We start from the raw sequence: 111249 nt of genomic DNA, 5'->3' as shown, positions 1-111249 counted from the left end.
AAGCGCCCGCATGGTCTCGGCCTTGGGGCCGATGAAGGTGATGCCATTTTTGTCGCAAGCATCGACGAAATCGGGGTTTTCCGACAACAGGCCATAGCCCGGGTGGATCGCATCGGCGCCGCTCTCCTTGGCCACGCGGATGATCTCGTCGATCGAGAGATAGGCTGCGACCGGGCCGAGCCCCTCGCCGATGCGATAGGCCTCGTCTGCTTTGAAGCGGTGCAGTGAAAGCTTGTCCTCTTCGGCAAAGACGGCGACCGTTTTCTTGCCCATCTCGTTGACAGCGCGCATGACGCGGATCGCGATTTCGCCGCGGTTGGCGATGAGGATTTTCTTGAATTCGGCCATTGATCAGGTGCCCCTTCTGTCCCGCCAAGCTGAGTTGGGCGCATAGCTACCGCGATGCCGCAGTGCAGCGCAATACACGTCCTGCAATAATCCTGTAACATTTCCCGCAGGCCTGCGGGCCGTGGGAAAAGGTCGCGATCAGGCCGGTTTCGACACAAGGCGCGTGGGCAGATCCGCGAAACGCTCTACGCCGATCTGGCCGAGGTTCGCGACCAGATCCCGGGTCAGCATTTCGAGCAGATGTGCCGGGCCGTCGCGGCCAAGCGCGGCGAGCGCATAGTGCCATGCGCGGCCCATCATCACGAAATCGGCGCCGAGCGCGAGGGCGCGCAGGATATCGAGACCGCCCTCGATGCCGCTGTCGAAGATGATCGGCAGGTTCGATGCCGCGCGGATCGCCGGGAGCATCTCGATTGTCGAGCGGGAGCCATCGAACTGCCGGCCCGCATGGTTGGACACCCAGAGCCCGTCAACGCCTTCTGCTTCAAGCGTTTTTGCCTGTTCAGGATCGAGCACGCCCTTGATGAAAAAGAGCCCGTCCCATTCCTCGCGCACCGCGCGGACATAGGAATAGTCCGGCGAGGTGCGCAAAAGGTATCCGATATGTTCCGTCGGCGGGAGAGAGCGGTTGTCCTGCATGTAGCTGTCCAGAAGCCGCATGCGCGGGGTGCCGTTGCGCCAGAGGTTCCAGGCCCAGTTGGGCCGGCGCGCGATCTGTGCCAGGATGCGCGGCGTCATCCGCGGCGGGTGCGTGAGGCCCGAGCGCGTCTGGCGTTCGCGGCGCGAGGCCACGGGCACATCGACCGTCATCGCGACGGCGCTGAAGCCGGCGTCTTTCACGCGCCGCAGCATATCGCGGCGAATGCCCGGGTCTTTCGGTGGGTAGAGCTGGAACCATCCATGCTCACCCAGAACCGGCGCCACGTGTTCGGGCGTCTGGCTGGCCACGGTGGACAGGCAATAGGGAATGCCCGCCTTTGCCGCCGCTTCGGCCAGAAGGTATTCGGCGTTGGGCCACATCAGCCCGGACAGACCAACCGGCGCGATGCCGAAAGGTAGCGGGAAATCCTTTTCGAAAAGCTTAACGCCCAGATCGGGGGTCTGCGGCCCGTGCAGGATCGAGGGCATGAACAGCACCTCGTCGAGCTTTTCACGGTTGCGGCGGGTGGTGGCCTCGGTCCCGGTGCCGCTGTCGAGATACTCGAAGACGAAATGCGGGATGCGCCGTTTTGCACGGGCCTTGAGATCGGAAAGGGCGGGGTATTTCGCATGCAAATCCATGGCCCGTATTTGTTTGCGGCGGGTCAGGTTTGTCCACAGGAAAGATATGGAACAAGGCGCGAACATCTCTTTATCTCGCAGGAACGTTTCGTTAATCTGTTCCGCATGAGCAGTTTTGACGAACAGGACGCATTTGAGGCGGCATCGCTGTCGGCGCGCGCGATGGCGGCGCGGCCGGTGCCCTATCTGGATGAGCTGAACCCGGCGCAGCGTGACGCGGTCGAGGCGCTGGACGGGCCGGTGCTGATGCTGGCGGGGGCGGGCACGGGCAAGACCAAGGCGCTGATGGCGCGGATTGCACACTTGATGAATACCGGGCGAGCGCAGCGCCACCAGATATTGGCGGTGACCTTTACCAACAAAGCCGCAAAGGAGATGCAAGACCGTCTCGCGCGGGTGCCATACAGAATTGATGGCGGAATAAAATGGATGGGTACATTCCATTCAATTTGTGCAAAATTGCTACGCGATCACGCCGAGCTGGTGGGGCTGAAATCGAACTTCACCATCCTGGACACCGATGACCAGCTGCGCCTTTTGAAACAGCTGGTTGCGGCGGCGAATATCGACGACAAACGCTGGCCCGCGCGGCAATTGGCGGCGATCATCGACAACTGGAAAAACCGTGCCTGGACGCCGGAGAACGTACCGGCAGGCGAGGCCGGGGCCTATAACCACCGCGGCACGGAACTTTACGCGCAGTACCAGGTGCGCCTGCGCGAGCTGAACGCGGTGGATTTCGGTGACCTGCTCCTGCACATGGTGACGATTTTCCAGAAGCACAGCGATGTTCTGGAGCAATATCAGCGCTGGTTCCGCTATATCCTGGTGGACGAATACCAGGATACCAACGTGGCCCAGTACCTGTGGCTGCGCCTGTTGGCGGGCGGGCACAAGAACATCTGCTGCGTGGGTGACGATGACCAGTCGATCTATGGCTGGCGCGGGGCAGAAGTGGGCAACATCCTGCGGTTCGAAAAGGATTTTCCGGGCGCCAAGGTGGTGCGGCTGGAGCAGAACTATCGCTCGACCCCGCATATCCTGGCGGCTGCCGGCGGCGTGATCCGCGGCAATGAAAGCCGGCTGGGCAAGGAACTTTGGACCGAGGCCGAGGAGGGCGAGAAGGTGCGCCTGATCGGCCATTGGGACGGCGAGGAAGAGGCGCGCTGGATCGGTGAGGAGATCGAGGCGATGCAGCGCGGCACCCGCGGCATGCGCCCGTTTTCATTGAATGAAATGGCCATCCTTGTACGGGCGAGCCACCAGATGCGGGCCTTCGAGGACCGGTTCCTGACCATCGGTCTGCCTTACCGGGTGATTGGCGGGCCGCGGTTTTACGAGCGGATGGAGATCCGCGACGCGATGGCCTATTTCCGGCTTGTCGTCAGCCCCGATGACGATCTGGCCTTCGAGCGGATCGTCAACACGCCCAAGCGCGGGCTGGGCGACGTGGCCCAACAGAAGATCCAGAAAGCGGCGCGGTCGAACGGCGTGTCGCTGCTGGAAGGCGCGAAAATCCTGATTGAAACCAAGGGGATCGGCGGCAAGGGCGCGGTGGAACTGGCCAAGCTTCTGGACGGGCTGGACCGGTGGGGGCGCATGGTTGGCAGCCCGGAGCTGAGCCACGTGGAACTGGCCGAGATCGTGCTGGACGAGAGCGGCTATACCGAGATGTGGCAGAACGACAAGACGCCCGAGGCGCCGGGGCGGCTGGAGAACCTCAAGGAACTGGTGAAGGCGCTGGAAAGCTTTGAAAACCTTCAGGGATTCCTGGAGCATGTCAGTCTGATCATGGACAATGACAGCGACGACCAGGACGAGAAGGTCTCGATCATGACGCTGCATGCGGCCAAGGGGCTGGAGTTTCCCGCGGTGTTCCTGCCGGGGTGGGAGGACGGGCTTTTCCCGTCGCAGCGGTCGATGGATGAAAACGGCATCAAGGGGTTGGAGGAAGAGCGCCGTCTGGCCTATGTCGGGATCACCCGGGCGGAGGAGCTTTGCACGATAAGTTTTGCTGGAAACAGAAGGGTTTACGGGCAGTGGCAGAGCCAGATGCCCAGCCGTTTCATCGATGAATTGCCCGAGGCGCATGTCGAGGTGCTGACGCCGCCGGGGCTTTATGGCGGGGGCTATGGCGCGGCGTCGGCGGGCGGGATCGAGAGCCGTGCGGCGGAGGCCAATGTCTATAATAGCCCGGGCTGGCGGCGGATGCAGGCGCGCAGCCGGGAACGCCCCGTAAGCCAGCCGAAAGAAACGAGAAACCAGGTTATCGACCTGGAGGCGGTGAGCAGTCACACGATGGGCGAGAGGGTGTTTCACCAGAAGTTCGGCTATGGAAAAATCATCGGGATCGAAGGCGACAAGCTGGAGATCGATTTCGAGAAAGCCGGGGTGAAGAAGGTTGTGGCGCGCTTTGTCAGCGGCGCGGATGACATCCCGTTCTGAGCAAGGGTTAACGCCAGCGCACGGTCGAAATCCGGGTGGTGACATGCGTGCACCGCCCGGCTGACATCCGGCTGCCGTCTGAAAGGGCCGGGGTTAACGCGCGTTAAGGTTAATGCGCCGCGCGGGTGGGCCCCGCGCAGACGGGAGATTTCGCTGGTCTTGCCCGGCTGCGGGCGCTAAGCGATGCCCATGACCGAGACCCTGCCACCGTGCCCCGAATGTTCGTCTGCCTTCACCTACCAGGTGGATGCCCTGCTGATCTGCCCCGAATGCGGGCATGAATGGTCGGCCGAGGCGCCCGGCGGAGACGCGGCGGTGGTGCGCGACAGCGTGGGCAACCCGCTGGCCGATGGCGACACGGTGACGGTGATCAAGGATCTCAAGCTCAAGGGCACGTCATCGGTGATCAAGGTGGGCACCAAGGTGCGCGGCATTCGCCTGGTCGATGGCGATCATGACATCGACTGCAAGATCCCCGGTGTCGGGCCGATCGGGCTGAAATCTCAATTCGTGAAAAAAGTGAGCGACTGACGGCTCGGACTTCGACCTTGCCGAACGTATCGACGCCAACAGCGCCGGGCCTTGCAGGTCTGGCGTTGTAGAGTTGTTGGCGTCTGAAAAAGGAAAACGGCGGCATCCAGGGAGGAGGAGAGGATGCCGCCGTCTCTGTCATGCGGGGGTCAGGGAGGAGGAGAGACCCCGGCGCATTCGGTTTTGTGGGCGGCGACACCTAGGGAGGAGGAGAGGGTGCCGCCGTCACGATCATGCGGCAGGGTCAGGGAGGAGGAGAGACCCCGGCGCAATCCGGTATTTTGTTGGCGGCGGGGTCTGGGAGGAGGAGTGATCCCGCCGCCTAATCAGAGAAGCCCCAGGGAGGAGGAGAGGGGCCTCTGATCCTTATGTTCAGTTTTGCGATCCGTAGACCGCCTCGTAGGCTGCCGCGCGCAGGTTGGCGTGACTGAAGCCCAGTTCATCGAATTCGTGGGCCGACATGTCGGCCATTTCTGCCAGCGTCCGGCGATAGAGCCGGTAGCGGTTGATGCGTTCGACCAGCGCCTCGGCGCGCAGGGCCAGAGCGGCCAGGCCGTGGGCGGGAACGGTGTTGTTTGCGGTCGTGTAGGCCATCGGGGCCACCCTTGTTGTGTCTTGCCGTCGTCTGTTGCATTCAATTTAGTGAATTGCTGCAGGTGCACAATAACCGATGAAGCAATGCCGCCATGCAGCATCTGCATAGTTGACCCAAGGGAAAGAGTGTTCCGATTCAAGGGGTTGCGTTCACAGACTGCCCGAATTTCGGGCAGTGGTCTTGCGCTTTGGGCAAAAACACGCAGGTATGATGAATCAATTGGCCGAAGGGGAAAAAGATGAGCGTCACGCGAGAAATGATCCTGAGCGAGCTGGACCGAATCCAGGTGCCAGATGGTGGCAGCCTCGTGTCGCGCGAGATGATCAAGGCGGTGTCGATCGACGGCGGGCAGGTGCGATTCGTGATCGAAGCGCCGACGCCGGAGGACGCACAGAAGATGGAGCCCATCCGCGTGGCCGCGGTGCAGCTGGTGGGCAAGATTGACGGGGTCGAGGGCGTTTCGGCAGTTCTGACCGCGCATGGCCCGGCGCAACCGGCGCAGAAGGCGCCGCCGCCGGACCTGAAGATCGGGCGCCACCCCAAGCCGCAGGCCGAGAAGGTCAAGCCCGCGGGGGTAAAGCGGATCATCTCGGTCGGCTCGGGCAAGGGCGGTGTCGGCAAATCGACGGTCAGCACCAACCTGGCCGTGGCGCTGGCGCGGGCCGGCAAGAAAGTGGGCCTGCTGGACGCCGATATATACGGGCCGAGCCAGCCGCGCATGATGGGCATCAGCGGCAAGCCACAGGCGGGCGCGGACAATCAACTGATCCCGCCCGAGGCTTATGGCGTGAAGGTGATGTCGATCGGGCTGATGCTGGAAGAGGGACAGGCCGTGGTCTGGCGCGGTCCGATGCTGATGGGCGCGTTGCAGCAGTTCCTGACCGAAGTGAACTGGGGCGAACTGGATGTTCTGATCGTCGATCTGCCGCCCGGCACGGGGGATGTGCTGCTGACCCTGGCGCAGAAGAGCGAGCTGGATGGCGCGATCATGGTGTCGACGCCGCAGGATGTGGCGCTGATCGACGCGCGCAAGGGGATCGACATGCTGCAACGGCTGAACGTGCCGATCATCGGGCTGATCGAGAACATGAGCGTGTATCACTGCCCCAAATGCGGGCATGAGGAGCATGTGTTCGGCCATGGCGGCGTTGCCGCGGAGGCGAAGAAGCTGGGCGCGCCGCTGCTGGCGGCGCTGCCGATCGATTTGCAGACACGGCTGGGCGGCGACGAGGGCAAGCCGGTGGCCGCGGGCGAAGGCGTGATGGCCGACGCCTATGCCCGGCTGGCGCAGGGGCTGATTGAAGCGGGTGTTATCTAGGCCCTGTATGGGACAGCATGGAACCGCCCACGGGAAAACGTGGGACGGTTCGGCCGCGACGACGGAAAATACGAATCAAAACGGCTGAAACGGCGTGAATCACTGGTGATTCGCGCCGTTTTTCGTGGATGCCTGTCGCGTAAACTCGGGTTTAAGTGGCTTGCTGGCAGAAATTTTGGGATTTCGTGGGAAATTTTTGCCACGGCAAGGGTCTACTATATATTGTGTTTATATCGGCAATATTCCGCTAGGTTCGGTGCCTTGGCGTCAAAATTGACCCCAATATCTTGTTTTGATGGGGGTGCTGAAACAAGATGATGTGGCAAATTCCCCAAGAAAACTATTGATTACCATGAATTCCCATGTCATCCCTATATACACGATGAGGACGGGAACAAGGGGCACAAAAAGAACCCCGAACAAAAACTCCCAAGTCAGGTTTCATACAGGCACCCGCTTTCATCGAACAAAGAGATCCGGCGCGCGGGCGAGCAGACATCCCCCCAGGTGGCGCGCGCAGTCGGACACCCCGCAAGAGCGGGACGAGGGCGGCGGATTGATCAGTGGCAGCAGATCAATCCGCCGTTTCCTTTCAAGGCCCCGGGATGCGGACGCGCGACCAGGGCAGGTAACGAGAAGAGGGCCAAGGGACAGTGACCCGCAGGTTCAGAGGCGAAAGCCACCACAAGGTGGATGCGAAGGGCAGGGTGTCGATCCCGGCCTCGTTTCGCCGTGTTCTGGAGGCGGGTGACCCGGAATGGACCGATGGCCTGAACCCCAACCTTGTCATCGTTTACGGCGATCATCGCCGGCACTACCTGGAATGCTATACCATGGAGGCGATCGAGGAGGTCGACGCACAGATCGCGGCGCTGCCGCGCGGCAGCATGGAGCGCAAGATGCTGCAGCGGCTGTTCCATGGGCAATCCTTCCCGACCAACGTGGATGAGACCGGGCGGCTGGTGCTGCCGGCGAAGCTGCGCCAGAAGATCGGCCTTGAGGGTGAGGCGTTCTTTATCGCGGCGGGCGACACGTTCCAGATCTGGAAACCCGAGACCTACGAGGAAGAGGAACTTGCGAAGACCGAGGAGTGGCTGGACGAGCTGCCCGAGGATTTCGATCCGCTGATCTACCTCGACAAGGCGAGAGGTGAAGGATGATGGCGGCCGCTGCCCACGCCCCATCCGATGCCCCGCATATCCCGGTTCTCCTGCGCCCGCTTTTGCGGGCGATTGCGCCTGTAAGGGGGGTGTGGCTGGACGGCACCTTTGGCGCGGGCGGCTATACCCGCGCCCTGCTGGACGAGGGTGCGGAGAAGGTGATCGCGGTGGACCGCGACCCGGATGTGTTCGAGATGGCGAAGGCTTGGGCCGGGGCCTATGGCGACCGGCTGGAACTGGTGCATGGTACGTTCTCGCGCCTCGATAAGTATGGCAGCGATCTGGATGGCGTGGTGCTGGATCTCGGCGTGAGCTCGATGCAACTGGACCAGGCGGCGCGCGGGTTTTCCTTCATGGCCGATGGGCCGCTCGATATGCGGATGAGCCAGGAAGGCCCGAGTGCGGCCGATATCGTGAACACCGCCGACGAGGCCGAGCTGGCCGATATCCTTTATCACTATGGCGAGGAGCGCGCGAGTCGGCGGATTGCCCGGAACATCGTCAGGGCGCGGGCCGAGGGCGAGATCAGCTCTACGCTGCAACTGGCTGCGATCATTGAAAAATCCCTGCCGCGGCCGAAACCCGGACAAAGCCATCCGGCGACGCGCAGTTTCCAGGCGCTGCGCATCGCGGTGAACGATGAATACGGCGAACTGGTTGCGGGGCTGGAGGCGGCGGAACGGGCGTTGAAACCGGGCGGGCAGTTGGCGGTGGTGACGTTTCACTCGATCGAGGACCGGATCGTGAAGCGGTTCCTCCAGGAAAAATCGCGCACCGGCGGCGGCAGCCGTTACGCGCCCGAGGTAGAGCGCCACCCGCAATTCGAGATCAAGACGCGCAAGGCGATCGGGCCGGACGAGCAGGAACTGGCCGAGAACCCGCGCAGCCGCAGCGCCAAGCTGCGGGTCGCCGTGCGCACGGACGCCCCGGCCGGGCCGGTTGACAGGGCGGCAATCGGGATGCCGCAATTGGGGAGAAAAGGGCGATGAGAACCCTGCTGTACATAGTGACCGCGATGGTGGTGATCGGGCTGGCCTTCTGGGCCTATCACGAAAACTACAAGACACAGGAAGCACTGACCGAGACCGAAACACTTCAGCGCGATATCGGCGCGGCCCGGGCCCGCCTGGGCATGTTGCGGGCGGAATGGGCCTATCTGAACCGGCCCGACCGCCTGCGCGAACTGGCCGAGATCAATTTCGAGCGGCTGGGTCTTCTGGCGCTGAGCCCGGACCAGTTCGGGCGGATCGACCAGGTCTCCTATCCCAGCCAGAAGGCGATGCAGATCGACAATGCCGTCGATGTGTCGGCCGAGGAGGCAGGGCAATGATCCGCACGCCACTGCGCCCGCTGGCCCGTATCCTGGACGCCCGTGCCAAGGGCGAGAACCCCGACGCGATCGAGCGCGAGAATACCCGGCTGCGCCACGAAGAGATGCGCGACAAGGCCCGCGCCCGGGCCGAGGGCCGGCTGCTGGTTCTGGGAGTGATGTTCTTCTGCGCCTACGCGGTGATCGGCGCGCGCATGGGTTTGATGGCAAGCTCGGAGCCGATGGAACCGCGCGCCCGCGCGAGCGCCGCCGAGATCGTCATGCAGCGTGCCGATATCGTCGATCGCAAGGGCCGGGTGCTGGCCACCAATTTCGAGACCCACAGCCTTTATGCCCAGCCGCCGCAAATGATCGAGCCGAAGCGGGTGGCGAAGGAGCTGGTCCGGATCTTTCCCGACCTGGACGAAGAGCGCCTGGTCAAGGATTTCACCGGAAAGCGTAAATTCCTGTGGATAAAGAAGAAAATCAGCCCCGAGCAGAAGCAGGCGGTGCATGATATCGGCGATCCCGGCCTGCTGTTCGGGCCGCGCGAGATGCGGCTTTACCCCAACGGGCGGCTGGCAAGCCATGTACTGGGGGGCGCATCGTTCGGCAAGGAGGGCGTGGACGCCGCCGAGGTGATCGGCGTAGCCGGCGTGGAAAAGGTTTTCGACGATTTCCTGCGCGATCCGGCCGAGGGCGGCATGCCGCTGCAACTGTCGCTGGACCTGACGGTGCAGGCGGCGGCCGAACGGGTTCTTTACGGCGGCATGAAGCTGATGAATGCCAAGGGCGCGGCCAGTGTCCTGATGGACGTGCATACCGGCGAGGTGATCAGCGTGGTCAGCCTGCCCGATTTCGACCCGAACGACAGGCCCCGCCCGCCGACCGAGGGCGCGCCGGATGACAGCCCGCTTTTCAACCGGGCGGTGCAGGGGGTCTATGAGCTGGGCTCGACCTTCAAGATTTTCACCGCGGCGCAGGCGATGGAGCTGGGCCTGGTGAATCCGTCGACAGTGATCAACACCAAGGGCCCGCTGCGCTGGGGCAAGCACAAGATCCGCGATTTCCATAACTATGGCCCGGAACTGTCGGTGACGAAGATCATCGTCAAGAGCTCGAATATCGGGACGGCGCGACTGGCGCAGATGATCGGGGCGAAACGGCAGCAGGATTTCCTGGCCCGCCTAGGCCTGATGGAAAAGGCGCCGCTGGAGATCGTCGAGGCGAGCGGGAGCACGCCGCTGTTGCCGCCGTCCTGGTCCGAGATTTCGGCGATGACGATTTCCTATGGCCACGGCATTTCGGTGAGCCCGATGCACCTGGCGGCAGCCTATGCCGCGATTGCCAATGGCGGCACACGGGTGAAGCCGACACTGTTGAAGCGCGATGCGCCGCAATATGGTGAACGGGTGATGAGCGCGCAGGTGGCCGCGGCATCGCGCGAGATGCTGCGCAAGGTGGTGACCGAGGGCACGGCGAGCTTTGCCGAGGTGCCGGGCTATGCCGTGGGCGGCAAGACCGGTTCGGCCGACAAGCCAAAGCCCCGGGGCGGATACTATGATGACAAGGTGATCGCGACATTTGCCAGCATGTTCCCGGCGCATGATCCGAAATACGTGCTGGTCGTCACGCTGGACGAGCCCGAGACCTTCGCCCTGGGCGAGGTGCGGCGCACGGCGGGCTGGACCGCGGTGCCGGTGGCGGCGGAAATGACCAATCGTCTTGCCCCGCTTTTGGGTCTGCGGCCACAAGTTGAACCCGGGCAATTGGCTGGTATAACGCTGACATCGAACTAGGCCAGAACGGGCAGGGCAGATGGGTGGGCAGGCGAAATCACTGAGAGATCTGGGCCTGACCGCCCTTGGCGGGCGAGATGCGACGATCACCGGCCTGGCCGTCGACAGCCGCGAGGTGAAAGAGGGCTACCTTTTTGCCGCGCTGCCGGGCACGAAGGTGCATGGCGGGGAGTTCATCCAGTATGCTCTGCGTATGGGGGCGGCGGCGGTTCTGACCGACGCCGCGGGTGCCAGGATTGCCGAGGCGGAGCTGGCCGCTAGCGATGCCGCACTGATCGTGAGCGAGGACCCGCGCCAGGTGCTGGCCTATACCGCCGCGCTGTGGTTCGGCGTGCAGCCCGAGACCATGGTGGCGGTCACCGGCACCAACGGCAAGACAAGTGTGGCCACATTCACCCGGATGATCTGGACCGAGTTGGGATACGAGGCGGTAAACCTGGGCACCACCGGCGTTGAAGGGGCGTGGAACGCGCCGCTGGCGCATACCACGCCGGAACCCATCACGCTGCACCGGACGCTGGCGGCGGCAGCAAAGGCCGGGGTGAGCCATGCGGCGATGGAGGCATCATCGCACGGGCTTGCGCAACGGCGCCTCGACGGGGTGCATCTGAAGGCGGCGGGATTTACCAACTTCACCCAGGATCACCTGGATTACCACGAGACCTTTGACGAATATTTCGAGGCCAAGGCGGGGCTTTTTGCCCGGGTTCTGCCCGAGGATGGGGCCGCTGTGATCAACATCGACGATCCGCGCGGACCGGACATGGCGGCGATCGCCGCGGGCCGGGGCCAGAAGGTGATGGCCGTGGGCCGCACCGAAGGCGCCGATTTGCAGCTGACCGCACAGCGTTTCGATGCGACCGGCCAGGAAGTGTTTTTCACCTGGAAAAAGAAAGGCTTCCGCGCCTATCTTCCGCTGATCGGCGGGTTCCAGGCGGACAATGTGCTGCTGGCGGCGGGGCTGGTCGTGGCCTGCGGGGAAGAGCCCGAGCGGGTATTCGAGACGCTGGAACACATGGGCGGTGTGCGCGGGCGGATGCAGCTGGCTGCGCAGCGCGGCAACGGTGCGGCGGTGTTCGTGGACTATGCGCACACGCCTGATGCGGTGGCCACCGCGCTGAAGGCGCTGCGCCCGCATGTGGCTGGCCGGATCATCGCGATCATCGGTGCGGGCGGTGACCGCGACGCCACCAAGCGCCCGCTGATGGGGCGCGCGGCGGCGGAGAATGCCGACGTGGTGATCGTGACCGACGACAACCCGCGCAGCGAGGACCCGGCAACGATCCGCGCGGCGGTGATGGAAGGCTGTCCCGAGGCCAACGAGGTGGGCGACCGCGCCGAGGCGATCCTGCGCGGGGTGGACCTGCTGCAGGCGGGCGATGCGCTGCTGATCGCGGGCAAGGGGCACGAGAGCGGGCAGATCGTGGGCGATGACGTGCTGCCCTTCGACGATGCCGAGCAGGCCAGCGTGGCGGTGGCGGCGCTGGAGGGAGGTATCGCATGAGCCTGTGGACGGCGAAAGAGGCGGCCGAGGCCACGGGTGGGCGCGCAGTGGGCGACTGGGCCGTCGAGGGCGTGTCGATCGACACCCGCACGATCCAGGCCGGGGACCTGTTCGTGGCGCTGAAGGCCGCGCGGGACGGGCATGATTTTGTGGCGCAGGCGCTGGAGAAGGGCGCGGGCGCGGCGATGGTGAGCCATGTGCCCGAAGGTGTGGCCGGCGATGCGCCGCTGTTGATCGTCAGTGACGTTCTGGAGGCGCTGGAGGCGCTGGGCCGGGCGGCGCGCGCGCGCACGCAGGCCCGGGTGGTGGCGGTCACCGGATCGGTCGGGAAGACCTCGACCAAGGAGATGCTGCGCGATGTGCTGAAGGGGCAGGGCCGGACCCATGCCGCCGAGGCGTCCTACAACAACCATTGGGGCGTGCCGCTGACGCTGGCGCGGATGCCGGTCGATACCGAATACGCGGTGATCGAGATCGGGATGAACCATCCCGGCGAAATCGCGCCGCTGGCGCGGATGGCGCGTCCGCATGTGGCGATGATTACCACCGTGGCGCCTGCGCATATCGAGGCGTTCGAGTCGATCGAGGGGATCGCGCATGAAAAGGCGGCGATCCTTGACGGGTTGGAGCCCGGCGGCGTGGCGGTGTTGAACGCCGATATCGGCACCGCGCAGATCCTGCAGGACAAGGTCCGCGCGGTGGGCGCGAAGACGGTGCTGTTCGGCGAGACGCGTGGCGACTATCGCCTGGAACAGGTGACATTGACCGACGACGCCACGGTATGCGAGGCGCGCACGGACGGCACGCGCCTTTTGTTCCGGATTTCAAGCCCGGGGCGGCATTTCGCGATGAACGGGCTGGGCGTGCTGGCCGCGGTCGAGGCGCTGGGCGCCGATCGCGATATCGCGGCCACCGACCTGGCCCGCTGGGTGCCGCCGGCCGGGCGCGGCACGCGTGAACGTGTCGTGCTGGACGATGCGACCGAAGCCGAGCTGGACCTGATCGACGACGCGTTCAACGCCAACCCGACCTCGATGGCCGCCGCGCTTGAGGTGCTGGCGGCCGCCCGGCCCGGGGACAGCCGCCGGGGCCGGCGGATTGCCATCCTGGGCGATATGCTGGAACTGGGCGCGAGCGAGGCCGCCGATCATGCCGAGCTGGCCCGGTTGCCCTGGATCGAGGCGGTGCAGGTGGTGCATTGCGTCGGGCCACGGATGAAGCATCTTTACGACGCGCTGGAGCTGTCGCGCCGCGGCATCTGGATGGAGACGGCCGACGAGATGGTGGCGCGTGTGCGCAAGCTGGTTCATGCCGGGGATATCGTGCTGGTCAAGGGGTCCAAGGGCAGCAAGGTGAGCCTGGTTGTTGACGCGATCCGCAAAATGGGCCATCCGGCCCAGCAAAACGAAGGGGACGCGTGAATGCTGTACTGGTTGACCGCTTTGTCGGATGGCGGAGATTTTTTTAACCTCTTCCGATACATCACTTTCCGGGCCGGGGGCGCGTTCATGACGGCGCTTCTCTTTGGCTTCATCTTTGGCCCGCCGTTGATCAACGTCCTGCGCCGCCGCCAGGGCAAGGGCCAGCCCATTCGCGATGACGGGCCCGAGGGCCATTTCGAGAAGGCGGGCACGCCGACCATGGGCGGCCTGCTGATCGTGGGCGCGCTTCTGACCTCGACGCTGCTGTGGGCGCGGCTGGATAATCCGTTCGTCTGGCTGGTGCTGTTCGTCACCATAGCCTTTGCGGCGATCGGATTTGCCGACGATTATGCCAAGGTCAGCAAGCAGAACACGGCGGGCGTGCCGGGCAGGATCCGGCTGTTGCTGGGGTTCGTGATTTCCGCCATCGCCGGCTACTGGGCCACGGTCTATCATCCCGAGGGGCTGCAATATCAACTGGCCTTGCCTGTGTTCAAGGACACGCTGATCAACCTGTCCTACCTTTTCATCCCCTTCGCGGTGATCGTGATTGTCGGCGCGGCCAATGCGGTGAACCTGACCGACGGTCTGGACGGGCTGGCGATCATGCCGGTGATGATTGCCGGCGGCACGCTGGGCGTGATCGCCTATGCCGTTGGCCGTGTCGACTTTACCGAATACCTGGACGTGCATTACGTGCCGGGCACGGGTGAGATATTGATCTTTTCCGCCGGACTGATCGGTGGGGGGCTGGGGTTCCTGTGGTACAACGCGCCGCCAGCGGCGGTGTTCATGGGCGATACCGGCAGCCTCGCGCTGGGGGGGGCGCTGGGTGCGATCGCGGTTGCGACCAAGCACGAGATCGTGCTGGCCATCGTTGGCGGCCTGTTCGTGGTCGAGGCTTTGTCCGTGATCATCCAGGTGCTGTATTTCAAGCGCACCGGCAAGCGGGTTTTCCTGATGGCGCCGATCCATCACCACTATGAGAAAAAAGGCTGGGCTGAGCCGCAGATTGTGATCCGGTTCTGGATCATTTCTCTGATCCTCGCCATGATCGGGTTGGCGACGTTGAAGGTTCGCTGAGGCCGCTCGTCCGCCGTTGCAGGCGGCCTCGCAAGGCAGGGGGCGTGAATGATACCAGTGCGCGGATACGAGGGACGCCGGGTGGCGGTTCTTGGGCTGGGCCGGTCGGGCCTGTCGGCGGCGCGGGCGCTGCGCGCGGGCGGGGCCGAGCCGGTTTGCTGGGATGACAACGCCTCTGCGCGCGACAAGGCCGACGCTGAGGGCTTTCAATGCGTTGACCTGACGCGGCAGGGCGCGTTTGACGGAGTGGCCTGCCTGATCGTCAGTCCGGGCATTCCGCATCTCTATCCCGCGCCCAACCGGGTGATCGAGGCGGCCTGGGCGGCGGGCGTGCCGGTGGATAACGATATCGGGCTCTTTTTCCGCTCGCTGGGCGGGCGTGACTGGGACAGTTTCGACGTGCTGCCGCGGGTCGTGGCGGTGACGGGATCGAACGGGAAATCGACCACCTCGGCGTTGATCCATCACGTGTTGGCAGAGACGGGGCGCGAGGCGCAGCTGGCCGGCAATATCGGGCGCGGGGTGCTGGATATCGATCCGCCGGGCGATGGCGCGGTGGTGGTGCTGGAGCTGTCGAGCTACCAGACCGACCTGGCGCGCGCGCTGACGCCGGATGTGGCGGTGTTCACCAACCTGTCGCCCGACCATCTGGACCGGCATGGCGGCATGGGCGGATATTTCGCGGCCAAGCGGCGGCTTTTCGCGGAAGGCGGGCCGGATCGCTGCGTGATCGGGGTGGATGAGGTGGAGGGGCGATACCTTGCCAACCAGATGGCCGAGGGGCCGGGCGATGACCGGGTTATCGACATTACGGTCGAGCGGAAACTGACCGGGCCGGGCTGGCATGTCTTTGCGCGCAAAGGGTTTTTGTCCGAATACCGCAAGGGGCGGCAGGTGGGATCGATCGACCTGCGCGGCGTGGCGGGATTGCCGGGCGCGCATAACCACCAGAACGCCTGCTGCGCCTACGCGGTGTGCCGGACGCTGGGGCTGGCGCCGCGGGAGATCGAGCAGGGATTTCAGACGTTTGGCGGATTGCCGCATCGCAGCCAGCTGGTGGGCGAGAAGGATGGCGTGCGGTTCGTGAACGACAGCAAGGCGACCAACGTGGATTCGGCGGCCAAGGCCTTGATGGCGTTCGACAAAATCCGCTGGATCTGTGGCGGGCTGGAGAAGGAAGGCGGGCTGTCGGGGCTGCTGGAGGCGAGCGCGTCGGTTGTGAAGGCCTATGTGATCGGGCGGGAGGCGGCGAACTTTGCCCTGCAATTGCAAGGGGTTGAGGCCGAGGTGTGCGGCGACATGGGCACCGCGGTGGCGCGCGCGGCAGCCGAGGCGGAGCCGGGCGAGGTGGTGCTGCTGGCGCCGGCGGCGGCGTCGTTCGACCAGTATGACAGCTTCGAAAAGCGCGGTGAGCACTTCATGGAGGAAGTCGCCAAGCTTTTGTGATTACTGGCAAATTCCGGACTTCTGGGTGCCTTCCCAGGGCACGTAGATCTTGTCGGGGATGTGCAGGTGTTTCAGGGGAAAAGCGCCCTTGAGGAGCTGTTCGAGGCGGCGCGTGCGGGGCGCCTGCGGGTCGAGCGCGGCGCAGCAGACATATTCCTCGACGATGCTGGCCTGCTGTTCGTAGGCATAGTCGAAGAACGTGTTTTTCGTATTGATATCATAGAGATAAGGGTCTTCCGCCCAGCGGTGTTCGCGCGCTGCCTTCATCGGCGAATAGCCGGTTTTTTCGCGGTTCTGCCATTGCCAGACATGGGTGAGTTCATGGGCGAAGAGCATGGCGGCGAAGAGGTAGAGCTTTTCGGGGTAATCGGGCAAATAATCGTTTGTATAGTAAGGCTTAGAGTAGAAAACCCGGTTGTGAATCGTCAGCGCGGCAGGGCCGACGGTGACGGTTTCGGTCTCGGGTTCGGGCCAGATCCGCTCGCGGCAGGCGAGGCGGGGGCGTTTTTGCCGCTGGTAGGTGATTTTGTCGACCACGGCGCCATCGTGGAAGCGGATGGTCTCGGGGTTGGCCATACCGCCAAAGAGCTGTTCTGCAAAGTTTTTTTCCGCCTCGGTCAGCGGACGGGCGGCGCAGGCGGCCAGAAGCAGGCAGAGGAGAAAGGCGACTCGCATGTCGGGGAGTTTAGGAGGTGTTGCCGGGGCGTGCGAGGGGGTTAATCGCGGTTTCGGGGGGTGATGGGGTGGGGGGTGATTTCCGGCTGCCGCCCGGCTGACATGCGTGCACCGCCGCAGCGCGGCATTTGTTAAGGGTTTGTTTGGTTAACCGGGCGTGCGGTGGGGGTGGGTGCCGGGCTGAAGCCCGGCCTACGGGTCTGGACATGCCCCGGCGCGAATAGCGGCCCCTTGGGCCGCCGCGCCATCGCCGACCCGCCCCCCGGGGCGGCGATTGGGGGAGGGTGTGCGGAACGGGTGGGGTGGAGGGGTTTGGCCGGGATAAAGCGCGTTGCTGAAGCGTCGGATCGCCACCCCGCGGGTCGGCGATGGCGCGGAGGAGGCGCGGGTTGCGATACTTGATTGGCGGCAACTGGAATGTCTGAAGATAAACAAATGACGTTCCCTTAAAAAGGAACAATCTCGTTAAATCTTGACCTTAGTTCAGAGACTCGCGAATTGGATTTGGCATGAAAATCCGGAAAAAGATGACGCAAATAATCCAGCATTTCAAAATGTGCTTGGATTACGTGATAAAACTCCTTTTCCGTCGATCTCTCGTAAATGTCAATTGTTTCTACCATTGTGTCGATAAAATGGTGGATGAAGCCCAGTGAAATCGGTTCATCTTTTTCACGGGGCCGCGCGCGAAGGTTTGCACGGCTAATATTCAGTATCTCTTCAAGCAGTTCGCGATCCGAGCGAATTTCTGATTTTCGCCACTAACGCTATCACTCAAAATCTTTGATATCTTTGTTTCAAGTTTTGGCCACCACATTTCGAAAACATTTGAAAATGTCTCTGCGTCTAGTTTTCTGTCTTCACCGGCATCATTGATTGCAGACATAAGTTTTCGAAAATCAGACTTTTCGAATGATGTAGTTTGAAATGTGGTCAGAGGCCCTGAAAGATCAGTATTTTCCATTCCAAAAAGCACGGAGCAAACTTTGGAGCGGTCCAAATCTTTAGAAAGCGCTCCAGCTTCAAACAGTATCCACGGCTTGGAAAAGTTTTCTTGAGTAAGGCAAATTATCCCCACGTTTGTCTCTGACAATTTTTGGGAAATTTCCGAACCTCATTTCGAACCTTTTTCGATGTCATCTGGCGTGAAATAGGGTTTTGCAAATTGAAGCGTAGCAGGAATCCAGCCACGTAGCTCTTCTGCAATTCGTTTGCTTGTTGCGCCGCTCCAGCTAATAAAAACATTAGTCATCAGGTTGTTTTACTCCGACTTAAACATCCAACTCCTCCACGAACCGTGCGTTCTCCTGGATATACTGGAACCGCAGTTCGGGCTTCTTGCCCATCAGGCGTTCCACCAAATCGCCGGTTTCGCCGGGTTCATCCTCATCTATCGTCACGCGGATGAGCTTGCGCGATTTCGGGTCCATGGTGGTTTCCTTCAGGTCCTTGGCGTCCATTTCACCAAGGCCCTTGAAACGCTGCACGTCGATCTTGCCCTTGCCGCCGAGGCCCTTGGCCAGCATCGCCTCTTTCTCCGCGTCGTCGGCGACGTAGATGCGCCGCGCGCCTTGGGTCAGGCGGTAGAGGGGCGGGCAGGCGAGGTAGAGATGCCCTGCGTCGATCAGGGGGCGCATCTGGGTGAAGAAGAAGGTCATCAGCAGCGAGGCGATATGCGCGCCGTCGACATCCGCGTCGGTCATGATGATGATCTTGTCATAGCGCAGATCGTCGAGGTTGAACCGCGTGCCGAGGCCGGTGCCGAGGGCCTGGGTCAGGTCGTTGATCTCCTGGTTCGAGCCGAGCTTGGATGACGCGGCGCCGAGCACGTTGAGGATTTTCCCGCGGAGCGGCAGGAGCGCCTGGGTATTGCGGTCGCGGGCCATCTTGGCGGAGCCGCCGGCCGAGTCGCCCTCGACAATGAACAATTCGGTGCCGTCGCGGGCGTTCGAGGAGCAATCGACGAGCTTGCCGGGCAGGCGGAGCTTTTTCGTGGCCGATTTGCGGGCGGTCTCTTTCTCCTGGCGGCGGCGCAGGCGTTCCTCGGCCCGGAGCACGAGGAAATCGAGGATGGCGCCGGCGGACTTGGTGTTGGACGCCAGCCAGTGATCGAAATGGTCGCGCACGGCGTTTTCAACGAGGCGCTGGGCCTCGACGGTGGCAAGGCGGTCCTTGGTCTGGCCGACGAATTCCGGCTCACGAATGAAGGTGGAGACGAGCGCGCAGCCACCCGAGGTGAGATCATCGCGGGTGATCTGGCCGGCCTTGCGGTTGTTGGCCAGTTCGCCGTACGCCTTGATGCCCTTGAGGATCGCGGCCCAGAAGCCGGCGACGTGGGTGCCGCCCTCGGGCGTGGGGACGGTGTTACAGTAGGACTGGATGAAGCCATCGCGCGCGGGGGTCCAGTTGATCGCCCATTCGACCTTGCCGGGGGTGTTGAACTTCTCCTGGAAATCGACGGTGCCGGCGAAGGGTTGCTCGGCATAGGTGGAGGCGGTGCCCAGTGTTTCCTTGAGGTAATCGGCAAGGCCGCCGGGGAAGTGGAAGGTGGCCTCGGTCGGTGTTTCACCGTCGTCGATGGCGGATTTCCAGCGGATTTCGACGCCGGAAAAGAGGTAGGCCTTTGACCGGATGGATTTGAAGAGGCGGGCGGGTTTGAAGCGGTGCTGGCCGAAGATCTCGGCGTCCGCGTGGAAGGTGACGGTGGTGCCGCGGCGGTTCTGGGTGGTGCCGATCTTCTCCACCGGGCCCAGCGGCAGGCCGCGCGAGAAGCGCTGCTCGAACAGTTCCTTGTTGCGGGCGACCTGGACGACCATGGAATCCGAGAGCGCGTTCACGACCGAGGCGCCGACGCCGTGCAGACCGCCGGAGGTCTGGTAGGCCTTGCCGGAGAACTTGCCGCCGGCGTGGAGCGTGCAGAGGATGACCTCGAGCGCGGATTTGTCGGGGAATTTCGGATGCGGGTCGATCGGGATGCCGCGGCCGTTGTCGCGCACGGTGAGCGAGTAGTCGTCATGCAACTCGACCTCGATCCTGTTGGCGTGGCCGGCCACCGCCTCGTCCATCGAGTTGTCGAGGATCTCGGCGACCATGTGGTGCAGCGCGCGTTCGTCGGTGCCGCCGATATACATGCCGGGACGCTTGCGGACGGGTTCGAGCCCCTCCAGCACTTCGATGCTGTCGGCGTTGTAGTCGCCGCTGTCCGCGGGGGTGAGGAGATCGTCGGCCATGGTCACCGCTGCTCTTGTTGTTTGTTGGCGGGCATTATGGCAGAGCGCGGCGCGGGGGGGAAGCGGGCAGATCGGCCGGAAACGCCAGAGGTCGCGATGAGCGGCGCGGGGTATTGCTCGGTCTGGTCGCTGGTGCCGAAAAGCTCGGAGAAGAGCAGGGCGAAGACGCCGCCCATCACGCTTTCGACGAAGAGGTAGAACTCGTTGAGCGTTTCGACCTGGGCGATCGTGCCGGTCATGTAGAGATACGGGCCCAGGGGCAGGCAGACGAGGAAGGTGACGATCACGATGGTGGCAAAGGCGACCATCGGCCAGCCGTATTGCTGGTCGGATTTTCGAAGGCCGCGGGTGTCGATGAACCATTTCGCGATCGAGACCACGCAGGCCACGGTCAGCGGCAAGGTCACCTCGGGCGGGGAAATGTCATCGGTGAAGGCGGGGTGGTGCCGGAAGGAAAACCACAGGAAGGCGGCGGTGCCGATATGGACGAGCGTGATGGCGAGCCCGGCAATCCACGCGATGGTGAAACGGTAAGGCCCGGAATGCGGCGTTGCGGGAGACATGGTGGGATGACTCATGTGTCTGGACGGCTCCTTGGTCTTTGAAAGTCGCGGAAATGCTCTTGATAGTAGCTGTTGGCCAGTTCGGCGCCGCTATTGGTCAGGATCAGGTCCTGCTTGAACCAGCCCTGGTTCTCCATTGCGCGGTAAAGCGCCATGTAGGTTTGCATGAAATCGGCTTTGTCCGGGTAGAGCCAATCGACGGTTTCGCGTATCGGCCCCTGCCGGTTCAGATCGACACCGGCTTCCTTGGCGAGGTTCACGGCGCAGTCCATCGCCTTGATCAATGCAAACCGAAGCTGGCCGGCCGTGCCCGGGTGCAGGCTTTGTTGGGCCGCGAGGTCTTCGGGCGGCAGTTGCGACAGGTTGTGGAACAGCGTGGCGGCGAGCGGCAGGCAGATATCGGCGAGGCGGGCCTTGCTGAGGGTTTCGAGCATGCCGCCCGCCGAGGCGATCGCCAGGACGCTGTGGTCGGAATAGATCTCGGAAAGCTCGGCGCGGATCTGGTCGCGCACCCGCCGACCGGCGGTCAGTTCGACGCCGTTGATGTCGAGCTCGGCGACCTTGCGCAGGAAGTTGAGATAGAGGGTGATGAACCGCGGGGCGACGTCTTCCTTCTGGAAGGTGCGGTAGTCCGACAGGAAGGAAAGGACATCGTTGAACTGCCCCGGCGCGACGGATTTCATCAGCGAGGCATTGGCTTCGAAGAAGGCCTGCAGGCAATCCCAGTTGCTATCGGCCGACAGGTAAGTGTCGTGATCCGTCAGGAGCACGCGGCTGGCGAGAATGACCATTTCAAGGTCGGCGATCGCGATGCGTTCGGTGCAGTTGTATTTCTCGAAGGGATAACTGCGCTGGAAGGCAAGCTCGCGCGTTTCGGTCAGTTTGAAGGTGAGGGTCGGGATGATATCGCGCCGCTGATCCACCAGTGAAACGATCGCCACGGGAAGAAAGAGGGTCTTTTCGTCGTCAAGCTTGAGTTGTCCGGCGACGGCGGTGGCAATCGCTTCGGAATCGATGGGCACGTCATCGACCTTGAGTGTCGTGGAGGTGGGCGAATCGCCTGTGCGCCCGTAGAGGAAGGCATAGGGCAATCGTTCGGGGCGTCCCGCGCCCGGAGACTTAACGTAGATCGACAGGGTCGCTTCGCCCTTCGGGATGCCGACGCCGTAGTAGAGGGAGAGCGTGTATTTCGTCTGTATGGTGTCCGCTGACAGCGACCCTGCTGCCGTCACAAGCGGAAAAAGCAGGGCGGAAAGAAATATGCGCAGTATGTTTGGCATGCGGTGACGCCTGAAGTTGAAATTCCATATCAATTGCAACCAATGCAGCACGATTTTCGTAAATCGCGAAATCGAGCGGGAAAACTCGCCTCAGGGTGGTTTCCTGATCCGTCAGTTCATCGCGGGTTCGCTCTGGTCGCCGCCGAGATTTCTTGTGGGCGGGGACGCGAGAAGTTGGCGTCTAGCTGTTGGAGGGGCGCGCGCAGGTGAGCAGCCAGGAATTGGCGAAGAGGCTGTATTGCACCACGAAGGTGGCCTTGAAACTGCTACCCTTGTCGGCGAGCGCCGCATGGCGGCGGGGCAGCATGAGGCGGGTGCCGGTGGGCGCGCCGCGGTTGAGTTTATCGGCAATGATGTCTGCCGGGCCGTTGGCGGTGATTGCAAGGGTTTGGGTGCTGTCCTCGAAATCCTTCGAGCGCGTAAGCATCGTGACGGTCCGCGCATCGATCAGCAGATCGAATTCCTTGCGCAGGTTCTTGGCCTGGAAGGCGGTATCCTTCCGGTCGAAGGTGAGCATGTCGAGCACCGTGCAGGTATAGGCAGCCGGGTTGGCCTGCAGGGGCGCCGAGAGCAGGCAGAGGAAGATGAAAAGAGCGGTGGTTCGCATGGGCGGGCTTCCGGGTTCAGGGGCGCGTGGCGATCCAGTCGAGGATCGCGACGGCCACGGCATCGGGGTTCTGGTGGCAGAGCCAGTGATCGGCGCCGTCGATGGTGACGCGGGTGAGGTTGGGGGCGAACTCTTCAAGCCCTTCGGTGGCTTCCGGCAGAAGGGCGGTATCATTGGCGCCCCAGATCAGGAGATGCGGCTGGCGCACCATCAGGCGTTCGCGGGGCAGGGTGGGCAGGTCGGTGAGCGGTTTTCCGGGGGTGCCCACGCGCAGGGGTGAGGCGCGATACCAGTTGACCATGCCGCGCATCCGGCCGGGGCGGGCCCATTCACGCTTGTAGGCGGCCAGGCGCGGGCCAGTAAGCCAGGAGAGATCCATATGCGCCGAGAAGAGCGAGAGCAGTTTCGCGAAATCATTGGCAGCAAGCTCATCCTCGGAACCATCGCGGCGCAGGTAGTGGATATATTGCGAGGCCTCGGTCTGGGCGCCGCCCGCGGCGATGGCGCGCTGGAAGGGCGCGGGATGGACGCCGTTGACGATAATGAGACGCGATACCAGGTCGGGCGCCATCATCGCCAGCCCGTAGGCCACCGCCGACCCCCAGTCATGCCCCAGCACGGTGCAGGGAGCGAGATCCAGCGCCTCAATGAGGGCGGCCATGTCGCCGACGAGATTCGAGGTGGTGTATTCGCCCACCTCGGGCGGCGCCCAGCTCTGGCCATAGCCGCGCTGATCGGGGGCGATGCAGTAGAACCGGTCGCAGAGCCGGGAGGCCAGTTCATCCCAGGCGCCGGAATATTCAGGAAAGCCGTGCAGCATGAGCAGCGGCGGCAGGTCGGGGCTGCCCCAGGTGAGGTAGTGAAACGGCTGGCCGGATAGGTGGATGTGGTGGCTTTGCATCGGGCAAGGCTGGCGCATCGCGCGCGGCAAGGCAAGTGGAACGCGGCGTTCGGCCCGGCCCGGGGCACGCCATTGCCGGGCTGATCGCGCGGGTGGTCAGAGGCGAAAGGCGTTGTGTCCGGTCGGGCGGGCCCGTAGGCTTTTTAGTGGGGACAAAACCGGATTTCTAACAGGAGTTTGGCATGGCTTTCTGTCGTTTTCTGATCGGGTTGTTCGTTGTTTTGTGGCTTGGTGCGCTGGCGTTGATGGCGATTGGCACATTTGGCTGGTTCGGTCAGCCACAGGATCCGCTGGCGGGCGTTTTCGTGATCATTCTCGGTTCACCGTGGGTGCAGCTCGCGAGTATGGAGTCGGTCGTGCTGGCCTTGTTGATGCCAGGGGTGAACCTGTTCATCCTGTGGTTTATTTGCCGGCTTCTGACGCGGAGGCGATAGCCACTCTTCGGCAGCCACCGTCACCGGGCGGCGAGGGGCTGACGATGTTCTGGTTCAATCGTGAGGCAGGCGTTTGTGCCAAGATCACCACGGCGGACGGGGTGTACTCGAATATTGAAATCCTGCCGGCGGAGGATTGCTGAGCAATGATCCATGCCTGCCCGTCACGGGTAAGCCGGGCAGGCATGGACTATTTCTTTTTCGTGCGTTTGACAGCGATGTCCTGCCAGTTCGTGTCGATGGCGATGGCCTGAACCTTTTCGAACAAAGACTTGTAGGCTAGCCGCTCAAGCCTCTGCTGATCCTTTGACAGGCGCCGCCTGAACAGGAAGCGCGATGGGCGCTTGCGCTCGTGGGTGAACAGAACAAACCGGTCTTCGACGTTGCCGATCGCGCAGGACAGCGCTTCGAATACGGTGTCCTCGGTGTAGGCGCTGAGCGAAACAGGGTCTCCGACGAGGAAACCGAAGTTCTGCGGCTTGTAAGCCGCGCCGGAACTGGCCGCCACGAAATGGCTGCTCAGCGCGTTTTCGAGTTCGGAGCGAGACGCGGAAACAGGACCGTCGCGAAGACAGAGATAGGTTCCATCCCCCCTGTAACACAGCACTCCATGATCGTTGATAAGCGTGGTGCCGATTGCTTCGGCCGCGGTGTCGAGCGCCGCGCGAAAGCTTGCCCCGGAGGCTGAAAACTTTCGGCCTGTGACCGGAATGAGCTTGATAGCGAACAGGACGTGGTCCTTTTTCCGCCCGCGTGTCAGCTGCAGCACATAGTTTTCGAACTCACCGAAATCGATCGCGGTATCCGTGGTGCCAATCCCGACGCGATGCGAAATCTTGATTTCGGGGTTTGCGGCATCGAGTTCGATCGGATGTTCTTCGTTGAAGGGCTGCTGGGCGACGAGGGATTTTTCGTAGCTGGTCTTTTGTGCACTGCTGATACGCTGGCGCAGCTGCTCGATATCCAAGGGCTTGGTCACGTAATCCGTGGCGCCAGCCCGGAAGGCGCGATCCAGATATGACGTGTCGTGCATCGCGGTCAGCATGAGGATCGGCTTGTCGCCGTGACCTGGCGTTTGCCGAATGATCTCGGTCAAGGCGATGCCGTCGAGTTCGGGCATCTGGATGTCGATCAGGAAACACTCGAACGGCGTTTCGGCCGAGCCAATCTGTTCGAGCGCGTGCATTGCCGAAGTTGCGCTGACAACCTCATGGAATCCGGTGCTGGTCAGCGCGTGCTCAAGAATGGTCAGAATGCCGGGGTCGTCATCGACTGTCAGAATTTTCAAGACCGCCCACCTGTCTTTCGGTAATTCAGGGAAAAACAGCAGATCTTAAACGTACCAGGGAACGGTGGGGGCCGATCATGGCGGACAAATGAAAGAATCCGAGTGAGATTGTGGCAATTTCAGCGGTGAAATCCCTCAGGGTTGTCGCCGGTGTTTGGGGGTGTCTCAACGCGTGCAAAATTCCCTCTGAGACTGCTGCCTGCGCTGTTGAGCTGTTGTGGGAAGCTATGGCCCCGTTGGTTGCCGGACCGCGGAGGCAGGATGGACTGAAGGAGGGCCAGCGTACCGACCATAGTCTGACAGAACGCCGGACTTCGTCCTTTCGCGGCAAGGACGGGCGGCTGCTAGATCAGTTGGCAGGAACAGACACCAAAACGGAGAAGACCAATGGAAATCGTTTCTGCAGAAACCCTTTCGGGTCATATCAAGATCGACTATGCCAACGGGTCGAGCGAAGAAATCGACGCCGGCATCTATGAGCGCAAGGACGAGAACGGTGACACCGTTGAACAGCGCGCTGCCACGCAGGCGGACATAGACCGGTTGAACGGGCTTGTCGCGAGCCACGAGGCGGCGCTGGGCCCGCTCACCGCCGAGGTTGCCCAAGTTTCGCTGGTCGGCGAGGCCATCGAAATCACCTATGTCGACGGCACGAAGGAGTCGGTTTCCGGCGGCGTCTACGAGCGCAAGAATGCCGACAACGAAACGATCCTCGAGCGTGCCGCGACCGAGGAGGATGCCAACCGTCTGGCATCTCTGGCAGGGACGGCATCGCCGGGATCGCCCAACGACGACGGCACCGCCGACCAGGGCTCGGGCGATGCGCCGGGCACGCCGAGCGGCGACGATGACGGCACCGCCGACCAGGGTTCGGGCGACGCGCCGGGCACGGCGGGCAATGACACGCTGACCGGCACCCGCGGAGACGACTCGGTATCGGGTGGCGATGGCGAGGACTCGATCTCGGGCGGGCGCGGCAATGACGACCTTCAGGGCGGTGAAGGCGCCGACACGATCGCGGCCGGCAAGGGCGAGGACTCGATTACCGGCGATGGCGGTGACGACCAGATCAAGGCGGGTGCCGGAGACGACACCGTGAGCGGTGGTGATGGCGACGACCGGCTGGATGGCGGCAGCGGTCATGACCTGATGGATGGCGGTGCCGGTGATGACCGGATCCGCGGCCGCTCGGGTGATGACACGATCAATGGCGGCGACGGGAATGACCGTTTGCGCGGCGATGGCGGCAATGATGTGATTACCGGCGGTGCCGGGAAGGATCGCGTGCTGGGCAAGGCCGGTGACGACACGCTGGATGGCGGTGAAGGCCGCGACATCTATAACGGCGGACTGGGCGCGGATGTGCTGGTGTTCTCCGCCGATGCCTCCTTTGACGTGATCAAGGATTTCGAGGACGGCATCGACCTGATCGATGTCTCGGCCTACGGCTTTGCCTCGGCCGAGGACTTCCTGGCCTCGGCCTTCGAGCGCAAGGGCAGCACCTATATCGACCTGGGCGAGGATGACCGCCTGAAGATCGATGACGTGGCGCTGGCCAATATCACGGCAGACGATTTCATCCTGTGATGGCCTGCCGAAGCTGCCCCTTTCGGGGCGGTTGTTTTCCCGCCGCCGAGGCGGCGGGGCGCCCGGGCGCGGAGGGGCTGCCGCGTCCGGGTTTTGCATGTTTCGCGGCCTTTTCCGGGCGTGCGGATACTTGATGCGGATCAAGGACGGATTGTCGCAGCAGGCGTAAGATACGGGCGTGAATGTGAAGGAGACGCATATGACGACGCGAAGCGCCGCACGGCCCAGTTCTGCCAAGGCCCCCGAAGCAAAGCCCGAGACCAAGGTGGAGGCGGCGGCCCCGAAAGCTGTTGCGGCCAAGCCCGCCAAGAGTTTCAAGAAGGAACCCACACTGGAAGAGGTGCGGCGCGCCTTCGAGAGCGGGGAATACCCCTATACCGACAAGATGAACCGCAAGACCTATGAGGCGCAGAAGGCTAAGCTGCAGGCCGAGCTTCTGAAGGTGCAGCTGTGGACGCAGGAGACCGGGCAGAAATTCGTCATGCTGTTCGAGGGCCGCGACGCCGCGGGCAAGGGCGGCACGATCAAGCGGTTCACCGAGCACCTGAACCCGCGGTCGGCCCGGGTTGTCGCGCTGAACAAGCCCACGGACGAGGAAAAGGGCCAGTGGTATTTCCAGCGCTATATCCAGCACCTGCCAACCTCGGGTGAGATCGTGCTTTATGACCGGTCGTGGTACAACCGCGCCGGCGTCGAGCGCGTGATGGGGTTCTGCGAGCCCAATGAATACCTGGAATTCATGCGCCAGACGCCTGACCTGGAACGGATGCTGGTGCGCTCGGGGATTCGGTTGTTCAAATACTGGTTCTCGGTCACGCAGGACGAGCAGCGACGCCGGTTCGAGAGCCGTGAGACGGACCCGCTCAAGCAGTGGAAGCTGAGCCCGATCGACAAGGCGAGCCTCGACAAGTGGGACGACTACACCGAGGCCAAGGAGGCGATGTTCTTCTACACCGACACCGCCGATGCGCCCTGGACCATCGTCAAGTCGAACGACAAGAAGCGCGCGCGGCTGGCCTGCATGCGCCATTTCCTGGCCAGCCTGGAATACCCGGGCAAGGATCACAAGCTGGTGGGCCGTCCCGACCCGCTGCTGGTGTCGAGTGCGAACCACGTGATCCACCGGTCCGATCATATCCTTGGGACAGCCCTGCATCCCGATCAACGCCGCTCCTGAGGCGCATCGGTCGATCTGGGTGAGAACGCCACGCGCCAGGAGGAGGGCGCGTGGCGTTTTGTTTTTCCCGCGCGCATTTCCGCGCATCGGCGGTTTGGGCGTAACGGCGGCGTTGCGGCGCCGGGGCGGGGCGGCTATCTGGACAGGCATGTTTGGGGGATTTCGCACCATCGCGGCACTGACATGGCTGGCGCTGCCCGGAGCGGCGCTGGCGCATCCGCATATCTTCGTGGCCACCGGCCTGCGGGTGGTGGCCGAAGAGGGGCGGATCACCGGCATCGAGGTGGCCTGGCAATATGACGAGTTCTACTCGCTTCTGGTGCTGGAGGACATGGAACTGGATGGCGATTACGACGGCAAGCTGACCGAGGCCGAGCTGGCCCGCCTGAGCGGTTTCGACATGCACTGGATTGATGGGTTCGAGGGCGATCTCTATCTCGCGCAGGAGGGTGCGGCGGTGGCATTGGGCGCGCCCGAGCCGCGCGGCACCGCCTTCGAGGACGGCAAGATCACCACCCGCCATTTCCGCCCGCTGGCGCAACCGGTCGCGGGGGCGGTGGCGGTCAAGGCCTATGACCCGACCTTCTATACCGCCTATGACCTGGGGCTGGGCGTGGATGTGCCCGAGGGCTGCCGCGTGGCGATCCGGCCGGCCGATATCGGCGCCGCGCAGAAGGCGCTGCTGGCGGAGCTGGCCGAGATCCCCGAAGACGGCACCGTGCCCTTTCCCGAGGTGGGGGCGCAGTTCGCCGACACGGTGGAGGTGACATGCGCCGCGCCTTCCTGATCCTGCCGGTGGCGCTGGGGCTGGCGCTGGCCGTTTGGCTGTGGGGCTTTGGCGGCATGGACCGCGTGGCCGCCTGGGCCGCGCAGGGCCAGCGGGACGCGCAGAACGCGATCGCGGGCATGCTGCGCCAGTTGCGCGGCGGCGACGCGGCGGCCTGGAGCGGGCTTCTGGGCCTGTGTTTTGCCTACGGGTTTTTTCATGCGGCGGGGCCGGGGCATGGCAAGCTCCTGATCGGCGGCTATGGCGTGGGCCGGCGGGTGCCGCTGGCGCGGCTGGTCGGGCTGGCGCTGGCCTCGAGCCTGATGCAGGCGGTGACGGCGGTGGCGCTGGTCTATGCCGGGGTGTTCGCGTTTCAGTGGGGACGCGAGCGGATGATCTCGGTGGCCGAAACCATGCTCGAGCCGCTGTCCTATGCGGCAATCGCGCTGGTGGGGCTGTGGCTCCTGCTGCGCGGGCTGGGGCACCTGCGCCGCGCCTGGGCGCATCGCGGGCATCACCGGCACGACGATGGCAGCTGCAGCTGCGGGCACAGCCACGGGCCGACCCTGGAAGAGGCCGGCGAGGTGCGGTCGCTGCGCGACGCGGTGGCGCTGGTGGCCAGCGTAGGCATCCGGCCCTGTTCGGGGGCTGTGATCCTGCTGATCCTGGGGCACCTGATGGAGATCGACATGGCCGGAATCGCCGGCGCCGTGGTGATGGCGCTGGGCACCGCCAGCGTGACCATGGCGGTGGCGGTCCTGGCGGTCAGCATGCGCGAGGGGGCCCTGGCCCAGAGGATGGGTGGTGCCGGGGCGGCGCGCACGGCCTCGGTGATCGAGGTGGTGGCGGGGCTCCTGGTGCTGGTCGTCGCGTCGCAGCTCGCGCTGTCGGCGCTCTAGGCAGGATCGCGCGGCGCCGGCGGCCCGCCCACCCACCCGGTTGCGGTTTTGAGAAAACCGCAACCGCCCCCGTCGCCGCGCGATCGGCGCGCCCGGGGTGCAGGGTACTATGGCAGGCGTCGGCCATCGAGTATTTTGGCCAAGAGAGACCGGTGGCGGTCTTCGCCTGGTCTCTTTCTTGGTGAAAATACTCACTTGCACAGCGTGGACGGCGGCGAAGCAGTGATGGCGAGGCCCCGCCCCGCCGCGACGCGTGGCACACGCGGCGCAATACCTTATCGGGCGCGCGCCGTTTTCGGAGGGTATTTCGGGGCGTGCAGGCCAAGGCTGCGCGCCGTGCGGATATCGGCCAGAAGGTCGCGTTCGGCGGCGGCAAAGAGCGCGTCGAGATCATCGAGCACGAAATAGAGCGGCTGGTGGATGTCGATGCGGTAGGGCGTGCGCAGGATGTCGATCACGTCGAAGGGGCGGTACTCGGGGTCACCCGAGACCGACCAGGGCAATTCGGTGGGCGAGGAGGCGAGCCCCGAGCCGAGCGCCTTGAGCGCACCGTTTTCCCGGGTCAGGCCAAACTCGATGGTGAACCAGTAGAGCCGGATGAGCCAGCTGTAATCGGCCGGCGCCGCGGCGAGACCGGCCCGGCCGATGGCCTGCGAGAAGCGCGCGAAGCGCGGATCGGTCAGCAGCGGTGTGTGGCCGAAGATCTCGTGGAAGATGTCGGGTTCCTCGATATAGTCGAAATGCTCGCGCCGGCGGATGAAGCTGGCGGCGGGAAAGGTTTTCGCGGCCAGCATCGAGAAGAACTGCCCGAAGGGGATGAGCGCCGGCACGGGGTCGACCTGCCAGCCGGTCAGCTCGCGCAGCCGGGCCGAGATGTCTGTGCATTGGGGCACGCGGTCGCGCGGCATGTCGAGCCGGGCGAGGCCATCGAGATAGGGCCGCGCCATCAGGCGCTGCACCTTGGGCATCTGCTGGGCCACGAGATCGCGCCAGACGGCGTTTTCATCGGCGTCGTATTGGATTTGGCCCGTGCTGTCGGGGGTCTTGGCGGTATAGCTGGTATCCTTGGGCATGAGGCGTCTCCTGTTTCGGAAGAAGGAAATGCCAACTCGGGCGAAATGTTTTCGCTTTTTTGTGGAAAAGGTGGTAATCTTGGGCAAAATTTTTCGCCATACACGAAAATTGGGAAAAATATGTCCGATCTGCATGCCGAGCTGGATCATTTCGACCGGTTGATCCTGAAAGAGGTTCAGCGGGATGCGAAGCCGAGCCTGTCCGACCTGGCCCGGGCGGTGGGGTTGTCGACGAGTCCGTGCTGGCGCAGGCTGAAACGGCTGGAGGAGGCCGGAGTGATCCGCGGCCAGGTGGCGATCCTGGACCCTCGGGCGCTGGGGCTGGATGCGATGGCCTATGTGCAGGTGTCGCTGATCGATCACCGGGAAGAAACGATCGCCGCTTTCGATGCCTTCGTGGCGCATGAGGCGCAGGTGATCGAATGCGCCTCGATCACCGGGGAAAGCGATTACATGCTCAAGGTCGTGGCGCGCGATCCCGAGGATCTGGAGACATTCCTGATGCGGCGCCTGCTGGGGCTTGGCATCGTGCGCGGCACGGTGACGAATTTCATCCTGCGGCAGAAGAAATACGCCACCGCGCTGCCGGTCGAGTGAGGCCTGCGCCGGGGCTTGCCCGGGCGCGGGTGCACGCGTAAGGGGATGGGATGAGCCATCCCGTCACATATCGCGAGCATGCCAGATCGGTGCTGGCGCTGGGCGTTCCGCTGATTGGCGGGAACGTCGCGCAGTTCGCGATCACGCTGACCGATACGGTGATGCTGGGCTGGTATGACGTGGGCGCGCTGGCCGGCAACGTGCTGGGCGCGATGGTGTTTTTCGTGCTCTTCATCTTCGGGGCGGGGTTCGCGCTGGCGGTGATGCCGGCGGTGGCGGCGGCCGAGGCCGAGGAGGACGCGCGGCAGGTGCGCCGGGTGACGCGGATGGGGCTCTGGGCCTCGCTGGCCTTCGGGCTGGCCTGCCTGCCGGTCTTCCTGTTTGCCGAGCCGATCCTGGGCCTGATGGGGCAGGAGCCGGACGTGGCGGAACTCGCCGCGCAGTATCTGGGCATCGCGGGCTGGGGCATTGTCTTCGCGCTGACCGGCATGGTGTTGAAGAGCTATCTGTCCGCGCGCGAGCGCACGGGGATCGTGCTGTGGGGGACGGTGGCGGCGGCGCTGGCCAATGCGGTTGTCAACTATGCGCTGATCTTCGGCAACTGGGGCGCGCCCGAGATGGGTATCCGCGGGGCGGCGATTGCCTCGCTCGTGGTGCAGGTGGTGCTGCTGGGGGCGCTGGTGTTCTATATCCTGATCGTCACGCCCGAGCATCACCTGTTCCGCCGGTTCTGGCGGCCCGACCCCGAAGCGCTGGGCCAGGTCATAAGGGTGGGGTTGCCCATCGGGCTGACGACGCTGGCCGAGGTGAGCCTGTTTGCCGCCAGTTCGGTGATGATGGGCTGGCTGGGCAAGGTACCGCTGGCGGCGCATGGTATCGCGCTCAACATCGCGTCGCTGGCCTTCATGCTGCATATGGGCCTGTCGAGCGCGGCGACGGTGCGGGCCGGCCGCGCCGTGGGCCGGCGCGACCGCGACGGGCTGCGGCGTGGGGCGCTGGTGGTGGTGGCGCTGTCGGGGGTGGCCGCGGTGATGACGGTGGTTTTGTTCCTGACGATCCCCGGCTGGCTGGTGGGCCTGTTCCTGGACCCCGATGACCCGCAGCGCGAAGCGGTGCTTGCGGTGGGGATCGCGCTGATGGCCGCCGCCGCGTTGTTCCAACTGGTCGATGCCGCGCAGGTGATCGCGCTGGGGCTGTTGCGCGGGGTGCAGGATACGAAGGTGCCGATGCTGATCGCGGCGCTGGCCTATTGGGTGGTCGGTGTTCCGGTCAGCTACGGTTTGGGCTTTGTCGCCGGGATGAATGGCGTCGGTGTCTGGCTGGGTCTGGCCGTGGGGCTGGCGGTGGCGGCGGGGCTGCTGATGTGGCGGTTTTTCGCGGTGTCGATGGCGCGGGCGTTCTAGGTTCGGGCGGCACTAGTTTTCGTCGAGCAGCCGGTCGGCCTTTTTGCGCACCAGGACCGAGCGCAGGTCGTGCATGGCCAGCAACAGCGCGTCGGTCACTTCTTCCAGCTGGTCGTCGGTGGCGCGCGACTGGGCCCAGTGGGTGGTGAGGTTGAGGTAGTCCACGGCGCGATGGATATCGTCGATATCGCGCGCGGCAAGGATGGCAACGCGTTCGTCCATCCAGTCCTGGATCACCTGCAGGTCGCGCTCGGACAGCTCGCGCCCGCCATGGGGTTTGATTTCGCCGTTGCGGGTGTTGACCACCGCGATCTGGTCCATCTCGATCCGCCGCTGGCGGTTCTCGGTGTCCACACGGTAGACGAAGGCGCCGTTTTCACGCACCCGGAAATAATAATCGGGTAGATCAGCCCCCATGTCCCTGCCGCTATTGCCTGTGGTTGGCCAGTGTTTTCGTCGGTTCAGCCGGCGATTGTCAATGATGCATTCCGTTCAGGTGCAGCGCGCAGCCCGTTGGGATACCAAAAAGGCGGGTCATTGCGCATGGGCATAGAGCACCGAGAGAACCTCGTCTTCGGTCACAATCCCGTCGTTATCCAGATCCATGCGGATCAGCACGTCGAGAAAACTGTCGCCCGTGCCTTCACTGGGCGCATCGCGCAGGGCGGCGGCGCGCATTTCATCGAGGCTGATGATGTCGTCGTCGCCGGCTTCGGCGTCGTCGAGATAGCCCTGGACAAAGCCCGACAGGTCGCCGGGAAAGGCCGCTTCCAGCTCGGCCCGCGTGACCTGTCCGTCCCAGTCGATGTCGATGGCGAGAAAGCCTGCCACCTTGTCGGCGCGTTTCCTTGCCAGGTTGAGCCGCGCGGTTTCATCGATCCGCAACAGGTCGAGCCGCCCGTCATGGCTGTTCTTCTCGAAGCTGCGATAGAGCATTTCCGCGGCCTGGTCGAAATTCGCGGCGAGCAGCGCGGAGAGCGTGCTGCCGAGCTCGACCGAGGCGGGATCGCGCGCCTGCTGCGCCGGGGCGGGCCCGGCGCAGAGGGTCAGCGCGGACAGAACGGCTGCGCAAAGACGCGGCGGAGCGATCATGTCAGTGCGGCGCAGAAATCCTGGATCCGGGTGCAGGCCTCTTTCAGCGCCGCGTCCGAGGTGGCGTAGCTGACCCGGAAGCAGGGGCTGAGGCCGAAGGCCGCGCCAAAGACCACGGCGACGCCTTTTTCCTCCAAGAGCGCCTTGGCGAAGATCTCGTCATTCTCGATCTTCGTGCCGGCGGCGGATGTCTTGCCGATCAGTCCGGCGATCGAAGGATAGACATAGAACGCGCCTTCCGGCGTGGGGCAGGTGACGCCGTCGATTTCCGAGAGCATCGAGACCACCAGATCGCGCCGGCGTTTGAAGGCGGCGTTGTTTTCCGCGATGAAATCATGCGGGCCATTCAGCGCCTCGACCGCGGCCCATTGCGAAATCGAACAGGGGTTCGACGTGGATTGCGACTGGATCTTGCGCATCGCGGCGATCAGCTCTTTCGGGCCGGCGGCATAGCCGATGCGCCAGCCGGTCATGGCATAGGCCTTGGAGACGCCGTTGCAGGTGAGCGTGCGGTCGTAAAGACCCGGTTCGACCTGCGCGGGCGTGCAGAATTCGAAATCGTCATAGGCGAGGTGTTCATACATGTCGTCGGTCATCACCCAGACATGCGGGTGGCGCATCAGCACCTCGGTCAGCGCCTTGAGTTCGTCCCAGGTATAGCCCGCGCCAGTGGGGTTCGAGGGCGAGTTGAAGATGAACCACTTGGTTTTCGGAGTGATCGCCGCCTCGAGCTGCTCGGGCGTGATCTTGAAGGCGTTTTCCAGCGTGGCCGCAACCGTCACCGGCGTGCCGCCGGCAAGCAGCACCATGTCGGGGTAGGAGACCCAGTAGGGCGCCGGGATCAGCACCTCGTCGCCCGGGTTCAGCGTGGCCATGAGCGCGTTATAGAGGATCTGCTTGCCGCCGGTGCCGACGCTGACCTGCGCGGGCTCATAGTCGAGCCCGTTGTCGCGCTTGAACTTGGCGCAGATCGCGGCTTTCAGCTCGGCGATGCCATCGACGGCGGTGTATTTCGTCTTGCCCGCCTCGATCGCGGCGATGCCCGCGGCCTTGATGTGCTCGGGGGTGTCGAAATCGGGCTCGCCGGCGCCAAGGCCGATCACGTCCTTGCCCGCGGCTTTGAGCTCGGCGGCGAGGTTGGAGACGGCGATGGTGGGTGAAGGTTTCACCCGGGCGAGCGTGTCGGAAAGGAAGGCCATGATGTCGGGAACCCCGGTTTGAGTCTGGATTATCTCTGTCATAAGTTGCCCTGACATCCCCTTCAAGCGGGAAGAAAGGAGCCCGAGATGGACGACACTCTGAGCGAAGGCTGGTTCGACCCCGAAAACGCAACCTTCGGCGACCGCGTCGCCGGCGCGCGCGATGCCGCGGGCATGACCCAGAAACAGCTGGCCAAACGCCTGGGCGTGAAGCTGAGCACGTTGCGCGACTGGGAAAACGACGTGAACGAGCCGCGCGCCAACAAGCTGCAGATGCTGGCCGGCATTCTCAACGTGTCGCTGACCTGGCTGCTCGATGGCACGGGCGACGGGATCGACGCGCCCGAGGAGGTCCAGCCGATCAATGACGAACTCGCCCAGGTGCTGGCCGAGCTGCGCGAGCTGAAGGCCCGCGCCAACAAGACCGCCAACCGCCTGGGCGCGCTGGAGAAGCGCCTGCGCGGACTGGCTCGGGAGGGGCAGCTTGGCTGAGACCCGCGAAGACCGGCTGCGCCGCATGAAGATGCGTTCGATGCGGCGCGGCACCAAGGAGATGGACCTGATCCTGATGCGTTTCGCCGAGGCGCGGCTCGAAGCGATGGGCGAGAGCGAGCTTGACGCCTATGATGCGCTTTTGAGCGAGAACGACCAGGACCTCTATCAGTGGGTCAGCGGCCAGGCGCCCGCGCCCGAGGCGCTGCGTCCGCTGATCGACGAGATCGCCGCGATCGTCGGCGCGCGCTAGCCCGCGCCGGGCTTTGCGCCGCATTTTATCTAACCTCGCCGTGATTTAACGGATTTTTCGGCATTTTGCTCCAGTTTCCGTCCCGAGCAGTTTCGACGGAGACGATGATGAGTATGCATATGCCGATGAACGTGGGCACCGGGACCGGCTTCATGGGAAGCTATCTTGAGGCGCTGTCGCTGGTGGAGCGGCTGCACCGGCTGCTTCTCGATGTGATCAAGGACGAGTTCGAGCGCGTCGGCGTTCTGGAGATCAACGCGGTGCAGGCGCTGTTGCTGTTCAATATCGGCGACAACGAGGTGACCGCCGGCGAATTGAAGACGCGCGGCTATTACCAGGGTTCGAATGTCAGCTACAACCTCAAGAAACTCGTGGACATGGGCTACATGCATCACCAGCGTTGCGAGATCGACCGGCGCTCTGTCCGGGTGCGGCTGACCGAAAAGGGCCGTGAGATCCGCGAGGTCGTGGCGCGGCTCTTTGCCCGCCATGCCGAAGGGCTGGTGTCGAAATCTGTGGTCAGCCCCGAGGGGATCGAGGAGATCACCGGCGTGCTGAAACGGGTCGAACGCTACTGGAGCGACCAGATCCGCTATATTTACTGACGGGCTGCCATCCGGGTCGCATGCGGCTCTTTCTTGGTGAAAATACTCATGCGCGAAACAGTACCGCGCGCGATCGGCTGGTGGAGGGGTCCACGGGTCCGATCAGAGGCGGGGCCGAGCGGAGCGAGGCCCCGCCCCGCCGCGACGCGCGCCAGCGCGGCGCAAATTCTGATACGCCGCCGGTTTTCGCGGTGCTGCCTCAGGGGTGGGTCCGCGACAGAACGAGGCCACGAAGTTCGCGTTTGAGCTTGCGCACCATCGCCGCCTCGTAATCCTGGAAACCAAGCGCGGTTTCGACGAAGGCATCGGGCCCGGTGATGACATAGGCGTGGAAATAGGACACCAGTTCGCCGATCTCCACGTAGCGCGTATCGGTCGAGGCGCGCGCATCGGCGCCGATCACGAGGGCGTTGATGGTGACGCCGGCGGCGCGCGCCTCGGCGCGGATCGGGCCGGGGCGGGGGCCGCTGTTCGATTTGCCATCTCCCGAGATGTCGAGCGTGCGCGCCCAGCAGTCGCGCTGCGTGGCGAGTTGGGCGATGCCGTGGCGCATCGCCTGTCCCAGTGCGGTCGAAGGCGGCAGGGCCGCGCGGGGCAGGCTTTCGAGCCGCGCCGCCGCCTGCTGGAGGGCCGCAGCGTCGGTGATCGCGGTCCAGGGCAGGATCACCCGCTGCGCGCCCGCGTCGCTCCATTCATAGACCATCAGGCGCACCGGTGCGGAGGGCATGGCCAGAAGGGCGCGGGCCACCTCGGGGTGGCGCAGAGCATTGGCAAGGCCCCGGCGCTGCAGCGTGTATTCGGCGCTGTCGACCGAGCCCGAAACATCGAGGCCAAGCGCCAGCGCCTGCCGGCATTGTGCGGCCCCGGGGCCGGCCAGCAGGAGCAGGCACAGGCAGGCGGCGCGGATCATCCCGGTGGCCCCTGCCGGGCGGGCAGGACGCCGATCACCTGGCCGCGCAGCTCGCGTTCGAGCTTGCGGCGCATGGCACGTTCGAAATCGTCGAAGCCCTGCGCGATTTCGAGAAACGCGCCGGGGCCGTGCAGCACCTCGCGGCGGAAGATGTCGATCAGGTCCAGCTCGCCCTCGAAGTCGGCGGCGTTGATGACGAGCCCGTTGACCGTGATCCGCGCAAAGGCGGGATCGGTATAGGCGATGCGCGGGCCGAAGCCATCGTTGTTGCGGCCGTCACCGGAGAGGTCGATGGTCTGGAAATCGCAGTCCGGCGCGCGGGTGAGCAGCGCCGCACCGAAGGCCAGCGCGTGGCCCATGGCGGTTTCGAACGTGTCGTAGGCGCGTCGGCTGTCGGCGATCACCCGGGCGGCCTGCGCAAGGTCCTCGGGGCCGTGCAACAGAGTCCAGTTCAGCACGATCGATTGGTGCCCACGTCCGGACCATTCATAGGCCGCAAGTGCCACGGGGCGCGGCGAAGAGAAGGCGGCGCGCACCACCTCGGGCGCGGTGAGCGCGGCGGCCAGCCCGCCGCGCTGAAGCGCGTCTTCGGCCGCGTCGACCGAAGAGGAGACATCGAGCGCCAGCGCAAGCGCCAGCCGGCACCCCTGTGCCAGCCCCGGCAGAGGCAGGAGCGCCAGGGCGGCGGCGAGACACAGGGCGCGCGGGCGCACGGGGATTACCAGTGGCCGGTATTGCCCATGCTGGCCCAGGGTTCCTCGGGCGGGAGCGGATCACCCTGCTGCAGCAACTCGACCGAGATGTTGTCGGGCGAGCGGACGAAGGCCATGCGGCCATCGCGCGGCGGGCGGTTGATGGTCACGCCGTTGTCCATCAGGTGCTGGCACATTTCGTAGATATTGCCGACCTCGTAGGCGAGGTGGCCGAAATGCCGGCTGTCGGAGGGCAGGCCATCATCGCCATCCCAGTTGTAGGTCAGTTCGACGGGGCATTCCGGCTGATCGGGCGGGGCCATGAAGATGAGCGAAAAGCGCCCCTCTTCGCTGTCGTAGTGGCGGGTCTTTTTCAGGCCCAGCAATTCGTAGAAGGCCATGGATTTTTCAAGGTCCTTCACCCGGACCATGGTGTGCAGGTATTTGATGTGCATTTCCGCTCCGTGTTTGTTGTGAGGTCAGACTAACATCTGTGCGTCAGCGACTAGTAACTTGATTTTATGGAAAGACCAATTGCTGTGGATCGCGTGTCGAAACGAGAAACGTTGGAAATATTCCGCTCGTGCCTCAACTCGATAACGGGCTCGAAACCGAAAAAGCTTAGATCGGGGATGGTTGCGGTGAGACCAACCGAAACAAACTGGTCCCGTCGCCGTTCCGAACTGTAGAGGGGAGTATCAAACACAACGGTACTGGCTTCCGCTATAGCTCCCAGTCTTAATGCGAGGAGCGGTTTTCCAAAGTTGTATTGAGCGCTTACTTTTGCGGATTTGTGCGCAACGGCGAATGATTGGCTATCTGTGTCGGATAAGGTTATCGATAGCCCTACTCTGTCGCGGTTCCTAAGGGATTTCATCCAGTTGAGTTGCAGTCTTTTCGTTAGAGATGATCGGATTGGTCGATCGATGCGATTGAGGTTTTCCAGCTCGGCTCCGAAACGAACCGTCTGGTCTTTGGAAATAGGGAGGGTATAGCCAGCTGTAAGCAGCTGACCAATCTGGGAATGCTGGCCGGCGTTCCAGTCCGAAAACAGTCGTGCGTTGGTGTCCAGAATGCCAGTAATTCCACCAAAACGAAACCTCGCTGACCATCCAAGAGACACACGGTCCGCCGAGAAATCATGGTTCCGCAATGTGGGGTCGATGGTTTTGGCTTCTCGCCCAAGCGATACTCGTCTTGCGTAGTAGCTCAAGCTGAATTGGCTGTGGTGATGTTCGGTTGCTGGTAAGCGGTAGCTAGCTTGGGCAGAGAAAGTCAGCTGTGTTCCCGGAATCGGCAAGGCGGTTGGGTCAGAAAAAAAGAGGCCGCCGATAATGATCTCATTGCTGGTTGGCGCATCATTTGCATTGTCTGTTGGGGCAACCGAACCGGAAAAAGCGAAGTTCCACGGATTGCGAGAGCGCACGTAGCTATAGTCACGTCGAATCGATGATTTAGCTTGTTGATTTGGAGCATGGTGTGCAGCCCGGCGCAACCACAGCTGCGCTAGCGTGTGTCTGCCAGCAGAAGCTAGTGCTTGAGCTGTAGCACGAGCTGCTACAAACTTTTTCATTCCTGTTTGAGCGGCTTTGTAGCCTTGGCGACCAGCTCTTGTCGCTGCTTCGAAGTTTCCCAAGCCACGCTCAGCTATCGACAGAGCGGTAAGAATCTCCGGATCATCCGGGTAGCGTTTCAAGAGCTCGATAGCGATTAAACGAGCCGCGCGTGGCTGTCGATTTTCTGCGAGGAGTAAGGCAAGACGCTTTGCAGTCGGAACATCAACTTCGGTTTTTGCCGCGGCTGAGTGGCAAAATAAACTCGCTAGGATAGCAAAAGCCAGAAACCGAAGTAGGCGCATCAATTATCCGGTTGGGCAGCGATAAACGCCCCGGTTTCTCGAACGGGATTAGGCTTCTCTGCAGTGCCTTCAAGCACAACGATTCCAGCGATTTCCTCGCCATTCGGACCGGCAAAAATGCCTTGCCAACTTCCCGATAAGCCCCCAGAGCCATTGTTGGCGTCGCTAGAACGAATTGCAGCGTTTGAGAAATCGATTTCAGCTACGTCTAGATTAACTACATCAGTCAATACCAAGAGCTGATTGCCATTCACATCGTAAAGCTGTCGATTGGTAATATCGCCTACAACCGCTCCAATGTTATCGAAGTCTGTGATATCCGCTTGCAAATTCACTTCACCGGTAACGTATTCTACGACGTCTGTTCCATCAGTGACCCGCACAGCCGCATATTCCCCGGAAAAAGAATACGCTTCTGCTCTTTCAGCAGGAACTCCAGCAGCGTCAAAGCGTTGGGCAGCAGCTCCGCCATATCCGTAACTAGCGTAATCTCCACTCGCCACGGCGCCAACTTGCGCGTAACCGCTTCGGCGAAAGACGGCGAAGTATTGTACTTCGCCCACAGGGACTATTGGGCTTTCGTAGCGTGAGAAGCCGTTGGGTAAAGGAGGCTCTGTGTATGTGTATCCACCTTCCGACTCATTCGTATTGTCGAATGGCAGATTGTTTATCAGAAGCGTGTCATCTGATGGGTCTACTGTGCCGTTGTCTCTATACTCTAGCGAGTTCATGGTAAGGTCTTCATTGAGTGCCGTTGCAAAAAGGCTATTTGAAGACGTGTCTCCCGGGCCTTCGTCTGGGGGCACATTGTCGCTGGGGGGGGCATTGTCGTTCGTGTCATCCATGAAGGGGTTTGTACTGCCACATGCTGTCAATAGGCATAGGGCCGAGACCGAAAATATGCGCTTTGTCAGGTACATAACTGCCTCACTGCTTAGTGTTACGGGGCTTCGGTTTCCACTGCCACAGAAGCCCGAAATTTGAAAGCAGGGTGTTACAGTTTGGGCAGTAAAGTCAATTGATCTGAGGGACAGAGTGACACAATATTTGCCTTAGCGTTGTATTGAAGCCTCGCGTTTTCGCGTTTTACTGCGGTTCCGCAAGGGGTGGCCACAATATATAGTTTCATTTAGCGATTCTGAGGCAAAGGACCATGAAATGAGCGTCACCCCCGAACAACAGGCCGAAATCGACGCGTTGCGCGCAAACCCGAGTAAGACGCTGCGGGCGGTGAGCGAAGGGATGGAGAAACATCTCTACTCGGCGATCCCGGTTCTGGACCATGGTTTTGTCCGGGTGATCGATTACATGGGCGACGACGCGGCGATCTGCCAGGCGGCACGGGTGAGCTATGGCAAGGGTACGAAATCGGTCCAGAATGACGAGGGACTGATCCGCTATCTGATGCGGCACTGGCATTCGACGCCGTTCGAGATGTGCGAGCTGAAACTGCATGTGAAGCTGCCGGTCTTCGTGGCGCGGCAATGGATCCGGCACCGCACGGCGAATGTGAACGAATACTCGGCGCGTTATTCGATCCTGGACCGCGAATTCTATATCCCCGCGCGCGAGGCGCTTGCGGCGCAATCGGTGGTCAACAATCAGGGCCGGGGCGAAGTGCTGTCGGACGAAGAAGCGGCAAAGGTGCTGGAGATCCTGAAGGGCGACGCGGCGCGCTGTTACGACCATTACGAAGAGATGATCAGTGACGAGGGGCAGGCGGGGCTGGCGCGCGAAATGGCGCGGATGAACCTGCCGGCGAATATCTATACCCAGTGGTACTGGAAGGTTGACCTGCACAACCTGCTGCATTTCCTGCGCCTGCGGGCGGATGCGCATGCACAGTACGAGATCCGTGTCTATGCCGAGGCGATCTGCAAGGTCGTCGCCGACTGGGTGCCGTTCGCCTACAAGGCGTTCGAGGATTACCGGATGGGTGCGGTGACGCTGAGCGCGCAGATGGTGGACGCGCTGCGCCGGATGCTGGCGGGCGAAGAGGTGACGGCTGAGACGAGCGGCATGAGCGCGCGCGAATGGCGCGAGTTCGAAGGGATGCTCAAGGGGTGAACTGGGCTCTGCGCGGCGCGGCTGTTGCCAATTGGTTGCATAGTCAGAAAGCGGCGCTGTCTGGATGGTGAGTCCGCAAGAAAGCTGTGTGTTTTTCCTGCGCAAAAATTTCGTGCGGACCGGCGGCATCCTGAAAGCTTGATCGGCGATGGAGCGGGGCGCCCGCGCCGGCTTTCGAGGTAATCAACAACCGAAGCTGTGCCGCTTGGTGCAAGGAAGCGACGAATGCTATGGATATTGCTGGTATTGCCAGTTGCGTAACTTCTCATGGATGCTGCAGCGCTGAGGCTTTGAGCGGTGCCGGCTGCGGCGGAGATGCCGATTTAAGGCTATGCCGGGGCGGAGAACAACTGTCCGGCCGGGTTGCAGCCGGTGGTCGTGGGCGGGGTGATCTGCTGTGGCACGCCGAACCAGAGCATAAGCTATCAGCAGGCCAATCCCCACCCGGTGCGCAAGGCCAAGAAGCGCTATGTGCGCCGCGTGGCCAAGACCTATTGCCCGGAAGGCATGAAGGGCTGCTACACCCAATGACGGATCAGGGCGCCCCGGAGGCGCCCTTTTCATTTCAGCGTGGCGAGATCAGGTGAGCTTGAGGTCGCTGGCCATCTGGCGGCCATCACGGCCCTCGGCCAGTTCGTAGCTGACTTTCTGATTGTCAGCGAGGCCGGTCAGCCCCGAGCGTTCCACGGCAGAGATGTGCACGAACACGTCCTTGCCGCCGTCTTCGGGCTCGATGAACCCGTATCCTTTCGTGGTGTTGAACCATTTCACGGTGCCGTTTGGCATGCCGCGTCTCCTTTCAGGTCTTCTTTGGTCCCGGCGCATGGCCTGGACCGGTCGTGTTGAAAGGCGAACCCGGACCTCAGGGCATCCGGCAGACGTCTGAAATACGAAGTCGCCCGACCCCGATGATTGCACCGCTATTGTAAAAAGCAAGCGAAACGGAGAAGAAGGGCGGCGAAATTCTGCATGGCGGACATGGGGGCGATGATGAAAATCTACGGGCTGAAAAACTGTGATACCTGCCGCAAGGCACTGAAATCATTGGGTGACGCCGAATTGATCGACGTGCGCGAGCGCGCCGTTCCGGCCGAGGTGATGGAAAAGGCGCTGGCGGATTTCGGCGAAAACCTGCTCAACCGCCGGTCGACCACCTGGCGCAACCTGAGCGAGGATGACCGCCAGGGCACGGTTGCCGAGCTGATCGCGGCGCATCCCGCATTGATGAAAAGGCCGTTGATCGAGGCCGGAGGGCAGCTTTACCTGGGATGGGACAAGGCGGTTCAGGCGGCGCTGCTTGGATAAGGGGCGCAGGCGGCCTATCTTGGAATAAACGGAGGTGCATACATGCGCAACGCGGCCTTGATGCTGGGGATCATCGGAGGACTGATCGCGATGGTGATCGGGTTCTTTTCCTATGGCTACACGGAAGTGACGGCCAACCACGCGGAAGTGGGTGAGATGTTCGGCGAGGTGCAGAATGTGCAGCTGGTGCGGATCACCAGTTTCCTGGCGCCGATCCTGGCGATTGCCGGCGGTGCGATGGCCAAGGTGCGCGCCTTGTGGGGCGGGGTGCTGATGCTGATCGCCGGCGGTCTTGTCTATCATGCGTTCGGGTTCGGCGTGTTCACGATGTTCCCGATCGGGTTCTGCATCCTGGGCGGGCTGCTGGCGCTGGCGGCGGGCAAGCCCGACGAGCCCAAGGCGCATTTCTGAGCGGCGCAGGCGAGGGGCGCCGCCCCTCGCGCTCCCCGAGGTATTTTCAGTCAGATGAAGGGACCGGATCGGCGGTCGGGGACAAGGGCCGCGCGAAAAGGTGGTCGAGCGAAAGGGGGCCGGCGCCCTTGATCACCAGCGTGAGAAGCAGGAAAACCCATAGCGCGCGCTGATCGAGGATCAGGCTGCCTGGGGCGTTGTCGAACCAGGCGCCGAGGCTGGCGGGCTCGCCGAGGACACCGTGGCCGAAGAGATCGGTGAGCGTCTGCACGAGGATGAAGCCGATCATGCCGAGGGCGGCGAGGCGCGTGAGCAGGCCCAGCAGCAGCAGGGCGGGCAGCAGGAATTCGGCCCATGTGCCGGCAAGCACGACGGTGCGGTGAAAGAGTGCAAGCTGGGAGGCATCGTAGCCCGCAGCCTCCATCGCGCGGGGAAAGATCTGGGCATAGGCGCCGAGCGAGGGGGTGAAAAGGCTGTCGCCGAGCTTGGTCAGCGCGGATTTCCAGAAATATACCAGCAGGATCGCGGCGAAGAGCAGCCGTGCGAGCGTGGGCAGGAGCCAGTCGGCGCGGTCGAGCCGGGCGCAGGCGGCGGCGTAGAGCGAGATCAGGGAGGTCATTCGGGGCTATCCAGGGTTGCGTGGATGAGGGCGTTGTCAGAGAGCAGAAGGCCAAGCGCCGCTGCGAGATCGAAATCGGGCGCGGTTTCGGTGGCTGTGCCGGCGGCCTGGCCTAGGGCATGCCCCTGAAACAGGGCGGTGACGAAGGTAGCCCCGCCCGGCGGCAGGAGGCGCGGGCGCGGATCGTAATCCGGCCGGGTGATGAGAACGTCCTGTGGCGTGGCCGGGGGCTGCGGCGCCCCGTCTTCGGTGTTGAAGCGATAGATTGCGTGGATCGGCCACGCGGAGCGGACGAGCCGGACGGACGGTGCGAGGGTGAGGCGCAGGCCGGGCAGGGCGTCAGGCGCGGTTTCGGAAAACACCGCCGGATCGAGCGAGGCGGCATCGGCGGCATGGTAGCTGTCGACCAGCGCGCGTTCGAGCCGCGCGGTATCGCCGAGATAGCCCAGATGCGCGAGCGGTTCGAACCCGTCGAGAAAGGCGGGGAAGCTGGCGCCGTAGCGCGAAAGGACCGGGGATGCGGGCGGGTGCGCGCGCAGGTAGGCGCGGGCCAGCCGAGCGAAACCTTCGGCGCCGATCAGTTTGCGGATGACCGGGAAGGTCTGTTCCAGCGCCTCGGTCAGCGAATGGGTGACATTGTTGCGATAGACCGAGAAGCGGCGGCCGGCCGGGCGGTTCTGACCGTCGGTCAGGCCGGGCGGGGCGGGCTGTGCGGGATCGAGGATCGCGGCGTGGAACTGGGCCTGGCGGGTCATGCGGGCACCAGGGCGAGGGCGTGTGCGGCGCGCGCGGCCTCGGCCGCGAGGGTGGGCCAGTCGGGCACGTCGTTGTCCCATTCGATCAGGGCGGGGCGCGGGCCCGAGCGGGCGAGCGTGTAGTCGAAGAGTGTCCAGACGGGATCGGCCACTTCGCGGCCGTGGCTGTCGATCAGCAGTGGTGCGCCGTGATCGTCATGGTCCGTGTCATGGCCGGCCAGGTGGATTTCGCCTACGCGGTCGAGGGGGAAGGCATCGATATAGCCCTGCGGTGAAAACCCGAGATTGGTGGCCGACACGAAAACGTTGTTGACGTCGAGCAGAAGGCCGCATCCGGTGCGGTGGGCGATCTCGGCAAGAAACTCGGGTTCGGACCAGGTGCTTTCGGCGAAAGCGAGATAGCTTGACGGGTTTTCCAGCAGCATCGGGCGGGCGAGCGCCTGCTGCAGCTGGTCGATGTGATCGGCGACCCTTAGCAGCGTTTCGGAGGTGTACGGCAAAGGCAGCAGGTCGTTGAGGAAGGCGCTGTCATGCGTGGACCAGGCGAGGTGTTCGGAGAAGCTGGCCGGTTGCAGCCAGTCGCAGAGATGGCGCAGGCGCGCCAGGTGATCGGGGTCAAGCCGTCCTTCGCCCCCGATCGAGAGACCGACACCATGGACGGAAATCGGAAACCGTTCACTGAGATGGCGCAGCTGCGCGATCGGGCGGCCGCCGTCGCCCATGTAGTTCTCGGCGTGGATCTCGAGCCAGCCGACGGGACCGGGATCGCTCAGGATCGCGGCATAATGCTGGGGTTTGTAGCCGACACCGGGGGCGGGCGGCAGGGTGTTTTGCTGGGTCTGATCGAGCATGGCGGACATCCTGGTGGCTTGGCGGGCAGGGCCAGACCCCGCCCGCCATCAGGGATTCACGATTGGGGCAGGTCGCGGTCGAGCTCTTCGAGCGAACCCATGCGCGCGGTGCCGTCGGCCATGGCGGGCAGTTCCATGGTGGCGCAGGTGCCCTTGTCGACCAGTTTCCAGGCGTTGCCCTGGTAATCGACGGTCGAGCTGCCCGCGCAGGAGGTGCCGGCGCCGGCCTTGCAATCGTTCTGGCCGGCCAGCGCCACGCCGTAGCATTTCTCCTGCTCGGCGGCCGAGGCGGTGGTGGCGTGGGTTGCCAGCGCGGTGGCGACGGCGCCGAGGAGGGCTGCGGTTTTGATGGGGTTCGACATTGGTATCTCCCTTTGAAGCGTTGAGAATTCGGATCGCGGGCTTGCGATGGGAGATTGGTAACCGCGGCGTTTCGTCACGAACCACTCACGAGGGCGTGCATCACGCCAGCGTCAGCACAGAGGCGGCGCGCGTGAGCGGATGTTACAGGCGAAATCCGCCAAGTTACTGAAAAACAAGGGATTTGGTGCGAGAAAAATATATCTGGCATAAAGCTTCCCCAAGTGGAATGTTACAGTTTGATATTCCGATCCCACGATACGTGCGCGGCAAAGCGGCCTGCGGCGATGCGGCAGAACGGTGGGGTTAACGCGGGCCGGGCCATCCTGAAGGGCAGGGTGACACCCGGCTGCCGCCCGGCTGACATCCGTACACCGCCGCACCGCGGCAATCGTTAAGGCAAAATTCATGAATGCACCGTTCGCCGGGGTGGGGCAGGCAATGCCCCGAGCGCCCGACCGGGCCGGTCGCGTCTGTCCGGGTCAAGCGCGGCGAAAGGCGCGTCGCCCGGGGATTGCCGATCGATCCCGGCCCCGGGGCATGCATATTTAATATTCTTGATCTTGCATTTGGTTTCCCCGACTATCCTTCGAACAACATTCTGGGAGGAATTCTATGATCAGGAAATTGATCGCGGCCGGCTTGGCCGGAACCATGCTTGTCGGAACGGCCGCTTTTGCAGCCGATTATCCCGACCAGGCGGTAACCATCATCGTGCCATCGAAAGCGGGCGGGTCGACGGATACCACCGCCCGTATCTTCGCCGAAGTTGCGGAAAGCAAATACGAAGGCTTCGAGTTCGTCATCAACAACATGGGCGGCTCTGGCGGTCAGAAGGGTTTTGAAGCGATCGCGCGCGCCGAGGCGGACGGATACACGATCGGGATGAACTTCACGCCGCAGATGGTGGCGCATGTCGTTTCGGGGCGTGCCGACTATACGCTCGACAGCTTTCACATCATGGGCAATGTCGCGCAGGATGCCGGTATCGTCGCCGTCCCCAAGGATAGCGCGATCCAGTCGATGGCCGGCCTGGCGGAGGCCGCGAAAGGCGGCGATCTGACCGTTTCGGTCAACGGCATCGGTTCCGACGATTTCCTGGCGGCGAAGGCGTTCGAAAAGCAGGCCGGCGTCACCTTCAACCTGCTGCCGACGAAGGGTTCGACCGAACAGAAGGCCGGCATCCTGGGGGGGCACGTGGACGCGGCCTTCATGAACCTGTCGCAGATGATCGCACAGCACAACGCGGGTGACGCGCGGATCATCGCCATTCTGACAGAGGCGCGCGATGCCTCGGCGGACCAGATCCCGACGGCCAAGGAACAGGGTTTCGAAGTCTACATGAGCGCAACCCGCGGCTTTGTCGCGCCGGCCGGGATCGATGCCGGCATTCAGTCGAAGCTGGATGCGATGCTGGCTGACGTGCTGGCCGACCCGGCATTCAAGAAAAAAACCGCGGCCAGCAAGATTGCCCTACTGCCGATGAGCGGGCCCGACTACACGGCCTATCTGCAGCAGCTGCAGGCCGAAACCCAAGAGGTCTATGACGCGGCGCCCTGGTAAACATGAGCAGGGCAACCGTTGACCGCCTCGTGCTGGCGGGGTTCATTCTGCTGTCGGTGCTGCTTTATCTCAGCACCGACAGTTACCCCGGCATCGCGCAGAAGACCTCTGCGAAATACGTGAGGTTTCTCGCCGTCTGCCTCGGAGGGTTGAGCCTTGTTCAGCTGGGCATCAGCCTTCTGCGCGACGGCCGTGAAGACAGGCTCTCGCTTACCGAGCACCTGCCGCGCTTTCTGGGCCTGATCGCCGCGCTCGTGGCCTTTGGCCTGAGCTTCAAGAAGCTGGGCTTCTTCATCCCCGCCGCGGTCTTCATCCCGCTGGTGGCCATCATGCTCGGCCAGCGCAACCCGGTGCTGATCACCCTGACGACGATCGGCCTGCTGGCCTTTGTCTATCTCATCTTCATCGCGCTCCTGGGTGTGACGTTGCCCGGCCCCCGTTTCTGAAAGACCGACACGCATGGAATATCTTTCCGTTGTCTTCACGCTGCCCGCTCTCCTGACAATCCTCATCGGCACGTTTGCCGGGGTCGTCGTGGGCGGCATGCCCGGTCTGACCGCCACCATGGCGGTGGGGTTGCTGGTGCCATTTACCTACACGATGGACCCAACGCTGGGGCTGATGCTTCTGGGGGGGATTTATTGCGGGGCGATGTATGGCGGATCGATCCCGGCGATCCTTCTCAACACGCCCGGCACCCCGGCCGCCGTGGCCACCGCGATCGAAGGCTATCCGATGAGCCGCCGCGGCGAAGGCGGGCTTGCGTTGAAAACTTCCGTGGTGGCGTCGTTCACCGGAGGCACGTTTTCGGTTTTCATCCTTCTGCTTTTCGCCCCGCTTCTGGCACGGCAGGCGCTTAATTTCGGACCGGCCGAAACCTTTCTTCTGGCCATCATGGGCCTGGCCGGGATCATTTCCATCGCGGATGAGAACACGTCGCTGATCAAGGCGCTCCTGTCCGGCATCCTGGGCATGATCATTGCAGTCGTGGGCACCGACGACATGTCCGGCAGCCTGCGCTATACCGCCGGCCTGGTCGAGCTGATCGACGGCGTGGATTTCATGCCGGCCCTGATCGGCCTTTTTTCGATGATCCAGATGCTTGAACTTGCCGGCCAGCGCGACCACGCACCGATCGACACCTCGGCGCTGGGTGGCGCGCGCAAACGCGCGAAACTGCCGAAAGGCATCGGCAAGTTCATGGCGCTGGGGTCGGGCACGGGCACGGTGATCGGTATCCTGCCGGGCGAGGGTGCGACCATCGCCGCCTTCATCTCGTACAATTTCGCCAAGCAGGTCTCGAAGGCGAAGGCGATGTTCGGCAAGGGCAATCCCGAAGGTGTCGCCGCCGCCGAAGCGGGCAACAACGGGTGCGTGGGCGGGTCGCTGGTGCCGACGATCACGCTTGGCATCCCCGGAAACTCGGTTGCCGCGGCGCTGATGGGGGCGTTCATCATCCACGGGATGATCCCGGGGCCCGAGCTGTTCACGATCTACGCGGACCGCACCTATCCGTTCATCCTGTCGATGTTCGTGGCCAACGTGACCTTCCTGATCATCGGCCTGGCCTTCGCGCCCTACCTGGCCCGCATCGCGTTGATCCCGCCCTCGGTGATGGTGCCGGTCGTCTGCGCCTTCGCGGTTCTGGGGTCCTACGCGCTCAACCAGTCGGTTTTCGACATCTACCTGATGATCGCCTTCGCGGTCTTCGGCCTGCTCCTGAAGAAACTCGGCTTTTCGCTCGAGGGGCTGATCCTTGGGCTGATCCTGGGCCCGATCGCCGAGGGCGGTTTTTCGCAGGGCATGATCATCGGCAAGGGGTCGCCCACGATCTTTTTCCAAAGCGAGATCGCGAAGGTGATGTGGCTGATTATCCTGGTTCTGCTGTTGCCGCCGCTGGTCAGCCATATCCGGCGTCTGCGCGGGACCAAAGCGCGCTAGACCGCCGGGTGGACCGCGCCACGGCCCGTGCACGGCCCAGGCGGGCGCGGGGCGTCATGCCACGCGCAGCCAGGTCATCATGCCGCCGGCCGAATGTTCGAGCATGTGGCAGTGCAGGAGCCAGTCTCCGGGGTTGTCGGCGAGGAAGGCGATCTCGGCGGTTTCGCCGCGGTTCATCAGCAGGGTGTCGCGCAAGGGGCCCATCGTGCCGTCGGCCGCGACCTGCCGGAAATGGTGCCCGTGCAGGTGCATGGCGTGCGGCCATGCGGTATCGTTCGTGAGGGCCAGAACGATCGTTTCGCCGCGCTGCGCCTCGATCAGCGGGGTGTCGCCCATGTCGGCCATGCCGTTGAACGCCCAGACCTTGCCGGCGGCGGCCAGGTCGCGCATCTCCATCTGCCGGCCGTTCATCATCGCGCCGCGCATGCTGCCCATTGCGCCGCCTTCCATCAGCAGCGTCGCGCGCCGCGCCTGGGCAAGCGGCCCGAGGGCGGGAACCGGGTTGGGTGGCAGCGGCGCGGGCGCGGGCAGGGCCGCCTGCCGCGCGCTGTCTTCCACCGGGAAGGCCGCGATTGCGTAGCCGCCGTCGCGTTCGAAACTGACAAGGAAGGCTTCGGCCCCTTCGTCGGCGACGACATCGACGATCAGGTCGGCGCGCTGCGCGGGCGCCAGGGTGAGGCGCGCGAGAGGCTCGGGGCGGTCGAGCGGCATGCCATCAAGCGCGACCAGCCAGCCATCGAGACCGCGGGTTTCGAGGGTGAACACCCGGGCGTTGGCGGTGTTCACCAGCCTGAGGCGCAGCCGGGCGAACCGCTGCACCTTTTGCGACCAGGCGCCGTTTCCGTTGACGGTGATCCAGTTTCCCAGCCGCCCGGCATGGGCCCAGTCATGCATGGCGCCGAACCCCGGTGCGATCTGGGCGTCATCCGTCAGCCGCCAGTCGTCGATCAGGAGCACCTCGTCGCGGTCGACCTCAGGTGCGCCGCCTGCTTCATCGACGATCAGCGCGCCGTAAAGGCCGCGCGCCATCTGTTCCCAGGTGCGGTTGTGGGGGTGATACCAGTATGTGCCGGCATCCGGCAGGACGAAATCATAGAGAAATTCGGCGCCGGGCGCGACGGCGTCCTGCGTCATGCCGGCCACGCCATCCATGGCGTTGGCGATACGAATTCCGTGCCAGTGCACGCTTGAGGGCTGGGGCAGTTCATTGACGAACTGTCTTGCCAGCCTGTCACCCTGACGGGCCCGGACCATGGGCCCGGGAACGGTGCCGTCATAGCCCCAGATCCGGGTCTCGGGGTAGGCGGCGGGCGCCAGCCGCGCCGTGCCTGGCCGCGCGACGAGGCGATCGCCCGCGGCGGCATGCACGCCGCCGGGGATCGCCGTGGCGGCCGCGAGGCCAAGGGCGGATTGCGTGAATTGGCGACGGGTGATGCCGGGCATCGTGCTCTCCTGGTGAAAGACATGTTTCAAACCTGCTCTCGAATGAGAGACTGATACAACGAGGCCGTCGCCCGATAGCGCGTGCATGTGGCACGCAAGATCCAGCGCTGCGTTTCTGCGGATTTGTAATGCTTCCAGCTGATGGAGTGTCAAGCCGGACAGCGTCACGTCTGGGTGAACGGGCGCGCTGCACCATCGGTCTGCTTCGGCCGGGACGACTGCGGCTCTGTCCTGTCGGGCTGCGCCGCTCAGGACCGGCTGATGAGCTGATACCCGGGTTCGGTGCTGGATTTGACGGTGGTGATCGGGGCGCCGGAGATCCAGGTGGTGCGCTCGATGACAAGGAGCGCATCGCCGGGATCGGTTCCCAGAAGGGTTGCGCGCTTTTCATCGGCCTTTTCAGCGTAGAAGCGCAGGGTGAGGTCGTCATAGGGTTTGTTCATGACCAGCCATTCGTTGGCGCTGGTTTCCGACAGATCGACATCGAGGATTTCGGGCGCGGTCTGTAGGCAGATCCATCGGTCTTCAAGGATGTAGGGGCGGGCATCGGCGAGATGCAGCGCCTGGACGTGCAGCATCGGCCCAGGCAGGTTCTGGCCGAAGGCGGCCTGCACGCTGTGCGGCGGTGCGAGGGTTTCGCGGCCGATCAGCTGATAGCCGTAGGTGTTGCCCTTCTGCTCGACCTCGTTGCGGGTGATCGGGATGTCGAGCGTGGCGCGGGTGACGGGATCGCGGCGCACATGGGTGCCGCCCTTGCGCCGGCGCTCGACAAGGCCGCTGTCGGCGAGATCCTGCATCGCGCGCTGCACGGTGGTGCGGGCGCAGTTCATTTCCGCGGCGATATCGGCGTCGCGGGGCAGCTTGTCGCCGGGGCGGACCTGACCCGACAGGATCTTCTGGTGAATCCGGTCGCGCACCTCTTTCCAGCTGCGCCGTGTGTCGGGCATCAGATGTCCTGCCCAAGCTCGGCGATGACGCGCAGGAAATCGCGGGTGATGGTTTCGCGCGCAATGTGGCGGCCGCCCTGCACGACATGGCGTCCGGCGCTCCAGACATCGGTGATGCAGTCCTGGCCGCGGCCGGTGAAGATGAGGCTGTCGAGCGCGGTATCGCCGGTGCGGTGGCAGAGCCAGGGATTGTCGGTGGAGAGCCCGATGAGATCGGCCCAGGCGCCCGGGGCGATCTGCCCCGACGCGCGGCCGCCGGCCTGCGCGCCGGCGCGGTTGGCGTGATCGAAGAGGACGCGCCCGGTGGATCTGTCCGGCGCGGCGAGGGCGGCGCGGCTGTGATCGCGCAGGCGCTGGGAATAGTCGAGCGTGGCCAGTTCGTGAAAGAGCGCGATGTGGATGTTGCTGTCGGAGCCGACGCCGAAGCGCCCGCCGGCGGTGGCAAACTCGGTGCCGTTGAAGATGCCGTCGCCGAGGCTCGATTCCGTGATCGGGCAGAGGCCGGCCACCGCGCCGGTTTGCGCGAGCGCGCGGGTTTCGCCGCCTGTCATCTGGGTGCAGTGGATGAGGCACCAGCGTTGATCCACGTGGTGATTGGCAAGGAGCCATTCGGTGGGGCGCGCGCCGAGGTGGGCCTGGACCTCGTCGACCTCGGCCTGCTGTTCGGCCAGGTGCATGTGCACGGGGCCGGTGCCGAGGGCGGCGACCTGCGCCAGGCCGTTGGGATCGACGGCGCGCAGCGAATGTGGCGCGACGCCGATGGCATCATCGGGGCGGGCGGTTTCGATCAGGCGGCGGGAGGCCTGATGCAGCTGCGTGTAGCGGTCCATGTCATTGCCGAAACGCAGCTGCCCGCCCGAAAGCGGCCGCCGGTCACAGCCGCCATGGGTGTAAAGCACGGGCAGGAGCGTGAGCCCGATGCCGGTGGCCTGCGCCGCCGATACGATGCGCCCGGCCATTTCGGCGATGTCATCATAGGCGGTGCCCCGGGGGGCGTGGTGCAGGTAGTGGAACTCGGCCACCGCGCCATAGCCCGCTTCGAGCATTTCCATGAAGACCAGGGCCGCGATCGCCTCGACATGGTCGGGCGTCAGCCGGTCGAGGAAGCGGTACATCAGGCGGCGCCAGGTCCAGAAACTGTCGCTTGGATCGGGGCCGCGGGTTTCGGTGAGACCGGCCATGGCGCGCTGGAAGGCATGCGAATGCAGGTTCAGGGGCGCCGGCAGGACAAGGTCCAGGGCGCCGGGCGTGGGGGCAACGCCGGTATCCACCGCCGAGATTCGGCCGGTGCCGTCGATGGTGATCGCCACATTCTCAACCCAGCCGTTTTCCGTAAGCGCATGGTTTGCGTGGATCTTTTGCATGGGGCGTTCCAGGTTGACATAATATGTAGTTACTTAATATTGATAAGCAGGATTTAATTCAAGGGAAATGCCATGCCCGGGGATCAGCTGTTTATCAATGCGCGGATCGCGACGATGGCCGATGCGGCCGGAGGTTATGGCCTGATCGAGGGGGGCGCCATCGCGGTGCGCGATGGGGCGGTTGAGTGGGTGGGGCCGGGCGTGGATCTGCCCGAGGCCTGTCACGAAATGCCGCGCCGCAGCCTTGAAGGCCGCCTTGTCACGCCCGCGTTGATCGATTGCCACACGCATCTGGTGCATGGCGGCCACCGCGCGCGCGAGTTCGAGATGCGACTGGAGGGGGCCAGCTATGAGGAGGTGGCGCGTGCGGGCGGGGGGATCGTCTCGACCGTGGGGGCGACGCGCGACACGGACGAGGAGCAGCTCTACGCGCAGGCATTGCGGCGGGTCGATGCTCTGATTGCCGAAGGGGTGGCGGTGATCGAGGTTAAGTCGGGCTATGGGCTGGATATCGAGACCGAGCTGAAGATGCTGCGCGTGGCGCGGCGGCTGGGTGAGGCGCGGCCGGTGCGTATTGTCACCACGTTTCTTGGCGCGCATGCCGTGCCAAAGGGCATGGAGGCCGATGCCTATATCGACGAGGTCTGCCTGCCTGCGCTGGAGGCCGCGCATGCCGAGGGGCTGGCCGATGCGGTGGACGGGTTCTGTGAGGGGATCGCGTTCGACACGGGCCAGATTGCGCGGGTCTTTGACCGGGCGCGCGCGCTGGGCCTGCCGGTCAAGCTTCATGCCGAGCAGTTGTCGAATATCGGCGGCACGAAGCTTGCCGCCAGTTATGGCGCGCTGTCGGTGGATCACGTGGAATATGCCGATGAGGCGGACGCCGCGGCGATGGCGGAGGCGGGTAGTGTCGCGGTGCTGCTGCCCGGCGCGTTCTACACGCTGCACGAGACGCGGAAACCGCCGGTGGACGCGTTCCGCGCCCGCGGCGTGCCGATGGCGGTGGCGACGGACTGGAACCCCGGCTCGTCGCCGATGGGCTCGCTTCTCTTGGCGATGAACATGGCCTGCACGCTGTTCGGGCTGACCCCGTCCGAAGCGCTGGCGGGCACCACGCGCAACGCGGCGCGGGCGCTGGGGCTGGGCGATTGCGGGGTGATCGCGCGGGGCAAGCGGGCCGATCTGGCCGTGTGGGACGTGGAAGACCCGGCCGAGCTGAGCTATCGCATCGGGGTGAACCCGCTGCACGCCCGCATTTACGGAGGGGTGTTGTGAGCATTCTGGAGATCACCCGGGGCGAGAGCCCGCTTGTGCTGGGCCTGCCGCATACCGGCACCGAGGTGCCGGACAGGATCGAGGATGCGCTGAACGAGACGGGGCGCGCACTGGCCGATACGGACTGGCATATTCACGACCTCTATGACGGGCTGGCCGAGGGTGTGAGCACGGTGCGCACGCGCATTCATCGCTACGTGATCGACGTGAACCGCGATCCGGGCGGCGCGAGCCTCTATCCCGGCCAGAACACCACCTCGCTGTGCCCGCTGACGGATTTCGACGGGCGCGATATCTGGCGCGAGGGGCAGGCGCCCGGCGCGGGGGAGATCGCGCGTAGAAAAGCCGCCTATCACGCGCCCTATCATGCGGCGCTGGCGGCCGAACTGGAGCGGGTGAAGGCGCGGCACGGTTTCGCGATCCTTTACGATTGCCACTCGATCCGGTCGGAGATTCCGTTCCTGTTTGAGGGCAGGCTGCCGGATTTCAACATCGGTACCAATTCCGGCGCCACCTGCGCGCCCAGGATCGAGGCGGCGGTGGCGGCGATCTGCGAGAGCGCCGAGGGCTATCGCAGCGTGCGCAACGGCCGGTTCAAGGGTGGCTGGACCACCCGGCATTACGGCCGCCCACAGGATGGTATGCACGCGATCCAGATGGAGCTGGCGCAATCGACCTATATGCAGGAGCGCCCGCCCTGGACCTATCTGCCCGAGCATGCGGACCGGCTGCGCGTGCATCTGAAGACCATTCTTGAAACCCTGATCCGCTGGAGGCCCGCATGACCAACCCGCGCCATAACCTTCGTGACATCTATCCGCCCACCGGCCCCGAGATCACCGCGAAAAGCTGGCTGACAGAGGCGCCGATGCGGATGCTGATGAACAACCTGCATCCGGACGTGGCGGAAAACCCGCATGAACTGGTCGTTTATGGCGGCATCGGGCGGGCGGCGCGCACCTGGGAGGATTTCGACCGGATCGTCGCGGGGTTGAAGGACCTGGAGGCCGACGAGACGCTGGTGGTGCAGTCGGGCAAGCCCGTTGCCATCGTCAGGACGCATGCGGATGCGCCGCGCGTTCTGATCGCCAATTCCAACATCGTGCCGCATTGGGCCAACTGGGACCATTTCAACGAGCTCGATAAAAAGGGGCTGATGATGTACGGCCAGATGACGGCCGGATCGTGGATTTATATCGGCACGCAGGGCATCGTGCAGGGCACCTACGAGACCTTTGCCGAGGCCGGCCGCCAGCATTACGGCGGCGACCTGACGGGCCGGTGGATCCTGACCGGGGGGCTGGGCGGCATGGGCGGCGCGCAGCCGCTGGCCGCCGTCTTTGCCGGGGCCTGCTGCCTGGCGGTGGAGTGCAACCCCGACAGCATCGATTTCCGCCTGCGCACGCGGTACGTGGACGAAAAGACCGAGAGCCTGGACGAGGCGCTGGAGATGATCGCGCGTTGGACCAAGGCGGGCGAGGCGAAGTCAGTCGCGCTTCTGGGCAATGCCGCCGACGTGTTTCCGGAAATTCACAGGCGCGGCGTGCGCCCCGATATCGTGACCGACCAGACCAGCGCGCATGACCCGGTGAACGGTTACCTGCCGCAGGGCTGGAGCCTGGCCGAATGGCGCGACAAACGCGAGAGCGATCCGAAGGCGGTGGAACGCGCAGCGCGCGCCAGCATGAAGGTGCATGTGAAGGCGATGGTTGATTTCTGGAACGACGGTGTGCCGACGCTGGATTACGGTAACAACATCCGCCAGGTGGCGCTGGACGAGGGGCTGGAAAACGCCTTTGCCTTTCCCGGTTTCGTGCCGGCCTATATCCGACCCCTGTTCTGCAAGGGGGTGGGGCCGTTCCGCTGGTGCGCGCTGTCGGGCGATCCCGAGGATATCTACAGGACCGACCAGGCGATGAAGGAGCTGTTTCCGGAGAACACGCATCTGCACAACTGGCTCGACATGGCGCGGGAGCGGATTTCCTTCCAGGGGCTGCCGGCGCGCATCTGCTGGATCGGGCTGGGCGACCGGCACCGCGCGGGACTGAAGTTCAACGAGATGGTGGCGAGCGGTGAGTTGACGGCGCCCGTGGTGATCGGGCGCGACCATCTTGATTCAGGCTCGGTTGCGAGCCCGAACCGCGAAACGGAAGCGATGAAGGACGGCAGCGACGCGGTGAGCGACTGGCCGCTTCTGAATGCGCTGGTCAACACGGCAAGCGGCGCGACATGGGTGAGCCTGCATCATGGCGGCGGCGTGGGCATGGGCTTTTCCCAGCACGCGGGCGTGGTGATCGTCGCCGATGGCACGCCGGAGGCCGCGAAACGGCTGGAACGGGTGCTGTGGAACGATCCGGCCTCGGGCGTGTGGCGGCATGCGGACGCGGGATATGAGGCGGCCATCGACTGTGCAAAAGAGCACGGGTTGCGGCTGCCGGGGATCCTGGGCAACTGAGGCGGGCGGTGCGGCGAAGCGCCCGCCCGCCTGAGAGGTCTTAGCGCAGGTCGGGCGGGGTGGCCTCGGTTTTCAGCTCTGCGACAATGGCGTCGAGCGGCTGAACCGCAGTCTGTTTCTCGCCCAGGCGGCGCACAGTGACGGTTTTCTCTTCGACCTCGCGATGGCCGAGGGCGAGGATCACCGGCACCTTGGCCAGCGAATGTTCGCGGACCTTGTAGTTGATCTTCTCGTTGCGGGTGTCGGCCTCGGCGCGGATGCCGGCGGCGCGCAGGGCGGCGACGACCTCGTGCGCGTAATCATCCGCCTCGGACACGATGGTGGCGACGACGACCTGGCGCGGCGCAAGCCAGAAGGGCAGCTTGCCGGCGTGTTCCTCGATCAGGATGCCGATGAAGCGTTCGAAACTGCCCAGCGTCGCGCGGTGCAGCATAACGGGGCGGTGTTTCGCGCCATCGGCGCCGATATAGGTGGCATCGAGCCGTTCGGGCAGGACGAAATCGACCTGCAGCGTGCCGCATTGCCAGTCCCGCCCGATCGCGTCGGTCAGCACAAACTCCAGTTTCGGGCCGTAGAAGGCGCCTTCGCCGGGGTTGAGGCCCGGCTCGATTCCGGCCGCGCGGGTGGCCGACAGGAGCGCCGCTTCGGATTTGTCCCAGACCTCGTCCGAGCCCGCGCGCATGTCGGGGCGATCCGAGAAGAGTACCTTGAAGTCGGCAAAGCCGAGGTCGCGGTAGATGGTCGACAGGAAGTCGATGAAGACCTTGGTTTCTTCCTCGATCTGGTCCTCGGTGCAGAAGATATGCGCATCGTCCTGGGTAAAGCCGCGCACGCGCATGATGCCGTGCAGCGCGCCCGAGGGCTCATACCGGTTGCAGGAGCCGAATTCCGCCATGCGCAGGGGCAGGTCGCGGTAGCTCTTGAGGCCCTGGTTGTAGACCTGCACGTGGCAGGGGCAGTTCATGGGTTTGAGCGCGTTGACGGATTTTTCGCGCGCGTGTTCCTCGTCCACCTCGACGATGAACATGTGCTCCTGGTATTTATCCCAGTGGCCCGAGGCCTCCCACAGCCTGCGATCGACCACCTGGGGCGTGTTGACCTCGACATAGCCGCCGCGGGTCTGCATGCGGCGCATGTAGTCCTGCAGGGTGGTGTAGATGGTCCACCCGTTGGGATGCCAGAAGACCTGGCCCGGGGCTTCCTCCTGCATGTGGAAGAGGTCCATTTCGCGGCCCAGCTTGCGGTGGTCGCGCTTGGCGGCCTCCTCCAGCATGTTGAGGTATTTCTTCAGGTCGTCGCGGTTCTTGAAGGCGACGCCGTAGATGCGTTGCAGCATGGCGCGGTCGCTGTCGCCGCGCCAGTAGGCGCCGGCGACGCTCATCAGCTTGAAGCCGTCGGCGGGCACCTGGCCGGTGTGCTGCAGGTGCGGGCCGCGGCAGAGATCCTGCCAATCGCCATGCCAGTACATGCGGATCGGCTGATCCTCGGGGATCGCGTCGATCAGCTCGATCTTGTAGGGTTCGTGCGTGCCGCGGTAATGCTCGATCGCGCGGGCGCGGTCCCAGACCTCGGTGGTGACGGGATCGCGGGCGTTGATGATTTCCTTCATCTTCTTTTCGATCTCGCCCAGGTCTTCGGGGGTGAAGGGCTCTTCGCGGTCGAAATCGTAGTACCAGCCGTTTTCGATGACCGGGCCGATGGTGACCTTCACGTCCGGCCAGATCTCCTGCACGGCGCGGGCCATGATATGGGCGAGGTCGTGGCGGATGAGTTCGAGGGCGGGCGCATCGTCCTTCATCGTGTTGATGGCGATCGAGGCGTCCTCGGTGATGGGCCATTGCAGATCCCAGTGCGCGCCGTTCACCTGCGCGCTGATCGCCTTCTTGCCCAGCGAGGTGGAGATATCGGCGGCGACTTCGGCAGGCGTAATGCCGGCCGCGTAATCGCGCGCATTGCCATCGGGAAATGTCAGGGAAATCTGGGCCATTGGCCTTGCTCCTCGTCGGTTTGGCGCCCACGGAACGCCCGGTTGCGGGTATGGTTCGCGGCCTATGTGGCGCGCGCGCGGGCGGTTGTCAATCTGGGGCGGTCATGCATTGATCGGGTGAGACAATTTTACCGGGCGAGGTGGGGATGGGCGAGGACAAGCGGATCACGATCGAAACGCCGGTGCAGTTTCGCGACGAGCTGCCCGAGGCGGTGGACGTGGCGATTATCGGCGGTGGCGTGATCGGGGTGTTCGCCGCGCTTTACATGGCGCGGGCGGGGCTGCGGGTGTTCCTGGCCGAGAAGGGCCGGATCGCGGGCGAGCAGAGTTCACGCAACTGGGGCTGGATTCGCCAGCAGGGCCGCGACGAGGCCGAATTGCCGATCATGATGAAGGCGCGCCACCTGTGGCAGGAGGTGGACCGCGAGGTGAACGGCGCCTGTGGGGTGACGGTGGGCGGGTGCTATTACCTGGCCACGTCGCGCGAGGTGGTCGAGGAGCGCGAGGCCTGGCTGGACGTGGCGCGCGAACACGGGCTGGACACCCAGGCGCTGACCCGTGGGGCGATCGAGGCGGCCTTTGGCGATCATGCGCACCCGATGTGGATCGGCGGGATCGTGACGCCGTCGGACATGCGGGGCGAGCCGTGGCGCGCGGTGCCGGCGGTGGCGCGGCTGGCGCAGGCCGAGGGCGTGGCGATCCGCGAAGACTGCGCGGTGCGGGCGCTGGATGTCGCGGGCGGGCAGGTGCAGGGCATCGTGACCGAGGCGGGAAAGGTGCGCGCGGGCCAGGTGATCGTGGCCGCCGGCGCGTGGTCCTCGCTGTTCCTGCGGCGGCACGGGGTGGAGATTCCGCAACTGTCGGTGCGCAACACGGTGGTGCAGACCGCGCCGCTGCCGGCGTTTTTCAACGGGGCGGCCACGGATGAGGAGCTGGCGATGCGGCGGCGGGCCGATGGCGGCTATTCGCTGGCGCAGGCCGAGAACGAGACCTTTTTCCTGGGGCCGGACGCGTTTCGCCATGTGCGCACCTACCTGCCGATGCTGAAACGCAACTGGCGCTCGGTCGGGCTGCGGCCGCTGGCGGGCAAGGGGTTTCCCGATGGCTGGGGCACGGCGCGGCAGTGGCGCGAGGACGAGGAAACCCCGTTCGAGCAGGTGCGCGTGCTGGACCCCGCGCCGGACCTGGGCGGGGTGGAGCGGATGCGGCGCCGGTTCGCCGCACGCTTTCCGCTGATCGGGCCGCCGGAGGTCCGCGATGCCTGGGCCGGGATGATCGACGTGATGCCCGATATCGTGCCCATCGTCGACCGGGTGCCGGGCCACGAGGGGCTGATCGTGGCGACGGGGATGAGCGGCCACGGTTTCGGCATCGGGCCGGGGTTTGGCGAGGTGCTGGCGCGGATGGTTCAGGGCAAGGCGCAGGACTTCGACCTGAGCCGGTTCCGGTTTGCGCGGTTCAGCGATGGCAGCCCGCTGGAGGTTGGCCGGGCTTTGTGATTGGCTGGCCTGCAGAATTGGTTGGCCCGGAAACATGGAGGACGTGAGATGACGGAAGTGGCCTGGGACAGGATGAAGGCGCAGGAGCTGCGCGCGCTTGCCGAGAAAAATGCGGTGGTCATCATCCCTGTCGCCTCGATCGAGCAGCATGGCCCGCACCTGCCGGTGATGGTAGACACGCGGCTGGGCCAGGAGATTGCTCACCGCGCGGCGCGCAAGGCCGGTGATGCGCGGCCCGTGGTGGTGACCCCGGTGATGTGGGCGGGGCTGAGCGAGCATCACATGCCCTTTGGCGGCACGCTGACGCTGAGCCACGAAACGTTCCGGATGGTGCTGCGCGACCTTGTGCTGGCGATCACCCGGCACGGGTTCCGCGATATCCTGATTTCCAACAGCCATGGCGGCAATATCATCGCCTGCCAGCAGTTCATCGACGAGATGGCGCCGCAGATCGACGCGACGCTGGTGTTCACCTGCTACCCGATGGAGGCGCAGGAGGAATACGCCGCGATCCTGGAGGACCAGGAGACGATGCAGCACGCCTGCGAGGCGGAGACGTCGATGATGATGGCGCTGGAGCCGGAGCTAGTGGACACGTCCGAGCTGGACAAGATCGCGCAGAACGCGGGCGGGCCGAAATTCCTGAAAGCGGGCAAAGCTGGCTATCGCTGGCGGCCGTTTGCGCATGTCACAGCGAACGGGTTGGCAGGCAATCCCGCGCGGTCGAGCGCGGAGAAGGGCGAGCGGCTGATCGAGATCGGGGCCGAGGCCGTGGCCGCGCTGATCCGGGACCCCGAGACCTGGGCCGCGCCGGATGACCTGCGCGGCGAGGGCACGGGCGGTGTGCCGTTCCGGCGCTGAGCATGGAAACGGCGAACAGGCTTTACGAGGCGCTGTCGGGGGCGCAGGCCAGCGAGGTGGACGCAGAGGAGCCGGGCAACTGGCTGCGCCATGCCGCGTCACTGTCGCTGACGAAGTCGGCCGACGGTCTGTTCGATCCGAAGCTGGTGCTGAGTTGGCTGCTGACCGCGCTGGCGGTGCCGTCGGTCTATGTCGGGCTGCTGGTGCCGATCCGCGAGGCCGGGGCGCTGTTGCCGCAGCTGTTCACAGCGCCGCATATTCACGCGATGGCGCGGCGCAAATGGGCCTGGGCCGGCGCGGCGGCGGTGCAGGGCGCGATGCTGGTGGTGATCCTGCTGGTGGCCCTGACGATGGAGGGCGCGGCGCCGGGGCTGGCGATTTGCGCGGCTTTGGCGGTGCTGGCGCTGGCGCGCTCGGTCGCCTCGGTCAGCTACAAGGACGTGCTGGGCAAGACGGTGGGCCAGGCGCGGCGGGGCGCGGCCACGGGATTTGCCGCCTCGGCGGGCGCGGCGGTGGTGATCATCTTTGCCCTGATCCTGATGGTGGCGCCGGTGGAGCGGATGACGATCGTGCTGGGCGCGCTGACGCTGGCCGCGCTGGCGTTCCTGGGGGCGGCAGTGATCTTTGCCGGGCTGCGCGAGGCGGCGACGCCGGAGGAGGCCGACACCGCGTGGCGGGCAGCGCTGGGGCAGATGCGGCTTTTGTGGCGCGAGCCGGGGCTGGGACGGTTCGTGATTGCCCGGGGGCTGCTGGTGGCGACCGCGCTGGCGCCGCCCTACCTGGTGCTGCTGGCCGCCGAAGCGGGCAACCGCGCGTTCGAGCGGCTGGGCGCGCTGGTGCTGGCCTCGGCGGTGGCGTCGTTGATGTCGTCCTATGTCTGGGGGCGGCTGGCCGACCGGTCGTCGCGCCGGGTGCTGATCTATGCCGGGCTGGCCGGGGCGGCGGCGCTGATCCTGGCGCTGGCGCTGCGGGCGGCGGGGCTGGCAGGCACGGTCTGGGCGCTGCCGCTGGCGCTTTTCGCGTTGATGATCGCCTATCACGGCGTGCGGCAGGGGCGCTCGACCTACCTGGTGGACATGGCGCCCGAGGACAAGCGGCTGCCCTATACGGCGGTGGCGAACACGGCGATCGGCCTCTTGCTGCTGGGGGCGGGCGTGTTCGGCGCGCTGGCCTCGCTGGCCGGGGCGGCGGTGACGATCGCGCTGTTTGCGGCGATGGCGGCGGCGGGTGCGGCGGTGGCCGCGGCACTGCCCGAGGCCGAAGGATGATTGCGGCGCCGGGCAACCGGGGGTAGCGTGCGGGCAAGACAAGACCCGGAGGGCAGGATGAGCGCATACCTGGACACGCCGCAGGGCCGGCGGTTGGCCTATCACAAGACCGAGGGCGACGGGCCCTGTGTGATTTTCTGCGGCGGGCTGAAATCAGACATGGAAGGCACCAAAGCGGTGCACCTGGAGGCCTGGGCAAAGCGGACGGGTCGGGCCTTTCTGCGGTTCGACTATTCCGGGCATGGCGAAAGCTCGGGCCAGTTCACCGATGGCTGCATCGGCGACTGGCACGAGGACACGCTGGCCGCCGTTACCGCGCTGACCGAGGGGCCGGTGGTGCCGGTGGGGTCGAGCATGGGCGGATGGCAGGCGCTGTTGCTGGCGCGCGCGATGCCCGAGCGGATCGCGGCGATGGTGACCATCGCGGCGGCGCCGGATTTCACCGAGGACGGGTACTGGGCCGAGTTCACCGACGCACAGAAAGCACAGCTGGAGAGCGTGGGCCATGTGGAGCTGCCGAGCGATTACATGGAGCCCTACGTGATCACCAAGCGGATGATCGAGGACGGGCGGCAGCGGCTGGTGCTGCGCGCGCCGCTGAACCTGCCGTTTCCGGTGCGGTTCCTGCAGGGCACGGCGGATACTGCCGTGTCGGTCGAAACGGCGGTGCGGCTGTTAGAGCACGCCGAGGGGCCGGATATGCGGCTTACGCTGGTCAAGGATGCCGATCACCGGTTTTCCGACGAGACCTGCCTGAGCCTGATAGAACACGCGGTTGAAGAGGTCATCGAGAAAGGTTCGGTATGATAAAGTCATTGGGCAAGTGGTTTGGGCGCGGTGTTTTCGCGCCGGCGGTCGTGGTGGGTGCGTTCTGGGTTCTGGGACCTTACGAGCCGGTGGAGGTGAATGTGGGTTTTGACGAGGCCGAGCTCTCGGACGGGGTTGGCCCCTACCTGGCTGCGCAGGAGGCCCGGTTCGACGATATCACCGAGGGCGTGGAAAAGCGCGTTGTCTGGGCCGGGGCGCCCGAGACGAAAACCGATCTGGCGGTGCTTTACGTGCACGGGTTTTCGGCCAGTTCCGAGGAGCTGCGGCCGGTGCCGGACAAGGTGGCCGCGGCCTATGGCGCCAACCTGGTCTTTACCCGGCTGAAGGGCCATGGGCGCCCGGGCGAGGCGCTGGGCGACGTGCGGGTCGAGGACTGGATGAACGACGTGGCCGAGGCGCTGGCCGTGGCGCGGGCGGTGGGCGAGGAGGTGATCGTGATCGCCACCTCGACCGGCTGCACGCTGACCGCCGAGGCGCTGTTGCAACCGGACAATGCGAAAGCGGTGAAGGCAGTGATCTTCGTTGCGCCGAACTTCGCGATCAACGACACGAAATCGTGGATGCTGACGTTGCCGGGCGCGCGCTACTGGCTGCCCCTGATTGCCGGGCGCGAGCGCAGCTGGGAGCCTGCGAGCGAGGCGGTGGCGACCTACTGGACATCGCGTTACCCGATGCAGGCGGCGATCACGCTGGCGGCGCTGGTGAAGCACGCCCAGGCGCAGGATTATTCGGGCGTCACGGTGCCGGCGCTGTTCTACTATTCGCACAAGGACACGGTCGTGCTGGCCAGCGAGACCGACCGGATTGCCGCGCAATGGGGCAAGGATGCGGGTGGTCTGGCGACGGTGGTGCCGCTGCCGGATGATGCCGACGTGGTCGACAACCGCCACGTGATCGCCGGTCAGATCGCATCGCCCGGCAATACCGAGGCCGCGTTGCAGGTGTTCCTGGACTGGCTGAAAGGGGTGATGGCGTGAGGCGCATTGCCCTTGCCTGGGCGCTGGGCACGTCGGCGGCCATGGCCGGTGAGACGCCCGGGCAGGTGATCGAAAAGGCGCTGTTCCTGTCGCCGATGATGGCCGAGCAGAAGGTGGCGCTGGGGCCGTGCCGGATGGAGCTGATCCAGGTGCTGAGCGCGCCGAGGGGCGAGGCGCATGCGGTGTTCGACCTGGCGCCGCTGAATTTCGAGGCGATGCGGGTGACACCGCAGGAGAGTGGGCCCGACGTGGTGATCGTGCCCTGGGCCCGCGCGGCGCAGGCGCGGATGTGGGCCGCGATGAAAAAGCTTGAGGCCGCGCGGCGCAAGATGGAAGACGCGCTTTTCGCCGAGGGGTTGGCAAAGGACGAGGAGCGCCGGCGGTTCGAGGAGATCGACGGGCAGCTGGCGGAGATGGCGCGCGCGGGCGCGTTCGGCCCTGAATTGCAACGCAATCACGCGGTGATCCGCTATGAACGCAAGGGCAAGCCCGAGCGCGAGAGTTTCGGGCCGGCCTATCCGATGGAACTGGGTCTGGTACCGGGGCAGGCCGGGGCGTTTCGCGAGGCGCTGGAAGGCTGGCGCGATGCCACCTGCAAGGGGGACTGACATGGAGCAGCGGATCTCGCTCACCACGCTGGGGGTGCGGGATATGGGCCGCGCGGTGGCGTTTTACGAAGCGCTGGGATGGCGGCGGGCCGAGGCGCCCGAGGGCATGGCGGTGTTCGACCTGATCGGGCAGGCGCTGGCGCTTTATCCGCTGGAGGACCTGGCGCGCGACATGGGGCTGGCGCCGGAGGCGCTGGGCGCGGGCGCGGCGAGCTATGCCTATAACGTGCAGGAGAAAAGCGAGGTGGCCGAGGTGCTGGAGGCCGCGCGCGAGGCGGGCGCCGAGGTGTTGAAAGAGGCGGAAGACACGTTCTGGGGCGGGCGCGGCGGCTATTTCGCCGATCCGGACGGCCATGTCTGGGAAGTGGCGTGGAACCCGTTTTCGCCGCTGCGCGAAGATGGCGCGTTTCGCTGGGGTGGATATGCGCCGTCGGGGGAGGCGGGCTGAAGCCCGCCCTACGGTATGCGCAGGCCGGGCAGCATGTGGAGCCTCGAGACGCTGGGACGGGTGCGGCTGTCGAAATATTTCTACATGCGCGAGTTTCTCTATTCCGAGATCGCGAATTTCCATGCGCTGCAGAACATTCCGGACGATCCGGATCTGACCATCGAGAACGGGCGGGCGTTCTGCGCGGCGCTGCTGGACCCGCTGGAAGAGACGTTTGGGCGGGTGGCGGTGCGCTCGGGCTATCGCTCGGCCGCGCTGAACCGCTTTGGCAACGAAAACCGGCTGAACTGCGCGCGCAATGACTATCCGCAGGAATGCCATATCTGGGATCGCGGGCGCGGGGCGGAGGCGGTGGCCGGCGCGTCGATCGTGATTCCGTGGTTTGCCGATCACTATGAACAGGGCCGCGACTGGCGCGACCTGGCGTGGTGGATTCACGACCACCTGCCATACTCCGAGCTGTGGTTCTTTCCCAAGCTCTGCGCCTTCAACATCAGCTGGCGGCCCGAGCCGTGGCGGGTGATTTCATCCTATATCGCGCCGCGGGGCACGCTGTTGCGGCGGGGCGCTGAGCCGGAGGAAAGCGCCGAGGCGCGGCGCGCGCGCTATGCGGATTTTCCGACGTTCAGGGGATTGGCCGGAGCATAGGCGAAATGTGCGGTTGACGCGGGCACTGGCTGTGCGAGTGTGGCGGCGCAGGCAGCGACAAGGATGAAAACGCGATGAAGGAACCCTTGGTTCTGATCCCCGGCATGATGTGCGATGCGCGGCTTTACTGGCCACAGATCGAGGCGTTCAGCCGCGAACGTTCGGTTACCGTGGCCTGCGCCACGCAGGGCGAGCGGATCGAGGAGATCGCCTCGACCATCCTGGATGGCGCGCCGCAGAAATTCGCGCTGGCGGGGCTGAGCATGGGCGGCATCATCGCCATGGAGGTGATGCGCCGGGCGCCCGACCGGGTGACGCGGATTGCCCTGATGGACACCAACCCGCTGGCCGAAACGCCGCAAAGCGCGGCGATGTACGAGCCGATGATCGTGGGGGTGAAGGCCGGGCGGCTGGCCGAGGTGATGCGCGGGTTCCTGAAGCCCGAGTTCTTTGCACCGGGGCCGGGGCGGATGCAGGTGCTGGGCCTGATGGCCGAGATGGCCGAGGCGCTGGGACCGGAGGTGTTCCTGCGGCAGGTGCGGGCGCTGCAGCGGCGCAAGGACCAGCAATCGACCCTGCGCAAATGCAAGGTGCCGGCGCTTGTGCTGTGCGGCGAGCATGACGGGCTGACCCCGGTCAAGCGCCATACGTTCATGGCCGAGCTGATCCCCTATGCGCGGCTGGAAATCATCCCCGATGCCGGCCATGCGCCGGTGCTGGAACAACCCGAGGCGGTGAACGCGGCCCTTGCCGTATGGCTGTCGCAGCCCTACGTCCTGAAATAGGACGATGAGCGACGACAAGAAGGACCGGAAAACCTTGCGCGATTACGCAAGACGCGTGCGGCAGTGGAGCCGTGACAACATCCCGCCGGGGCTGCGGCTGGTGGCGGGGCTGTTGCTGATCGTGGGCGGGATATTCGGGTTTCTGCCGATCCTGGGCTTTTGGATGATCCCGCTGGGCATCGCCGTGGCGGCGGCCGACGTGCTGCCGATCCTGCGCTGGTGGCGCGGGCGGGGGTCTTGACGGGCGCGGGGAAGTTGTTGCAAGAGACGCCGACCGCTGGCACCGGGTGAGAACAGGGGCCGTCGATGTGATCTGAGAAAGGAGAGCACGATGGCAAAACGTATTGTCCTGATCGCCCATGCCCCTCCACGCAATGATGACCGGGCGAGCGAGCATATCGCGCGGCTGGGCTATGTCCCCGACTGGCGCGTGCCCTGCGAGGGCGACACGCTGGGCCCCGTCACCGAAGACGTGGCGGGCACGATCATCTATGGCGGCAAATACTGCATCAGCGACATTCCCGACCTGCCCTTCATGCAGGCGGAAATGGCGTGGATCGAAGCGATGCTGAAGGCCGACAAGCCGATGCTGGGGATCTGCCAGGGCGCGCAGATGATCGCCCATGCGCTGGGCGCGCATGTGGGCCCGCGCGACGACGACATGCACGAATTCGGTTACTACGAGATCACGCCGACCGAAGCGGGCCGCGATCTGCTGCCCGGGCCGCTGGTGGTGACGCAGGCGCATTTCCATACGTTCGATATTCCGCGGGGCGCGGTGCACCTGGCGCAAAGCGCGGCCATTCCGAACCAGGCGTTTCGCTGGGGCGACAAGGTTTACGGCTTTCAGTTTCACCCCGAGGTGACGCGAGAAGGCTTTGCGCACTGGCAGGCGCAGGAGTGGTGGCTGACCGACCGGGAGAAGCCCGGGGCACAGAGCCGGGAGGAGCAGGCGCGGCTCTGCGCCCTGCATGACGCGGCGCAGGACACATGGTTTCGCGCCTTCCTGACTGATCTCTTCGGAGAGGCGCGATGACCCTTTACCTGAAGGGGTTCCTGATCACCCTGGCCGGGGTGCTGATCATTTCGCCCGATAGCCTGCTGATCCGGATGGTGGAGGCCGAGACATGGGCCGTGGCCTTCTGGCGCGGGGTGCTGAGCGGGGTGGCGACGCTGCTGGGCTATCGGATGCTGCGCGGGCGGGGTGTGTGGGACGAGATGCGCGACGGCGGCTGGCCGATGGTGGCGATCACGGTGGTCTTCGCGCTGGGCTCTCTGTGTTTCGTCTATTCAATCACCCACACGCAGGTGGCGAACACGCTTCTGATCACCTCGACCTCGCCGGTGTTTTCGGCGTTGATTGCCTGGCTGGTGCTGCGCGAGGCGGTGGGGCTGCGGACCTGGGTGACGATCGCGCTGACGCTGGCGGGGATCGGGATCATCGCCTCGGACAGTCTGGGCGCGGGCGGCGGTGACGTGCTGGGCGATCTGGCGGCGCTGGGTGCGGCGCTGTCGCTGGCGGTGTCTTTCTCGGTCGCGCGGGCCACGCGCGAGGTGAGCCAGGTGCCGGCCTTCGGCCTGGCGGCGGTGCTGTCGGGCTTTGCCGCGGCGGGGATAGCGCCGGGGCTGGCTGTGCCGGGTGAAAACATCGTCTGGCTGGCGCTTCTGGGGCTGGTCGTGGTGCCGCTGGGCTTTGCCCTGCTGGCCACGGGGCCGCGCTATATTCCGGCGCCGGATGTCAGCCTGCTGTTGCTGCTGGAGGCGGTGTTCGGCCCGCTGCTGGTGTGGTGGGTGCTGGGCGAGGACCCGGGCGCGCGGGTGCTGCTGGGCGGCGCTCTGGTGCTGGGGGCGATGGTGATGAGCAACCTTTGGTTGCTGCAGGAAACGCGGCGGGCGCGGGCCTTGCCCTAGGGGGTGCGGCGCAGGGCGGTGCGTTCTTCGCGGGTCATGATCCTGATGGTGGCGCGGGGCTGGCCGCTTTCATCGAAGAAGGGCGTCTTGCGCCAGCGGCCCGAGAGGTTGGCGGCCAGCATCATCCGCATGATGCGCGCGCCGATGCGGTTGAAGCCCTGATGGCGATAGCCGCCGCCGGGTTTGTCCATGAAAGCGTGGCCGATGATGGGGCCGAGCGTGGTGGTGTCGGACAGTCGCTTGGCGGGAATGCCGACGAAGGCGAGGCGCGGGTTGCGCAGGGTATTGAACATCGGCGCGTTGCAGCAGGTCGCATGCCAACGATAGAGGCCCTTGGGCGAGAGCCGAAGGATGGCGAGCCTGTCCTGGCCGGTGGCGATATGCACGCGGTCGGGCGTTGTCTGCCAAAGCTCGACCCCGTCGGGATCGGGATCGGGCTGGCCCAGGTAAAGCTCAGCGGTGCGGCAATCGGGGCAATGGCAGACCACGTGATTGCCGGCGCGGGGTGAGGGCACGTCGATTTCTCCCGTCACCGTGCCGCAGGTGCAGGAGAAGGGGACGCGTGCCACTGAGGGGCCCTTTTACGCGGCGGCGTTCTTGTTCGCCGGTTTCGCCTTCTTGCCGGCGTTGGCGTCGATGAAATCGAGCACGAGCGGGCGGATGTTGTTGCGCCAGCTGGACCCGGCAAAGATGCCGTAATGGCCGGCGCCCGGTTCGACGTGGTGGGCCTTTTTCTCGGCCGGGAGGCCAGTGCAGAGATCGAGCGCGGCAACGCATTGCCCCGGGGCCGAGATATCGTCCTTTTCGCCTTCGACGGTTTTCACGGCGACGGTGGTGATCTTGCCGATATCGACCTTGTGGCCATCGACCACGAACTCGTTCTTGGCGATTTCGCGGTTCTTGAAGATGCGTTCGACGGTCGAGAGGTAGAATTCGGCGGTCATGTCCATGACCGCGAGGTATTCATCGTAGAAGCGGTTATGCGGGTCATGATCGCCGGCTTCGCCCTGCATGACGCGCATGATCTGATCGCGGAAGGCCTTGGCGTGCCGTTCGGCGTTCATGGACATGAACGAGGCAAGCTGCAGCAGGCCCGGATAGACCATGCGGCCGACGCCCTTGTACTTGAAGCCGACGCGCTGGATCATCATTTCCTCGAGCTGGCCCATGGTGACGCGGCGGCCGAAATCGGTGACATCGGTGGCGGCGGCGTCCGGGTCGATCGGCCCGCCGATCAGGGTGAGGGTGCGTGGCTGCGCCTTGGGGTCCTGCTCGGCCAGGTAGGCGGTGGCGGCAAGCGTCAGCGGCGCGGGCTGACAGACGGCGATGACATGGGTGTCGGGGCCCAGTTCGCGCATGAAATCGACAAGGTAGAGGGTGTAATCCTCGACGTCGAACTTGCCTTCGGACACGGGGATATCGCGGGCATTGTGCCAGTCCGTCACGTAAACTTCGCAATCGACGAGTAGGGATTTCACGGTGGAGCGCAGCAGTGTGGCATAGTGGCCCGACATCGGGGCGACCAGAAGCACGCGCCGCGGGTTGGGTTTGCGGCCCACGACGTTGAAATGAATAAGATCGCCGAAGGGCTTTTCGACCACGGTTTCGATGTTGACCAGGTGGTCCTTGCCATCGGGGCAGACGAAGGTGCGGATACCCCAATCGGGCTTTACCACCATGCGCTGATACGTGCGCTCGGTCACTTCGCCCCAGGATGCCATCCATTGCAATGCAGGGTTTGGCACCATCGAGAAGATGGGATAGGATGCAAAGGATAGGGCGGAGGCACCAAGCCACTGATTTGTATTGCGGAAGGTTTCCATCAGGTCGTATGTGGCCATGTAACGCATCGGCGTCTCCTAAAGGGTTTGGGGCATCTGCACCCGTGGTGTTCGGTCGCTTTGCCCCCTCCGCAAAGCACAGCTATGCTGCATAGCAGCGAAGTTACGGGATATTTATTAAGATGACAACAAAAGACGATGTCGCATCGGAAAACCTGGACCGGATGGGGGCGAATTTGGCCCGGGTCGAGGAGTTGTCGCAACGGCTGATAAATGCCCTGTCGCATCGCAAGCCGCCCAATGCGCAGCTGAATGCGCCCGACAGCGAGCTGTTTGCCAAGGCGGCGATGTCTTACTGGACGGAAATGATGCAGAACCCGGCCAAGCTGTTCGAAACCCAGGTCGAATACTGGGGCAAGTCGGTCAAGCATTTCATGGAGGCCCAGCAGGCGCTGGTGCAGGGCGGGCATGTCGAGGACGACGAGGGCCCCGAGGATCGCCGGTTCGCCAACCCGCTGTGGAAGACGAACCCGTATTTCCAAATGGTCAAGCGGCAGTACCAGCTGAACGCCGAGGCGATCCGAAAGGCGGTGGAAGAGGCCGATGACCTGGAGCCCAAGGACCGCAAGCGGCTGAACTATTTCGCGCGGCAGATCATCGACATGCTGAGCCCGACGAATTTCCTGGGTACCAACCCCGACGCGCTGGAGAAGGCGGTGGCGACCGAGGGCGAGTCGCTGGTGCAGGGGCTGGAGAACCTGGTGGCCGACCTGGAGCGCAACGAGGGCGAGATGCTGGTGCGTCTGGCCGATGACACCGCGTTCGAGCTGGGCCGGAACGTGGCCACGGCGCCGGGCGAGGTTGTGTACCGCAACCGGATGCTGGAGCTGATCCAGTACGCGCCGAGCACCAAGGAGGTGCATGCCACGCCGATCGTGATCTTCCCGCCGTGGATCAACAAGTTCTACATCATGGACCTGAAACCCGAGAACAGCCTGATCCGCTGGATCGTCGACCAGGGCTATACGCTGTTCGTGGTCAGCTGGGTCAACCCGGGGCCGGAATACCGCGATGTGGGTATGGACACCTATATCGAGGAAGGATTCCTGGAGGCGATCCGGGTGGCCAAGGAGATCACCGGCGAGAAACAGGTGAACGCGGTGGGTTACTGCATCGCGGGCACGACGCTGAACCTGACGCTGTCGCTGATGAAGAAGCGCGGCGACAAGAGCGTGAAATCGGCCACCTTCTTTACCGCGCTGACGGATTTCAGCGAGCAGGGGGAGTTCACCCCGTTCCTGCAGGATGATTTCGTTGACGGGATCGTCGAGGAAGTGACCGAAATGGGCGTGCTGCGCAGTTTCATCATGTCGCGCACGATGAGTTTCCTGCGGTCGAACGACCTGATCTATGGACCGGCGATCCGCAGCTACATGATGGGCGAGACGCCGCCGGCCTTTGACCTGCTCTATTGGAACGGCGACGGAACCAACCTGCCGGCGCGGATGACGGTGGAATACCTGCGCTGGCTGTGCCAGCAAAACCTGTTCGTGAACGAGGGCGTCGAGCTGTGCGGAGAGAAGCTGCATATCTCGGACGTGGAGGTGCCGATCTGTTCGGTGACCTGCGAGACCGACCATATTGCGCCGTGGAAGGATTGTTATCGCGGGGTGCAGCAGATGGGCGCGAAGCAGAAGACCTTCATCGTGTCGCAGTCGGGCCATATTGCCGGGATCATCAACCCGCCGTCGAAGAAGAAATACGGCCACTATACCAATGACGACCTGGGCGGTGACGCCGATACGTGGATGAGGGAGGCGAAGTTCCATCAAGGATCGTGGTGGCCGCGCTGGGAAGCCTGGCTGCGCAAGCGATCGGGCAAGATGGTTCCGGCGCGCGAACCGGGCGATTCGGAGCATCCGCCGTTGTGTCCGGCGCCTGGAACCTATGTGGTGAACAAGCCAAAGGTCTGATTTAAAAGGGGTATTTCCTGTTTTGCTGCACTGCAGCAAAAACCCTTGATTTGCTGCAGTGCAGCATCTATATTCTTTGCAGACGCAGAAACGCGGGATGTTCCCGCAAGCAGTTGCAGAGGACCAGACCAATGGCCAAGACCCAAGATTTCACCGCCGTCTTCAAAGACATGATGGGCGCATTCCCCGTCGACACCAAAGCCTTTGAAGATGCCTTCAAAACCCAGGCAACCCTGAACGAGAAACTGTCGGGCGTCGCCCTGCAAGCCGCCGAGAAATCGAGCGAGATCTCGAGCAAGTGGACCAAGGAAACCCTGGACAAGCTGGCAGACATGTCGAAAGCCCGCAAAGAGCCGGCCGACTATGCCAAAGCCATGACCGATTTCGCATCGGCCAGCGCTGAATCGGCTGCCGAACACATGGCCGCCTTCGCCGAGATCGCCAAGAAAGTTCAGATGGACACCGTCGAGCTGCTGATGGCGGCTGGCAAGGACGTGACCGAAGAAGCAACCGCCGCCATGAAAAAGGCCACCGACGAGGTGACCTCGGCCGCGAAGAAAGCTTCGGCCAAGTAAGGCAAACAGCTTAGCGCCCCTATCTCCCTCTCCTCCCAATCTTTAGGGGTGCAACCTGTGAAGGGCGAGCCGGATGGCTCGCCCTTTCCTTTTTTTCTGCGCTCGCGTAAGCTGCGCTGCAGCGCGCAGTTCATGGGGAGGAGAAACCCTTGGCCGACAGTGATAAACCGCTTCTCATCAAGCGTTACGCCAGCCGCAGGCTGTATAATACCGAGACCAGTGATTACGTGACGCTGGAAGACATCGCGGGGTTCATTCGGGATGGGCGCGAGGTGCAGATTATCGATCTGAAGACCGGGGACGACCTGACCCGGCAATACCTGCTGCAGATCATCGCCGAGCATGAAAGCCGGGGCGAGAACGTGCTGCCAATTTCGGTGCTGAACGACCTGGTGCGCAGTTACACTACCCAGGCCACCAGCGTCGTGCCGCAGTTCCTGCAGGCCAGTTTCGAGATGCTGCGCGATGGCCAGTCGAAGATGATGGAAAACCTGGGCACCATGAACCCGATGGCCAAGATGCCGGGGTTCGAGGCGATGCAGGCCCAGCAGGAAGCCTTTATGAAGGCGATGAGCTCGGCCTGGGGCAATGCCGGCAGCACCGGCCCGGCGCCCGAGAAGCCGGAGGCCGAAGAAGACGGCGAAGAGCTGGACGAGATCAAGCAGCAACTTGCTGATCTGCAAGCGAAATTGTCCAAGCTGGGCAAGTAAATCGCGATGGTTTCCAGCCCCGGCAAGATCACCTTGTGGGGGATCGAGGTGTTTATCGCCACGGTCGAGGAACGCTCGATTTCCGCTGCGGCGCGGCGGTTGGGGGCTTCGCCCTCGGCGGTTTCGCAACAGCTGACCAACCTGGAAGCGGCCATGGGCGTGCCGCTGCTGGTGCGCAACGAGCGCCCGGTCCGCCTGACGCCGGCGGGCGAGATTTTCCGGCGCCGGGCGACGATCATCCTGGACGAGGCGGCGCAGGCCAAGGCGGAGTTGGCCGCGCAGGACCTGAGCCTGCTGACGCGGTTCCGGCTGGGGGTGATCGAGGATTTCGAGGCGGATGTGACGCCGCAGCTCCTGGCGCATATGGCGGGCGAGTTGACGGGGTGTCAGTTCCTGCTGGAAACGGGGGCGAGCCATTTCCTTTATGGCCAGCTGGATGCCCGCGCGCTTGACGTGATCGTGGCGGCCGAACTGGGCGCCGCTGCGGACTGGATGGAGATCCACCCGATTCTGGAAGACGGGTTTGTGGTGGCGGCGCCGCGCGGCGTGGTGGATCCAACGGGCAACGTGCTGGAACAGCTGAAGGCGCTGCCGCTGGTGCAATACACGTCGCGCCACTACATGGGCCGGCTGATCGCCGATCACCTGGCGCGGCAGAACCTGACCATGGCGCACCGGTTCGAGCTGGACAGTTATCACGCGATCCTGGCGCTGGTCGGGCAGGGGGCGGGCTGGACCATCCTGACGCCACTGGCGCTGATGCGGGCGCGGCGCTTTGCCGATCAGCTGGATATCATGGACCTGCCCTTTGCGCCGCTGAGCCGCACGATCAGCCTGACCGCGCGCAAGGGGATTCTGCAGGACATGCCGGCGCGGGTGGCCGAGACGCTGAAACCCATCCTGCGCAAGACGGTGGTCGAGCCGGCGATCGCGGCGCATCCCTTTCTGAAAAAGCGGCTGAAACTTTACGAATAGGCGATTTCGGTTCGGTAGGCCGGGTCGCGCAGGAGGGCGAAATAATCCTCGCGCAGCTGGCGCGCGACGGGGCCGGGGGCCTCGTTCCCGAACACGCGATCATCGACGCGGGCGACCGGGATCGCGCCGCCGCCCGACGAGGACAGGAAGACCTCATCCGCCTCGAGCAGTTCGGAAAGCGGCAAGGGGCGGGTTTCCACGCTCAGGCCGCGGGCCTGGCACATCTCGATCATGGTGCGGCGGGTGATGCCGTGCAGCACGCCTTGATCCGAGGTGACGACAGTATCGCCCTTCACGGCAAAGACGTTGAAGCCGGGGCCTTCGGTGACGTTGCCGGCGTGATCGAGCAGGGCGGTGGTGTCGAAGCCCGCATCCTTGGCCTCGAGCAGGCCGGTGGTGAAATCGCCCCAGTGGTAGTTCTTTGCGCGCGGGTTGACGCTGTCCTCGGGGATGCGACGCGAGGATTTCGAGATCCACAGGTGGCAGCCGCGTTCGGCCACGTCGGGTTTGATGACGTGGACGTAAGGAATGCACCAGGCATAGAAATGGTTGCCGCATTCGCGCGGATCACGGGAGCCGGGGATGAGTGGCACGCCGCGCGAGGCGGTCATCGAAACGTAAGAGTCGCGCAGGCCGGATCTGGCGACGATATCGCGCAGGATCTGTTTGATCTCGTCATCGGATTGCGGGATCGACAGGCGCAGGGCCTCGACCGACTGGCGGAAGCGGGCAAGGTAATCATCGAGGCGAAAGAATGCGCCGTCCCAGACCGGCACCACGTCATAGGTGATGTCCGAGTGGGTCAGGCCCCAGTCGAGCACCGAGATTTTCGCCTCGGCGACGGGCACGATTTCCCCGCCCATCCAGGCCGCGCCCTTGGAGAAATCCGCCATGTCATGCCTCTTGCGTCAGGTTCCGTAGACCTGAGCGTGCCCGATCACGTCATGGGCCGCAAGAACCAGCGCATCGGCGATGGCGGTGCATTGATCGAGGGTGAGATGCGCAGGCAGGCGCGCATCGCAGGCGCGCATCAGCATGGCGCGGGTTTGCGGGAGATCGGGCCGGGACCCGGGCAGGAACTGCCAGTTCCAGAAGGCGCGGGCGTTGTCGGTGGAGTGGCCGAAGATCTGCACCTTGACGCCGCGATCGGCGGCGGCGATTGCGAAGGCGCGGGCCTGGGCATCATCCATGTTCACGAGGTTGAACTGGATCGAATCCGGGGCGCGGTCCTCGGGCGGCAGGGCGGATGGCACGTGCAGCCAGGGCGAGGCATTCAGGCGCTCTGCCACGAAATCGTGGTTGCGGCGGCCGTCGCGGACACGGCGGGGCACCTCGGGCAGTTGCGGGCGGATGACCGCGGCGGCGAGGTTCGAAAGGCGCAGATTGTAGAGCGGCAGGCGGTTCTGCCAGCGGGCAAACCCCTGTTCCAGCGCCGCCGAGTTGTCGCCGGGGGCGAGGTGTTTCTGCCAGTTATGCTCATAGGCGCCGGACATGATGACCGCGCGGGCGACGAGATCGGCATCGTCGGTGATCAGGATGCCGCCCTCGCCGGCATTGACCAGCTTGTAGGACTGGAAGGAAAAACAGCCGACCCGGCCAATGGTGCCGATTTTGCGGTCGGCCCATTCGGTGCCGAGGGAATGGGCCGCGTCCTCGACCACGGGGATGCCCCGCGCGTCGCAAAGCGCCATGATCGCGTCCATGTCCGAGGTGTGGCCGCGCATGTGGCTGATGATGACGGCGGAAATGCCGCTGTCGAGCCTGGCGGTGAAATCATCGATGTCGATGCGGTAATTGTCGCCCACCTCGCAGAGCACCGGCACGCAATCGGCATGCACGACCGAGGAGGGCACGGCGGCGAAGGTGAAGCCGGGGATCAGCACGCGGGCATCGCGCGGCAGGCCAAGCGCCTTGAGCGAGAGAAAGAGCGCCGCCGAGCAGGACGAGACTGCAAGCGCATATTTCACGCCCATCATTTCGGCGAATTCGCGTTCGAGCAGGGCGACGGGTGCGTTTTCGGGCGCGGTGTAGCGGAAGAGGTCGCCTGATTGCAGAAGCCTGTCGATTTCGTCCCGCGCGGCCGGCGGGATCGGTTCGGCGTCGTAAACATTGGCGGCGGGGGTGGGGGCCTGCGAGTGATGCGTCATGTTTGTTCGGCTTTTCCGAAGGTTGTTTTCGGGAAAACTAAACGAAAGCCCCGGGTCTGGAAAGTGAAAAGCGCGGTTTTGCGGGCTCTTGGGAGCATGGATTGGGGCACGCTGCAGGGCCAGCCCCGCGCGCTTGACCGGATATTCGCCGACAGATGAAGGGCTTGCGGGTGCGCAGGGAATGGCCGCATGGTGGAGGGAAATCGCCGGGAGGGTGTGAAATGGCGCTGAAATTCATCGAGGCAGGGGTGCTTAGGGTGGCCTATCGAACCTACGGCGCTGAGTCGGGCTGGCCGTGTCTTCTAGGGCATGGGTTTCCCTATGATGTCGAGACTTACGCCGAAAGCGCGGAGATATTGGCCGAGGCGGGCGCGCGTGTGATCGTACCCTATCTGCGCGGATATGGGCCGACCCGCTTTCTGAGCGACGCGGTGCCGCGCTCGGGCGAGCAGGCTGCCTTGGGGGCGGATATGCTGGCCCTGATGGACGCACTTGGACTCGAGCGGGCCGTGCTGGGCGGTTATGACTGGGGCGGGCGCGCGGCCTGTATCGTGGCGGCCCTTTGGCCCGGGCGGGTTGAGGCGCTGGTGAGCGGCAATGCCTACAATATCCAGGACATCGCGCATTCAGGAGAGCCGGCGCCGCCGGAACAGGAGGCGGCGTTTTGGTATCAGTATTACTTCCATTCCGAGCGCGGGCGGCGCGGGTTGGAGAAGGATCGCAAGGGGGTGGCGCGCCTCTTGTGGCGAATGTGGTCGCCCAAATGGGATTTTTCGCCGGAGGTTTTCGAACGCACGGCGCAGAGTTTCGATAATCCGGACTTCGTGGAGGTGGTGATCCATTCCTATCGTCACCGCTATGGGCTGGTGCCGGGCGATCCGGATTGCGCGGCAATCGAGGCGCGGCTGGCAGAGCAGCCCCCGATCACCGTGCCCACGATCAGCATTGATGGCGATAGTGATGGCGTGTCCTTTGGTACCGCGCATCACGCGGCCAGGTTTACCGGGCCGCATGAGCACAGGGTGTTTGAAGACGCGGGCCATAACCTGCCGCAGGAGCGCCCCGAGGCGTGGGCCCAGGCGGTGCTGGATGCGAAGGCGATGGCGTCCTAGGCCTGCGGCACGATCAGGACAAGGCCGTCGAGATCGTCGGACGCCTCGATCTGGCAGGAAAGGCGCGAGCTGTCGCGGCGTTCGGCCTCGGCCACGTCGAGCATGGCGTCTTCGAAATCGTCCGCGCTGCCGGTCTTGTCCAGCCATGCGTCATCGACATAGACGTGGCAGGTGGCGCAGGAGAGCGTGCCGCCGCATTCGCCGATGATGCCGGGCACGTTGTTGTCGACGGCGGCCTGCATCATCGAGGTGCCATTTTCGACGTCGGCGGTGCGTTCACTGCCATCGGGAAGTTTCCAGGTGACTTTCATCGGATTTCCTTTCGATCAGACGAAATAGACGTAGAAGTCGCGCAGCGCGTCGCCTTCGAGGTCTTTCGTCTTTTTCACTTCCTTTTCCTTCATGAAGGCGTGGTTGTCGCAAAGAAGCTGCCCCACGGCCTGGGTAAGCACGGTATCGGCGCGCAGGTCGGCCACCGCGCCCTTGAGGTCGATCGCGGTGCTTTCCTTGGCGTCCGTATTCTCGAACCCGTCGCCGGTTTCCATCGGCGGCAGCTCATAGCCGTTCTCGACCCCCAGTCGCGCGGCCTGAAGCACGGCGGCGACGGCGGTGTAGGGGTTTGACGAGGCATCGGCCATCCGGTGCTCCAGCCGGGCCTTGGGCCCGCCTTCGGAGCTGATCCGGGTGGTGACGTTGCGGTGGTCGCCGCCCCAGTTCTTCCAGAAGCCCGAGAGCGAACCGGGCTGAAGCCGCTGGTAGGAATTCGCGGTCGGCGCGATCAGGCCGGCGAGGCCCTTGTGATGGTGCAGGAGGCCGGCGAGGCAGCCCCTGGCCAGGTCATTCATGTGCTCGGGGCCGCCGCGCGGGCCCGACGAAAGCGCGTTGCCGCCGGACTCGTCGGTGAAGGAGAAGTTGATATGCATGCCTGAGCCGCCGGCCTCGGCGATCGGTTTGGGCATGAAGGTGAGGATCACGCCGTGTTCCAGCGCAATCTCACGCGCCATCAGGCGGAAGAGGACGATATCATCCACTGCCTGTACCGCGTCGTCGAAGGTGAGCGTGTATTCGTATTGCGGGCTGTCATATTCGGCCGTGATCATGTCGAGCCGAAATCCGAGCCTGTCGGCCATTTCCCAGATCGCATCGTTGAAGCGCAGCGGATCGGTGAAAGGGCCGGTGCCGTAGACCACGCCGCCGGGCGCGTCGTAGGGGACAAGCCGGCCTTCGTCATCGGCCATCAGGGCGAAGCATTCCAGCTCGATCCCGACCTTGGGGTTCAGGCCGCGCGCCTGCCAGTCGGCCACCGTGCGTTTCAGCGCGCCGCGTGGGCAGAGCGGCAGCAGTTCGCCTTCGTCGTCGTAGAGATCGCCGATCACGATCTTGGTGTGGTCGTCCCAGCTGTCGCGGATTTCGTCATGGCGCCAGCGCAGTTCCATGTCGGGCAGGCCCTGCATCATCATCGCGCCGGGGGCATCGAGCAGGTCCTTGTCGTAATGCACGCCGAAGGTGGAGCGGCAGAAGCGGGTCTCGGAATCGGCGATCTTCGAGTGGGGCAGGTATTTGCCCCGGATGATCGACAGGTGGTCGCAAAATATCGCGCGCAGGCGGTCGTGCATTGTGGTTCTCCCTGTTTTTCGGCCCCGTTTCGGGCTCAGGCACGCTTGATCCGCACCGGTAGTTTCTTGATCCCGCCCACGAAATTCGAGCGGAGGAATTCGTGATCGCCGTCAGCTTCTATGGATTTGAGCCGTTTGGCCAGTTCCTGGAAGAGCACGCGTACCTCGAGCCGCGCCAGCCACATGCCGAGGCAGACATGCGGGCCGCCCTGGCCGAAGCTGACATGGCGATTGGGGCTGCGGAAGAGATCGACGCGGAAGGGATCGTCGAATACCTCCTCGTCGCGGTTGGCCGAGGACCACCAGAACAGCACCTTGTCGCCTTCGCGGATGGTTTTTCCATGCGCCTCATAGTCCTGCAGCGCGGTACGGCGGAAATAGAGCGCCGGTGTGGCCCAGCGGATGATTTCATCCGGTGCGGTTTCCCAGATGTCACCGCCCGCCTGCATCTGCTCCAGAAGCTCGGGCTGGTGGCACATGGCCTGAATGCCCGCGGCGATGGAATAGCGGGTGGTGTCGTTGCCGGCGGCCACGAGGAGGCAGAAGAAATTGCGAAATTCTTCCTCAGTGATCACGCTGCCGTCCTTGGCCGGTTCGCGGATCATGTGCAGCACGCCCGAGGTGTCGCCGGCGGCTTCTTTCTCGGCCATCAGTTTCTTGGCGTAGACGAAGAGTTCGGCCCCGGCGGGCGAGTTGAAGGGCATCATGCGGAATTCATCGGTCGTCATCTGGTCGAGGACGTGATCGGTGAAATCGGGATCGGTGTTGGCGATTAGCGCATCGCCCTTTTCGACCAGCCAGGGCAGGTCTTCGTCGGGCAGGCCGAGGATACGGCCCAGCATGCGCATGGGCAATTGGCGGGCGATGTCCTTGGTGGCGTCGAAACTCTCCTGAGCGAGCGCCTGATCAAGGATTTCATCACACAATTTGCGGATATCATCCTCGAACTGGGCCACGACCGGTTTGGAGAACGCCTTGGCCACCTTGATCCGGGTCATCATGTGTTCGGGCGGATCGGTCTCCTGGAAGGTGCGGCGGGCGAGGTATTCCTCGTAGGTCTGGTCCTCCATCCGGATGCCGCGTGCCGAGGAGAACACTGCGGTGTCGCGGTTCATCTCGGCGATATCGGCATGGCGGGTGATCGACCAGAAATCCTCGCCGTTGGCATAGGGGGTCCAGTGCAGGGGATCTTCGCGGCGCAGCCGGGCGAAGGTGTTGTGTGGGGCGCCGCGGGTGAAGGTATCGTGGCTGGTGAGGTCGGCGTGGCCGTCATCGGTGGGGGTCCAGACTGTCATATTCGGCGCCTCCCGCGGCAGATTCGTGTTGTTGATTTGTTAAGTATATTGTAGATGCCGATAAATATGCAAAAGGAAACTGCCCATGCGCATTGCCATCCTGATGACCAACACCGACGAAAGCGATTTCGCGCAACGCTGGCCGAAAGACGGCGAGAAATTCCCGGCGATGATGCGACTGGTGCGGCCAGAGTGGGACTATCTGGTCTATTCGGTCAAGGATGGCGTGTTTCCCGAAAGCCTTGAGGGCATCGACGGGGTGATGATCACCGGCTCGCCGGCTTCGGTGAATTCCGGTGAGGACTGGGTGGCGCGGCTGGAGGCGCTGGTGCGCGAGATTGTCGGCGCAGGTATTCCGCTGTTCGGTGCGTGTTTCGGGCATCAGTTGATTGCCCAGGCCCTGGGTGGGAAGGTGGAGATGAACCCGGACGGTTGGGTGTTCGGGCAGGTGGAGCAGGTGTTCAAGGATGGGCGGAAAATGCCGATCTATGCCAGCCATTGCGAACAGGTGACCCGGTTGCCCGAGGGGGCCGAGGTGATCGCCGAGGGGCCGGGCTGTCCGGTGGGCGCCTTCGTGATCGGCGATGCGGTGATGACGACGCAGTATCACCCCGAAATGGAGCCCGACTTCATCGCGGCGCTGATCGAGTACCTGGCCACGGACCTGCCTTCGGATATCACACAAGCGGCGCGCAGCTCGCTTGGCGAGGCGCCGGACATGGCGACGACGGCAGAGTGGATTGCCGAGTTTCTTGAGAAAAAACAGAAGGAAACTTGACGGGTTTCAAGCGAGGGCGGCGAGCAGATCGAGCGCCGTGACGTGGTCGAAACTGACGTGACGGGCCATGGTTTCTTCGGCCTCATCCGCCTGACGGTTGGCAATGAGCATGGCGATTTCGCGGTGTTCGCGCGCCGAAGTGGCGATAACGCCGGCATAATGATAGCGCGCGCGATAATACGCCATCAGCTTGCGCGCGTTGGTCTTGATCATGTCGAGCAGGAACGGGTTGCCCGCGGCCTCGGCCACGACGCGGTGGAAATCGAGGTTGAGCTGGTAGTAGAGGTCTGGCAGGCCGTCGCCGTGCCGCGCGGCATGGGCCTCGCAGGCGGCGGTCGCCTCTTCCAGCGCGGCGGCGTGGGATTTCGAAAGGCGCCGCGCAGCGAGCCCCGCAGCCTGTCCTTCGAGCTTGGCATGTACCTCTAATATCGCGAGAAATTCCTCGAGCGTGGGGCGGAAGACAGTGGCGCCCTTGCGCGGGTTGCGGGTGATGAGACCGGCGGTTTCAAGCTGGATCATCGCTTCGCGCACGGGCGTGCGCGAGACGTTGTGTGCGTCGATCAGCATCTGTTCATCGATCGTGTCGCCAGGGTTCAGAACCCCGGTGTCGATGCCCTTGAGCACCGCGTGGATGATGGTTTCGGTCTGTCCCGCCATGGCGCGACCCTGACCCGTTCGGCGTAAAATGTAAAGAATTTCACCTCTTTCCGTATATTTATGGAAGGGCACCGCGCCGCGTGGTTAATGCGATTTTTCGCAGAAAAATCGGGGGGTGAAATGCGTGCACCCCCCGGCTGACATCCGGCTGCCGCCGGAACTTCACCAAGCGTTAATGAAAAGCCTTACCCGACCGCGCGTTCAGCGGCCGTCGCGGTCCCGCCAGCGGGCCATGGTTTCGCGCGCGGTGCGCGCCAGCATCAGCACGTCGATGCCCACGGCCAGGAACCGCGCGCCCCACTGGGCATATTGCTGTGCGACTGCGTCATCGACGGCGAGGATGCCCGCGGCCTTTTCCGAGGCGGCGATGCGGCCAAGGCCGTCGCGGATGGCGTCGCGAACCGCGGGTGCTGCGGCGTTGCCCAGATGGCCCATGTCGGCGGCGAGGTCGGCCGGGCCGATGAACACGCCGTCGACGCCATCGACGCCGAGGATCTCGTCGAGGTTTTCCATGCCCTTGACGGTTTCGACCTGCACCAGCAGGCAGACCTGCGCATTGGCGGTCGGCACGTAATCGGGGATGGCCGAGAATTGCGAGGCACGGGCCAGCGCCGCGCCCGCGCCGCGAATACCTTCGGGCGGATAGCGCATGGCTCGGGCCAGATCGCGGGCCTGATCGGCGGTTTCCACCATCGGCACCAGCACCGTCTGGGCCCCGGCATCAAGCACCTGCTTGATCAGCCATTCATTGCCCACGGGCAGGCGCACCACGGCATTGGAATGCTTGCCGTCGAGCACCTGCAGCTGATGCATGATGGTCTGCAGGTCGTTTGGGGCATGTTCGCCGTCGATCACCAGCCAGTCGAACCCGGCGGTGGCAAGCATTTCGGTCGCGTAGGGATCGGCGAAGCCGGCCCAGCAGCCATATTGCATCTTCCCGGCCTTCAGCGCGGATTTGAAACGGTTCTCGGGGGCTGGCATGGCTGTCTCCTAAAGGGTTTTCGCGATCTCGGTGATCACGTTATAGGCGGTTTTCACGTCGTCTTCGGTGGCGTCGAACTGACCGGCCTGGAAGCGGATCACCAGTTCGCCCCGCGTGCGGGTCTGGGTGATGTAGATGCGGCCGTCATCGTTGATCGCGTTCACGAGGCGCTGGTTCAGGTCATCGAGATCGCTGGCGCCGGGCGGCGCGTAGCGAAAAGTGAAGAGCGAGAGCACCGGTTCGGTGACGATCTCGAAATCGGGATGGGCGCGCAGCCGGTCCGCCAGCGCCTGCGACCAGGCGACGTGGTTGCGGATCATCTGGCGCAGGCCGGCCAGGCCATAGGCGCGCAGCAGGAACCAAAGTTTCAGTGCGCGGAAACGGCGGCCCAGTGGCACCGACCATTCGGAATAGTTGATGATCCCGTCGGCGCCGTGGGTTTTCAGGTATTCCGGCTGGATCGCCAGCGTGCGGGTCAGGTCCTCGGGCGAGCGGATGAAATGCGCCGAGAGGTCGAATTGCGTGCCGAGCCATTTATGCGGGTTGAAAACCACGCTGTCGGCGCGTTCGACCCCAGCCCAGAGCGTGCGGAATTCCGGGCAGATCATCGCGGCACCGGCCCAGGCGGCGTCGACATGGGTGTAAAGCCCGTGTTTTTCGGCCACGTCACAGGTGGCGGCGATGTCATCGCAGGCGCCGGTACCGGTGCCGCCGGTGCAGGCGATGATGCCCGCAGGCAGGTAGCCCGCGGCCTTGTCGGCCTCGATCGCTGCATCGAGCGCGGCGGTGTCCATCGCCCGCAGGGGGCCTGTGGTGGGGATGCGGACCAGGTTTTCCTGCCCGATGCCGGCAATCCAGATCGCACGGTCGATCGAGGTGTGGACCTCTTCGCTGGCATAGACGCGCAGGCGCGGCTGGCCCGAGAGGCCCTGCTGGTTTCCATGCCAGTCGAGCGCACGTTCGCGCAGGGTGAGCATCGCCGCAAGCGTGGCCGAGGAGGCGGAGTCCTGGATCACGCCATGAAACCCTTGGGGCAGTGCGATGGCCTGGCGCAGCCAGTCCATCATCCGCGTTTCCATCTCGGTCGCGGCCGGCGAGGTCTGCCACAGCATGCATTGCGGCGCCATCACGGTGACGATCTGATCGGCCAGCACCGCCGCCGGCGAGGCGTTGGAGGGAAAATAGGCAAAGAAGCGTGGGTGCTGCCAATGGGTGATGCCGGGCATGACGATGCGTTCGAAATCGGCGATCACGTCTTCCAGCGGCTGGGCCTCTTCAGGCGGTCTGGCGGGCAGTTGCGCGGCGATCGCGCCGGGGGCGGTCTGGGCGCGCACGGGTCGGTCGCGCAGGCCCGCGTGATACTCGGCCGCCCAATCGGCCAGCCACTTGCCCCATTTCGGAAAGTCGCTCCAGCGCATTGTGGTTCTCCGGATGAAATTAATGTGTTAACTTTATCTGGCGCCTTTTCCGGCGGCAAGGCTATTGAAACCGTGGCGTTCCGCAATAGCTAACAAAAAACGTAAACAATGGGGAGGCACGTGGATGGCCCAGAGGGTGATGGGGATACCTGCGGATATTTTTTCGGGCCTCTTGCTGGCGGCGGCGGCCCTGGCCGGGATCCTGTTCGAGAACATCGGGGCGCTGGCGCCCTATTACGATGCGCTTCTGGGCGAATATGCCACCGTCGCGGTCGCCGGGCTGGAAATCTCGAAACCGCTCCTGTTGTGGATCAATGACGGGTTGATGGCGATCTTCTTCCTGCTGGTCGCGCTTGAGATCAAGCGCGAGATCAAGGCCGGCGCGCTGTCGAGCTGGGCCAATGCGGCTTTGCCGGTCTATGGCGCGGTGGGCGGCATCGTGGTGCCGTCGCTCATTTTCCTGGCCATCGTCGGCATCGACAGTGCCGAGGCGCGCGGCTGGGCCATTCCGGCGGCCACCGACATCGCCTTTGCGCTGGGGGTGCTGAGCCTGTTCGGCAACAAGGTTCCGCCGGTGCTGAAGACCTTCCTGCTGGCGCTTGCCGTGGTCGATGACCTGGCGGCGATCGTGATCATCGCGCTGTTCTACACCTCGTCCCTGTCGCTGACGGCGCTGGGCGTGGCCGCGGTTTGCCTTGTCGCGCTGCTGGCGATGAACCTGGGCGGGTTCCGCAACGGGTTCGGGTATGTCGTGGTCGGCGTGATCCTGTGGACCGCGGTTCTGAAATCGGGCGTGCATGCCACGCTGGCCGGGGTTGCGGTGGGCTTTGCCATCCCGTTCGAGCGCAACGCGCGCGGCCAGTCGATGTCGCAGGAATTCGAGCACGAGCTGCACCCCTGGGTGGCGTTCGCGATCCTGCCGGTCTTTGCCTTTGCCAATGCGGGTGTGCCGCTCAAGGGGCTCTCGTTCGAGGCCCTGATGCATCCGCTGTCGCTGGGCGTGGCGGCGGGCCTTTTCATCGGCAAGCAGATCGGTGTCTTCGGCGCCGTGGTGCTGGCGGTGAAGGCGGGGCTTGCGGCGCGGCCCGAGGAACTGACCTGGCGCAAGCTTTACGGCGTGTCCTGCCTGGCCGGGATCGGCTTTACCATGTCGCTCTTCATCGGCTCGCTGGCGTTTTCGGATGTCGAGAGCCAGAACGCGGTGCGTCTGGGCGTGATCTCGGGGTCACTCCTGTCGGGGCTTCTGGGCGCGGCATTCCTCAGCTTCTCGCGCGAGGTGCGGCCAGCGCGTATGGAGGCCTGAGCGCCGGTTCATCCCACTGGCGGGCGGGGCCGAGGCGACAGCCTCGACCCCGCTTTGCCGCGACGCGTGGCACACGCGGCGCAATCGCTGGAACGAGTTCAGCCCTTGCGCCTGGCGGCCTCGATCGCGGCGCTGAGGACGGAGCGGTCGCCGATATGGTTGGCCAGCACCAGGATCAGGCGGGCATTGAAGGCGTCGCTTTCGGCCTTGGAGAGGCCCTCATGCGCGGCCAGGAGATCGGCGTAGAAATCGTCGGCGGAGTCGATGTTGGGGGTCAGGGTCAGCTCGGTCATTTCTGTTGCTCCTGTCCGGTGGCGCGGCGCAAGGCGGCGCGGAAGATGTTTTCGTTCCAGCTTTCGCGGCGCGCCGCGACGTGCTGATCGGGGCGGATCAGGTAGACCGCCGAGGGTGCGGCGCCCAGGTAGCGCTGTTTCAGCGCGAGGGTCTTGTCGTCCTTGACCGAAAGCGCCAGCCGGGTGACCTCGATGCCGGATTCCTCGAAACTGTCGGGGGCCTCGGCGTCGATCGTCAGGAGCGTGAATTTGCCGGCCAGTTTTGGCAGCAGGAAGCCATCGCCCAGCGGCACGTCGGGGCAGGGGGAACCGGGCCGGGTGCGCGCCGGGCCCTGTTCCAGCGCGTCCGCGGTGTTCAGGGGCGAGCCGTCATAGGTGCAGGGCACCGACAGGCGGCCCGAGTTCACCAGCGGCCGGGCGAACTGGTATTCCTCGGCCAGATCCAGCACCGCGTCGCGCAGGGTGCGGCTGATCTCGGATTTGGGCGTGATGAAATCGGTCGAGCGGGTGGAATTGAGGATATTCTCGTCCGCGCCGTGGATCCGCTCGATGTCATAGCTGTCGAGCAGGCTTTCGGGGGCCTTGTCATCCATCACCAGCTGGAGCTTCCAGATCAGGTTGTCGGTGTCCTGCAGGCCCGAATTGGCGCCACGTGCGCCGAAGGGCGAGACCTGGTGCGCGGCGTCGCCGGCAAAGATCACCCGGCCGTGGCGGAATTCCTCCATCCGGCGGCACTGGAAGGTGTAGATCGAGACCCACTCGAGCTCGAACTCGACGTCTTCGCCCAGCATCGCCTTGAGGCGGGGGATGACGTTTTCCGGCTTCTTCTCTTCTTCCTTATCGATGTCCCAGCCCAGCTGCAGGTCGATCCGCCAGACGCCATCGGGCTGCTTGTGCAGAAGCGCGGACTGGCCACGGTTGAAGGGCGGGTCGAACCAGAACCAGCGTTCGGTGGGGAAATCGGCCTCCATGATCACGTCCGCGATCAGGAAGTTGTCCTCGAAGACGCGGCCGACGAAATCGAGCCCGAGCATCCGGCGGGTGGGCGAATTGGCGCCATCGCAGGCAATCAGCCAGTCGGCCTCGATCACGTAGCTGTCTTCGGGGGTCTGGACCTCGAGCGTGACGTGATCGTCATGGGTGCCGATCGCCTCGACCTTGTTCTTGCCGCGGATCTCGATCGGTTTGCCCTGGGCCTGCAGGGCGCGCACGCGGTTCACCAGGTACTCTTCGAAATAGTATTGCTGGAGATTGATGAAGGCGGGGAATTCGTGGCCTTCTTCCGGCAGCAGGTCGAATTCATAGACTTGGCGATCGTCGAAGAAGACCTTGCCCAGGTCCCATTCGACGCCTTTTTCCACCATTTCGTGGCCGCAGCCCAGCCGATCGAGGATTTCCAGCGGGCGCTTGGCGAAACAGATGGCGCGGCTGCCGAAAGAGACCTTGTCATTGTCGTCGAGCACGACGACGGGTGTGTCGTTCTGCGCCAGGTCGATGGCGGCGGCGAGGCCGATGGGACCGGCGCCGATGACGATCACCGGGTGACGGACGGGCGTCGGCGCATCCTGATCGGGGCTGCGCTCATAGGCGTAGAGCGGGACTTCGAAGATCTTGTTCATCGGTTCTCCTCCGGGTGGCGCGCGGTGTCATGATGGCATGGATGGTGCGCGCGCCGTTTGATCTGGGTCAGGGTGGTGGCGCGTCCGCCCTTGCGGGCGGCCCCGCGAGGCGCGCCCGAAAGGGAGCGATGCGCGCTCAGCCCTGCAGGGCCTCCCACATTTCAAGATCGCGCTGGGCGGTCCAGATGCGCGGGGTGTCGAGGCCGCGGGCCTCGTCATAGGCGCGGGCGACGTTGAAGGGCAGGCAGTGTTCGTAGATCGCGTATTCGCTGAATTTCGGGTCGCATTCGGCGCGGCAGGCGTCCCAGGCCTCTTTCAGGCTGCCGCCGCGGGCGGCGACGCGGGCAACCGGGTTATAGGTGGAGGCGACGAAATCGCGGGTGTTCTCGATCGCGGCGTTGACCATTTCATGACCCACGAGCGCATCGCCCCGGCCGGGCGCAATGGCGTCAACGTCGAACCACTTGATCGCGTCGAGCGTATCGCCCCAGTCGGCGAAATGGCCGTCACCGCAATAGCAGGCCGAGTGGTATTCCACGATGTCGCCGGTGAACATCACGTTCTGGTCGGGCACGTGCACCACCGCGTCGCCCGCCGTGTGGGCGCGGCCCAGATGCATGATGTCGACGCGGCGATTGCCGAGATAGACGGTCATCGAGTCGCTGAAGGTGGTGGTGGGCCAGGTCAGGCCGGGGATCGACTCGTGACCTTCGAAGAGGCGCGGGAAGCGTTGGAATTCGCTGTCCCAGTCCTCTTGCCCGCGTTCCACGACCATGGCGCGGGCCGCGTCGGACATGATGATCTGCGGCGCGTTATAGGCGCTGGCGCCCAGCACGCGCACGGCGTGGTAATGGGTGAGCACCAGGTGGCTGATCGGTTTGTCGGTCACTTCGCGGACCTTCTCGATCACCTTGTTCGCGAGGCGCGGCGTGGCCTGCGCCTCGACGATCATCACGCTGTCGTCGCCGATGATCACGCCCGAGTTGGGATCGCCCTCGGCGGTGAAGGCCCAGAGGCCCTCGCCGATCTCGTCGAAGGTGATTTTCTTTTCGGTCAGGTCGCCCTGGGATGCGAATGCTTTGGCCATGGTCGTGCGTTTCCTTTTGCGTTTGGCCGCCTGGAGGGGTCGGGTGCCTCCGGCGGGAGTATTTGGAGCAAGATGAAGGGCGGGATGTGCGCCCTTCACCGGGTCTATCGGGCGTAGGGGTCCTCGAGCGCGGGCAGGATGGTGCCGGCACAGTTGCCGAAGCCGATCGTATAGCCGTCGCCGTGGCATTCGCCATGCAACGTGAGCGTGTCGCCATCGAGCAGGAAGCTGCGTTCCTCGCCAGTATCCAGCGTGATCGGTTCCTTGCCGCCCCAGCTGAGTTCGAGAAGCGAGCCGCGTTCGTGTTTCGTGGCGCCCGAGATCGTGCCCGAGCCCAAGAGATCGCCCGGGTTCATGGGGCAGCCCGAGGTGGTGTGATGCGCCAGCTGCTGGGCGGCGGAGTAATACATCTCCTTGTAGTTCGTCCGCGCGATCTCGGTTGCCGCCTTGCCTTCGGGGGCCAGCGTGACGCTGAGGTCGATGTCGTAGAGCATCGGGCCGGTGTCTTTCAGATGCGGCAGCAGTTCGACCTCGCGTTCGGGGCAGTCGGTGCGGAAGGGTTCGAGCGCGGCCTTGGTCACGATCCAGGGGCTGATTGTCGTGGCCGTCGCCTTGGCCTGGAAGGGGCCCAGCGGCTGGTATTCCCAGGCCTGGATGTCGCGCGCCGACCAGTCATTCAGAAGCACGTAGCCGAAAATGTTGGCATCGGCCTCGTCCACGGTGATGGGGCCTTCGGAGGGCTGGCCGACGATGGCGCCCATTTCCAGTTCCAGGTCGAAGCGGCGGCAGGGCAGGAAGGCGGGCAGGTCATGATCCGGTGATTTCAGCTGGCCCCAGGGGCGGCGGATATCGGTGCCCGAGACCACGACCGAAGACGCGCGGCCGTTGTAGCCGATGGGGATGTGCAGCCAGTTGGGCGGAAGCGCGTTTTCCGGGCCGCGGAACATGGAGCCCACGTTGAAGGCGTGGTTCTTGCCGGCGTAGAAATCGGTGTATTCGCTGACCAGGAAGGGCAGGTGCATCTCGGCGTCGGCTTGCGGCACCAGCAGCGGCTCGGCGCGCTCGCGGTCGGGGCTGCCGTCGGCGAGGATCGCGGTTAGCCGGTCGCGCAGGGCGGACCAGAGCTCGGCGCCTTCTTCCATCACCTCGTTCCAGAAGGGCACGTCGAAAAGCGGATCTTCGGTGAGCGAGATCAGCCCGGCCTCTTCGGCGCGCTGGCAATCGAGGATCATGTCGCCGATGGCGACGCCGCAGCGCGGGTCGAGTTCGGCGGTCGAGAACACGCCATAGGGCAGGTTGTTCAGGGGAAAGGGGTGTTTCGGGTCGTTGGCCGAGGCCACCCAGGATTTCTGAAGAGTCATTTCGGTTCCTTGTCGTGGAAGGTGGGTTTGAAACCCACCCTACGCTTTATGTAGGGTGGGGTTTTACCCCACCGTCCGCGTCATTTCGTGCCAGGCGTGCCGTCGAATTTCTTGTCGAGATCCGACCAGCAGTCGATGTAGTCGTCCTGCAGCGGGGCCTCGCTTGCGGCGAAGGCGGTGAGGTGCTGCGGGAAGCGGGTTTCGAACATGAACGACATGGTGTTGTCGAGCTTGTCGGGGCCGAGATTGGCGTTCGAGGCTTTCTCGAAGGCTTCGCGGTCGGGCCCGTGGGGCAGCATCATGTTGTGCAGCGACATGCCGCCGGGGACGAAGCCCTGCGGCTTGGCATCGTACTGGCCGTAGATGTTGCCCATCAGCTCGGACATGATGTTCTTGTGATACCAGGGCGGGCGGAACGTGTCTTCGGCCACCATCCAGCGTTCGCGGAAGAGGACGAAATCGATATTCGCGGTGCCCGGCTGTCCCGAGGGGGCGGTGAGCACGGTGAAGATCGACGGATCGGGGTGATCGAAGAGAATCGCGCCGACGGGGCAATAGGTGCGCAGGTCATATTTATAGGGCGCGTAATTGCCGTGCCAGGCGACCACGTCGAGCGGGCTTTGCCCGATCTTGGTTTCATGGAACTGGCCGCACCACTTGATGGTCAGGGTCGAGGGCACCTCGCGGTCTTCGAAGGCGGCGACGGGGGCCTTGAAATCGCGCGGGTTGGCAAGCGCGTTGGCGCCGATCGGGCCACGGGCGGGCAGTTCGAATTTCTGGCCGTAGTTTTCGCAGACAAAGCCGCGCGCCGGGCCTTCGAGTACCTCGACGCGGTAGACGAGGCCGCGCGGGATGATGGCGATTTCCTTGGGCTCGAGATCGATGATGCCGAGCTCGGTGGCAAAGCGCAGCCGGCCTTCCTGCGGGACGACCAGCAGCTCGGAATCGGCCGAGTAGAAATATTCGTCCTTCATCGACGTGGTGACGAGATAGATATGCGAGGCCATGCCGACCTGGGTGTTGACGTCGCCGGCGGTGGTCATGGTGCGCATGCCGGTGAGCCAGGTGAGTTTCTCATCGGTGTGGGGCACCGGGTTCCAGCGATACTGGCCAAGCGAGATCACGTCGGGATCGACATTCGGGGCCGATTTCCAATAGGGCAGGTCGATCTTGGTGTAGCGGTGCGAGTGCTTCACGCTGGGCCGGATGCGGTAGGTCCAGGTGCGTTCGGGCGGGTTGGCGGTAAAGGCCGTGCCCGACATCTGTTCGCCGTAGAGCCCGTAGTTGCATTTCTGCGGGCTGTTCATGCCCTGGGGCAGGGCGCCGGGCAGGGCCTCGGTTTCGAAGTCATTGGCCCACCCGGGCATGTAGCCTTCGTGCGGCCCGGGCAGCGAGGGCGCCTGGGTCATGTGATGGGGAAAGGATTGTTTGTTCATCGCGCGTCTCCTTTAGTGGTTGCGCTGTTAACTGTTGGTTTTGTAACTAACAACGGCAGGAGGGTTCACATTGAGTATACCAGATGATTTCGATCTGCAGAATTTCCTGCCCTACCTGCTGAACCAGGCGGCGGAAGAAAGCTCACTTTCGTTCCAGAAGGTCTACAAGGACCGCTATGGCATGCTGCGCACCGAGTGGCGGGTGCTGTTTCACCTAGGAATCTATGGCCGGATGACCGCAAAACAAATCGGGGAGCGGTCAAAGATGCACAAGACCAAGATTTCCCGCGCGGTGGCGAAACTGGCCGAGCGGCGGTTCCTGACGCGGCAGAAGGACGAGGCGGACCGGCGGCTGGAATACCTGGAACTGACGCCGGCGGGGCTGCGGGCCTATCGCGATCTGCGCGATGTGGCACGGGCCTATGATTCGCAGATCGCGGCGCGGTTTTCCGAGGATGAGGTGGCGTTGTTGCGGCGCATGCTGCGGCAACTGGCCGGGGGCGCACGGTGAGCGACCAGTTCAAGGGGCTACTGATCACTACGGTGGCGGTGCTGCTGGTGGTGCCGGATTCGCTTTTCGTGCGGCTGATCGGGGCCGATGCGCTGGTGATCGCCTTCTGGCGCAACCTGGTGTCGGGGTGCCTGGTGCTGGCCGGAGTGCTGTTGTGGCAGGGGCTGCGGCCCTACAAGGCGTTGCCGGGCACCGGCATCTACGGGCTGATCTACACGGTGGCCGTGGGCGGGGCAGGGGTTCTCTTTCCGCTGGCAGTCAGCCTGACGTCGGTGGCGAACGTGGTGTTCATCATCGCCGCGCTGCCGGTTTTCGCCGCGCTATATTCGCGGATCTTCCTGGGCGAGGCGATTTCATCGCGGATGATCTGGACGATGATGGCGGTGGCGGTCGGGCTGGCGATCCTGGCCTATGGATCGGGCGAGACGCAGGGCGCGCACTGGACGGGCGACCTGACCGCGCTGGGGGTGGCGGCGCTGTTCGCGGCCGGGCTGACGGCGGCGCGCAAGGTGCGCCGCGTGTCGATGGTGGCGGCGGTGCCGGTGGGCTATATCGGCGCGTCGGCCCTGTTGTGGCCCTTCATCGCGCCGATGAGCGTGCCGGACGGGCAGTGGCACCTGGTGGCGCTTCACGGGGCCTTCATCGCCGGCAGTTCCATCGGGCTTGCTCTGGGGCCGCGCTATATTCCGTCGGCCGAGGTGGGGCTGCTGATCCTGCTGGAATCGGTGCTGGCGCCCTTACTCGCCTGGCTGGTGATCGGGGAGGACCCGGGGCCTTATGCGCTGATCGGGGGTGTCGTGGTGATCGGCGCGCTGGCGGTGTCGAACGCGGTGGCGCTGGCGCGGCGGGGGTAAAGGTTGCTCAGCGCCTCTTGTGGACATTGCGACGGGGCGCAAGGGCGATGCGCGCTGTTCGGGCGAGGAATGCGGCAATGCCTGAAAAGTCCGCGTAGCGGCCGCCGGGCGTCGTTAAAAATCCACCGTCACGCCGGGCAGGTTGAGCGCCTTCATCAGGTCGCGCAGTTCCTGGCGGGCGGCGATGTTGGAGATGTTGAGCTGTTTCACCCCGATATCCTTGAGATCGAGGAGCGTGAGGCCACGCGGGAAAAGCTCGCGGAAGATCACCCTTTCGTTGAAACCCGGCGCGACGCGGAAGCCGATGCGCTTGGCCAGCCGCTCGAGCGCCTGTTCCATCTTTTCCTTGTTGACCATGCGTTGCGCGCCAAGCCGGTTGCGCAGCACGACCCAGTCGATGGGTTTCAGGCCGGCCTGCGCGCGCAGCTGGCGTGCCGACCAGACCATTTCGGAATAGACCGAGGGGCCGAGGATCTTGACGCCGTCGCTGTCGATATGCGCGAGCAGGTCGAAATCGACGAAACTGTCGTTGAGCGGGGTGATCAGCGTGTCGGCGAGGCTGTGGGCCACCTGGGAAAGCCGGGTATGCGAGCCGGGGCAGTCGATCAGGATGAAATCGCTGTCGGGCTCGAGCGTGGCGACGGCGGCGGACAGCCGGTGGTCATAGACGTTCTCGCCCGGTTTGAGCTGGGATTTGTCGATCTCGGGCAGGTCGTGATAGGCGGGCCCGGGCAGATCGAGGCCGGATTTCTGGAGGAAGCGGCGGCGGTTTTCGACGTAGCGGCCGAAGGTTTTCTGCCGCAGGTCAAGATCGAGCGCGGAGATCTTGTGGCCCATCCGCGCCAGCGCCGTCGCCACGTGCATCGACACGGTGGATTTGCCCGCGCCGCCCTTTTCGTTTCCGACAACGATGATATGTGCCATTGCCCGCTGTGCCCCTTGCTTGCCGCGCGGGTTGACGCCCGCGTTATGGTCGTTGGCGACACTATATGTTGTGGAAAGCGATTTGGGAAGCGGCAGAGCGGCGATGTGGCGCCAGCCATGCGACGCCGCGTCGGCGGGGGTTGGCATATCCTGACAGGGGCGCTAGGGTATTAGCTGCAATCGGCCCGGGGGAGGGCCGAAGTCAGGGAGAAAAACATATGAAATCGATGAAGATGGCCGTTGTCGCGGCCCTTTCGTTTGGCTTTGCATCCGAGGCAATGGCCACGGAGTGGAACGTGTCGGTCTGGGGCAAGCGCCGGGCGTTTACCGAGCATGTCGAGAAGCTGGCCGAGCTGGTGGCCGAGAAAACCGGCGGCGAGTTCACCATGAACGTGAGCTATGGCGGCCTGTCGAAGCCGAAGGAAAACCTGGACGGCATTTCGATCGGCGCCTTCGAGATGGCGCAGTTCTGCGCTGGCTATCACCGCGACAAGAACCGCGCGATCACGGTTCTGGAACTGCCGTTCCTGGGTGTGAACAACCTGGAAGAGGAAGTGGCGGTGAGCCACGCGGTCTATGCCCACCCGGCTGTGGCCGAGGAAATGAAGCAGTGGAACGCCAAGATCCTGATGACCAGCCCGATGCCGCAGTACAACCTCGTCGGCACCGGCGATCCGCGCGACACGCTGGACAAGATGAACGGCATGCGCGTGCGCGCCACCGGCGGCATCGGCGAGGCGTTCAAATCGGTCGGCGGCGTGCCCACCTCGGTGCCAGCGCCCGAAGCCTACCAGGCGATGGAATCGGGGGTCGTGGACACGGTGGCCTTTGCCCAGCACGCGCACCTGTCGTTCGGCACGATCAACCAGGCGACCTGGTGGACTGCGAACCTGAACCCCGGCACGGTGAACTGCCCGGTGGTAGTGAACATCGACGCCTACGAGTCGCTCTCGGATGAGCATCGCAAGGCGCTCGATGAGTCGATCGACGAGTCGATCACCCATTACCTCGACAACTACGGCAAGCTTCTGGCGCGCTGGGACGAGGTGCTGGAAGAGAAGAACGTGCAGAAGGTCATGGTGTCGGACGAGGAGCTGGCCAAGTTCCGCGAAGTGGCCGCTGGCCCGATCCGCGATGCCTGGATCAAGGACATGACCGCGCAGGGCCTGCCCGCGCAGGAGCTTTATGACCTGCTGATGAGTACGCTGGAAAAAACACGCGCCAGCAACTGATCAGCGAGCAAACGAAGCGGGGCCCCGAGAGCGGGGCCCCTTTTCCAATACATGATGGGGGGCAGGCATGGCGGGTGCATCGCCTGTTTTGGAGGATGGCTCGGTTCTGAGCCGGCTGGACCGCGGGCTTCTGCGGGTCGAGAGATTTTTCGGGCTGCTGGCGGGCCTGGCGATTTTTTCGCTGATGCTGCTGGCGGTGCGCTCGGTCGGGGGGCGTGTGACGCTGAATGCGCCGCTTCTGGGCTATGTCGATTACATCGAACAACTGATGCCGCTGATCGCCATCCTCGCGGTGTCGTTCGCGCAGCGCGACGGCACGCATATCCGGATGGACCTGCTGGTGGATCACCTGCGCGGGCGGGCGCTGTGGCTCTTTGAACTGATCAGCGTGCTGCTGATCCTTCTGCTGATGGTTTTCCTGATCTGGGGCAGCTGGGCGCATTTCCAACGCTCGTTCGACTTCGGGGCGCCGTTGTGGAGCCGCGATAGCACCACGGATATCGCCATGCCGCTGTGGCCGGCGAAACTGCTGGTGCCGGTGGCTTTCACGGTGCTGGCGCTGCGGTTGCTGATCCAGGTCGTCGGCTATGGCCGGGCGCTGATCCTGGGGCTTGACGCGCCGGTGGCCGTGCCGCTGGTGATGGACGCGGCGGCGCAGGCGGCGGCCGAGGCCGACAGCCTGATGGACGAGGAGTAGGCCGATGGACCCGATTGAAATCGGCCTGTGGGTGACCGGCGGCCTGCTGGTCATGGTGGTGATGGGGATGCGCGTGGCCTTTGCCGCCGCGCTGGCGGGTCTGGTTGGCCTGTTCCTGATCTTCTGGGCCAAGCGCGATTTCGACCCCGAGCGGATTGGCTGGGCGATCACCGTGGCGGCCAAGACCGCGGGGCAGGTGCCCCATTCCAAGGTGGCGTCGAATGCGCTGAGCCTGATCCCGACCTTCATCCTGATCGGATACCTGGCCTATTACGCGGGGCTGACCCGTGCGCTGTTCGAAGCGGCGAAGCGCTGGCTTGCGTGGCTGCCGGGCGGGCTTGCCGTGTCGACGGTGTTTGCCACGGCGGGCTTTGCCGCCGTTTCGGGCGCCAGCGTGGCAACGGCGGCGGTGTTCGCCCGCATCGCCATCCCCGAGATGCTGAAGATCAATTATAACAAGCAGTTCGCGGCCGGTGTCGTGGCCGCCGGCGGCACGCTGGCGAGCCTGATCCCGCCCTCGGCGATCCTGGTGATCTATGCGATCATCGTGGAGCAGGACGTGGGCAAACTGCTGCTGGCGGGGTTCATCCCCGGGGCGTTTTCTGCCGTGGTCTATGCCACGCTGATCGTCGGGCTGGCGGTGATCTTCAAGAATGTCGGCCCGCCGGTGAGCGGGTTTACCTGGCGTGAGCGTTTCGCGTCGCTGCCGCCGGCGCTGCCCATCCTGGCGGTGGTCGTGATCATTATCTTTTTCGTCTACAACCCGTTCGGCGATAAGGCCTGGGGCACGCCCACCGAAGGCGGGGCCATCGGCGCCTTCATCGTGTTCTGCATGGCGCTCTATCGCGGGATGCGCTGGAAGCAGCTGAAATCGGCGCTGCTGGAGACGGCGAAACTGACGGTGATGATCTTTACCATCATCTGGGGCGTGCTGATCTATGTCCGCTTCCTGGGGTTTGCCGATCTGCCGGGGGCGTTTTCGGACTGGATCACATCGCTGGAGATGTCGCCGATGCTGATCCTGATCTGCATCCTGCTGGCCTATGCGGTGCTGGGCATGTTCATGGACGCGATCGGCATGCTGCTCTTGACGCTGCCGGTGGTGTATCCGGCGGTCATGGCGCTGAACGGCGGCGAGATGGTGAGCGCGGCGGACAGCGCCTTTGGCATGTCGGGGCCGATGTGCGCGATCTGGTTCGGCATCCTGGTGGTGAAGATGGCCGAGTTCTGCCTGATCACGCCGCCGATTGGCCTGAACTGTTTCGTGGTAGCGGGCGTGCGCGATGACCTGACCGTTCAGGACGTGTTCAAGGGCGTGACGCCGTTCTTCATCGCCGACGCGGTGACGATTGCCGGGCTGATCGCCTTTCCGCAGATTGTTCTGTGGCTGCCATCGCTGGCGTGATCAGGTAAGACTGGCCCCGAGGCCGGCGGCACAGAAGGCGACCAGATCGTCAAGCGTGCCGGCGGCGCCATCCTGCGCCAGCGCGTCGATCCGCCAGCGCGAGGTGACAAGCGCCAGCATCGCCGAGACTGAGTAGACGAAGACCGCAGCAATGCGGGCGCGCGGCGCCGCCGGGTAGAGCGCGGCGATCTCGGCGATGAAGACCTGCGCCGTGGGGTCGAAATGCGCCTCGGAGATATCGCGCCAGGCGGGATCGGCCGAGACATGGGCGACGAGGCGGGCATAGGCCAGCCATTGCGCGTCGCCCTGCGCGAGGTTCAGGTAGGGGCCGAAGAAACAGTCCAGGATGGCGGGAAGGGTGGGCGTGCCTTGCGCTTTGCACACGGCGAGCGCGTCGAGGCGGCGCCGTGCCAGCTCTTCGGCCCGGCGAGCGATGGTTTGGCGAAACAGGTCTTCCTTGCCATGGCCATGATGGTGGACGAGGCCCACCTGCGTGCCCGCCGCCGCCGCAATGTCGCGCATCGTGGCACCGGCGAACCCCTTATCCGCGAAAACCCGTTCGGCGGCATCGAGGATGCGCGCGCGGGTTGCGAGCGAGCGGCGCGAGGGCGCGCGTTTGCGGGTGGTTTCGGGCGTCATGGATTTACTCTTGCTTATTTTGAACAGATGTTCAATCTAAAGGCGGGGAGGATGCGCGCGATGGATAACACCCGGGACAGGTTTGCCCTGATCGGGGCGGGGCCGATGGGCCTTGCCGCCGCGAAGGTGATGAAAGAGCAGGGCGTGGCCTTTCAGGGGTTCGAGCTGTCGGATGGTGTGGGCGGGCTGTGGGATATCGCGGCGCCACGCTCGACCATGTATGAAAGCGCGCACCTGATTTCATCGAAACACATGACCGAGTTCGCCGATTTCCCGATGCGCGACGAGGTGGCGGAATACCCCTCGCACCGCGAGATGAAGCGCTATTTCGACGAGTTCGCGGATCACTATGGGCTGCGCGAGCATTACCTGTTCGGCGCCGAAGTGGTGCGGGTGGAGCCCTTGGGCGGCGATGGCGAGGGCTGGCGCGTGGTGTGGCGCAGGGACGGGGAAGAGCAGGAGGCCGTTTTCGCCGGGGTGATGATCGCCAATGGCACGCTGAGCGAGCCGAACCTGCCGGAATTCGAGGGAGAGTTTGCCGGTGAGTTTCTGCATTCGGCGGATTACAAGAGCGCGCGGCAGTTCGACGGCAAGCGGGTGCTGGTGATCGGGGCGGGCAATTCGGGTTGCGACATCGCGGTGGATGCGGTGCATCATGCCCAAAGCGTCGATCTGTCGATGCGGCGGGGGTATTACTTCGTGCCGAAATACGTATTCGGCAAACCCGCTGACACGCTGGGCGGCGCGATCCGTCTGCCGATGTGGCTGAAGCGCAGGGTCGACGGGATGATCCTGCGGTGGTTCGTGGGGGATGCGCAGAAATACGGCCTGCCGAAACCCGATTACAGGCTGTATGAAAGCCACCCGGTGGTCAATTCGCTGATCCTGTTTCACCTCGGCCATGGCGATATTGCGATCCGGCCCGATATCGCGCGGTTCGACGGGCGCGCAGTGGTTTTCAAGGATGGCAGCCATCGGGAATATGACCTCGTGCTGGCGGCGACGGGTTACCGGCTGCACTATCCGTTCATTGATGATGCGCTGCTGAACTGGCAGGGGGATGCGCCGCATCTCTATCTGAACACGATACATCCCGAACGCGACGATCTGTTCGTGCTGGGCATGGTCGAGGCGAGCGGACTGGGCTGGCAGGGCCGGCATGAGCAGGCCGAGATGGTGGTGCGCTACATCAGGGGGCTGCGCGCGGGAAGTGCCGCGGCGAAGGCGTTGCAGGCCGAGAAAGCGGGCGGGTTCGAACGCGCGACGGGTGGTATGAAATATCTCGCGCTTGCGCGGATGGCCTATTACGTGGACAAATCGACCTATCGCAAGGCCGTGACCGGATGGATCGGGCGGCTGAAGAAAGGGGCGGCATGATGGGTGGTGGCATCGACGAGGTGATGCTGAATTTTAGCCCCGGGTCGCTGATGCTTCTTAACGCGATCCTGGCGGTGGTGATGTTTTCCATCGCCATCGACCTGAGGCCCGAGGATTTCCACAAGCTGCTGCGCGGACCCAAGCCGCTGATTGCGGGGCTGGTGTCGCAGTTCGTGGTGTTGCCGGTGATGACTTTCGGGCTGGTGCTGGCCACGGCGCCACGGCCGTCGGTGGCATTGGGGCTGATGCTGGTGGCGGCGTGCCCGGGGGGCAATATCTCGAATTTCATCACCCACCGCGCGGGGGGCAATGCGGCGCTGTCGGTGTCGATGACGGGCGTGGCCACGGTAGGGGCGATCCTGCTGACGCCGCTGAATATCGCGCTCTGGGGCAACCTTTATGCGCCCACGCGCGAGATCCTGCGCGCGGTGGCGATCGACCCGGTGCAGGTGGCGATCACGGTGGGGCTGATGCTGGCGCTGCCGCTGGTCCTGGGGGTGACGCTGAACGTGAAGCGGCCGGACCTGACCGAAAAGATGCGCTGGCCGCTGCAGATGCTGTCGATGGCGATCTTCATCGGGTTCGTCGCGGCCGCGCTGGCGGCGAACTGGGGGTTTTTCCTGGCCTTCGCTGGTGTGGTGGCGGGGCTTGTCATCGCGCATAACGCGCTTGCGCTGGGCGCGGGCTACACCGTGGCGCGGATTGCCGGATTGCGCGCCTTCGACCGCCGCGCGGTGACGATCGAGACGGGCATCCAGAATTCAGGCCTGGGCCTGGTGCTGATCTTCGGATTTTTCGGGGGGCTGGGCGGCATGGCGGTGGTCGCTGCGTTCTGGGGCATATGGCACGCGATTTCGGGGCTGGTGCTGGCGTTTCTTTGGGCGCGGAGGCCAATGGTGGCGTGAGCGGCTGCATCCTGATCACCGGGGCGGGCGGGATGATCGGCCGCGCGCTGATGGCCGAGCTGGCCGGGGCCGAGGTGGTGGCGACCGACTTGACCGCGCCCAAGCGTCTGCCCGAGGGCGTGCGGTTCGAGACCATGGATGTGACCGGCGACGATCCCGACCAGGTGATCGGGGCGGTACGGCCCGAGGTGGTGGTGCACCTGGCCTCGATCGTGACGCCGGCGCCGGGGCAGGGCGAGGCGTTTGCCTATCGTGTGGACGTAGAGGGCACGCGGCGCGTGCTGGACGCGTGCCTGGCCCATGGCGTGCGGCGCCTGGTGGTGACGTCGAGCGGTGCGGCCTATGGCTATCACCCCGACAACCCGGTGCCGCTGCGCGAACATCACCCGCTGCGCGGCAACGAGGAATTCGCCTATGCAAGGCACAAGCGGCTGGTCGAGGAGATGCTGGCCGAGGCGCGCAAGGCGCATCCAGGGCTTGAGCAGGTGGTGCTGCGGGTGGGCACGGTGCTGGGCGCGGGGACCGAAAACCAGATCACGGCGCTGTTTCACAGGAAGCTGTTGCTGGCCGTTCGCGGCAGCGACAGCCCGTTCGTCTTTATCTGGACATGCGATCTGGCGCGCATTCTGAAACGTGCGGCGACAGATGGGTCGGCGGGGGTATTCAATGTCGCGGCGGACGGGGCGATGGGCGTCAGCCAGATCGCGCGGGTTGTGGGCAAACCGGTGTTGCGGCTGCCAGCCTGGTTACTGAAAGCGGTACTTGCAGTGGCAAGGCCACTGGGCCTGACGCGCTATGGCCCGGAGCAGGTGCGGTTCCTGCAATACCGTCCGGTGCTGGCCAATGACGCGTTGAAACGCGATTTCGGCTACGTCCCCGAGAAGACGAGCCGCGAGGTGTTTGACCTGTGGCGGCGGGAGGCGGGGCTGTGAAGACGGCGGTGATCTCGGGCGGGGCCGGCGGGCTGGGCCGGGCACTGAGCGACGGGTTGCGCGCCAGCGGCTGGCGCGTGGTGGCCATCGACCGGGATATTTCGGCGCTCGAGGAGGACGAGACGCTGTTCGCGGTGGAATGCGACCTGACCGATCAGGCGCAGCGCGACCGGGTGCTGGCCGAACTGGCCGCGGCCTGCCCCGAAATCGACCTGGTGATCTACAATGCCGGGATCACCCAGATCGGGGATTTCGAGACGCTGGCGGAAGACACGCACCGGCGGGTGTTCGAGATCAACTATTTCGCCGCTATCGAGATGGCGCGGGTGCTGTTGCCCAATGTGCGGGCGGCACGGGGCGCACATCTGGCGATTTCGTCTGTGGCGGGGTTCGCGCCGCTTTATCGGCGGGTGGCCTATGCCGGGTCGAAACATGCGCTGGAGGGATTTTTCAAGTCGCTGGCGAGCGAGGAGGCGGCGCATGGCGTGCGGGTGCAGATTGCCGCGCCGTCCTTTGTGGCCACGAATATCGGCAACCCCGAGCAGGGCGCGGACGGGATAGCCCGCCCCGGATCGGCGCCCGACGGGATCGACTATATGGAGCCCGACGTGGCGGCGCGGATCATCCTGCGCGGGGTCGAACGCGGCGCCCCGTTCATTCCGGTGGGGCGCGTGGCGCGGGCGGCGTGGTGGATCAACGGGTTGTCGCCACGGCTGTTTCGCTGGCTCATGGAGCGCAAGATCCGCGGGCGCTAGGCGTCAGTCGCGCAGAACCTCGCCGGGCAGGGCGGCGAGGCGGGCCGCCACCAGATCGAGAAAGCTTTTCGACAGGAGCGACATGGGCGCCTGCGCGGGCCAGAGCAGCGAGATGCCGCTGGAAATGCGCGGGCGGAACTGGCGAAAGACCACGCCGGGCGGGGTATCGCAGGTTTGCAGGAAGCCGTGGGCGGTGATCATGTCGCAGATCATGTAGCACATGCCGGCCTCGACGAATTGCAGGCCGGGCAGCACGGTTTGCAGTTCGAAGCGGCGGCGGAAGCGGGCGCCGGCGCGCTCGAACGCCTGCCGGGTCTGCACCGTGATCGCGTGTTCATCGAAGAGCATGGCCATGTTGGCGCCGTCGAGATCCGAAGGCGTGATGACCGGGCGGTCGGCAAGCGGATCGTGCCGGGGCAGGGCAACGATGCATTCGAGATCGAAATCCTGCTGGCCCATGGAGGCGCGAGGCCCGGGCGTTTCGGCAAGGCCGAGGTCGAATTGCTGCGAGGCGATGAGATCCTCGATCACGCGCGAGGAACGCATCATCAGCGAGACATCTATTTCAGGCTTGTCGGCAAGGAATGCCGACAGGAGCTGTGGCATGAAGAAGCCCGAGGCCGCCGGGTGGCAGGCGATGCGCAGCCGTCCCTTGTGCAGTTTGGCGATGCCCGCGAGCGTACGCCTGGTCTGGTCGAGCCGGTCGAGGATGGTGTCGCATTCCTCGAGAAAGAAATGCGCCTCGGGCGTGGGGGTGAGCTTGCCGCTTTCGCGGATGAAAAGGGCAAAGCCCAGCTCTGACTCGAGGTTGGAGATGACCGAACTGACCGCGGGCTGGGTGCGCCCGAGGGTGCGCGCCGCCTGGCTGATCGAGCCCGAGCGCATGGTTTCGCGGAACGCGTTGAGCGCGTGGAGGGTGAGGTTCATCAAGGTATAAATTCACTCTATGGGATCAGCGATTTTTCCAATTTGATTTTATGGGTGGGCTGACGTCAAGTGGATTTGGTTGGCCGGGAGAGGCCGCCCCGGGGGGGAACCATGGACCGTTTTGCCAAATACCTGCTGACCGCGCTGATCTGCATCGTGGCCCTGGGCCAGTTCGTGCAGGTCATCACGCGTTACGTGCTGCAGGTGCCGGTGATGGGGCTGGAAGAGACCATGCTCTACCCGACGCTGTGGCTTTATATCTTCGGCGCGGTCAATGCATCGCGCGAGAACACCCATATCCGCGCCAACGTGCTTGAGATCTTCATCTCGACTGAGAAGGGCCACACGATTCTGGCGATTGTCGGCGAGATCATCAGCCTGATCGTTGGTCTGTGGCTTCTGAGCTGGGCGTGGGACTTCACCCGCTATGCCTGGCGGGTGTGGAAGGAGAGCCCGACGCTCTACATCCCGACCTTCTATTCGGACGTGGCGCTGGTTGTCGGGATCGCGTTGATGATGATCTACACCGCCTGGCATCTTTGGACGCATGTGCGGACCCTGACGGGGAGGGCGGGCGCATGATCGAGATCGCGCTTCTGGCGATTGCAGTGCTGGTCATCACGCTGACGCTGGGCGTGCCGCTGCCCTACTGTTTCGGCGCGGCGCTGATGGTGATGTATTTCATCGGCGACGTGACGATGAAGGGGATGATGCTGTGGGGGTTCCAGCAGCTGGGCAACCCGGTGCTGCTGGCCATTCCGCTGTTCGTGCTGGCCGGCACGATCATGTCGGAAAGCGGCATTGCTGCCTCGCTCCTGCGGTTCGTTAATGCCTTTATCGGCCATGTGCGCGGCGGGCTGGGCGTGGTGGCCGCGGTCAGTTGTGCGATCATCGGGGCGATCTCGGGGTCTGGCCTGACCGGTATTGCGGCCATCGGCCCGCTGCTGATCCCCGAGATGGAAAAGCGCGGTTATCCGCGTGAATATGCCACCGCGCTGATTGCCAACTCGTCGATCCTGGGGCTTCTGATCCCGCCGTCGGTGACGATGATCGTTTACGGCTGGGTCACCGATACCTCGATCCTCGCGTGCTTCCTGGCGACGCTGGGGCCGGGGCTCTTGATCATGTTCAATTTCTCGGTGCTGAACCTGTGGCTGAGCCGCAAGTTCAACCTGGTGCTGGATGACAAGCCGAGCTTTTCGGAACTGTCGAGCCAGGTGGCCAAGCGGGGGGTGCATGCCTTTCCGGCGCTGTTGATGCCGATCATCATCCTGGGCGGTATCTATGGCGGGGTGATGACGCCGACCGAGGCCGCGGCCATCGCGGTGATCTACGCGATCCCGGTGGGTTTCCTGATCTACAAGGGCCTGCGTTGGGACAACTTCCTGGCCGCGGGCAAGGAAGCGGCCACGGCGGTGGGCGCGATCATGTTCATGATCCTCTTCTCGATGATCCTGAGCCAGATGTTTGTCTATGAAAGCATCCCGCAGAAGCTGGTCAGCTCGATCTTCGAGATCACCGACAACAAGGTTCTGTTGCTGATCTTCATCAATATCCTGCTGTTCCTGGTGGGGATGGTCGTAAATGACGTGACTGCCATCATCCTGATCGCGCCGCTGCTTCTGCCGCTGATGCAGGCCATCGGCGTAAGCCCGGTGCAGTTCGCCGCGATCATGGGGGTGAACACGGCGATGGGCGGTGTGACGCCGCCCTATGCCTCGATCCTCTACCTGGGCGCGCGCATCGGCAAGGTGAAGGTCACCAAGGTGATCCCGCCTGCCATGCTTCTGATCGTCACCGGTTATGTGCCGGTGGTGTTCCTGACCTCTCTTTGGCCGGACCTGTCGCTCTATCTGCCGCGGCTGTTCGGTTACTGACCCGAAACCCTGAAATCCAACAAACGGAGGACTAAACAATGAAACATTTCTTGCTTGGCACGGCGGCGGCTGCGCTGATGGCGCTGGGGTCTGTCGCGGATGCGGCCGATCTGAAGATGAGCCACGTGCGCCCGCAAGGCGCCACCATCGACAACGAGCTGCGCGCCTTTTCCGACCAGGTCAAAGAGGCGACCGGCGGTGACGTGAACATCGAGATCTTCCCGGCCTCGGCGCTGGGTGATTACACCACCGTGCAGGAGCGCATCAGCGTGGGCGCGATCGACATGGCGACGCAACCCGCCGCCACCGGCGCGGATCGCCAGATGCAGATCAGCTCGTTCCCGTTCCTCGCGAACAGCTGGGCCGAGGCGCGCGCGATCTATGGCCCCGATGGCCCGGTGCGCAACGTGATGGCCGAGCTTTACGCGAAACAGGATATCACCATGCTGGCGGCCTACCCGGTGTATTTCGGGGGCATTTCGCTGAACACCGATCCGGTGAACCCGGGCGACCCGAGCCAGTCGAACGGCATCAAGGTGCGCGTGCCAGGCATCAAGAGCTTCCAGCTGACCGGCCAGGCGCTGGGTTATATCCCGTCGCCCATTCCGTTCTCGGAAGCCTTCACCGCGATTCAGACCGGCGTGGTTGACGGTGTGATCGGCTCAGGCGCGGAGGGCTACTATGCGTCTTTCCGCGACGTGACAAAGGCCTATATCCCGGCCAACACCCATTTCGAGGTATGGTACATGATCATCTCGAACGAGTCGCTGGCGGCGCTGGACGCCGAGGACAAGGACGCGCTGATGAAAGCCGCGACCGAGTTCGAAGCGCAGCGCTGGACCGTGGCCGAGGAAGACCAGGGCAAGTGGGAGCAGCGGCTGGCCGACGAACTGGGCACCAACGTTGTAAGCCTGACCGACGAGCAGCGCGCGGCGATGGCCGCGAAGGTGCGCGCCGAAGTCTGGCCCGAGGTCCTGAAGGACGTGGGCGAGGACTGGGGCCAGGGTATCCTGGACCAGATCGGCAAGTAAGCTTTCCTTCGGGAAAATTGCCTGTAGAAATGACCGGTGCGGCGGATAGTCCGCCGCGCCGCACCGAGACCCCTTTGCCAGACGGGAGGCCAGCATGGACGCGGATTATGCCATCATCGGCGGCGGTGTCGTCGGTCTGTCCGTGGCCTGGGGCCTGCTGAAGCGCGGCAAGCGCGTGACCGTTCTGGACGGCGATGACGGGTCATTCCGCGCAAGCCGGGGCAATTTCGGACTGGTCTGGGTGCAGTCGAAAGGCATGAAGCAGCCACGCTATGCCGAGTGGTCGCAGCAATCGGCCGCTGCCTGGGGCGCGTTTTCCGACGAGCTGGCGGATGCCACGGGCCGCGATCTGGGCCTTGAGCAGAAGGGCGGTTACGACCTGCATTTTTCCGAGGAAAGCCTGGAAGAGCGGGTGGCCGATTACGAGGTGCTTAAGGGCAAGCTGGGCGGGGATTATCCGTTCGAGGTGCTGGGCCACAACGCGCTGCGCAAGGAGGAACCGGCGATCGGTCCGAAGGTGGCCGGCGCGATCCTGCATCACCAGGACGGGCATGTGAATCCGCTGAAACTGTTGCGCGCGCTGGCCGATGACGTGCGGCGGCTGGGCGGGCGCGTCCTGACCGGCAAGACGGTGACGGACGTGTCGCGCAATGGCGCGTTCCGGGTGCGCTGCGCCGATGGCACCCAGGTGGACGCGGGCAAGGTGATCCTGTCGGCGGGGCTGGGCGCCATGCAGCTGGGTCCGAAAATGGGGTTCCGCGCGCCGATCCGGCCGCAGCGGGGCCAGGTGCTGATTACCGAGAAGCTGCCGAAACTGATCAACCGGCCATCGCTGATTGCGCGGCAGGTGGACGAGGGCGGCATCCAGATCGGCGCCACCAACGAGGAAGTGGGGCTGGATGACCGCGTGACCGCGCCGGGGCTGGCGCAGCTGGCGGCCGAGGCCGTGGCCGCCTATCCGGTGCTGGCGCGCGCGCAGCTGGTACGCAGCTGGGGCGCGTTGCGCATCCTGTCGCCCGATGGTTTGCCGATCTACCAGGAGAGCCCCGAGATGCCGGGGGCCTATCTGGTGACCTGCCATTCGGGCATCACGCTGGCCGCGGCGCATGCGCGGTTCCTGCCCGACTGGCTGGAAAAGACGGCCGATGCGCCGGACCTGGAGGTGTTCAGTGAAGACCGTTTCGCCGTTTCGTGACCTGGGCGAGGGGCGCCCGGAGGTCGAGGTGCTTCTCAATGGCGCGCCGCTGCGCCTGCCCGAGGGGATGAACCTGGCCGCGGCCCTGCTGGCCGCCGGGGTGCGCAGCCTGCGCCGCACGCCGGTTTCGGGGGCCGAAAGGGCGCCCTATTGCATGATGGGCGCCTGTTTCGACTGCCTGGTCGAGATCGGCGGCGTCACCCGGCAGGCCTGCATGCTGAACGTCGAGGCGGGGATGGAGATTACCCGCCCGCAGGAGGAGATCACCCATGTTGACGGCTGACCTGATCGTCATCGGCGCGGGGCCGGCGGGGATGGCGGCCGCCGCTGAGGCGGGACGGGCCGGTCTGTCGGTGCTCGTGCTGGATGAGCAGTCGCAGCCGGGCGGGCAGATCTATCGCGATGTCGAGCGCGTGGTGCCGTTGCGGGGTGACTTGCTGGGCGCGGACTATGCCGCCGGGTTGCCGCTGGCGCAGGGATTGGCGGAGCAGGGCGTCTCGCATCTGAACGGCGCTGTCAGCTGGGCGATTGAGGAGGGTGGCCGGGTGATGTTTACCCGCGCGGGCCGGGCCGAGCAGGCCGAGGGGCGGCGCATCCTGCTGGCCACCGGCGCGCTGGAGCGGCCAATGCCGGTGCCGGGCTGGACCTTGCCGGGCGTGATGACGGTGGGCGCTGCGCAGATCCTGCTGAAACAATCGGGCGTGGTGCCCGAACGGGCGGTTCTGGCGGGATCGGGGCCGCTGATTTACCTGACCGCGGCGCAGATGGTGCGCGCGGGCGTGCCGCCGCTGGCGCTGGTCGAAACGCAGACACGGGGTGATGCCCTGCGGGCGGCGCGGCATATGGGCGGGGCGCTGCGCGGCTGGCGCTACCTGCTCAAGGGGCTGGGCCTGATGCGCGAGTTGAAGCGCGCGGGCGTGCAACGGTTCGTCGGGGCCGAGGCGCTGGCGGTGATGGGGGACGACCGCGCCGAGGGCCTGCGGTTCCGGCGGGGCGGCAGGGATCACGAGATCGCCTGTGAGACGGTGCTGCTGCATCACGGGGTGGTGCCGAATACGCAGGCCGCGCGCTCGATCGGGGTGGCGCATCGCTGGGACGCGGTGCAGCAGTGTTTTTCGCCGGTGCTGGACGAATGGGGACGCACAGGGGTGGAGGGCGTTCTGATCGCCGGCGACGGGGCCGGGATCGGCGGCGCGAAGGCGGCTGAATATGCCGGCCGGCTGGCGGCATTGCAGGTGGCCGAGGACCTGGGCGCGATCACCGCGCATGCGCGTGACGAGGTGGCCCGCCACCTGCGCGGGGATCTGCGGCGCGAACGGGCGATCCGGCCCTTCTTGGATACGGCCTATCCGCCCTATGCCGGGGCGATCACGCCCGAAGATGCCACGCTGGTCTGCCGCTGCGAGGAAGTGACGGCAGGCGACATACGGCGTTTTGCCCGGATGGGATGCCTGGGCCCGAACCAGGCCAAGGCCTTTGGCCGTGCGGGCATGGGGCCGTGCCAGGGGCGCTATTGCGGGCTGGCCGTCAGTGCCATACTGGCGCAGGAAACCGGCCAGAGCATGGACGAGACGGGATATTACCGCATCCGGCCACCATTGAAGCCCGTGACATTGGGAGAACTTGCTGCGATGGAAGAGCCGGTAACGGACGCAGCGGAATGAGGAGCGCGACATGATCGAACGGATCGAAATTGGCCAACGGATGAGCAAGATCGTCAAGCACAATGGCGTGGCCTATCTGTGCGGACAGGTGGGCGATGGCGCCAGCGTGGCAGAGCAGACCCGCGATTGCCTTGCGCGCGTGGATGCGCTGCTGGAGCAGGCGGGATCATCGCGCGAGAAAATGCTGCAGGTCATCATCTGGCTGGCCGACATGGCCGATTTCGCCGAGATGAACGCCGTCTGGGATGCCTGGGTGCCCGAGGGCCACGCGCCCGCACGCGCCTGTGGCGAAGCCAAGCTGGCGCGCGAGGACCTGCGGGTGGAGATCATCGTCACGGCCGCCTGCGACGGCTGAGGCATTTGCGGGAGGCGGGATGGGCGCCCGCCGCGTGTCGCTTTCTGCAAAAGGATTTCGCAAACCTGCACGAATTCGGGGACGGAGCCGCCTAGGGTTCTTGTCAGAGGAGACATCCGATGACAAAAACGCTGACCCGGTCCCGCGCCGGCGGGCGTGCGGCGCGGCGCGCCGCGCGGACCGCCCCCAAGTTCGACATGCTGCCCGGTCTGACCGGCAGGCTGCCACTTTGCGAGGTAATGGACGGCGCGCAGGTCGAGCGGATCGACGCGACCTCGATGGATATCCTGGAAAACGTCGGGGTGGTCTTCCGCGACCCGATCGCGCTGGCGGACTGGAAACGCGCGGGGGCCAAGGTGGTGGACGAGCGGGTTTACCTAGACCGCGGCCTTGTGCGCGAGTTGATCGCGACGATTCCGGCCGAGTTCACCTATCATGCGCGCGACCCGAAGAAGAACCTGCGGCTGGGCGGGCGGCATTCGGTGTTCGTGCCGATGACTGGCGCACCCTACCTGCGCGATCTGGACGACGTGCGGCGCAACCCGACGCTGGATGACCTGGCGATGTTTCACAAGCTGAGCCACATGCTGCCCGCGCTGCATTCCAGCGCGCATCACATCGTTGAGCCCTATGATCATCCGATCAGCCAGCGGCACCTGCGCATCACCTATTCGTCGATGAAGCATTCCGACAAGATGTTCATGGGCATGACCACCAGCCCGAAGAACGCCGAGGACGTGATGGAGATGTGCGCGATCCTTTTCGGCGAGGAATTCATGGACACCCACCCGGTGACCACCGGCAACTGCAACGGCAACAGCCCGCTCGTCTGGGATGAAACCATGCTGGGGGCGATGCGCGCCTTCTGCCGTAGGAACCAGCCGGTGCTGTGCAGTCCCTTCGTGCTGGGTGGGGCGAACACGCCGGCAAGCGTGCCGGCAACGGTGGCGCAGCTGAATGCCGAGGCGCTGAGTGCGCTGGCCTATACCCAGGTGATCCGCCGGGGCGCGCCGGCGATCTATGGCCATTACCTGTCGACCGTTTCGATGAAGTCGGGCGCGCCGATGGCGGGCACGCCCGAGATCAGCCTGATGAATTTCATGATCGGTCAGATGGCGCGGCACTATGATGTGCCCTGGCGCACGTCGAACACGCTGGGCGGGGCCAAGACCTTTGACGCGCAGGCAGGATACGAGAGCGCGACAACGCTTTCGGCGGTGATCCATGCGGGCGCCAATTACATCTGGCACAGCGCCGGATGGAACGAGGCGGGCATGCATTGCTCGGTGGCGAAATTCATCGTCGATGCCGAGCAATGCGCGATGGCCTATCGCATGGCCGAGGGCCCGAAATGGGATGATTTCGATGCGGCCGTGGCGGCGGTGTCCGATGTGGGGCCAGGCGGGCACTACCTGGGCCATCCGCACACGCAGGAGAATTTCCAGACGGCCTATTTCATGCCCGAGCTTTTCGACAACAACTCGATCGAACAATGGGTGGCCGAGGGCGAGAAGGACATCACCCAGCGGGCGCTGGAGCGCGCGCGCAAGCTGCTGGCGGAGTACCAGGAGCCGAAGCTGGACGAGGCCAGGGACGAAGCACTGCTGGATTATATCGCCCGGCGCGAGCGCGAGATTCCGGCGGCAGATGAGTTGAACCAGGTCTATTAGGCGGCGCGCCGGGCGTCACTCGGCGCGGGCACGCCATTCCTTCCAGCGTAGCACCGTGTTGGCGCCGATGTCGCGGACGGGCCGGGGGGGCAGAGGTTTCGGCGCATCCTCGGCGGTGAAATGGCGGGTGATGTCCGAGGCATGCCCACAAGCCAGTTCAGCCGCGCCGATGCCGGTAAGCGTG

The 111249-nt window shown here is 64.4% G+C and carries 116 protein-coding genes (2 of these 116 running past the window's edge); 67 read left to right on the top strand and 49 right to left on the bottom strand.

The window, feature by feature from the left end; translation table 11 throughout:
- Together E0501_RS15050 and E0501_RS15045 are read right to left on the bottom strand one after the other, a co-directional pair.
- Positions 1–348: the start of a pyruvate carboxylase gene (locus E0501_RS15050; protein ID WP_137702200.1), read on the bottom strand. The gene continues 3099 nt to the left of window position 1, outside the view; 348 of the gene's 3447 nt are visible here — the first part of the coding sequence; it begins with the start codon at positions 346–348; its stop codon lies off the left edge, out of view.
- 138 nt (positions 349–486) lie between these two features.
- Positions 487–1629, bottom strand: coding sequence for an alpha-hydroxy acid oxidase (locus E0501_RS15045; RefSeq protein ID WP_193555904.1), 1143 nt, complete (start codon positions 1627–1629; stop codon positions 487–489).
- Positions 1630–1734: 105 nt separating this feature from the next.
- On the opposite strand from E0501_RS15045, the gene E0501_RS15040 reads away from it, so the two are divergent.
- A complete protein-coding gene (locus E0501_RS15040) occupies positions 1735–4074 on the top strand; it encodes an ATP-dependent helicase (protein ID WP_137702199.1) in 2340 nt (779 codons plus the stop codon).
- Positions 4075–4263: 189 nt separating this feature from the next.
- Complete coding sequence (locus tag E0501_RS15035; RefSeq protein WP_137702198.1) at positions 4264–4605, top strand: zinc ribbon domain-containing protein YjdM; 342 nt, start codon at positions 4264–4266, stop codon at positions 4603–4605.
- A gap of 372 nt (positions 4606–4977) precedes the next feature.
- Here E0501_RS15035 and E0501_RS15030 read toward each other — a convergent pair whose 3' ends face one another.
- Complete coding sequence (locus E0501_RS15030) at positions 4978–5199, bottom strand: DUF1127 domain-containing protein (protein ID WP_137702197.1); 222 nt, start codon at positions 5197–5199, stop codon at positions 4978–4980.
- A 239-nt stretch (positions 5200–5438) separates the two neighbouring features.
- Here E0501_RS15030 and E0501_RS15025 point away from each other — a divergent pair, with 239 nt between their 5' ends.
- The 9 genes from E0501_RS15025 (at position 5439) to murD (ending at position 16240) form a co-directional block, all read left to right on the top strand.
- Positions 5439–6518: an Mrp/NBP35 family ATP-binding protein gene (locus E0501_RS15025; RefSeq protein ID WP_137702196.1), complete on the top strand. Its 1080-nt coding sequence runs from the start codon at positions 5439–5441 to the stop codon at positions 6516–6518.
- Positions 6519–7171: 653 nt separating this feature from the next.
- On the top strand, positions 7172–7678 hold the full coding sequence (mraZ, locus tag E0501_RS15020; RefSeq protein WP_137702195.1) for a division/cell wall cluster transcriptional repressor MraZ: 507 nt from the start codon (positions 7172–7174) through the stop codon (positions 7676–7678).
- A complete protein-coding gene (gene rsmH / locus E0501_RS15015; protein WP_137702194.1) occupies positions 7678–8667 on the top strand; it encodes a 16S rRNA (cytosine(1402)-N(4))-methyltransferase RsmH in 990 nt (329 codons plus the stop codon). The genes mraZ and rsmH overlap by 1 nt, the downstream gene beginning before the upstream one ends.
- A complete protein-coding gene (gene ftsL / locus E0501_RS15010; protein ID WP_137702193.1) occupies positions 8664–9008 on the top strand; it encodes a cell division protein FtsL in 345 nt (114 codons plus the stop codon). Before rsmH ends, ftsL begins: the two co-directional genes overlap by 4 nt.
- Entirely contained in the window at positions 9005–10786 is a 1782-nt protein-coding gene (locus E0501_RS15005) for a peptidoglycan D,D-transpeptidase FtsI family protein (protein WP_137702192.1), read from the top strand. Before ftsL ends, E0501_RS15005 begins: the two co-directional genes overlap by 4 nt.
- Before the next feature lie 19 nt (positions 10787–10805).
- Positions 10806–12290 (top strand): UDP-N-acetylmuramoyl-L-alanyl-D-glutamate--2,6-diaminopimelate ligase, encoded by a 1485-nt coding sequence (locus tag E0501_RS15000; protein WP_137702191.1) that lies wholly within the window; start codon positions 10806–10808, stop codon positions 12288–12290.
- Positions 12287–13711, top strand: a complete 1425-nt coding sequence (locus tag E0501_RS14995) for a UDP-N-acetylmuramoyl-tripeptide--D-alanyl-D-alanine ligase (RefSeq protein WP_137702190.1) — start codon at positions 12287–12289, stop codon at positions 13709–13711. Before E0501_RS15000 ends, E0501_RS14995 begins: the two co-directional genes overlap by 4 nt.
- Positions 13712–14794, top strand: a complete 1083-nt coding sequence (gene mraY, locus E0501_RS14990; RefSeq protein ID WP_137702189.1) for a phospho-N-acetylmuramoyl-pentapeptide-transferase — start codon at positions 13712–13714, stop codon at positions 14792–14794. It abuts the gene before it with no gap.
- Between the two features lie 48 nt (positions 14795–14842).
- Positions 14843–16240 carry a UDP-N-acetylmuramoyl-L-alanine--D-glutamate ligase gene (gene murD / locus E0501_RS14985; protein ID WP_137702188.1) on the top strand — a complete coding sequence of 466 codons (1398 nt, stop codon included), beginning with the start codon at positions 14843–14845 and terminating at the stop codon, positions 16238–16240.
- Here the strand turns inward: murD and E0501_RS14980 are convergent, their stop codons facing one another.
- The 8 genes from E0501_RS14980 to E0501_RS14950 form a co-directional block, all read right to left on the bottom strand.
- The gene (locus E0501_RS14980) at positions 16241–16915 is read right to left on the bottom strand and encodes a hypothetical protein (RefSeq protein ID WP_137702187.1); all 675 of its coding nucleotides are present in this window, start codon (positions 16913–16915) and stop codon (positions 16241–16243) included.
- Positions 16916–17624: 709 nt separating this feature from the next.
- Positions 17625–18008: a hypothetical protein gene (locus E0501_RS14975; RefSeq protein ID WP_161594630.1), complete on the bottom strand. Its 384-nt coding sequence runs from the start codon at positions 18006–18008 to the stop codon at positions 17625–17627.
- Between the two features lie 21 nt (positions 18009–18029).
- Positions 18030–18167 carry a hypothetical protein gene (locus tag E0501_RS21175; protein WP_161594629.1) on the bottom strand — a complete coding sequence of 46 codons (138 nt, stop codon included), beginning with the start codon at positions 18165–18167 and terminating at the stop codon, positions 18030–18032.
- Positions 18168–18186: 19 nt separating this feature from the next.
- Complete coding sequence (gene parE, locus E0501_RS14970) at positions 18187–20145, bottom strand: DNA topoisomerase IV subunit B (RefSeq protein ID WP_137702185.1); 1959 nt, start codon at positions 20143–20145, stop codon at positions 18187–18189.
- Positions 20146–20147: 2 nt separating this feature from the next.
- Positions 20148–20723: a hypothetical protein gene (locus E0501_RS14965; protein WP_137702184.1), complete on the bottom strand. Its 576-nt coding sequence runs from the start codon at positions 20721–20723 to the stop codon at positions 20148–20150.
- The gene (locus E0501_RS14960; RefSeq protein ID WP_137702183.1) at positions 20720–21988 is read right to left on the bottom strand and encodes a hypothetical protein; all 1269 of its coding nucleotides are present in this window, start codon (positions 21986–21988) and stop codon (positions 20720–20722) included. The genes E0501_RS14965 and E0501_RS14960 overlap by 4 nt, the downstream gene beginning before the upstream one ends.
- Positions 21989–22169: 181 nt before the next feature.
- Positions 22170–22595, bottom strand: a complete 426-nt coding sequence (locus E0501_RS14955) for a hypothetical protein (protein ID WP_137702182.1) — start codon at positions 22593–22595, stop codon at positions 22170–22172.
- Between the two features lie 16 nt (positions 22596–22611).
- Entirely contained in the window at positions 22612–23496 is an 885-nt protein-coding gene (locus tag E0501_RS14950) for an alpha/beta fold hydrolase (protein WP_137702181.1), read from the bottom strand.
- Between the two features lie 182 nt (positions 23497–23678).
- On the opposite strand from E0501_RS14950, the gene E0501_RS14945 reads away from it, so the two are divergent.
- On the top strand, positions 23679–23930 hold the full coding sequence (locus tag E0501_RS14945) for a hypothetical protein (protein WP_137702180.1): 252 nt from the start codon (positions 23679–23681) through the stop codon (positions 23928–23930).
- A 190-nt stretch (positions 23931–24120) separates the two neighbouring features.
- Here the strand turns inward: E0501_RS14945 and E0501_RS14940 are convergent, their stop codons facing one another.
- Positions 24121–25218: a response regulator gene (locus tag E0501_RS14940; protein WP_161594628.1), complete on the bottom strand. Its 1098-nt coding sequence runs from the start codon at positions 25216–25218 to the stop codon at positions 24121–24123.
- A 387-nt stretch (positions 25219–25605) separates the two neighbouring features.
- On the opposite strand from E0501_RS14940, the gene E0501_RS14935 reads away from it, so the two are divergent.
- The 4 genes from E0501_RS14935 (at position 25606) to E0501_RS14920 (ending at position 29647) form a co-directional block, all read left to right on the top strand.
- Positions 25606–26805: a calcium-binding protein gene (locus E0501_RS14935; RefSeq protein WP_137702178.1), complete on the top strand. Its 1200-nt coding sequence runs from the start codon at positions 25606–25608 to the stop codon at positions 26803–26805.
- Between the two features lie 199 nt (positions 26806–27004).
- On the top strand, positions 27005–27982 hold the full coding sequence (gene ppk2 / locus E0501_RS14930; protein WP_137702177.1) for a polyphosphate kinase 2: 978 nt from the start codon (positions 27005–27007) through the stop codon (positions 27980–27982).
- Between the two features lie 148 nt (positions 27983–28130).
- A complete protein-coding gene (locus E0501_RS14925; protein ID WP_137702176.1) occupies positions 28131–28769 on the top strand; it encodes a DUF1007 family protein in 639 nt (212 codons plus the stop codon).
- Complete coding sequence (locus E0501_RS14920) at positions 28751–29647, top strand: nickel/cobalt transporter (RefSeq protein ID WP_137702175.1); 897 nt, start codon at positions 28751–28753, stop codon at positions 29645–29647. Before E0501_RS14925 ends, E0501_RS14920 begins: the two co-directional genes overlap by 19 nt.
- Positions 29648–29922: 275 nt before the next feature.
- On the opposite strand, the gene phhA is transcribed toward E0501_RS14920, so the two are convergent.
- A complete protein-coding gene (gene phhA, locus E0501_RS14915; RefSeq protein ID WP_137702174.1) occupies positions 29923–30855 on the bottom strand; it encodes a phenylalanine 4-monooxygenase in 933 nt (310 codons plus the stop codon).
- Here phhA and E0501_RS14910 point away from each other — a divergent pair.
- Together E0501_RS14910 and E0501_RS14905 are read left to right on the top strand one after the other, a co-directional pair.
- Positions 30841–31317, top strand: a complete 477-nt coding sequence (locus tag E0501_RS14910) for an Lrp/AsnC family transcriptional regulator (protein ID WP_137702173.1) — start codon at positions 30841–30843, stop codon at positions 31315–31317. The two genes, phhA and E0501_RS14910, sit on opposite strands and share 15 nt — an antisense overlap.
- 50 nt (positions 31318–31367) lie before the next feature.
- A complete protein-coding gene (locus tag E0501_RS14905; protein ID WP_137702172.1) occupies positions 31368–32720 on the top strand; it encodes an MATE family efflux transporter in 1353 nt (450 codons plus the stop codon).
- A 12-nt stretch (positions 32721–32732) separates the two neighbouring features.
- Here the strand turns inward: E0501_RS14905 and E0501_RS14900 are convergent, their stop codons facing one another.
- The 3 genes from E0501_RS14900 to E0501_RS14890 form a co-directional block, all read right to left on the bottom strand.
- Positions 32733–33137 carry a hypothetical protein gene (locus E0501_RS14900; protein WP_137702171.1) on the bottom strand — a complete coding sequence of 135 codons (405 nt, stop codon included), beginning with the start codon at positions 33135–33137 and terminating at the stop codon, positions 32733–32735.
- 117 nt (positions 33138–33254) lie between these two features.
- Entirely contained in the window at positions 33255–33812 is a 558-nt protein-coding gene (locus tag E0501_RS14895) for an EF-hand domain-containing protein (protein ID WP_137702170.1), read from the bottom strand.
- Positions 33809–35011, bottom strand: a complete 1203-nt coding sequence (locus E0501_RS14890; RefSeq protein ID WP_137702359.1) for a pyridoxal phosphate-dependent aminotransferase — start codon at positions 35009–35011, stop codon at positions 33809–33811. Before E0501_RS14890 ends, E0501_RS14895 begins: the two co-directional genes overlap by 4 nt.
- 87 nt (positions 35012–35098) lie before the next feature.
- Here E0501_RS14890 and E0501_RS14885 point away from each other — a divergent pair, with 87 nt between their 5' ends.
- The 3 genes from E0501_RS14885 to E0501_RS14875 all read left to right on the top strand — a co-directional run bounded on the left by E0501_RS14885 (position 35099) and on the right by E0501_RS14875 (position 36361).
- Positions 35099–35503: a helix-turn-helix domain-containing protein gene (locus E0501_RS14885; RefSeq protein ID WP_137702169.1), complete on the top strand. Its 405-nt coding sequence runs from the start codon at positions 35099–35101 to the stop codon at positions 35501–35503.
- Positions 35496–35756, top strand: a complete 261-nt coding sequence (locus tag E0501_RS14880) for an FAD assembly factor SdhE (RefSeq protein WP_137702168.1) — start codon at positions 35496–35498, stop codon at positions 35754–35756. Before E0501_RS14885 ends, E0501_RS14880 begins: the two co-directional genes overlap by 8 nt.
- Positions 35757–35863: 107 nt before the next feature.
- Positions 35864–36361, top strand: coding sequence for a MarR family winged helix-turn-helix transcriptional regulator (locus E0501_RS14875; protein WP_407943441.1), 498 nt, complete (start codon positions 35864–35866; stop codon positions 36359–36361).
- Between the two features lie 199 nt (positions 36362–36560).
- Here E0501_RS14875 and E0501_RS14870 read toward each other — a convergent pair whose 3' ends face one another.
- From E0501_RS14870 to E0501_RS14850, 5 genes are read right to left on the bottom strand one after another with little or no spacing between them, the layout of a single operon-like run.
- Positions 36561–37271, bottom strand: coding sequence for a DUF1194 domain-containing protein (locus tag E0501_RS14870; RefSeq protein ID WP_137702167.1), 711 nt, complete (start codon positions 37269–37271; stop codon positions 36561–36563).
- On the bottom strand, positions 37268–37984 hold the full coding sequence (locus tag E0501_RS14865) for a DUF1194 domain-containing protein (protein WP_235857868.1): 717 nt from the start codon (positions 37982–37984) through the stop codon (positions 37268–37270). Before E0501_RS14865 ends, E0501_RS14870 begins: the two co-directional genes overlap by 4 nt.
- 5 nt (positions 37985–37989) lie before the next feature.
- Positions 37990–38418, bottom strand: a complete 429-nt coding sequence (locus E0501_RS14860; RefSeq protein WP_137702165.1) for a VOC family protein — start codon at positions 38416–38418, stop codon at positions 37990–37992.
- A 50-nt stretch (positions 38419–38468) separates the two neighbouring features.
- A complete protein-coding gene (locus tag E0501_RS14855; protein WP_137702164.1) occupies positions 38469–39821 on the bottom strand; it encodes a porin family protein in 1353 nt (450 codons plus the stop codon).
- Positions 39821–40666, bottom strand: a complete 846-nt coding sequence (locus E0501_RS14850; protein WP_137702163.1) for a HupA family protein — start codon at positions 40664–40666, stop codon at positions 39821–39823. The genes E0501_RS14855 and E0501_RS14850 overlap by 1 nt, the downstream gene beginning before the upstream one ends.
- 313 nt (positions 40667–40979) lie before the next feature.
- Here E0501_RS14850 and thyX point away from each other — a divergent pair, with 313 nt between their 5' ends.
- Both thyX and E0501_RS21170 read left to right on the top strand, forming a co-directional pair.
- Positions 40980–41888 carry an FAD-dependent thymidylate synthase gene (thyX, locus tag E0501_RS14845; RefSeq protein WP_137702162.1) on the top strand — a complete coding sequence of 303 codons (909 nt, stop codon included), beginning with the start codon at positions 40980–40982 and terminating at the stop codon, positions 41886–41888.
- Between the two features lie 363 nt (positions 41889–42251).
- The gene (locus E0501_RS21170) at positions 42252–42419 is read left to right on the top strand and encodes a hypothetical protein (RefSeq protein ID WP_161594627.1); all 168 of its coding nucleotides are present in this window, start codon (positions 42252–42254) and stop codon (positions 42417–42419) included.
- 48 nt (positions 42420–42467) lie between these two features.
- Here the strand turns inward: E0501_RS21170 and E0501_RS14840 are convergent, their stop codons facing one another.
- The gene (locus E0501_RS14840) at positions 42468–42674 is read right to left on the bottom strand and encodes a cold-shock protein (protein ID WP_137702161.1); all 207 of its coding nucleotides are present in this window, start codon (positions 42672–42674) and stop codon (positions 42468–42470) included.
- Positions 42675–42878: 204 nt separating this feature from the next.
- Between E0501_RS14840 and E0501_RS14835 the strand changes: the two genes are divergently transcribed.
- Complete coding sequence (locus E0501_RS14835; protein WP_137702357.1) at positions 42879–43193, top strand: arsenate reductase family protein; 315 nt, start codon at positions 42879–42881, stop codon at positions 43191–43193.
- A 42-nt stretch (positions 43194–43235) separates the two neighbouring features.
- A complete protein-coding gene (locus E0501_RS14830; protein WP_137702160.1) occupies positions 43236–43604 on the top strand; it encodes a hypothetical protein in 369 nt (122 codons plus the stop codon).
- Between the two features lie 46 nt (positions 43605–43650).
- Here the strand turns inward: E0501_RS14830 and E0501_RS14825 are convergent, their stop codons facing one another.
- Genes E0501_RS14825 through E0501_RS14810 form a run of 4 tightly spaced genes read right to left on the bottom strand, consistent with a single transcriptional unit; the run spans position 43651 to position 46191 of the window.
- A complete protein-coding gene (locus tag E0501_RS14825) occupies positions 43651–44223 on the bottom strand; it encodes a DoxX family membrane protein (protein WP_137702159.1) in 573 nt (190 codons plus the stop codon).
- Positions 44220–44978: an HvfC/BufC N-terminal domain-containing protein gene (locus E0501_RS14820; protein ID WP_137702158.1), complete on the bottom strand. Its 759-nt coding sequence runs from the start codon at positions 44976–44978 to the stop codon at positions 44220–44222. The genes E0501_RS14825 and E0501_RS14820 overlap by 4 nt, the downstream gene beginning before the upstream one ends.
- Positions 44975–45829: an MNIO family bufferin maturase gene (gene bufB / locus E0501_RS14815; protein ID WP_137702157.1), complete on the bottom strand. Its 855-nt coding sequence runs from the start codon at positions 45827–45829 to the stop codon at positions 44975–44977. Before bufB ends, E0501_RS14820 begins: the two co-directional genes overlap by 4 nt.
- Before the next feature lie 56 nt (positions 45830–45885).
- Positions 45886–46191 (bottom strand): BufA1 family periplasmic bufferin-type metallophore, encoded by a 306-nt coding sequence (locus E0501_RS14810; protein ID WP_137702156.1) that lies wholly within the window; start codon positions 46189–46191, stop codon positions 45886–45888.
- A 613-nt stretch (positions 46192–46804) separates the two neighbouring features.
- Here E0501_RS14810 and E0501_RS14805 point away from each other — a divergent pair.
- From E0501_RS14805 to E0501_RS14795, 3 genes are read left to right on the top strand one after another with little or no spacing between them, the layout of a single operon-like run.
- The gene (locus E0501_RS14805; protein ID WP_137702155.1) at positions 46805–47752 is read left to right on the top strand and encodes a Bug family tripartite tricarboxylate transporter substrate binding protein; all 948 of its coding nucleotides are present in this window, start codon (positions 46805–46807) and stop codon (positions 47750–47752) included.
- 2 nt (positions 47753–47754) lie between these two features.
- A complete protein-coding gene (locus tag E0501_RS14800; protein WP_137702154.1) occupies positions 47755–48198 on the top strand; it encodes a tripartite tricarboxylate transporter TctB family protein in 444 nt (147 codons plus the stop codon).
- A gap of 13 nt (positions 48199–48211) precedes the next feature.
- Entirely contained in the window at positions 48212–49693 is a 1482-nt protein-coding gene (locus E0501_RS14795; protein ID WP_137702153.1) for a tripartite tricarboxylate transporter permease, read from the top strand.
- A 54-nt stretch (positions 49694–49747) separates the two neighbouring features.
- Here the strand turns inward: E0501_RS14795 and E0501_RS14790 are convergent, their stop codons facing one another.
- The 3 genes from E0501_RS14790 to E0501_RS14780 form a co-directional block, all read right to left on the bottom strand.
- On the bottom strand, positions 49748–51136 hold the full coding sequence (locus E0501_RS14790) for a multicopper oxidase family protein (protein ID WP_137702152.1): 1389 nt from the start codon (positions 51134–51136) through the stop codon (positions 49748–49750).
- Between the two features lie 248 nt (positions 51137–51384).
- The gene (locus tag E0501_RS14785) at positions 51385–52083 is read right to left on the bottom strand and encodes a GntR family transcriptional regulator (RefSeq protein WP_193555903.1); all 699 of its coding nucleotides are present in this window, start codon (positions 52081–52083) and stop codon (positions 51385–51387) included.
- Positions 52083–53447: a formimidoylglutamate deiminase gene (locus E0501_RS14780; protein ID WP_137702151.1), complete on the bottom strand. Its 1365-nt coding sequence runs from the start codon at positions 53445–53447 to the stop codon at positions 52083–52085. The genes E0501_RS14785 and E0501_RS14780 overlap by 1 nt, the downstream gene beginning before the upstream one ends.
- A 72-nt stretch (positions 53448–53519) precedes the next feature.
- Between E0501_RS14780 and hutI the strand changes: the two genes are divergently transcribed.
- The 3 genes from hutI to hutU are packed head-to-tail and all read left to right on the top strand — an operon-like array spanning position 53520 to position 57177.
- Positions 53520–54722, top strand: a complete 1203-nt coding sequence (gene hutI / locus E0501_RS14775; RefSeq protein ID WP_137702150.1) for an imidazolonepropionase — start codon at positions 53520–53522, stop codon at positions 54720–54722.
- A 2-nt stretch (positions 54723–54724) separates the two neighbouring features.
- Positions 54725–55507: an N-formylglutamate deformylase gene (hutG, locus tag E0501_RS14770; protein WP_137702355.1), complete on the top strand. Its 783-nt coding sequence runs from the start codon at positions 54725–54727 to the stop codon at positions 55505–55507.
- On the top strand, positions 55504–57177 hold the full coding sequence (gene hutU, locus E0501_RS14765) for a urocanate hydratase (protein WP_137702149.1): 1674 nt from the start codon (positions 55504–55506) through the stop codon (positions 57175–57177). The genes hutG and hutU overlap by 4 nt, the downstream gene beginning before the upstream one ends.
- Before the next feature lie 40 nt (positions 57178–57217).
- Here hutU and thrS read toward each other — a convergent pair whose 3' ends face one another.
- The gene (thrS, locus tag E0501_RS14760; protein ID WP_137702148.1) at positions 57218–59164 is read right to left on the bottom strand and encodes a threonine--tRNA ligase; all 1947 of its coding nucleotides are present in this window, start codon (positions 59162–59164) and stop codon (positions 57218–57220) included.
- 146 nt (positions 59165–59310) lie between these two features.
- On the opposite strand from thrS, the gene E0501_RS14755 reads away from it, so the two are divergent.
- From E0501_RS14755 to E0501_RS14700, 12 genes are all read left to right on the top strand, one after another.
- Positions 59311–60663: an NAD(P)/FAD-dependent oxidoreductase gene (locus E0501_RS14755; protein WP_137702147.1), complete on the top strand. Its 1353-nt coding sequence runs from the start codon at positions 59311–59313 to the stop codon at positions 60661–60663.
- Between the two features lie 48 nt (positions 60664–60711).
- The gene (locus E0501_RS14750) at positions 60712–61524 is read left to right on the top strand and encodes a creatininase family protein (RefSeq protein ID WP_137702146.1); all 813 of its coding nucleotides are present in this window, start codon (positions 60712–60714) and stop codon (positions 61522–61524) included.
- A gap of 2 nt (positions 61525–61526) precedes the next feature.
- Positions 61527–62792, top strand: a complete 1266-nt coding sequence (locus E0501_RS14745) for an MFS transporter (protein WP_235857867.1) — start codon at positions 61527–61529, stop codon at positions 62790–62792.
- A gap of 57 nt (positions 62793–62849) precedes the next feature.
- Positions 62850–63599 (top strand): alpha/beta fold hydrolase, encoded by a 750-nt coding sequence (locus E0501_RS14740; RefSeq protein WP_137702144.1) that lies wholly within the window; start codon positions 62850–62852, stop codon positions 63597–63599.
- Positions 63596–64597, top strand: a complete 1002-nt coding sequence (locus E0501_RS14735; protein ID WP_137702143.1) for an alpha/beta hydrolase — start codon at positions 63596–63598, stop codon at positions 64595–64597. Before E0501_RS14740 ends, E0501_RS14735 begins: the two co-directional genes overlap by 4 nt.
- Positions 64594–65205, top strand: a complete 612-nt coding sequence (locus E0501_RS14730; RefSeq protein ID WP_137702142.1) for a hypothetical protein — start codon at positions 64594–64596, stop codon at positions 65203–65205. The genes E0501_RS14735 and E0501_RS14730 overlap by 4 nt, the downstream gene beginning before the upstream one ends.
- 1 nt (position 65206) lies before the next feature.
- Positions 65207–65653, top strand: coding sequence for a VOC family protein (locus E0501_RS14725; protein ID WP_137702141.1), 447 nt, complete (start codon positions 65207–65209; stop codon positions 65651–65653).
- Between the two features lie 33 nt (positions 65654–65686).
- A complete protein-coding gene (locus tag E0501_RS14720; RefSeq protein WP_137702140.1) occupies positions 65687–66301 on the top strand; it encodes a hypothetical protein in 615 nt (204 codons plus the stop codon).
- Between the two features lie 74 nt (positions 66302–66375).
- On the top strand, positions 66376–67086 hold the full coding sequence (locus tag E0501_RS14715; protein ID WP_137702139.1) for an alpha/beta fold hydrolase: 711 nt from the start codon (positions 66376–66378) through the stop codon (positions 67084–67086).
- Between the two features lie 4 nt (positions 67087–67090).
- The gene (locus tag E0501_RS14710; protein WP_235857866.1) at positions 67091–67327 is read left to right on the top strand and encodes a hypothetical protein; all 237 of its coding nucleotides are present in this window, start codon (positions 67091–67093) and stop codon (positions 67325–67327) included.
- 90 nt (positions 67328–67417) lie between these two features.
- Positions 67418–68122, top strand: coding sequence for a glutamine amidotransferase-related protein (locus E0501_RS14705; RefSeq protein WP_137702138.1), 705 nt, complete (start codon positions 67418–67420; stop codon positions 68120–68122).
- A complete protein-coding gene (locus tag E0501_RS14700) occupies positions 68119–68997 on the top strand; it encodes a DMT family transporter (protein ID WP_137702137.1) in 879 nt (292 codons plus the stop codon). Before E0501_RS14705 ends, E0501_RS14700 begins: the two co-directional genes overlap by 4 nt.
- Here E0501_RS14700 and E0501_RS14695 read toward each other — a convergent pair.
- Together E0501_RS14695 and phaZ are read right to left on the bottom strand one after the other, a co-directional pair.
- Complete coding sequence (locus tag E0501_RS14695) at positions 68994–69566, bottom strand: DUF6151 family protein (RefSeq protein ID WP_137702136.1); 573 nt, start codon at positions 69564–69566, stop codon at positions 68994–68996. The genes E0501_RS14700 and E0501_RS14695 overlap by 4 nt on opposite strands.
- Before the next feature lie 12 nt (positions 69567–69578).
- Complete coding sequence (gene phaZ / locus E0501_RS14690) at positions 69579–70847, bottom strand: polyhydroxyalkanoate depolymerase (protein WP_137702135.1); 1269 nt, start codon at positions 70845–70847, stop codon at positions 69579–69581.
- Positions 70848–70960: 113 nt separating this feature from the next.
- Here phaZ and E0501_RS14685 point away from each other — a divergent pair, with 113 nt between their 5' ends.
- The 4 genes from E0501_RS14685 (at position 70961) to E0501_RS14670 (ending at position 75011) form a co-directional block, all read left to right on the top strand.
- Positions 70961–72751 (top strand): PHA/PHB synthase family protein, encoded by a 1791-nt coding sequence (locus E0501_RS14685; RefSeq protein ID WP_137702134.1) that lies wholly within the window; start codon positions 70961–70963, stop codon positions 72749–72751.
- 131 nt (positions 72752–72882) lie between these two features.
- Positions 72883–73326 carry a phasin family protein gene (locus E0501_RS14680; RefSeq protein ID WP_137702133.1) on the top strand — a complete coding sequence of 148 codons (444 nt, stop codon included), beginning with the start codon at positions 72883–72885 and terminating at the stop codon, positions 73324–73326.
- 149 nt (positions 73327–73475) lie between these two features.
- On the top strand, positions 73476–74036 hold the full coding sequence (gene phaR / locus E0501_RS14675; protein ID WP_137702132.1) for a polyhydroxyalkanoate synthesis repressor PhaR: 561 nt from the start codon (positions 73476–73478) through the stop codon (positions 74034–74036).
- 6 nt (positions 74037–74042) lie between these two features.
- Positions 74043–75011, top strand: coding sequence for a LysR family transcriptional regulator (locus E0501_RS14670; RefSeq protein ID WP_137702131.1), 969 nt, complete (start codon positions 74043–74045; stop codon positions 75009–75011).
- Here E0501_RS14670 and E0501_RS14665 read toward each other — a convergent pair.
- Complete coding sequence (locus tag E0501_RS14665; protein ID WP_137702130.1) at positions 75002–75904, bottom strand: aminotransferase class IV; 903 nt, start codon at positions 75902–75904, stop codon at positions 75002–75004. The two genes, E0501_RS14670 and E0501_RS14665, sit on opposite strands and share 10 nt — an antisense overlap.
- Positions 75905–75919: 15 nt before the next feature.
- Entirely contained in the window at positions 75920–77158 is a 1239-nt protein-coding gene (locus E0501_RS14660) for a DegT/DnrJ/EryC1/StrS family aminotransferase (RefSeq protein ID WP_137702129.1), read from the bottom strand.
- A 221-nt stretch (positions 77159–77379) separates the two neighbouring features.
- On the opposite strand from E0501_RS14660, the gene E0501_RS14655 reads away from it, so the two are divergent.
- Entirely contained in the window at positions 77380–78270 is an 891-nt protein-coding gene (locus E0501_RS14655) for an alpha/beta fold hydrolase (protein WP_137702128.1), read from the top strand.
- Here E0501_RS14655 and E0501_RS14650 read toward each other — a convergent pair.
- From E0501_RS14650 to E0501_RS14640, 3 genes are read right to left on the bottom strand one after another with little or no spacing between them, the layout of a single operon-like run.
- A complete protein-coding gene (locus E0501_RS14650) occupies positions 78267–78581 on the bottom strand; it encodes a 2Fe-2S iron-sulfur cluster-binding protein (protein ID WP_137702127.1) in 315 nt (104 codons plus the stop codon). The two genes, E0501_RS14655 and E0501_RS14650, sit on opposite strands and share 4 nt — an antisense overlap.
- 15 nt (positions 78582–78596) lie before the next feature.
- Positions 78597–79886 carry a type I glutamate--ammonia ligase gene (locus tag E0501_RS14645; protein WP_137702126.1) on the bottom strand — a complete coding sequence of 430 codons (1290 nt, stop codon included), beginning with the start codon at positions 79884–79886 and terminating at the stop codon, positions 78597–78599.
- A gap of 35 nt (positions 79887–79921) precedes the next feature.
- Complete coding sequence (locus tag E0501_RS14640) at positions 79922–81181, bottom strand: cytochrome P450 (RefSeq protein ID WP_137702125.1); 1260 nt, start codon at positions 81179–81181, stop codon at positions 79922–79924.
- 85 nt (positions 81182–81266) lie between these two features.
- Between E0501_RS14640 and E0501_RS14635 the strand changes: the two genes are divergently transcribed.
- Positions 81267–81959, top strand: coding sequence for a type 1 glutamine amidotransferase (locus tag E0501_RS14635; protein ID WP_137702124.1), 693 nt, complete (start codon positions 81267–81269; stop codon positions 81957–81959).
- A gap of 6 nt (positions 81960–81965) precedes the next feature.
- Here the strand turns inward: E0501_RS14635 and E0501_RS14630 are convergent, their stop codons facing one another.
- From E0501_RS14630 to E0501_RS14620, 3 genes are all read right to left on the bottom strand, one after another.
- Positions 81966–82616 carry a GntR family transcriptional regulator gene (locus tag E0501_RS14630; protein WP_137702123.1) on the bottom strand — a complete coding sequence of 217 codons (651 nt, stop codon included), beginning with the start codon at positions 82614–82616 and terminating at the stop codon, positions 81966–81968.
- A gap of 201 nt (positions 82617–82817) precedes the next feature.
- A complete protein-coding gene (locus E0501_RS14625; protein WP_137702122.1) occupies positions 82818–83597 on the bottom strand; it encodes an aldolase/citrate lyase family protein in 780 nt (259 codons plus the stop codon).
- A 9-nt stretch (positions 83598–83606) separates the two neighbouring features.
- Positions 83607–85016 (bottom strand): pyridoxal phosphate-dependent decarboxylase family protein, encoded by a 1410-nt coding sequence (locus E0501_RS14620; protein ID WP_137702121.1) that lies wholly within the window; start codon positions 85014–85016, stop codon positions 83607–83609.
- A gap of 124 nt (positions 85017–85140) precedes the next feature.
- Between E0501_RS14620 and nhaA the strand changes: the two genes are divergently transcribed.
- Entirely contained in the window at positions 85141–86319 is a 1179-nt protein-coding gene (nhaA, locus tag E0501_RS14615) for a Na+/H+ antiporter NhaA (RefSeq protein ID WP_137702120.1), read from the top strand.
- Positions 86320–86417: 98 nt separating this feature from the next.
- Here the strand turns inward: nhaA and E0501_RS14610 are convergent, their stop codons facing one another.
- The 5 genes from E0501_RS14610 to hmgA all read right to left on the bottom strand — a co-directional run bounded on the left by E0501_RS14610 (position 86418) and on the right by hmgA (position 92115).
- The gene (locus tag E0501_RS14610; RefSeq protein ID WP_137702119.1) at positions 86418–86612 is read right to left on the bottom strand and encodes a DUF2783 domain-containing protein; all 195 of its coding nucleotides are present in this window, start codon (positions 86610–86612) and stop codon (positions 86418–86420) included.
- Positions 86609–88231 (bottom strand): FAD-dependent oxidoreductase, encoded by a 1623-nt coding sequence (locus tag E0501_RS14605; protein ID WP_137702118.1) that lies wholly within the window; start codon positions 88229–88231, stop codon positions 86609–86611. The genes E0501_RS14610 and E0501_RS14605 overlap by 4 nt, the downstream gene beginning before the upstream one ends.
- 136 nt (positions 88232–88367) lie before the next feature.
- Positions 88368–89318 carry an MBL fold metallo-hydrolase gene (locus tag E0501_RS14600; protein WP_137702117.1) on the bottom strand — a complete coding sequence of 317 codons (951 nt, stop codon included), beginning with the start codon at positions 89316–89318 and terminating at the stop codon, positions 88368–88370.
- Between the two features lie 104 nt (positions 89319–89422).
- Entirely contained in the window at positions 89423–90679 is a 1257-nt protein-coding gene (gene fahA, locus E0501_RS14595; protein WP_137702116.1) for a fumarylacetoacetase, read from the bottom strand.
- A gap of 80 nt (positions 90680–90759) precedes the next feature.
- Complete coding sequence (gene hmgA, locus E0501_RS14590; RefSeq protein WP_137702115.1) at positions 90760–92115, bottom strand: homogentisate 1,2-dioxygenase; 1356 nt, start codon at positions 92113–92115, stop codon at positions 90760–90762.
- Positions 92116–92185: 70 nt separating this feature from the next.
- On the opposite strand from hmgA, the gene E0501_RS14585 reads away from it, so the two are divergent.
- A complete protein-coding gene (locus E0501_RS14585) occupies positions 92186–92626 on the top strand; it encodes a MarR family winged helix-turn-helix transcriptional regulator (protein WP_137702114.1) in 441 nt (146 codons plus the stop codon).
- Entirely contained in the window at positions 92623–93480 is an 858-nt protein-coding gene (locus E0501_RS14580; protein WP_137702113.1) for a DMT family transporter, read from the top strand. The genes E0501_RS14585 and E0501_RS14580 overlap by 4 nt, the downstream gene beginning before the upstream one ends.
- 114 nt (positions 93481–93594) lie before the next feature.
- Here E0501_RS14580 and E0501_RS14575 read toward each other — a convergent pair whose 3' ends face one another.
- Positions 93595–94404, bottom strand: a complete 810-nt coding sequence (locus E0501_RS14575; RefSeq protein WP_137702353.1) for a division plane positioning ATPase MipZ — start codon at positions 94402–94404, stop codon at positions 93595–93597.
- A gap of 218 nt (positions 94405–94622) precedes the next feature.
- On the opposite strand from E0501_RS14575, the gene E0501_RS14570 reads away from it, so the two are divergent.
- From E0501_RS14570 to E0501_RS14560, 3 genes are all read left to right on the top strand, one after another.
- Positions 94623–95636: a C4-dicarboxylate TRAP transporter substrate-binding protein gene (locus E0501_RS14570; RefSeq protein WP_137702112.1), complete on the top strand. Its 1014-nt coding sequence runs from the start codon at positions 94623–94625 to the stop codon at positions 95634–95636.
- A 67-nt stretch (positions 95637–95703) separates the two neighbouring features.
- On the top strand, positions 95704–96333 hold the full coding sequence (locus E0501_RS14565) for a TRAP transporter small permease subunit (protein ID WP_137702111.1): 630 nt from the start codon (positions 95704–95706) through the stop codon (positions 96331–96333).
- Positions 96334–96337: 4 nt separating this feature from the next.
- Positions 96338–97738: a TRAP transporter large permease gene (locus E0501_RS14560; RefSeq protein ID WP_137702110.1), complete on the top strand. Its 1401-nt coding sequence runs from the start codon at positions 96338–96340 to the stop codon at positions 97736–97738.
- Here E0501_RS14560 and E0501_RS14555 read toward each other — a convergent pair whose 3' ends face one another.
- The gene (locus E0501_RS14555; protein WP_137702109.1) at positions 97739–98377 is read right to left on the bottom strand and encodes a TetR/AcrR family transcriptional regulator; all 639 of its coding nucleotides are present in this window, start codon (positions 98375–98377) and stop codon (positions 97739–97741) included.
- Between the two features lie 60 nt (positions 98378–98437).
- Between E0501_RS14555 and E0501_RS14550 the strand changes: the two genes are divergently transcribed.
- Genes E0501_RS14550 through E0501_RS14535 form a run of 4 tightly spaced genes read left to right on the top strand, consistent with a single transcriptional unit; the run spans position 98438 to position 102346 of the window.
- The gene (locus E0501_RS14550; RefSeq protein ID WP_137702108.1) at positions 98438–99754 is read left to right on the top strand and encodes a flavin-containing monooxygenase; all 1317 of its coding nucleotides are present in this window, start codon (positions 98438–98440) and stop codon (positions 99752–99754) included.
- Positions 99754–100659 carry a bile acid:sodium symporter family protein gene (locus tag E0501_RS14545; RefSeq protein WP_205123503.1) on the top strand — a complete coding sequence of 302 codons (906 nt, stop codon included), beginning with the start codon at positions 99754–99756 and terminating at the stop codon, positions 100657–100659. The genes E0501_RS14550 and E0501_RS14545 overlap by 1 nt, the downstream gene beginning before the upstream one ends.
- Positions 100596–101591, top strand: coding sequence for an SDR family oxidoreductase (locus tag E0501_RS14540; RefSeq protein ID WP_137702107.1), 996 nt, complete (start codon positions 100596–100598; stop codon positions 101589–101591). The genes E0501_RS14545 and E0501_RS14540 overlap by 64 nt, the downstream gene beginning before the upstream one ends.
- Positions 101588–102346, top strand: a complete 759-nt coding sequence (locus E0501_RS14535) for an SDR family NAD(P)-dependent oxidoreductase (protein ID WP_137702106.1) — start codon at positions 101588–101590, stop codon at positions 102344–102346. The genes E0501_RS14540 and E0501_RS14535 overlap by 4 nt, the downstream gene beginning before the upstream one ends.
- A gap of 3 nt (positions 102347–102349) precedes the next feature.
- Here the strand turns inward: E0501_RS14535 and E0501_RS14530 are convergent, their stop codons facing one another.
- Complete coding sequence (locus tag E0501_RS14530) at positions 102350–103273, bottom strand: LysR family transcriptional regulator (RefSeq protein ID WP_137702105.1); 924 nt, start codon at positions 103271–103273, stop codon at positions 102350–102352.
- Positions 103274–103384: 111 nt separating this feature from the next.
- On the opposite strand from E0501_RS14530, the gene E0501_RS14525 reads away from it, so the two are divergent.
- From E0501_RS14525 to E0501_RS14490, 8 genes are all read left to right on the top strand, one after another.
- Positions 103385–103855 (top strand): TRAP transporter small permease, encoded by a 471-nt coding sequence (locus E0501_RS14525; protein ID WP_137702104.1) that lies wholly within the window; start codon positions 103385–103387, stop codon positions 103853–103855.
- Complete coding sequence (locus E0501_RS14520; protein WP_137702103.1) at positions 103852–105150, top strand: TRAP transporter large permease; 1299 nt, start codon at positions 103852–103854, stop codon at positions 105148–105150. Before E0501_RS14525 ends, E0501_RS14520 begins: the two co-directional genes overlap by 4 nt.
- A 38-nt stretch (positions 105151–105188) precedes the next feature.
- Entirely contained in the window at positions 105189–106181 is a 993-nt protein-coding gene (gene dctP, locus E0501_RS14515) for a TRAP transporter substrate-binding protein DctP (protein WP_137702102.1), read from the top strand.
- 94 nt (positions 106182–106275) lie between these two features.
- The gene (locus E0501_RS14510) at positions 106276–107376 is read left to right on the top strand and encodes an NAD(P)/FAD-dependent oxidoreductase (protein ID WP_137702101.1); all 1101 of its coding nucleotides are present in this window, start codon (positions 106276–106278) and stop codon (positions 107374–107376) included.
- Positions 107351–107659 (top strand): (2Fe-2S)-binding protein, encoded by a 309-nt coding sequence (locus E0501_RS14505; protein WP_235857865.1) that lies wholly within the window; start codon positions 107351–107353, stop codon positions 107657–107659. Before E0501_RS14510 ends, E0501_RS14505 begins: the two co-directional genes overlap by 26 nt.
- A complete protein-coding gene (locus tag E0501_RS14500; protein WP_137702099.1) occupies positions 107646–109040 on the top strand; it encodes an FAD/NAD(P)-dependent oxidoreductase in 1395 nt (464 codons plus the stop codon). Before E0501_RS14505 ends, E0501_RS14500 begins: the two co-directional genes overlap by 14 nt.
- A gap of 10 nt (positions 109041–109050) precedes the next feature.
- Positions 109051–109395, top strand: a complete 345-nt coding sequence (locus E0501_RS14495) for a RidA family protein (protein WP_137702098.1) — start codon at positions 109051–109053, stop codon at positions 109393–109395.
- 119 nt (positions 109396–109514) lie between these two features.
- Positions 109515–111065 (top strand): trimethylamine methyltransferase family protein, encoded by a 1551-nt coding sequence (locus tag E0501_RS14490; RefSeq protein ID WP_137702097.1) that lies wholly within the window; start codon positions 109515–109517, stop codon positions 111063–111065.
- Between the two features lie 15 nt (positions 111066–111080).
- On the opposite strand, the gene E0501_RS14485 is transcribed toward E0501_RS14490, so the two are convergent.
- Positions 111081–111249, bottom strand: partial view of an NAD(P)/FAD-dependent oxidoreductase gene (locus E0501_RS14485; RefSeq protein ID WP_137702096.1) — the end only. The gene runs 1172 nt beyond the window's last position; 169 of the gene's 1341 nt are visible here — the last part of the coding sequence; its start codon lies off the right edge, out of view; its stop codon occupies positions 111081–111083.

Source organism: Marimonas lutisalis (assembly GCF_005434965.1).
GTDB classification, from domain to species: domain Bacteria; phylum Pseudomonadota; class Alphaproteobacteria; order Rhodobacterales; family Rhodobacteraceae; genus Marimonas_A; species Marimonas_A lutisalis.
The sequence above is the reverse complement of the archived record's forward strand: the minus strand, read 5'-3'. Positions and strand labels throughout refer to the sequence as shown.

Coding starts and splice junctions, on each gene's coding strand:
- E0501_RS14660 (WP_137702129.1), bottom strand. CDS start 77,158: ATGACGCATCACTCGCAGGCCCCCACCCCCGCCGCCAATGTTTACGAC.
- E0501_RS14795 (WP_137702153.1), top strand. CDS start 48,212: ATGGAATATCTTTCCGTTGTCTTCACGCTGCCCGCTCTCCTGACAATC.
- E0501_RS14855 (WP_137702164.1), bottom strand. CDS start 39,821: ATGCGCCTACTTCGGTTTCTGGCTTTTGCTATCCTAGCGAGTTTATTT.
- E0501_RS14725 (WP_137702141.1), top strand. CDS start 65,207: ATGGAGCAGCGGATCTCGCTCACCACGCTGGGGGTGCGGGATATGGGC.
- E0501_RS14870 (WP_137702167.1), bottom strand. CDS start 37,271: ATGATCCGCGCCGCCTGCCTGTGCCTGCTCCTGCTGGCCGGCCCCGGG.
- thyX (WP_137702162.1), top strand. CDS start 40,980: ATGAGCGTCACCCCCGAACAACAGGCCGAAATCGACGCGTTGCGCGCA.
- E0501_RS14750 (WP_137702146.1), top strand. CDS start 60,712: ATGACGGAAGTGGCCTGGGACAGGATGAAGGCGCAGGAGCTGCGCGCG.
- E0501_RS14740 (WP_137702144.1), top strand. CDS start 62,850: ATGAGCGCATACCTGGACACGCCGCAGGGCCGGCGGTTGGCCTATCAC.
- E0501_RS21175 (WP_161594629.1), bottom strand. CDS start 18,167: ATGACTAATGTTTTTATTAGCTGGAGCGGCGCAACAAGCAAACGAATT.
- phaZ (WP_137702135.1), bottom strand. CDS start 70,847: ATGCGTTACATGGCCACATACGACCTGATGGAAACCTTCCGCAATACA.
- phhA (WP_137702174.1), bottom strand. CDS start 30,855: ATGCAGATCGGACATATTTTTCCCAATTTTCGTGTATGGCGAAAAATT.
- E0501_RS14895 (WP_137702170.1), bottom strand. CDS start 33,812: ATGATCGCTCCGCCGCGTCTTTGCGCAGCCGTTCTGTCCGCGCTGACC.
- E0501_RS14945 (WP_137702180.1), top strand. CDS start 23,679: ATGGCTTTCTGTCGTTTTCTGATCGGGTTGTTCGTTGTTTTGTGGCTT.
- E0501_RS14565 (WP_137702111.1), top strand. CDS start 95,704: ATGGCGGGTGCATCGCCTGTTTTGGAGGATGGCTCGGTTCTGAGCCGG.
- E0501_RS14490 (WP_137702097.1), top strand. CDS start 109,515: ATGACAAAAACGCTGACCCGGTCCCGCGCCGGCGGGCGTGCGGCGCGG.
- E0501_RS14510 (WP_137702101.1), top strand. CDS start 106,276: ATGGACGCGGATTATGCCATCATCGGCGGCGGTGTCGTCGGTCTGTCC.
- E0501_RS14685 (WP_137702134.1), top strand. CDS start 70,961: ATGACAACAAAAGACGATGTCGCATCGGAAAACCTGGACCGGATGGGG.
- E0501_RS14950 (WP_137702181.1), bottom strand. CDS start 23,496: ATGCAAAGCCACCACATCCACCTATCCGGCCAGCCGTTTCACTACCTC.
- E0501_RS14875 (WP_407943441.1), top strand. CDS start 35,864: ATGAGTATGCATATGCCGATGAACGTGGGCACCGGGACCGGCTTCATG.
- E0501_RS15040 (WP_137702199.1), top strand. CDS start 1,735: ATGAGCAGTTTTGACGAACAGGACGCATTTGAGGCGGCATCGCTGTCG.
- E0501_RS14665 (WP_137702130.1), bottom strand. CDS start 75,904: ATGGCGGATTTCTCCAAGGGCGCGGCCTGGATGGGCGGGGAAATCGTG.
- E0501_RS14830 (WP_137702160.1), top strand. CDS start 43,236: ATGCGCAACGCGGCCTTGATGCTGGGGATCATCGGAGGACTGATCGCG.
- E0501_RS14715 (WP_137702139.1), top strand. CDS start 66,376: ATGAAGGAACCCTTGGTTCTGATCCCCGGCATGATGTGCGATGCGCGG.
- E0501_RS14905 (WP_137702172.1), top strand. CDS start 31,368: ATGAGCCATCCCGTCACATATCGCGAGCATGCCAGATCGGTGCTGGCG.
- E0501_RS14885 (WP_137702169.1), top strand. CDS start 35,099: ATGGACGACACTCTGAGCGAAGGCTGGTTCGACCCCGAAAACGCAACC.
- E0501_RS14800 (WP_137702154.1), top strand. CDS start 47,755: ATGAGCAGGGCAACCGTTGACCGCCTCGTGCTGGCGGGGTTCATTCTG.
- E0501_RS14540 (WP_137702107.1), top strand. CDS start 100,596: ATGGCACGCGATTTCGGGGCTGGTGCTGGCGTTTCTTTGGGCGCGGAG.
- E0501_RS14900 (WP_137702171.1), bottom strand. CDS start 33,137: ATGGGGGCTGATCTACCCGATTATTATTTCCGGGTGCGTGAAAACGGC.
- E0501_RS14555 (WP_137702109.1), bottom strand. CDS start 98,377: ATGACGCCCGAAACCACCCGCAAACGCGCGCCCTCGCGCCGCTCGCTC.
- mraY (WP_137702189.1), top strand. CDS start 13,712: ATGCTGTACTGGTTGACCGCTTTGTCGGATGGCGGAGATTTTTTTAAC.
- E0501_RS14670 (WP_137702131.1), top strand. CDS start 74,043: ATGGTTTCCAGCCCCGGCAAGATCACCTTGTGGGGGATCGAGGTGTTT.
- E0501_RS14570 (WP_137702112.1), top strand. CDS start 94,623: ATGAAATCGATGAAGATGGCCGTTGTCGCGGCCCTTTCGTTTGGCTTT.
- E0501_RS14925 (WP_137702176.1), top strand. CDS start 28,131: ATGTTTGGGGGATTTCGCACCATCGCGGCACTGACATGGCTGGCGCTG.
- E0501_RS14840 (WP_137702161.1), bottom strand. CDS start 42,674: ATGCCAAACGGCACCGTGAAATGGTTCAACACCACGAAAGGATACGGG.
- E0501_RS14680 (WP_137702133.1), top strand. CDS start 72,883: ATGGCCAAGACCCAAGATTTCACCGCCGTCTTCAAAGACATGATGGGC.
- E0501_RS14790 (WP_137702152.1), bottom strand. CDS start 51,136: ATGCCCGGCATCACCCGTCGCCAATTCACGCAATCCGCCCTTGGCCTC.
- E0501_RS15005 (WP_137702192.1), top strand. CDS start 9,005: ATGATCCGCACGCCACTGCGCCCGCTGGCCCGTATCCTGGACGCCCGT.
- E0501_RS14530 (WP_137702105.1), bottom strand. CDS start 103,273: ATGAACCTCACCCTCCACGCGCTCAACGCGTTCCGCGAAACCATGCGC.
- E0501_RS14500 (WP_137702099.1), top strand. CDS start 107,646: ATGTTGACGGCTGACCTGATCGTCATCGGCGCGGGGCCGGCGGGGATG.
- E0501_RS14805 (WP_137702155.1), top strand. CDS start 46,805: ATGATCAGGAAATTGATCGCGGCCGGCTTGGCCGGAACCATGCTTGTC.
- E0501_RS14860 (WP_137702165.1), bottom strand. CDS start 38,418: ATGCACATCAAATACCTGCACACCATGGTCCGGGTGAAGGACCTTGAA.
- E0501_RS14640 (WP_137702125.1), bottom strand. CDS start 81,181: ATGACAGTCTGGACCCCCACCGATGACGGCCACGCCGACCTCACCAGC.
- E0501_RS14705 (WP_137702138.1), top strand. CDS start 67,418: ATGGCAAAACGTATTGTCCTGATCGCCCATGCCCCTCCACGCAATGAT.
- E0501_RS14630 (WP_137702123.1), bottom strand. CDS start 82,616: ATGGCGGGACAGACCGAAACCATCATCCACGCGGTGCTCAAGGGCATC.
- E0501_RS15030 (WP_137702197.1), bottom strand. CDS start 5,199: ATGGCCTACACGACCGCAAACAACACCGTTCCCGCCCACGGCCTGGCC.
- dctP (WP_137702102.1), top strand. CDS start 105,189: ATGAAACATTTCTTGCTTGGCACGGCGGCGGCTGCGCTGATGGCGCTG.
- E0501_RS14525 (WP_137702104.1), top strand. CDS start 103,385: ATGGACCGTTTTGCCAAATACCTGCTGACCGCGCTGATCTGCATCGTG.
- thrS (WP_137702148.1), bottom strand. CDS start 59,164: ATGGCCCAGATTTCCCTGACATTTCCCGATGGCAATGCGCGCGATTAC.
- E0501_RS14835 (WP_137702357.1), top strand. CDS start 42,879: ATGAAAATCTACGGGCTGAAAAACTGTGATACCTGCCGCAAGGCACTG.
- E0501_RS14655 (WP_137702128.1), top strand. CDS start 77,380: ATGGCGCTGAAATTCATCGAGGCAGGGGTGCTTAGGGTGGCCTATCGA.
- E0501_RS14635 (WP_137702124.1), top strand. CDS start 81,267: ATGCGCATTGCCATCCTGATGACCAACACCGACGAAAGCGATTTCGCG.
- E0501_RS14735 (WP_137702143.1), top strand. CDS start 63,596: ATGATAAAGTCATTGGGCAAGTGGTTTGGGCGCGGTGTTTTCGCGCCG.
- E0501_RS14545 (WP_205123503.1), top strand. CDS start 99,754: ATGGGTGGTGGCATCGACGAGGTGATGCTGAATTTTAGCCCCGGGTCG.
- E0501_RS14920 (WP_137702175.1), top strand. CDS start 28,751: ATGCGCCGCGCCTTCCTGATCCTGCCGGTGGCGCTGGGGCTGGCGCTG.
- E0501_RS14890 (WP_137702359.1), bottom strand. CDS start 35,011: ATGGCCTTCCTTTCCGACACGCTCGCCCGGGTGAAACCTTCACCCACC.
- E0501_RS14720 (WP_137702140.1), top strand. CDS start 65,687: ATGTGGAGCCTCGAGACGCTGGGACGGGTGCGGCTGTCGAAATATTTC.
- E0501_RS14520 (WP_137702103.1), top strand. CDS start 103,852: ATGATCGAGATCGCGCTTCTGGCGATTGCAGTGCTGGTCATCACGCTG.
- E0501_RS14495 (WP_137702098.1), top strand. CDS start 109,051: ATGATCGAACGGATCGAAATTGGCCAACGGATGAGCAAGATCGTCAAG.
- rsmH (WP_137702194.1), top strand. CDS start 7,678: ATGGCGGCCGCTGCCCACGCCCCATCCGATGCCCCGCATATCCCGGTT.
- E0501_RS14645 (WP_137702126.1), bottom strand. CDS start 79,886: ATGCACGACCGCCTGCGCGCGATATTTTGCGACCACCTGTCGATCATC.
- parE (WP_137702185.1), bottom strand. CDS start 20,145: ATGGCCGACGATCTCCTCACCCCCGCGGACAGCGGCGACTACAACGCC.
- E0501_RS14650 (WP_137702127.1), bottom strand. CDS start 78,581: ATGAAAGTCACCTGGAAACTTCCCGATGGCAGTGAACGCACCGCCGAC.
- ftsL (WP_137702193.1), top strand. CDS start 8,664: ATGAGAACCCTGCTGTACATAGTGACCGCGATGGTGGTGATCGGGCTG.
- E0501_RS14965 (WP_137702184.1), bottom strand. CDS start 20,723: ATGAGTCATCCCACCATGTCTCCCGCAACGCCGCATTCCGGGCCTTAC.
- E0501_RS14550 (WP_137702108.1), top strand. CDS start 98,438: ATGGATAACACCCGGGACAGGTTTGCCCTGATCGGGGCGGGGCCGATG.
- E0501_RS14935 (WP_137702178.1), top strand. CDS start 25,606: ATGGAAATCGTTTCTGCAGAAACCCTTTCGGGTCATATCAAGATCGAC.
- E0501_RS14810 (WP_137702156.1), bottom strand. CDS start 46,191: ATGTCGAACCCCATCAAAACCGCAGCCCTCCTCGGCGCCGTCGCCACC.
- E0501_RS14745 (WP_235857867.1), top strand. CDS start 61,527: ATGGAAACGGCGAACAGGCTTTACGAGGCGCTGTCGGGGGCGCAGGCC.
- E0501_RS15045 (WP_193555904.1), bottom strand. CDS start 1,629: ATGGATTTGCATGCGAAATACCCCGCCCTTTCCGATCTCAAGGCCCGT.
- bufB (WP_137702157.1), bottom strand. CDS start 45,829: ATGCTCGATCAGACCCAGCAAAACACCCTGCCGCCCGCCCCCGGTGTC.
- E0501_RS14955 (WP_137702182.1), bottom strand. CDS start 22,595: ATGCGAACCACCGCTCTTTTCATCTTCCTCTGCCTGCTCTCGGCGCCC.
- ppk2 (WP_137702177.1), top strand. CDS start 27,005: ATGACGACGCGAAGCGCCGCACGGCCCAGTTCTGCCAAGGCCCCCGAA.
- E0501_RS14995 (WP_137702190.1), top strand. CDS start 12,287: ATGAGCCTGTGGACGGCGAAAGAGGCGGCCGAGGCCACGGGTGGGCGC.
- E0501_RS14780 (WP_137702151.1), bottom strand. CDS start 53,447: ATGCAAAAGATCCACGCAAACCATGCGCTTACGGAAAACGGCTGGGTT.
- fahA (WP_137702116.1), bottom strand. CDS start 90,679: ATGACTCTTCAGAAATCCTGGGTGGCCTCGGCCAACGACCCGAAACAC.
- E0501_RS15000 (WP_137702191.1), top strand. CDS start 10,806: ATGGGTGGGCAGGCGAAATCACTGAGAGATCTGGGCCTGACCGCCCTT.
- E0501_RS14755 (WP_137702147.1), top strand. CDS start 59,311: ATGGGCGAGGACAAGCGGATCACGATCGAAACGCCGGTGCAGTTTCGC.
- murD (WP_137702188.1), top strand. CDS start 14,843: ATGATACCAGTGCGCGGATACGAGGGACGCCGGGTGGCGGTTCTTGGG.
- E0501_RS14605 (WP_137702118.1), bottom strand. CDS start 88,231: ATGAACAAGATCTTCGAAGTCCCGCTCTACGCCTATGAGCGCAGCCCC.
- E0501_RS14600 (WP_137702117.1), bottom strand. CDS start 89,318: ATGGCCAAAGCATTCGCATCCCAGGGCGACCTGACCGAAAAGAAAATC.
- E0501_RS14910 (WP_137702173.1), top strand. CDS start 30,841: ATGTCCGATCTGCATGCCGAGCTGGATCATTTCGACCGGTTGATCCTG.
- E0501_RS14850 (WP_137702163.1), bottom strand. CDS start 40,666: ATGGATGACACGAACGACAATGCCCCCCCCAGCGACAATGTGCCCCCA.
- E0501_RS14625 (WP_137702122.1), bottom strand. CDS start 83,597: ATGCCAGCCCCCGAGAACCGTTTCAAATCCGCGCTGAAGGCCGGGAAG.
- hutI (WP_137702150.1), top strand. CDS start 53,520: ATGCCCGGGGATCAGCTGTTTATCAATGCGCGGATCGCGACGATGGCC.
- E0501_RS14620 (WP_137702121.1), bottom strand. CDS start 85,016: ATGCGCTGGAGCGACTTTCCGAAATGGGGCAAGTGGCTGGCCGATTGG.
- E0501_RS14610 (WP_137702119.1), bottom strand. CDS start 86,612: ATGACCGAGCTGACCCTGACCCCCAACATCGACTCCGCCGACGATTTC.
- E0501_RS14825 (WP_137702159.1), bottom strand. CDS start 44,223: ATGACCTCCCTGATCTCGCTCTACGCCGCCGCCTGCGCCCGGCTCGAC.
- E0501_RS14560 (WP_137702110.1), top strand. CDS start 96,338: ATGGACCCGATTGAAATCGGCCTGTGGGTGACCGGCGGCCTGCTGGTC.
- E0501_RS14700 (WP_137702137.1), top strand. CDS start 68,119: ATGACCCTTTACCTGAAGGGGTTCCTGATCACCCTGGCCGGGGTGCTG.
- E0501_RS14820 (WP_137702158.1), bottom strand. CDS start 44,978: ATGACCCGCCAGGCCCAGTTCCACGCCGCGATCCTCGATCCCGCACAG.
- hmgA (WP_137702115.1), bottom strand. CDS start 92,115: ATGAACAAACAATCCTTTCCCCATCACATGACCCAGGCGCCCTCGCTG.
- E0501_RS15035 (WP_137702198.1), top strand. CDS start 4,264: ATGACCGAGACCCTGCCACCGTGCCCCGAATGTTCGTCTGCCTTCACC.
- E0501_RS14575 (WP_137702353.1), bottom strand. CDS start 94,404: ATGGCACATATCATCGTTGTCGGAAACGAAAAGGGCGGCGCGGGCAAA.
- E0501_RS15025 (WP_137702196.1), top strand. CDS start 5,439: ATGAGCGTCACGCGAGAAATGATCCTGAGCGAGCTGGACCGAATCCAG.
- E0501_RS14980 (WP_137702187.1), bottom strand. CDS start 16,915: ATGCGAGTCGCCTTTCTCCTCTGCCTGCTTCTGGCCGCCTGCGCCGCC.
- hutU (WP_137702149.1), top strand. CDS start 55,504: ATGACCAACCCGCGCCATAACCTTCGTGACATCTATCCGCCCACCGGC.
- E0501_RS14785 (WP_193555903.1), bottom strand. CDS start 52,083: ATGCCCGACACACGGCGCAGCTGGAAAGAGGTGCGCGACCGGATTCAC.
- E0501_RS14710 (WP_235857866.1), top strand. CDS start 67,091: ATGAGCGACGACAAGAAGGACCGGAAAACCTTGCGCGATTACGCAAGA.
- nhaA (WP_137702120.1), top strand. CDS start 85,141: ATGGCCCAGAGGGTGATGGGGATACCTGCGGATATTTTTTCGGGCCTC.
- E0501_RS14960 (WP_137702183.1), bottom strand. CDS start 21,988: ATGCCAAACATACTGCGCATATTTCTTTCCGCCCTGCTTTTTCCGCTT.